Genomic DNA, 115,343 nt, shown 5'->3' on the forward strand with positions numbered 1-115,343 from the left:
GCGACAAATGCCCACAGGCATTCATGGACGGTGCCACGCACCGCATCCACCGAGCAGCGCAGGCGCAGAGCCCGGATGTCGCTGTACTCGCCCTCGCAGAAGGTGTCCCCGCAGATGTTGTCGAAGCCATGCTGCAGGCGCCCCTCCAAGGCAAAGAAGCGGTCCCAGTTATCTTCCTGCTGCGGGTAGTCGATCAGATCGACATAGGGGAAGGCCTGGGCCGAAGGCGCTGCCAGCAGCGCGCAGGACAGGCCGAACAGCAGGACGGAAACGTTCATCTGCGGACTCCTCGGGAAGGTGCATCCAGCCTGCGCTTCGGCGCCTGTCCACCCCATCGGCCAAACCCCGGGCGCACTGTAGGACCGCCCCGCGCCATGCCGTGGGCCCCCTCCCCTGCACAGCGCCCGGCAAAGGCATAAAATGGTCAGCTATCCGTCTACACCCCCACCTGGAGCACACCATGGGTCTGGAACTCGTCTCGCCCGGCAAGAACCCGCCGGAAGAAATCAACGTCATCATCGAGATCCCGAAGGACTCGGAGCCGGTGAAGTACGAAGTGGACAAGGAAACCGGCGCGATCTTCGTCGACCGCATCCTGTCCACCCCGATGCGCTACCCGTGCAACTACGGCTACGTGCCGAGCACCCTGTGTGGCGATGGCGACCCGGCCGACGTGCTGGTGGTACTGCCGCTGCCGCTGGTGCCGGGCTCGGTGGTGCGCTGCCGTCCGGTCGGCGTGCTGAAGATGAGCGACGAGGCAGGCAGCGACGAGAAGATCCTGGCCGTGCCGGTCTCGAAGATCTTCAGCGGCTACGCCCACGTTGAAGACATCGCCCAGGTGTCCAGCCACTGGCTGGAGCGCATCGGCCACTTCTTCGAGCACTACAAGGACCTGGAAAAGGGTAAGTGGGTCAAGCTCGACGGCTGGGGCGGCGCCGCCGAGGCCAAGCAGATCCTGATCGAGGCGCACCAGCGCCACCTCGACAGCAAGGCCTGAGCCTGAACCGGATCGCTCCGGCATGCACTGCCGGAGCGATGCGGGTCACGTTTCACGACGACGGCACATCACTCTTGCTGTCGTATTAGGTAAATTGCGTCACTTCACACGTCGTCGACATCCATCGTCGAGACAGCCAGGGGAATGTGTCGTGCGTATTCTGCTTGTTGGGGATGCAGCCAGCCTGCCGGCCGAGCTGACCGAATTCATTGCCGATCTTGGGGAAGACTGGCAACCGTTGACCGCCTCCGATGGCCAGGCTGCGATGACCGCGGTCGCCACGCAGGGCGTGGATGCGGTGATCGTCTGCCCGCAGCTGCCGGACCTCAATGCCACCACGCTGCTGGGCCAGATCCGGACCCTGCGCCCGGAAACCATCCGCATCGCGCTGGTGGATGCCCTGCATGGCAACCGGCCGCCACCGGCGCGCCTGATCGGCGTTGCCCATCGCTTCCTGCCGTTGCCGCTGGCACCGGAAGTGCTGCTGGAGGCGCTGACCAGCCTGGAAGAGCTGCGCGAGGTGCTGGACAGCCCACGCCTGCGCGATGCCATCGGCCGCATCGAGAAGCTGCCGTCGCCGCCGCACCTGTACCTGAGCCTGACCCAGGCGCTGGAGCACGACGACGATGCCGACAGCGCTGACGTCGCCAAGCTGGTCGCCGCCGATCCGGCCATCGCCGCCAAGGTACTGCAGTTGTCGAACTCGGCGTTCTTCAGCCAGGGCCGCACCATCTCCGACCTGCGCACCGCGGTGACCCGGCTGGGCCTGGCTACGCTGCGCGACCTGGTGCTGGCCAGCGAAGTGTTCTCGGCACCGACGCTGTCGACCGCCGAACGCAATTCGCTGCAGCAGCGCGCCCTGCTTGCCTCGCGGCTGGCCGCACGCCTGCTGCCCGAATCCAGCGCCGAACTGGGCGCGACCGCCGCCCTGCTGGCCGACATCGGCCTGCTGCTGCCCGGTGTGCGCAACGAACGTTCCGAACCGTCGCTGGCGGGAGATACGCGTCCCGGCCACGCCGAGGCGGGCGCCTATCTGCTGGGCCTGTGGGGCCTGCCGATGCCGATCATCGAAGCGGTGGCCTTCCACCTGCAGCCGCAGCGCGCCAATACGCGCAGCTTCTGGGTGACAGGTGCCGTGCACGTGGCATTGGCACTGGTCAACGGCGATCCGGTGGACGAGGACTACCTGCAGCGCGCGGGCGTGCTCAACAAGCTGCCGCAATGGCGCGAGCATGCCAATGCGTTGATGGGGCTGGTACCCAGCGACGCCTGAACCCGCCACTGCACCCCAGTGGAACTCAAGGGGCGCGCCTGACGGCGCGCCCTTTCCTGCATCAGCGCGCGCCGCAGGCATCCTGCACGCAGTGACGATACTGCAGATCGCACAGCACCTTCGACTTGCCCGCAGCCAGGCATTCCTGGCGAAGCTCCTCGCAGTACAGCCCGCCCCCACAGACGCCACCGGTCTGGGCGAACACCGCACCCACCAATGTTGCATAGATCAGTGCAGCAGCAGACAGTTTGTGCAACAGCGTGCTCTTCATCGCTCTCTCCATGTGCAAGTGTCCGCAAGTGGACCCGTCAACTGTGTTGATTACGACACGGCAGGAACGTGATTTCGCTCACCTTCCAACATGTTTCGGAATTCCCCTACAAATAAAGAGGGCGGGCCTTGCGGCCCGCCCTCCCATTACTGCTGTCGCACTTCGATCAATCAGAAGCGCTGGGTGTACTTCATGTAGTAGAAGCGACCGATATCGAAGCCACCGTAGTAGGAGAAGCTCGAGTTCGGCTGGCTGTACATGACCGGGCCTTCGTGGTTGAACACGTTGTTGGCACCGAGCGAGACAGTGGCCTGCCACGGCAGGTTGTAACGCACCTGCACGTCGTGGAAGGTGTTCGAACCGACCTTGCGGCTCGGCTGGCCCAGGGTATAGGCCGAGGTGAAGTCAGGCAGGTTGCACTCGGTATCGTAGGAGCACGGCTCCTTCATGCCCGAGTAGTAACGCACGCCCCAGTTCACGCCCAGGTTGCCCAGGGTCCAGTCGACATTGAGGTTCGAACGGACGCGGAAGTTGGCACCCCAATCGCCGGTCGCCCAGCTGGTGTGCTGCTCGACCGGGGTTTCGGCCTCGTTGTCACGCTTGTACTCGAGGTAATCGACGTAGGTGGTCTTCCAGTCGATGACGAACTTGCCGAAGGAGAACTCCGGCAGGCGGTACTTGACGCCCAGGTCGTAACCTGCGGTTTCCTGGTAGCCACCGTTGATCAGGGTACGGGTGACGTCGACCACCTGGTTGACGGTGCGGCCGTCGGTGCCGCGTTCGAAACGCTCACATGCCGACGCCACGCCCAGCACGTAGCACTGGTTGAGGATCGAGGTCACCGACTCGGCGGCGATCACGTTGTTGATGCGGATCTTCCACCAGTCCAGGCTGACGTCCAGGCCCTGCACGAAGTTCGGGCTGTACACCAGGCCTGCGGTCCAGGTCTTGGAGGTTTCCGGCTTCAGTTCCGGGTTGGAGCCCGACTCGAAGGCGCTGTAGGACTGGGTGCCCGGGCCGGTCGACTGCGCACCGCCGGAGGTGATCTGGCGGAAGTTGGCCGGAACGCCGCCCGCCTGGCAGGCTGCGGCCACCGACGGGTTGCGCGCGGCCGAGCCGAAGCTGCTGTCGCACGGATCGGTGTAGGCGTCGAAGGTCTGCGACGTGCCACCGTACATGTTGGAGATGCTCGGGGCGCGGAAGCCGGTCGAGTAGGTCGCACGCACCAGCAGGTCGTCGATCGGCTTCCACTTCAGGCCGAACTTGCTGTTGATGGTGTCACCGAAGGTGTTGTAGTCCGAGTAGCGGCCGGCCATGTCGAGCGACAGCTCCTTGGCGAACGGCATGTCGGCCAGCACCGGCACGTTCAGTTCGACGTAGAACTCGTCGAGCTTGTAGCTGCCCTTGGTCGGCTTGCCGGCCAGGTCGGTGCTCAGGCCCGACTGCAGCAGCGCATCCGGGTTGTACTCGCCGCTTTCTTCGCGGTGCTCGTAACCGGCCGCGATGGCCAGCTCACCGGCCGGCAGCGAGAACAGCGAGCCACCGATGTTGGCGCTGTAGGCCTTGGTGGTGTTGGTGTAGGTGTCGTGGCTCGGCAGGTACAGGTAGGCCTGCAGGGCCGGATCGGCCAGCGAGCCGTTGCCGGTCGAGCCGTACGGTGCCAGCGGATTCCACGGGGTGCAGCCGGCGATGACGTGGCCCGGGGTGCCGCAACGGGCAACGTCGCCGTCCATGAAGGACGGGCCGACCGCATTCTGCACGTTCGGGATGAACAGGTTGCCGGTGCCGGTCTTCACGCCCTTGTTCTGGTTGTAGACGTAACCCACGTCCCAGTCCCAGAACTTGTCGCCGAACTCGAACGAACCTTCCAGGCCGGCCGAGAAGCGGAAGGTCTCCTGCTCGGATTCGGTCTGGCGCGGCACTTCGGAGGTACGACGGATGAATTCCGCGTCCTTGCCCAGCGGGTTGTAGATGCTGTCGGCCGACAGCGGGGTGCCGTAGACCTCGGACTGGTACGGGTAGCCGGCAATCTGCTGGGTGGCCGTACGCTTGGTGTACAGCACGTTCGCGGTGGCGCGGATGTTGTCGGTCAGGTCGTAGTTGCCATTGGCGAACACCGAACGACGGGTCAGCTTGTTCTGCAGCCACATTTCCTGGCTGGCATTGGTGTAGTCAGCCGTGCCGAACTCGCGGAAATCGGCCATGGTGTTGCCCGAGCCGTTGTTGCCGCGGGTGTACCAGACGTCGTCGTTCGCGTCCTTCGGGGTGCCCATGTCATCAATCAGCACGCCGTGGTTGGACGCCGGCGACCAGCCGTTGGCATCCGAATCGGTCGGGTTCGGGTGGAAGCGACCGTTCGGGTAGCGGCTGAAGGAACGATCCTTCGCCCAGACCGGATCTTCCTTGCTGTACTCGGCACCGAAGGTGATCGAGCCGCGCTCACCGGTCTGGCCGTAGACGAAGTTGTAGACCTGCTTCTCGCCGTCGCCCTGGCCGTACTGGCCGCCGTAGACGCTGGCTTCCAGGCCGTCGAAGTTCTTGCGGGTGATGATGTTGATCACGCCGGCGATGGCGTCGGAGCCGTAGATCGCCGAGGCGCCGTCGGTCAGCACTTCAATGCGCTCGACCACCGAGGTCGGGATGGAAGCCAGGTCGGTGTAGCCGCCGGTGCTGACGCCCATGCGCTTGCCGTCCAGCAGCACCAGGGTGCGCTCCGGGCCCAGGCCGCGCAGGTCGACGTACTGGCCGCCCACTTCTTCGCCCGAGGTCAGGGCGTCGGCACGGCTGATGGCCGGCGAACCGGTCGCCGACAGGTTCTGCACGATATCGCCGACGCTGGTGAAGCCCTGCTTCTCGATGTCGGCGCGCTGCAGCGCGATCACGGGCTGCGCGGTTTCCATGCTCGCCTGGCGGATGCGCGAGCCGGTGACCGAAATGCGGTCCAGGTCGGTCGTGGCCTTCGCTTCCTGGGCGGAAGCAAAGGCCGGCGCCAGCGCCAGCGCGATGCCGGCGGGCAGCAGGCCGAGCCGCACTGCGGGATTACAAACGTTCATCTATCTCTCCAAGGTACGTGTTAGCAGCGTGTTAAAACACCCCAGCACGTTACGATTGCGTTGCGACGCTGTATTTGCGCGACCCAACCAGAGACTTTGCAGAATGTGGCGGCAGAACCCCGCCGTTTTCGCGGAAGCGCGAAGCGGATTGGCCATAGCGGGCGCGGAAGGCGCGGGCGAAGCTGCAGCAGTTGTCGAATCCGCTGGCTGCGGCAACCTCACCCACCATCATGTCGGTGTCACGCAGCAGATCGGCGGCCCGTTCCAGGCGCAACCGTGCCGAAAGCGACTGAGGACTCTCTTCGTAGAGGCTCTGGAAGGTCTTGGAGAGATACCAGCTGGAGAAGTTGGTCAGCTCGGCCAACTCACCGATGCGCACCACGCGATGGCTGTTGCCCTCCAGGTACAGCCTTGCGCGCTGCATGCGCCCGAACACCTGCCGCTTGCGGCTGCGCGAGCGCCCCGGGCAGCGCTGCACGTTCTCGGCCAGGCCCCGCTGCAGGCTTGCCAGATGCAGCAGCAGCGGCCTCAGTGCATGGGCCGGCTGGCCACTGGCCAGCGCATCGCGCCACAGCCGCAGGCCCACCCGGGCGTCGCTGCGGTTCAGGCGGCCACGACCGGCATACAGGCCACAGTCGGCCATCTCGGTCAGCACCCGCAGCGCTTCGATGTTCAGGTTCAGGCCCACGCACAACCCGTTGCGGCCCGCCTGCACCAGCGGCCGGGACTCCTTCTCGAATGCGATCCACTCGCCCTGGCGCAGCCGGAAGCGACCTTCCTTGGCTTCGACCCAGGAACTGCCACGCACCTGCATCCAGACCGTGAAGCTGCTTCCCGCCGTCTGCAGGCTGCCCAGCCGGGCGACGCCCAGGCAGGTCGGCGTGCCTTCATCGAGGGACTTGTCGAGAGAGACGGTTTGGCCGCGATCGGCCAGCGAGAGTTGACGCATGGGGGCACCACGGATTTGCCTAGTACAGGCCTCCGTTTTGCCCAATCGGGCGGCAGCGCGTCAGGAAAGTCTGCCGAGATCGCCACGAATTCGCGGCGAGAACGGCACGAAAAAATTACGAAGAAAAATTCTTCTTGAAAATCAAAAGCCTGGAGAACGCCGGAAACAGCGTCGGCGCCGGCGGAGGCAGCTGCATGACGCCGATGTCGGCACCATCGCTCACGGCCAGGGCCACGTACAGATCACGACCATCGGCGCTGGCACTGATCCCGTTGCCCGCGCTGAGCCGTTGTGCATCCAGGCAACGCTCCGGGGCCTCGACACCGGCCTCGATGCGGACCAGGGTCGTGCCACACCGGGTGGAGGTTCCCAGGTAGCCGACAGCGCCACTGCCGGCGACCGTCCAGGTGCGATAACGCCAGCGGCTCGGCCGGTCCTCGCTGATCTGGCGCACGCTGGCCGACGAAAGCGCCGGATCGACCGACCACAGTCCGCCAGCCGCCAGGCGCGTGAACAGCACCCGCCCGCTGCCACGATCGAAACGGGCCTGCGATACCCCGTCGATGCTGGCCAGCCGGCGCCAAGGCTGGATACTGCGATCGAACAGGCTCAACCGGGTGCGCTGGTCCGCATCGCGTTCAACCACCAGCAGCTGGTCCTCGGTTGCACCGTACAGGGCCTGCAGCGGCTGCTCCGCCGGCACCGGCAACGCCTGCAGGCGCTCATCTCGCGGTGAGATCTCGTAGATCACCGTGCGCCCGTGTTCATCGCGCCCCACCACCAGCAGGTGGCGGCTGTCGGCGGCCCAGTCCGGCGCCTGCCGCCCCTCCGGCCGCATGCCCTCGATCGGCCGCAACGAGTCCGGCCGCTGCATGTCGGCCCACCACAGATCGAAACTGCCGGAACGATCGGAGGTGAAGACCAGCTGCCGGCCATCGGGCGCTGCCATCGGCTGGCCATCGCGGCCACTGGAAGCGAACAGGCGCTGCGCGCTGCCGCCATCGGTCGGCACCTTGAACACACCGAACTGCGCACGCCGGTGGACGAACGCCAGCACCCCGCCATGCCGCGACACCGCAGGCCACTGCGCATCGTCCAGGCCGGCGTCACGCAGCGTGCGGCGTTCAACATCGAGGTAGTACAGGCGCGCCTCGCTGTCGACACGCCGCCCGAACACGATGGTGCGGCCATCATCGACCCACGCCCAGCCCCGCTGCTCGGCCGCTTCGTTGGTCAGCTGCTCCGGGACGCCGCCACCGGCCGGCATCCGCCACAGGTCGCCCATCTGCGGATTACGCACGAACACCAGCCACTTGCCGTCCGGCGAGTAGCGCGGCGCATAGTCGAAGTCGTCCGCATCGACGCTGTAGTCCAGGGCATTCCATTGACCACTGGCCAGGTCCAGCACCCGGATGCCGCGATGCGCATACCGCCCGACCATGCTGCCGAATACCAGCCCACGGCCGTCGGGGGTCCAGTCGAAACTGAGCAGTTCGGTGCCGTCACAGCGTGTCGCCTGGCGCAGCGCGCCGCCCGTAGCGCTGGCAATCAGCACCTGGCAGCCGCCTTCGGCACTGAATCGTGCAAAGGCGATCTCGCGGCCATCCGGCGACCAGCTGGGAAAACGATCGCTGGCGCCCACCGGGGGGGCCAGCAACTGGCGCGCGGGCGCATTGCCCGAGGTCTGCACCTTGATCGCTCCGCCGCCCTTGCCGTCCTCGTTGGCACCTTCGTAGGCGACCTGGGAACCATCGGGAGAGAGTGTTGGATAGGTCTCAAAACCACTGGTCGCGGTAATCAGCCGGTAGGGCCGCTGCGGGCTGCCGATCACGCGGACACCGTTCTCGACAGCCGCATCCACCGGCGAACTCGCCACCGGGGCCCGGCGCAGCAGCAGCATCGTCAGCACGATCACCGCCGCCAGCATCAACAGGCCTGCCACCAGCAGCACCTTGCGCCGGACCTGGCGCCAGGTCCGGCGCAGGCCCGGTGCCGGCACCGCGATGCCGACGGGAACCACACCTGCGGCGCCTGCCAGCGCCAGCGGCGGATCGGCGATCTCACCGATCTCCATCGCAGGCTCGGGCGCTTCCAGCACCTGGACCGGAACCAGCAGCCGGTAGCCGCTCTTGGCGATGGTCTCGATATAGGCCTGGCCGTTGTCGTCGTCGTTGGCAAATGCCTTGCGCAGCTGCGTGACCGCCTGGGTCAACACGTCGTTGGTCGGCAGCGTGTCAGGCCACACTTCGGCAAACAGCTCCTCGCGGGTGACCACCCGGCCGGGCTGCCGCAGCAGCACGCGCAGCACGCCCAGCGCCTTCGGTGTCAGCCGGCGTGGACGACGCGCACCCGCAACTTCGACCTCTCGCGAGGACAAAGTGACGACGCATTCGCCAACCTGGATGCGGTCGGCCTCGGGCGGCTGTGTTTCGCTGCTGTTCATTTTCCGATATACAGTAGGGACGGGCCTGGGCAGGTTTCACCAGCGATACCGTCCCCATGCAGGGACAACAAAAAGCCAGATTCCGCACAAAGCATCGGCGCATACCGCAAAAACAATTACGCGTACCGATATTAGCCTAAGCCGGTTACCCCGCCTATGACGGGGTCGACACTCAGGCTCTCTCTCGCCGACGCATTCACATAATCTGCATCACCATTCGCGCCCCTGTGGGCGCGAAATTTTTATCTGGCGTTCATTTTCACATGCGCCGGAGCATCGTCAGTCCGACCAGTCGTGAAACCACCAGCGCGACATACATGACGCCCGCGAACTGTTCCAGCATGACCAGTGCCCGCGCCTGCGGATGCAGCGGCACCACATCGCTCAATCCCACCCCGGACAACAAGCTGAAGCTCAGATAAAGCAATTCCATCCAGCTGCGCTGCGGCCCCTCGCCCGTGCCCTGGAAACTGCCCGGGTACCACTGCTGGCAGACCGCGAACGTAAACGCGAACGCCCAGGCCAGCAGGGTGAAAGTCGCGCCGGCCGCAAACAGCTCATCGCGGGTGACTTTATGGTCCTGCAGCATGTAGGCGATCAGCGCACCGGCCGTGTAGAAGTACAGCAGGCTCTCCAGCAGCTGCGCCGTGGTCAGCAGCGCGCTGCGGTCCAGCAGGGCGCCGGCCAGCGAGAACACTACCGAGGGGATCGCCAGCAGCAGCGCCAGCCAGGTGCCCAACGGACTGCGCTGCACCACCCACAGGGCAAGGCCAAGCACCGCCATCCCGAACATGCCCAGCGCCGCGCGGCCGGCGGCGGTGTCATCCAGGGCGGGATACAGCAGCACCGCCAGCAGTTGTGCACCCAGCAGCCAGACCGAGGGATGGCGGCGGGCAATGGCCAGCCAGCGGGTGGTCATGGCAACAGGCATGGCGTCCTTTCCCCGGGGTGATGGGCGGAGGATAGCCGGACGCGGCGTGATGAGCGGTCGTGCCGGCTGCTGGCCGGCACGCCCCTTCGCGCATCACCCCTGGTGGTACACCTCGGCACCGGCGGCGCGGAATTGCTCCGACTTCTCCTTCATGCCGGCCTCGGCGTAGTCACGCACGTCCTGGGTGATCTTCATCGAGCAGAAGTGCGGGCCGCACATCGAACAGAAGTGGGCCAGCTTGTGCGCGTCCTTCGGCAGGGTCTCATCATGGAACTCCTTGGCCTTCTCCGGATCCAGGCCAAGATGGAACTGGTCCTCCCAGCGGAATTCGAAGCGCGCCTTGCTCAGCGCGTTGTCGCGCACCTGCGCACCCGGGTGGCCCTTGGCGAGGTCGGCCGCATGCGCGGCGATGCGGTAAGCCATGATGCCGTCGCGCACATCCTGGCGGTTGGGCAGGCCCAGGTGCTCCTTCGGCGTCACGTAGCAGAGCATGGCGGTACCGAACCAGCCGATCATCGCCGCGCCGATCGCACTGGTGATGTGGTCGTAGCCGGGTGCGATGTCGGTGGTCAGCGGCCCCAGCGTGTAGAACGGCGCTTCGCCGCACTCGCGCAGCTGCTTGTCCATGTTCTCCTTGATCAGCTGCATCGGCACGTGGCCGGGGCCTTCGATCATGGTCTGCACGTCGTGCCTCCAGGCAATCTTCGTCAGCTCGCCCAGCGTTTCCAGTTCGCCGAACTGCGCTGCATCGTTGGCATCGGCGATGCAGCCCGGGCGCAGGCCGTCGCCCAGCGAGAAGGTCACGTCGTAGGCCTTCATGATCTCGCAGATTTCTTCGAAATGCGTGTAGAGGAAGTTCTCCCTGTGATGTGCCAGGCACCACTTGGCCATGATCGAACCACCACGGCTGACGATGCCGGTCACCCGCTTGGCGGTGAGCGGCACATAGCGCAGCAGCACCCCGGCATGGATGGTGAAGTAATCCACGCCCTGCTCGGCCTGCTCGATCAGCGTGTCGCGGAAGATCTCCCAGGTGAGTGCCTCGGCGCGGCCGTCAACCTTCTCAAGCGCCTGGTAGATCGGCACGGTACCGATCGCCACCGGCGAGTTGCGGATGATCCATTCGCGGGTTTCGTGGATGTGCTTGCCGGTGGACAGGTCCATCACCGTGTCGCCGCCCCAGCGGATCGCCCACACCAGCTTCTCCACCTCCTCGGCGATGCCGGAGGACACCGCGCTGTTGCCGATGTTGGCGTTGATCTTGGTGAGGAAGTTGCGGCCGATGATCATCGGCTCGCTTTCCGGATGGTTGATGTTGTTGGGCAGCACCGCACGGCCGCGGGCGATCTCGTCGCGCACGAATTCCGGAGTGATGATCTTCTGGATCGACGCCCCGAACGCCTCGCCCGGATGCTGCTGCAGCAGGCCGGCGTCGCGGATCGCTTCCAGCCGCTGGTTCTCACGGATGGCGACGAATTCCATTTCCGGCGTGATGATGCCGCGCCGCGCGTAATGCATCTGCGTGACGTTGGCGCCGGCGCGTGCACGGCGCGGCAGGCTGCGTGCAGGGAAGCGCACCGCATCGAGCTTCGGGTCATGCTCGCGATCGCGACCGAATGAAGAACTCAGGCCTTCGAGCTGCTCGGTGTCGCCGCGCTCTTCCACCCAGCCGCGACGCAGCGCCGGCAAGCCAGCGGACAGATCGATGCGCACTTCCGGATCGGTATACGGGCCCGACGTGTCGTAGACCGTGACCGGTGCATTCTCTTCGCCGCCGAACAGCGTCGGCGTGCGGGTCAGCGCGATCTCGCGCATCGGCACCTGCAGGTCCGGGCGCGAGCCGGGCACGTGGATCTTGCGCGAGCCGGGAATGGGCCGGGTCACGGATTCGGAGAGTTGCTGGGCCTGTTGCTGCAGGGCAGAGAGCTGTGCGTTCATCGGGCATCGTCCAGGAAGGTCAGGGACGAAGCGGCGGCGCACTGCCGCCACGCGCGGACGGTCCCTGGGCGGAGTCCGGGCATGGCAGCATTGCAAAGCTTCCCTACGCCGGTATGAGCCGGATCAGGTTCCAAGGGACTGTCTCAACCGTGGCCGTTTGGCCGCGGTACCCCCGCTTCTTGCTGCGCATTAGAGCATAGAAAGCACTGCAGCTCATGACCGTTGCAGCCGCGCATCGCGTGGATTCGTTGTTTCTGTACTAACAGAGCCGTGACATCGCGTTCAGTAACGTGCACGTCCGTCGCATTCCAGCGACCGATGCTTCCTTCGCCGCCGACGCGGCCCCTGCCCGGCTCGCGCTGCACGCCGCCGGCCCCTCGCTGCAAGCTCTGCTCGCTCCCCTCAATCCCTTGATCGGAGAAGCTCCTTCATGGTGTTTCGCATTTCCATCGCACTGGTGCTCGTCCTGGTGCTGCTGGCTGGCTTCGCGCCCGGCCCGTTCAATACCGTCGTCCAGTCGGTACTCGCCGATGTCATCCGCAGTGTCGGTTGGCTCTATCTTCTGGTCGTGTTCCTGGCGCTGACCTTCCTGATGTACCTGGCCTTCGGTCGTTTCGGCAACCTGCGCATCGGCGGTGAAGATGCCGAACCGGAGTTCTCGCGCGCCAGCTGGATGTCGATGCTGTTCGCCGCAGGCATGGGCATCGGCCTGGTGTTCTGGGGCGCCGCCGAGCCGATTTCCCACTTCACCAAGCCACCGGAAGGCCTGGCCCCGCAGAGCATGGACGCGGCGCGGGCTTCGATGCGCTATGCATTCTTCCATTGGGGCCTGCACCCCTGGGCAATCTACGCGCTGATCGGCCTGGCGATGGCCTGGTTCCAGTTCAACCGCAACGGCCGCGGCCTGGTCAGCGACATGCTGCAGCCGATCATCGGCCGCCACCATCGCGGCTGGATCGGGCGCGTGGTCAACATTGCAGCGGTCGTTGCCACTGCGATTGGCGTGGCCACCACGCTGGGCTTCGGCACCATCCAGATCGCTGCCGGCATGGAGCGCGTGTTCGGCCTGCACGCGGGCGTGCCCCTGCAGCTGACCATCATCGCCATCGCGTTCGTGCTGTACATGGCGTCCACCGCCAGTGGCGTGGAGCGCGGAGTGAAGTGGCTGTCCAACTTCAACCTTGCGCTGGCCGCGCTGCTGGCCGCCACCGTACTGGTGCTGGGCCCGACCGGATTCATCTTCGATACGTTCACCACCACCCTGGGCTCGTACCTCAACCAGCTGGTGACGATGAGTCTGCGCATGTCGCCGTTCTCGGGCAGCACCTGGGTGGCGGACTGGACCATCTTCTACTGGGCGTGGTGGATTTCCTGGGCTCCGTTCGTCGGCTCGTTCATCGCGCGTATCTCGCGCGGACGCAGTGTCCGCGAGTTCGTCATCGGCGTGGTGCTGGCACCGACCGTGCTGGGCTTCTTCTGGTTCGCGGTGTTTGGCGGCACCGCGCTGTGGGCGCAGATCTTCGGCCATGCCGATCTGGTACAGGCACTGGGCAACGGCTATGAAACGGTGCTGTTCACCCTGTTTGACAGCATGCCGCTGCCCTTGCTGCTTTCCTGCATCGCGCTGGTGCTGCTGATGATCTTCTTCGTGACATCGGCCGATTCGGCGGTGCTGGTGCTGGCCAGCATGTCCACCGATGAAGCGGGCGATCCGCCGTTGAAGCGCAAGCTGGCCTGGGGCATCGCGGTGGCATTGATCGCAGCGGCGCTGCTGCTGGCGGGCGGCCTGGATGCGCTGCAGGGCATGATCACGATCGCGGCATTGCCATTTGCGCTGCTGATGGTGCTGGTGATGGTGTCGCTGTACCGGGTGCTGGACCAGGAGTACACGCGCGAGCGGCGGCAGGCACAGCGCCAGCGGCACATGATCGATGCGTGGATAGCGCGCGAGATGGCAGCGCAGGAAGAGACGCAGGCGGAGGCGGCACGCGCGCAGGATTCGGATTGAGGGTGTTTTGCAGCCTGCGGCTGCACCGCTTTTTTCAAGCAAAGGCCAAGGTCAAAATCAAAAGCGGCTCTGGGTTGCTGCTGGTTGGGCGGGGCGGTGTGGGTGGGCAGGACACGCCGTAAACCCCCAGACCGGCCCAGCCGCTGGCGGCTGTGCGTTCGGGCGCTTGCGAAGCAGTGCTTCGCAAGCAAAGCGCCCTCACCCCTGGGGGCTCGATGGCGCCATCCATGGCGCCAACGGTCCTGCCCACCCACACCGCCCCACCCCCGACAGATTTCCGGTGACGGTGGTAGATCCACGCCATGCGTGGATGTTTTGTATCGGAAAACGGATCCGACCCCAACCCACAGCGCGCGGCTGTTGCTGTTGCTTTTGATCTTCTTCTTTCTCTTCCTGCGGTGGCGGCCCTAGGAAACTGTCAGAGGCCGGGCGGGTGGGCTGGGCGGGGGTGTCAGCCGCATGGATGCGGCTGCCAAGCCTCCAGGGACGGATTCATGGCGTCCCCCGACCAGCCCACCCGCCCGGCCAAGCCCCGTATCACTGCCATCACCGCAGAGGGGGCTGCGCCCGGTGGCCGGGAAACCTCAATACCCCGCCGCCTGCCCATCCTTGCGGCTCTCCGACGCACCGTAGTAAACGCCGGTTTCGGGATCACGCATGATCGCCTGGTACCCGCCATACGGGCCGTCGGCGAATACGATGCGATGCCCCTTGCGCATCAGCGCACGCACCGTCTCGTACGGGAATCCGGTTTCCAGATTCACTTCGCCGCCATCGGTCATCGCCGTGGCCTGCCCGGTGGGTTCGGTCGAGCCCTCGTGCTGGATGCGCGGCGCATCACCAGCTTCCTGCAGGTTCATGCCGAAGTCCACCAGGTTCATCACGATCTGCGCGTGCCCCTGCGGCTGCATCGCACCGCCCATGACGCCGAAGCTGGCGTAGGGCTTGCCGTCCTTGGTGATGAAGGCCGGGATGATGGTCTGGAACGGACGCTTGCCCGGTGCATAGCCGTTGGGATGATTCTTCTGCAGCACGAACATCTCGCCGCGATCCTGCAGGATGAACCCCAGCCCTGGCGGCGCCATGCCGCTGCCCATGCCACGGTAATTGGACTGGATCAGCGACACCATCATGCCGTCGGCGTCGGCCACGGTCATGTAGATGGTGTCGCCCTCTTCCAGCTGTTTCGGTGTGCCCGGCTGCACTTCCTTCAACGCCTTGTCCATCGAGATCAGCGCGCGGCGCTGCGCGGCGTACTCCTTGGAAATCAGCTTCTGCACCGGCGCCGGCTGGAACGCCATGTCGGCGTAGAAGCGCGCACGGTCGGCGAAGGCCAGCTTCTTCGCTTCCACGAACAGGTGCACGTGTTCCGGTGAGCCGAATGGAATCTTCGAGAAATCGTAGCCTTCCAGCACGTTGAGGATCTGCAGGGCGGCGATGCCCTGGCTGTTCGGCGGCAGTTCCCACACGTCGTAGCCGCGGTAGCTGCTGCTGACCGGCTCGACCCACTCACCGTGGTGGTCGGCCATGTCCTGGTAGCTCAGGTAACCACCATTGGCCTTGAAGTAATCGCCGATGGTGCGGGCGATATCACCCTTGTAGAAGGCGTCGCGCCCGCCATCGGCGATCTTCTGCAGGGTGCTGGCCAGGTTCGGGTTCTTCCACATCTCGCCCTTGCGCGGGGCGTGGCCGTTGATCGTGAACTGCTCCTTGAAGCCCGGGTACTGCGACAGCTTGGGCACCGAGCGATCCCAGTAGTAGGCGATCACTTCGGCCACCGGATGGCCCTCGCGGGCGTAGCGGATGGCCGGGGCCAGGTTTTCGGCCATCGGCGTGCGGCCGAAGCGCTCGTGCAGCGCGAACCAGCCGTCCACCGCGCCCGGTACCGACACCGGCAGCGGGCCGGTGGCCGGGATGTCCTTCAGGCCACGGCGCTGGAACTCGGCCAGGGTCAGCGACTTCGGCGAGCGGCCCGAACCGTTGTAGCCATACAGCTTCTGCGTCTTCGGGTCCCAGACGATGGCGAACAGGTCGCCGCCGATGCCGTTGCCCGTGGGCTCCATCAGGCCGAGTGCAGCGTTGGCGGCGATTGCCGCGTCCACCGCCGAACCGCCCTTCTTCATCACGTCCAGCGCGATCTGGGTGGCCAGCGGCTGCGAGGTCGCCGCCATGGCGTGGGGCGCGATCACCTCCGAACGGGTGGCGAAGGTGTGGCCGGTGATGCGGTCGGCGGCGTAAGACAGTGCGGGCACGGTGGCCAGCACGGCGGCGGCCAGCAGGGTACGGGCGAGACGTCGGGACACGGTCAGGTTCCGATGGAAGGGTGGTCCCCGATCTTCGCCGCTGCGGCCTTCACGCGGTATCGGGCAGAGGTCATGGGCGAAGGCCTTTGGTGGGTTCGGACCAAGGTCCGCACCCAGCAAGGCGAATACAACCCGGAATCCGCGCAAAAACTGCCCTGAAAAGAGTGAATTCGGGTTCACCGAAACACTTTCAGCGGCAACCATCCTTGCGCCACAAGCGATTGCGCTCGATGCAGCGGAAACCGAAAAAAATTCTGTCGCGAGGGTTGACATCGCCAAAACGGCTGTGTTTCTCTCGATCACATGTTGCATCACAACACGCCACCGCGAACCCCCATCGAAGCCGCCGACACCGGCGCCGCATCGCTGCGTTCGATTCTTGTGCTCGTACTTATTACCCAACCCACAGGTGCGGGACGAGCCAGCGTGTAAGCAACAAACACACCGGAACTCATCAAAAACCCGCACCCGCCCCGGTGCGGGTTTTTTCATTTCAGGACCTGGTTTCAGACGCAACCACCATGAACAACGCCACCTTCAAAACCAGGACCCACACCACCACGACGCCTCGTGGTGGCTGTGCCTGTGCGATGCGCGGCACCTCCTCCACCGCTTTCCCCTGACCGGCCGGCACGTCACCTCGACGACCGGCCGTTCTTTTTTCTTCCCACCGCAAGGAACCTCCCCCATGAGCACCAACGACCTGCCCCAGACCAAGATCGCCGTCATCGGCTACGGCAGCCAGGGCCGCGCCCACGCACTGAACCTGCGCGAATCCGGCTTCGACGTGGTGGTAGGCCTGCGTCCGGGCGGCCCGACCGAGGTCAAGGCGCAGGCCGACGGCTTCACCGTGAAAGCACCGGCCGAAGCGGTGAAGGACGCCGACCTGGTCGCCGTGCTGACCCCGGACATGGTGCAGAAGAAGCTCTACGACGACGTGCTGGCGCCGAACATGAAGCAGGGCGCGGTGCTGTTGTTCGCGCACGGCCTGAACGTGCACTTCGACATGATCAAGCCGCGCGAGGACCTGGACGTGGTGCTGGTCGCGCCGAAGGGCCCGGGCGCGCTGGTGCGCCGCGAGTATGAAATCGGCCGCGGCGTGCCGTGCATCTGGGCGGTCTACCAGGACAAGAGCGGCAAGGCCGCCGACTACGCCCTGGCCTATGCCGGTGGCCTGGGCGGCGCCCGCGCCAACCTGATCCAGACCACCTTCAAGGAAGAAACCGAGACCGATCTGTTCGGTGAACAGGCGGTGCTGTGCGGCGGCGCCTCGGCACTGGTGCAGGCCGGTTTCGAGACCCTGGTCGAAGCCGGCTACCAGCCGGAGATCGCCTACTACGAAGTGCTGCACGAACTGAAGCTGATCGTCGACCTGTTCTACGAAGGCGGCATCTCGCGCATGCTGGAATTCATTTCCGAGACCGCGCAGTACGGCGACTACGTCAGCGGCCCGCGCGTGATCGACGCCGGTACCAAGGCGCGCATGAAGGAAGTGCTGAAGGACATCCAGGACGGCACCTTCACCAAGAACTGGGTGGCCGAGTACGAAGCGGGCCTGCCGAACTACAACAAGTTCAAGCAGGCCGACCTGGAGCACCCGATCGAAAAGGTGGGCAAGGAACTGCGCGCCAAGATGGTCTGGTTGCAAGGACAGGCCGCGTAACCACGCGGCCCTCCCCCACCCGCTTTGCAAGGTTCCCCCATGAACTCTTCGACACACCGCAGCGCGCCGCCCAATGGCGCGCGCTGGCTGACCCAGGCGCTGGAAGCCGAAGGCGTCCGCACGCTGTTCGGCTATCCCGGCGGCACCATCATGCCGTTCTACGACGCGCTGGTGGATTCGTCGCTGAAGCACATCCTGGTGCGCCATGAGCAGGGCGCTGCGCTGGCCGCCAATGGCTTCGCCCGCGCCAGCGGCCAGGTCGGCGTCTGCGTGGCTACTTCCGGCCCGGGCGCCTCGAACCTGGTCACCGGCATCGCCGATGCGATGCTGGATTCGGTGCCGATGGTCTGCATCACCGGCCAGGTCGCCACGCCGCTGCTGGGCACCGACGCCTTCCAGGAGCTGGATGTGTTCGGCCTGACCCTGCCGATCGTCAAGCACAGCTGGCTGGTGCGCAGTGTCGATGACCTGCCGCGCGTGGTCGCCGATGCGTTCCGTATCGCCCGCGAGGGCCGGCCCGGCCCGGTGCTGATCGACCTGCCCAAGGACGTGCAGCTGGCCGATGCCAGCCATCTGCCGGCGCACGTGCCGAGCAGCGTCGAGCCGCCGCCGGCCCCGGCCGAGGTCGCCATCGCCGAAGCCATTGCCGCGCTGGCAGCGGCCGAGAAGCCGGTGGTCTACGCCGGCGGCGGCATCGCGCTCGGCGATGCGGTGCAGGACCTGCGTGACTTCGTCGAGGCGAGCGCCATCCCCACCGTGATGACGCTGCGTGGTCTGGGCGCTCTGCCGGCCAGCCATCCGCAGTCGCTGGGCATGCTGGGCATGCACGGCACCCGCGCGGCCAACATGGCGGTGCAGGAAAGCGACCTGCTGCTGGTGCTGGGGGCACGTTTCGATGACCGTGCCACCGGCAAGCTGGCCGAGTTCGCGCCGTTCGCCCGTGTCGTCCACATCGATGCCGACGCCTACGAGATCTCCAAGCTGCGCAGTGCCGACGTCGCCGTGCCCGGCAATGTCGGCCATGCCATCCGCGCCCTGCGTGCGGCCTTCCCCTCCCCCAAGGCCCACCAGGACGCATGGCGCAAGCGCTGTGCGCAGCATCGTGATCGATTCGCCGCGCGCTACGACGCACCGGGCCAGCACATCTACGCCCCGGCCCTGCTGAAGCGCCTGAGCGAGCTGGCACCGGCCGATGCGGTGATCGCCTGCGACGTCGGCCAGCACCAGATGTGGGTGGCGCAGCACTGCCGCTTCAACCACCCGCGCAACCACCTGACCAGTGGCGCGCTGGGCACCATGGGCTTCGGCCTGCCGGCGGCGATGGGCGCGCAGTTCGCCTGCCCCGATCGCACGGTGGTACTGGTGTCCGGCGACGGCAGCTTCATGATGAACGTGCAGGAGCTGGCCACCATCGCGCGTTGCCGGCTGCCGGTGAAGATCGTGCTGCTGGACAACAGTTCGCTGGGCATGGTGCGGCAGTGGCAGGAGCTGTTCTTCGCCGAGCGCTACAGCGAGATCGACCTGTCCGACAACCCGGACTTCGTGGCGCTGGCGCAGGTGTTCGGCATCGCCGCGACCCGCATCGACGCACGCGATGACGTGGAAGGTGGCCTGGCTGCCTTGCTGGCCGAGCCGGGCCCGGCCCTGCTGCACGTGGCCATCGATGCACGCGCCAACGTGTGGCCGCTGGTGCCGCCGAACACCGCCAACAGCACGATGCTGGAAAGCAATCCCGCCCACGCCCGTCAGGAGACCCCCAATGCACTACCGGCTTGACCTGGTGCTGCACCCGGCCGAAGGCGCGCTGCTGCGCGTGATCGGCATGGCCGAACGCCGTGGCTTCGCGCCGCGTGCGATCAGCGGCGCGCCGGTGGCCGCCGACGATGGCCGCTGGCACCTGCAGCTGGTGGTGGATGGCCAGCGCCCGGCGGAAACGCTGTGCCGGCAGATCGAGAAGATCTACGACTGCGTGTCCGTGCAGGTCACCGCCGTGGAAGGAGCCTCCGTATGAACACCCGTACCGTAGCGACCACGGTGCCGGTACGGAGGCGTCTTCTTCGCCGCCCGTGCCCGCATGCGGCGGTCGCCCGCACCCCGCTGGTGGCCCATGCCGGCCGCTGATGCCAGCCAGGAAAGCGATGTCGGCGACGTAAGCGTCGCCGACGTACTGGCCGCGCAGGCCCGACTGCGCCGCTTCCTGCCGCCCACGCCGCTGCACCATGCCGAGCGCTTCGGTACCTGGCTGAAGCTGGAAAACCTGCAGCGCACCGGTTCCTACAAGGTACGCGGCGCATTGAACGCGCTGCTGGCCGGCCGCGAGCGCGGCGACACCCGGCCGGTGATCTGCGCCTCGGCCGGCAACCACGCCCAGGGCGTGGCGTGGGCCGCCTACCGCCTGGACGTGCCCGCCATCACCGTGATGCCGCACGGCGCTCCGGCAACCAAGATCGCCGGCGTCGCCCACTGGGGCGCCACCGTGCGCCAGCATGGCAACAGCTACGACGAGGCCTATGCCTTCGCGGTGGAACTGGCGCAGCGCCACGGCTACCGCTTCCTGTCCGCGTTCGACGATGCCGACGTGATCGCCGGCCAGGGCACGGTCGGCATCGAACTGGCCGCACACGCACCGGATGTGGTGATCGTGCCGATCGGCGGTGGCGGCCTGGCCTCCGGCGTCGCGCTGGCACTGAAATCGCAGGGCGTTCGCGTGGTGGGTGCGCAGGTGGAAGGCGTCGATTCGATGGCGCGCGCGATCCGTGGCGACGTCCGCGAGATCGCCCCGGCCGCTTCGCTGGCAGATGGCGTACGGGTGAAGATCCCCGGCTTCCTGACCCGCCGGCTGTGCACCTCGCTGCTGGACGACGTGGTGATCGTGCGCGAGGCCGAGCTGCGCGAAACCCTGGTCCGGCTGGCACTGGAGGAACACATCATCGCCGAGGGCGCCGGTGCGCTGGCGCTGGCCGCCGGCCGCCGCGTCGCCGGCCGCCGCAAGTGCGCGGTGGTGTCGGGCGGGAACATCGATGCCGGCGTCCTGGCCGGCCTGCTCACCGACATCCGTCCGCGCCCGCCGCGCAAGCCACGGCGACGGCGCAGCGAAACGCCGCGCTCGCCCGGCAAGCCCAGCGCCCCCGCATCCCCTGCCTCTTCCCCTTCCCACCTGCAAGCCGTCGCACCCGCTGTCGAGGAGATTTCCCTGTGAACACCATTGAACGAATTACCACCCCGCGCATCCGCATCTTCGACACCACCCTGCGTGACGGCGAGCAGTCCCCCGGCTGCAGCATGAGCCCGCCGCAGAAGCTGGTGATGGCGCGTGCGCTGGACGAACTGGGCGTGGACATCATCGAGACCGGCTTCCCGGCCAGCTCGCAGTCCGACCGTGAGGCGATGGCATTGATCGGCCGCGAACTGCGCCGCCCGAGCCTGAGCCTGGCGGTGCTGTCGCGCTGCCTGCAGGCCGACATCGAAACCTCGGCACGCGCACTGGAAGCGGCTGCCAACCCGCGCCTGCACGTGTTCCTGTCGACCAGCCCGCTGCACCGCGAGCACAAGCTGCGGATGACCCGCGAGCAGGTACTGGAGTCGGTACGCAAGCACGTATCACTGGCACGCTCGTACATCGACGATGTCGAATTCTCGGCCGAGGATGCCACCCGCACCGAGCTGGATTACCTGATCGAAGTTTCGCGCGTGGCCATCGCTGCCGGCGCGACCACCATCAACCTGCCCGACACCGTCGGCTTCACCACGCCGGAAGAGATCCGCGCGATGTTCCAGCAGGTCATCGCCGGCGTTGCCGACGTTCCCAATGCCGCCAACGTGATCTTCAGCGCGCACTGCCACAACGACCTGGGCCTGGCCGTGGCCAACTCGCTGGCCGCCATCGAGGGTGGCGCGCGCCAGGTCGAATGCACCGTCAATGGCATCGGCGAGCGCGCCGGCAACTGCTCGCTGGAAGAGATCGCGATGGTGCTGAAGGTGCGCCAGGCCTTCTACGAGCAGGACAGCGCGATCAACACCCCGCGCATCGTCGGCACTTCTCAGCTGCTGCAGCGCCTGGTCGGCATGCCGGTGCAGCGCAACAAGGCCATCGTCGGTGCCAACGCCTTCGCCCACGAATCGGGCATCCATCAGCACGGCATGCTGCGCCATCGCGGCACCTACGAGATCATGCGCCCGGAAGATGTGGGCTGGGAAGACTCGCAGATGGTGCTGGGCCGCCACAGTGGCCGCGCCGCCGTCGAAGCGCGCCTGCGTGCGCTGGGCTTCTGGCTGGACGAAGACGAACTGAAGCTGGTGTTCGAGCAGTTCAAGGGCCTGTGCGAACAGCAGCGCGTGGTTACCGATGCCGACCTGCAGACGCTGATGCAGGGCGGCTCCAACGCGCAGGGCTATCGCCTGGCGTCGATGACCATCAGTGACGTCGGCAGCCGCGCCAACGCGCTGGTCGAACTGTCCGACCCGGACGGCAACCGCGTGGCCGAGACCGCGCAGGGTGACGGCCCGGTCGATGCGCTGTTCGGCGCGCTGTCGGCGGCCACCGGCGTGCAGCTGATGCTGGACAGCTACCACGTGCACAGCGTCGGCATCGGCGCCGATGCACGCGGCGAAGCCAACCTGAGCGTGCGCCACGAGGGCGTGGAGTACGACGGCACCGGCACCAGCAAGGACATCATCGAAGCCTCCGCGCTGGCCTGGCTGGATGTTGCCAACCGCCTGCTGCGCCAGCGCCAGGCCGCCGCCCACAGCAGCACCGACATTCCCACCCCCGCCACCGCCTGAGGAACCCGCCATGAGCGCCTTCGACACCACTGCGCTGCCTGCAGGGCAGCACTGGAACGCCCAGGACTATGCGATCGACGCCGGCTTCGTGCCGCTGCTCGGCGGCGCGGTGGCGCGCCTGCTCGACCCGCGCGCCGGTGAACGCATCCTCGACCTGGGCTGTGGCGATGGCGTGCTCAGCACCGAACTGGCCCTCAGCGGCGCACGCATCCACGGCGTGGACGCGTCGCCGGAACTGGTGATTGCGGCCCGTGCGCGCGGTGTCGATGCGCAGGTGATGGACGGCCATGCGCTGTCGTTCGACAGCGAGTTCGACGCAGTGTTCAGCAATGCCGCCCTGCATTGGATGGGCACGCCTGACCGCGTGCTGGAAGGCGTGCGCCGTGCCCTGCGCCCGGGTGGCCGCTTTGTTGCCGAGTTCGGTGGCCATGGCAATGTGGCCACGATCATCGCCGCGGTACAGGCCGCGCGCGTGGCGCATGGCCACGGTGCCAGCGCCTTCCAGTGGTATTTCCCCAGTGCCGACGCCTACGCCGACCGCCTGCGCCAGCATGGCTTCCAGGTGCAGCTGATCGAGTGCACGCCGCGCCCAACCCCGCTACCGACCGGCGTGGCCGGATGGCTGCGGGTATTCGCTGCGCCGTTGCTGGACGATCTGCCCGCCGAGGTCCGCGCCACCGTGCGCGAGGCCGCCACCGCGTTGCTGGCCGATCTGCCGCGCAACGCCGCCGGCCAGCCGTTGGCCGACTACGTGCGGCTGCGGGTACTCGCCCGTCGCCGCTGACATGATCCGTTCGTTATCTTTCCCGATGTCCGCACCTTCGTACTTCTGCCAGGCACACGCATGACTTCCGCACCCCGCACCCTGTACGACAAACTGTGGGACGCCCACGTGGTGGTTCCCGAATCCGACAGCGCGCCCGCCGTGCTGTACATCGACCTGCACCTGATCCATGAGGTCACGTCACCGCAGGCGTTCACCGAGCTGCGCGAGCGCGGCCTGTCGCCGCGCCGGCCGGACCGCACCAAGGCGACGATGGACCACTCCACGCCGACCCTGCCGGCTGCCGCCGACGGCACGCTGCCCTACGCCAGTGCCGCCTCCGAGGCGCAGGTCGCCACGCTGGCGCGCAACTGCGCCGAGCACGGCATCGAGCTGTTCGACATGGCCTCGGACAACCGCGGCATCGTCCACGTGATCGCACCGGAACAGGGCTTCACCCAGCCCGGCATGACCATCGTCTGCGGTGACAGCCACACCTCCACCCATGGTGCGTTCGGTTCGCTGGCGTTCGGCATCGGCACCAGCGAAGTCGGCCACGTGCTGGCCACGCAATGCCTGCTGCAGCGCAAGGCCAAGACCCTTGGGATCACCGTGGACGGCCCGCTGGCACCTGGCGTCGGCGCCAAGGACGTGGTCCTGCACATCATCGGCGTGATTGGCGTCAACGGCGGTACCGGCCACGTGATCGAGTTCCGTGGCAGCACCATCACGGCGATGGACATGGAACAGCGCATGACCCTGTGCAACATGTCGATCGAGGCCGGCGCGCGTGCCGGCATGGTCGCGCCGGACCAGGTCACCTTCGACTTCGTCGCCAACACCCCGCGCGGCCCCAAGGGCGCCGACTTCGAGGCCGCCGTGGCGCGCTGGCAGCAGCTGCGCAGCGATGACGGCGCACGCTTCGACAGCGAAGTGCACATCGACGCCGCCGATATCCGCCCGACCCTGACCTGGGGCACCCATCCGGGTACTGCCATCGCGGTGGATGCGCCGATTCCGGCCGCCAACGATGCCGCCGCGCAGAAGGGCCTGGACTACATGCACTTCCAGGCCGGCAAGGCGCTGGCCGGCACGCCGGTGGATGTGGTGTTCGTTGGTTCGTGCACCAATGGTCGCCTGAGTGACATGCGCGAAGTGGCGCAGGTGCTGCGCGGACGCCGCGTCGCCGACGGCGTGCGCATGCTGGTGGTGCCGGGCTCGGAGATCGTCAAGCGCGAGGCCGAGGCCGAAGGCATCCATGAGATCGTGCGCGCGGCCGGTGCCGAATGGCGCGAGCCGGGCTGCTCGATGTGCATCGCCATGAACGGTGACCTGGTCGCCCCGGGCCAGCTGGCGGTGAGCACCAGCAACCGCAACTTCGAGGGCCGCCAGGGCCCCGGTTCACGCACTCTGCTGGCGTCGCCGATGAGCGCGGCATGGGCGGCGGTGAAGGGCCAGGTGGCCGATACCCGCGAACTGTTCGCACAGGAGGTGGCGTGATGGCCGGTTTCCGTACCCTGAGCTCGGCCAGCGTGGTGCTGCGCCAGACCAACATCGACACCGACCAGATCATTCCGGCGCGGTTCCTGTCCACCACCGAACGTGCCGGCCTGGGCCGCAATGCGTTCAATGACTGGCGCTGGCAGGCCGATGGTTCGCCGGTGGCCGACTTCGCGTTCAACCAGCCGCACAACGCCGGCCGCAGCATCCTGCTGGCGGGCCGCAACTTCGGCTGCGGTTCCTCGCGCGAGCACGCACCGTGGGCGCTGACCGACCTCGGCCTGCGCGCCATCGTCAGCAGCGAGATCGCCGACATCTTCCGCGGCAACTCGCTGAAGAACGGCCTGCTGCCGATCGTGCTGGACGAGGCCGACGTGCAGGCGCTGATGCAGCACCCGGACGATGAGCTGACCATCGACGTGGCCGCGCGCGAACTGCGCACCCCGGATGGCCGCGTCTATTCCTTCCCGCTGGATGGCTTCTCGCAGACCTGCCTGCTGGAAGGTGTCGACCAGTTGGGGTATCTGTTGGGCCGTGTCCCTGAAATCGAACGTTACGAGAGTGAGCATGCACGCTGAAATTGTTGTCCTGCCCGGTGATGGCATCGGCCCGGAAGTGGCCGCCGCGGCAGTTGCCGTCCTGAAGGCCGTCGCCGAACGCTTCAACCACACCTTTGCTTTCAGCGAACACGACATCGGTGGCATCGCCATCGATCGCCATGGCGAACCCTTGCCGGCCGCCACCCTGGCCGCCTGCCAGGCCGCCAACGCGGTGCTGCTGGGTGCGGTCGGTGGCCCGAAGTGGTCCGACCCGAACGCCAAGGTGCGCCCGGAACAGGGCCTGCTGGCAATCCGCAAGGCGCTGGGCCTGTATGCCAACCTGCGCCCGGTGCGCACCCACGAGGCGGCGCTGCACGCCTCGCCGATCAAGGCCGAGCTGCTGCAGGGCGTGGACTTCGTGGTGGTACGCGAACTGACCGGCGGCATCTACTTCGGCGACAAGACCCGCGACGCCGACAGCGCCAGCGACCTGTGCCGCTACACCGTGGCCGAGATCGAGCGCGTGCTACGCAGTGCCTTCCGCCTGGCGCAACAGCGCCGTGGCAAGGTCACCTCGGTGGACAAGGCCAACGTGCTGGAAACCTCGCGCCTGTGGCGTGACGTGGCCGCACGCATCGGCCGCGAGGAATTCCCGGACGTGGCACTGGAACACCAGCTGGTTGATTCGATGGCCATGCACCTGTTGGCCAAGCCGCGCGAGTACGACGTGATCGTCACCGAGAACATGTTCGGCGACATCCTCACCGATGAGGCCTCGATGCTGGCCGGCTCGCTGGGCCTGCTGCCGTCGGCGTCGCTGGGCGAACCGGGCGCAGTCGGCATCTACGAGCCGATCCATGGCTCGGCCCCGGACATCGCCGGCAAGGGTATCGCCAACCCGTACGCGACGATCTTCAGCGCTGCGATGCTGCTGCGCCATTCGCTGGGGCTGGACGCCGAAGCCGCGGCGGTGGAAGCCGCGGTGCATGCCGTGCTGGACGACGGCGTGTTCACCGCCGACCTGGCCGCCAAGGGCCAGGCGGTGAGCACCGCCGCCGCGACGGATGCGGTGCTGGCGAAGCTGGGCTGACCTGTCCTGCAACTCCTGTAGAGTCGAGCCATGCTCGACTCACGCAACAGCAGTCGAGCATGGCTCGACTCTACAGGTACCTCGCGGCCACGCCCTGCGTGGCTGCTTTACTTGGTGGTGTACCCACCGTTGACCAGGATGGTCTGCCCGGTCATCCACCAGCCATCAGTGACAAGGAAGCGGATCCACGGCACGATGTCGGCGATGTCGGTCAGGCCAGTGCGGGTGAATGCCGACAGCGCCGCCGCGGTCTTGTGGTACGCCTGCGCATCGGCACTCTCGGCCGGGTAGAAGAACGGCGTATCCATCGGACCGGGACCGATCGCGGTCACCGAGATGCCGCGCTCGCCGAATTCCTTCGACGCTGCGCGGGTGAAGTGTTCCACCGGCGCCTTGGTCCCGGCATAGCTGGAATAGAACGGTGTGAACGCACCCAGCAGCGACGTGACCAAAGTGCAGATGCGACCGCCATCATTGACGTGGCGACCAGCCTCCTTGAGGAAGAAGAACGCAGCCTTGGCATTGACCGCGCTCATCTCGTCGTACTCCGCTTCGCTGATCTCCAGCAACGGCTTTTTCAGCACCTTGCCGACCGTGTTGATGGCGATGTCGGGACGACCGACAGCCGCCACCGCATCGGCGAACAAGCGCTCCATCGCCGCGGCCGAGGTCAGGTCTCCCTGCAGGGCGACGGCCGTGCTGCCAGCGGCCTGCACGGCGGCAACGGTGGCTTCGGCATCGGCCTGGGTGGCGGCGCTGTTGTAATGGATGACGATGGCCCTGGCCCCTTGCGCAGCAAAGTCGCGGGCCAGCAGGCCGCCCAGGTTCTTGGCGCCACCGGCAATCAGCACGGTCTTGCCCTTGAGGGAATGGTCGGTCATGGCGTTGGTCTCGGGAGGGGGCTGCCCGGGGTGGCAACCCTGCCCTGACGACGATATCGTGCAGAAAACACGGATAAAGCCCGCTACATTGACTTAACTTTCCAGAGCCAGCGAACAATGGACCGGATCGATCGCTTCCGCATCTTCACCCGCGTAGTGGAGTGCGCCAGCTTCACGCGCGCCGCCGACCAGCTCGGCCTGCCCCGTTCGACGGTGTCAGCGGCCATCGCTGAACTTGAACAGCGGCTGGGCACCCGCCTGCTGCAGCGTTCGACCCGCAGGGTCTCCACCACCCACGATGGCGACGTGTTCCATGCCCGTTGCCTGCGCCTGATTGCCGAGGTCGAGGACGCCGAGTCATTGTTCCGCCAGGACGACGCGCAGCCGGTGGGACTGCTGAAGATCGACGTGCCCAGCCGCATCGGCCGCCGCATCCTCGCCCCGGCCCTGCCCGACTTCTTTGCACGCTACCCGCAGGTGGAGCTGGACCTGGGCATGACCGACCGTGCGGTGAACCTGATCGAAGATGGCTGCGATGCCGTACTGCGCGTCGGCCAGCTGAGCGACTCCAGTCTGGTGGCCCGCACCCTGGGCCAGCTCGATTTCGTCAACGTTGCCGCACCGGCCTATCTGCGCGAGCACGGCGTACCGCAGCATCCTGCCGATCTGCAGCAGCACCGCGCGGTGAACTACGCTTCGCCGACCACGGCGCGGGTGGAAGCGTGGGAGTGGCAGGACGGCAGCCAGCTGCACACGCTACCGATGCCAGGCTGGGTGCGGGTGAACAGCGCCGAGGCGTCGATTGCCTGCTGCGTGGCTGGGCTCGGGCTGCTGCAGATTCCGCGCTACGACGTGCAGGCCGAACTGCAATCAGGTGCATTGGTGGAAGTGCTGCCGCAGCACGTCGCGCATCCGCTGCCGGTAACCCTGCTGCAGCCGCACCGGCAGCACCGCGCACACCGCGTGCAGGTCTTCATCGAGTGGTTGCTGCCATTGCTGCGCACCGGACTGCAGCTGCAGTAGATCCACGCCATGCGTGGATGCTTCTGTAGAGTCGAGCCATGCTCGACTCATCCCATCATCGTGCGAAGAGCAGCCGAGCATGGCTCGGCTCTACAGAAAGCAGATCCCGCGAGCAGATCCATCCACGCCATGCGTGGATGCATGCGTCAGTGCCAACCAAGGTTGGCACCTGCCAGAGGCCGAGGCAGGGCAACCCGGGGCATCATGCCCCGGATTCGTCCGGCTTGACCCGGAACCACGCCGCATACAACGCCGGCAGGAATACCAGGGTCAGCACCGTTCCCACGATCAGGCCGCCCATGATCGAGATCGCCATCGAGCCATAGAACGCACTGCGCGACAGCGGAATCATCGCCAGCACGGCAGCCAGCGCCGTCAGCACGATCGGACGGAAGCGGCGCACCGTGGCATCGATGATCGAATGCCAGCGGTCATGGCCGGCGTCGATGTCCTGCTGGATCTGGTCGATCAGGATCACCGAGTTGCGCATGATCATGCCGGCCAGTGCGATCGTGCCCAGCAGTGCCACGAAGCCGAACGGCGCGCGGAACAGCAGCAGGAACAGGGTCGCACCGATGATGCCCAGCGGCGCGGTCACCAGCACCATCGCTGCGCGCGAGAAGCTGCGCAGCTGCAGCATCAGCAGCGTCGCCACCACCACCAGGAACAGCGGCATGCCGGCCTTGATCGAGTTCTGGCCGCGGGCCGAATCCTCGACCGTACCGCCGGTTTCCAGCAGGTAGCCGCTGGGCAGTTCGGCGCGGATGCCGTCCAGCGTCGGCAGGATCTGGTGCACCACGTCCAGCGGCTGCATGCCATCGCTGATGTCGGCGCGCACGGTCACCGTCGGCAGGCGGTTGCGATGCCAGATGATGCCGTCCTCGAAGCCGTACTCCATCGTCGCCACCTGCGACAGCGTGATGCTGCCGCCGTTGGCGGTGGGCATCGACAGGCTCGACAGCAGTTCCAGCTGGTTGCGCTCATCGGCCGGGCCGCGCAGCAGCATCTCGATCTGGCGGTTGCCTTCGCGGTACACGCTCACCGATTGCCCGGCCAGTGAACTGGACAGGAACTGGCTGACCTGGGCACTGCTCACGCCCAGCGCGCGGGCACGCTCCTGGTCGATCACCAGCCGCACCACCTTGCTCGGTTCGCTCCAGTCCAGGTTGACGTTCATCACGTGCGGGTTCTCACGCACCTTGGCCTCGACCTGGCGCGCGATCGCCTGCACCCTCTCGATGTGCTCACCGGAAATGCGCATCTGCACCGGGTAGCCGACCGGCGGGCCGTTCTCCAGGCGGGTCACGCGCATCTGCACATCCGGGAACTTCGGGATCACCTCGTGCAGCAGCCAGTCGCGGGTGCTTTCGCGCGACTTGATGTCCTTGGCCAGCACCACGAACTGGGCGAAGTTGGTCGCCGGCAGCTGCTGGTCCAGCGGCAGGTAGAAGCGCGGCGAGCCGGTGCCGACATAGGACACGTAGTTGGCGATGCCGTCGCGGCTGGACAGCAGCTTTTCCAGCTTCTCGGCCTGGGCCTGGGTCGAGCGAAGCGACGCGCCCTCGGCCAGCTCGATGTCCACCATCAGCTCCGGCCGGGTCGAATCCGGGAAGAACTGCTGCGGTACGAAGCGGAACATCATCAGCGAGAACACGAACAGCGCGATGGTCGCGGCGATCACCCACCAGCGACGGCGCAGGCAGGCGTCGAGGAAGCGACGGAAGCTGCGGTAGAACGGGCGCTGGTACGGGTCATGGTCGTGCCCGTGCTGCGGCGGTGCGATCAGGTTGGCCAGCGCCGGGTAGCGGTCGGCCCACTGCTGCCGCCTGGCATGCCAGCGCGCGGACAGGCTGCCCGGCCTGGGCGGCTGCGGATTGAACAGGTCCGGCAGCATCTTGTCGCCCAGGTAAGGGATGAACAGCACCGCTGCGATCCACGACACCACCAGCGCGATGGTCACCACCTGGAACAGCGAGCGGGTGTACTCACCGGTGCTCGATGCCGCCGTGGCGATCGGCAGGAAGCCGGCCGCGGTGATCAGGGTACCGGTCAGCATCGGGAACGCGGTCGACTCCCAGGCGAAACTGGCCGCACGCAGGCGGTCGTAGCCCTGTTCCATCTTGGTGGCCATCATCTCCACCGCGATGATCGCATCGTCCACCAGCAGGCCCAGTGCCAGCACCAGCGCGCCCAGCGAGATCTTGTGCAGGCCGATGTCGAAGTAGTGCATGACGAAGAAGGTCATCGCCAGCACCAGCGGAATGGTCACCCCCACCACCAGGCCGGTACGCAGGCCCAGCGAGAAGAAGCTGACCAGCAGCACGATCACCACCGCCTCGGTCAGCACCTGCACGAACTCGCCCACCGACTCTTCCACCGACTGCGGCTGGTCGGACACCTTGCGCAGCTGCATGCCCGCCGGCAGGGTCTTCTGCAGGCGCTCGAACTCGGCATCGAGGTTGGCGCCGAGCTTGAGGATGTCACCGCCGTCCTTCATTGCCACGGCCAGGCCGATCGCTTCTTCGCCCATGAAGCGCATCTTCGGCGAGGCCGGGTCGGCAAAGCCTCGCTTCACCTCGGCGATGTCACCCAGGTGCACGGTGCGGTCGCCGGCACGGATCGGGAACTGGCGGATCGCCTCGATATCGTTGAACTGGCCGGTCACGCGCAGCTGCACGCGATCGGTGGCGGTCTCGAAGAAGCTGGTACCGGTGATCGCGTTCTGGTCGGCCAGCGCCTGCTGTACCTGCTGCATCGACACGCCCAGCGTCGCCAGGCGGGTATTGGACAGCTCGATCCACACCTTCTCGTCCTGCAGGCCGACCAGGTCGATCTTGCCGACGTCCGGCACGCGCTGCAGTTCCAGCTGGATGCGGTCGGCGTAATCGCGCATCACGGCGTAGTCGAAGCCCTTGCCGGTCAGCGCGTAGATGTTGCCGTAGGTGTCGCCGAACTCATCGTTGAAGAACGGGCCGACGATCTCGCGCGGCAGCGTCGCCCGGATGTCGCCCACGCGCTTGCGCACCTGGTACCACAGGTCCGGAATCTGCCGGGAACGCAGGCTGTCGCGGGCCATGAAGATCACCTGCGATTCGCCCGGGCGCGAGTACGAGCGGATGAACTCGTACTCGCCGGTGTTCATCAGCGCCTTCTCGATCGGCTCGGTCACCTGCCGCGAGACCTGCTCGGCGGTGGCGCCCGGCCACAGCGTGCGCACCACCATCGCCTTGAAGGTGAACGGCGGATCCTCGGACTGGCCCAGGTGCTTGTACGACCACGCGCCGATCAGCGCGAAGGCGAGCATCGCAAACAGCACCAGTGGACGGTTGGCCAACGCCCACTCGGAAAGATTGAAGCGGCGCACCGGCTTACTCCTTGGCCTTGGCGGCGGCGGCCGGCGCGGCCGGCTTCAGCACCGGGCGGTTCTGCCGGTCCACGGCGATCACCGGCTGGCCGGCACGCAGCAGATGGCCACCGGCGGCGACCACCCAGTCGCCTGCGCCGACGCCCGTGAGCACCGGCACCGTCTCGCTGCCGTAGGCACCGGTGGTGACCGCCGCAGCCTTCAGCGTGCTGTTGGCCGGATCGACCACCCACACGCTGGCGGCACCGTTGCCACCGCGCTGCAGCGCGCCCAGCGGCAGCTGCAGGCTGCCGTGGCGGCCGGCGCTGCTGTAGACACGTGCGCTCTGGCCCAGCTCCACATCAGCCATTGCATCGGCCGCCAGGCTGACCCGGGTCGCATAGGTCCGTGCCTGCGGATCGGCAGCGGCGGCAATCTCGCGGATCGTGCCTGGCAGGCGCTGGCCCGGACGGTTCCACAGTTCCACCTCGACCGGCTGGCCGACCGCGTAATCGCGGATGGTGGCTTCGGGCAGGTCGATCAGCACTTCGCGGCCACCGTCGGCGGCCAGGTTGAAAATGGTCTGGCCGGCGGACACCACCTGCCCGGCTTCGGCCTCGCGGCTGGCGATCACGCCGTCGGCCGGTGCACGCAGCTGCGCGTAATCGGCCTGGTTGCGCAGCACATCGAGGTTGGCACGCGCCGCATTGGCCTGGCCCTGCGCGGCCTTGAACGCGGCAGACTGCTGGTCCAGCTGCGAGCGGCTGACCAGCTGCTGGTCGGCCAGCACCTGATAGCGCTTGAGGTCGTCGCGGGCGCGCACCAGGTCGGCCTCGGCCGCGGCCAGCTGGGCCTGCGAAGCGCGGGCCTGCAGCGCGAAGTCGGCCACGTCCAGCTCGGCCAGCACGTCGCCCTTCTTCACCCGCTGGCCGGCATCGACGTGGCGCTTGACCAGGTTGCCGCCGACGCGGAACGACAGCGGGCTTTCCTGGCGTGCACGCACCGTGCCCGGGAACGCCGCAGGCGCCTGCCCGGCCTGCTCGCCAGGGTGAACCACCAGCACCGGCACGGCCGCCTGCGGCGCCTGTTCCTGTCCCGAACAGGCTGCCAGCGCAGCCACCCACACCATACCGCCCATCCAGCGCACGATCTTCATCGGTCAACGTCCTGAAAACGCAGGGTCCAACAAGGGGGGAGCCGCGACTGCCGGCCCAATTTAATAAACCGGTCGGTATAGTATAAATATCGAACCGCTTGGTCTAGTATTGTTGCGATGAGTTCTCCTACTTCCCGCAAGCCGTCGGCCAAGCCTGCTGCCAAGGCCGCCGGACCCGGGCGCCCCAAGGATCTCGGCAAGCGCGCGGCGATCCTTGAAGCAGCCAAGGCACTGTTCATCGAACAGGGCTATACCGGCGTGAGCATGGACGCCATCGCCGCTCAGGCCGGCGTCTCGAAGCTGACCGTGTACAGCCATTTCGGCGACAAGGAGACCCTGTTCTCCGAGGCCGTGCAGTCCAAATGCATTGAAATGCTGCCCGACGCCCTGTTCGTGTCCGACGCGGACGGCCCGCTGCGCGACCAGCTGATCGGCATCGGCCTGGCCTTCTTCGAGCTGATCACCTCCGATGCGGCGATCTCGATCCAGCGCATGATGATGGCCCCGGAAACCGATGAACGCCTGCGCGAGCTGTTCTGGCAGGCCGGCCCGGAACGTACCTGCGCGGCCCTGGCCGACTTCCTGCGCGCGCGCGGCGAACGCGGCGAGCTGGAGATTGCCGATTACTACCTCGCCGCCCAGCAGTTCCTGACCCTGGTGAAGGGCGAAGTGCACATGCATATGATGTGCGGCATGCCACTGTCACCGGTGGAGTGCGACCCTATCACCCACGTGACCGCCAGCATCGACTTCTTCCTGCGCGCCTATGCGCCGAGAGGGACCGGGACGGCCGGATAACCAAAACTGAACGAACCGGAGGTCGCGATGACTTCCGGCACTGCGACCCCGGCCACCCGGCAGCTGATGCTCTGGGCGCGCCGCCGGCCTCCGGTACCGGTAAAATGGCCGGCCCACTGCGCTGGATTTGAACCTCATGACGATTGATTACGCCCACGCCCGCGAACTGATGGTGGAACAGCAGATCCGTCCCTGGGACGTGCTGGACATCAAGGTGCTCGACGTCCTCGCCCGCCTGCCGCGCGAGGCCTTTGTCGCCGACGCGCACCGGGCGCTGGCCTACGCCGACGTCGAACTGCCGATCGGCCATGGCCAGAAGATGATGAAGCCGGTCATCGAGGGCCGTACCCTGCAGGCACTGGACCTGCAGCCGGGTGACGAAGTGCTGGAGATCGGCACCGGCAGCGGCTTCCTGGCTGCCTGCATCGGCGCGCTGGCGCGCGACGTGCTGAGCCTGGAGATCGACCCGGAACTGGCCGCCGCCGCACGCGCCCGTCTGGACGCCTCCGGCCTGGGCACCAATGTCCGTGTGGAAGTGGCCGACGCCATGTCCTGGCAGACCGAACGCCGTTTTGACGTGATCTGTGTCACTGGTGCGGTCGACGTGGTGCCGTCACAGTTCGCCTCGTGGCTGCGTCCGGGTGGCCGCCTGTTCGTGATCCAGGGCCGCTCGCCGGCGATGGAGGCCCTGCTGGTCAAGGCCGACGGCAGCACCGAATCGCTGTTCGAAACCGATATCGATTACCTGCGCGGTGCCGCCCCGGCACCCCAGTTCCACCTCTGAGTCCAAGGAAGCCGCAATGATCCGCCGATCCCTCGCTGTTGCGCTGGCCACTGCCCTGCTGCCGTTGTCCGCCCATGCCGCCGACCTGCTGCAGGTCTATGAGATGGCGCGCAACGGCGATCCGCAGCTGTCCGCCGCCGAATCGACCCGGCTGGTCGACAAGGAAGGCGCCGTGCAGGCGCGCGCTGCCCTGCTGCCGCAGATCAATGGCCAGGCCACGCTGAACCGCACACGCAGTGAGCCGAACGCCGATGTCAATTCGGGCTCGTTCACCAGCAAGCGCCGCAACTACACGATCGACGGCAGCCAGACGCTGTTCAACTGGACCCAGATCAACAACCTGCGTTCGCAGCGCGAACTGAGCAAGGCGGCGGACTTCACCCTCGACTCGGCCAACGACAGCCTGATCGTGCGCACCTCGGCGGCCTACTTCAACGTGCTGGTGGCGATCGAATCGCTGAACGCCGCACAGACCAATGAAGCGGCCGCGAAGAAGCAGTTCGACTTCGCCGACAAGCGCCTGGAAGTGGGCCTGGCGCCGATCACCGACGTGCACGAAGCACGCGCCCAGTACGACCAGGCGCGCGCCAACACCATCGTTGCGCAGAACACCCTGGCCGATAACTACCAGGCCCTGACCGAACTGACCGGCCAGCCGGTGGTCAACCTGCGTGGCCTGCCGGCGGACTTCCGCCCGGAAGTGCCGGCCAACCGCGGCAACATCGACGAACTGGTGCACCAGGCGACCAACCAGAATCCGGCGCTGAAGGCGCAGGAACTGAAGGTCAGTGCCGCCGAAGCCAGCGTGCAGGCCGCCCGCGGTGGCCATTACCCGACCCTGTCGCTGGGCGGCAGCTGGGGCAAGAGCGCGACCTGGGGTGACAGCACCGGTGCCGGCTCGCTGTCGCCGGACGCACGCACCAACAGCATCGGCCTGACCCTGAGCGTGCCGATCTTCTCCGGCGGTGCCACCCAGTCCGGCGTGCGCCAGGCGCTGGCCCAGCGTGACATCGCCCAGGACGGCTACGAACAGCAGAAGCGTGCCCTGGACCGCAACACCCGCAACGCCTACCAGACCCTGGTGCAGGGCATCAGCGAAGTGGAAGCCCGCCGCCTGGCGGTGGTCTCGGCGCAGAGCGCGTACGACGCCTCGCAGGTTGGCCTGGAAGTCGGTACCCGTACCGTGCTGGACGTGATCCAGAACCAGCGCATCCTGTTCTCGGCGCAGCTGGATTACGCCAACGCCCGCTACACCTTCCTGCAGAACCGCCTGCTGCTGAGCCAGTCGCTGGGCGCACTGGATGTGGCCGAGCTGCAGGACGTCAACCGCCTGCTGACCCAGGACGCAGGCAACCCGGCAACGACCACGCACTGAGTCGCCGCCCTGCCGGCAACGAAGAAGCCACCCGCGAGGGTGGCTTTTTTTTGTGCGCGACGCAGGCCGAAGCCTCCACGCATGGGAGGCTTGCCTGGTCGTCAGCCGGGCCACGCACGCATCCGTTCCGCGGCGGCCAACAGGCACAGCGCGGCGGCCAGGGGGGCCAGCACCGGCAGGGCGCGTGGTAGCGGAACCTGCGCGCGCAGGGCAGCCAGGCACAGCGCCGCCATCACCAGCAGGGTTGCCGGCCCAGGCAGCACCGGCAATGTGCCCATCGGCATCGCCAGCGCCAGCAGCGCCGCGGCCAGCACCACCGCGACCGGCATCGGCGGCGCAACACGCCCATGCGATGCATCGCGGGCCGCCGTCCACAACTGCGTTGCCAACCGCGCAGCCACCCGCAGCAGCACCAGCAGGAGTGCCGCCAACCCGCTCGCCCCCGCCAGTGGCAGCAGCGGCATCATCCACTGCAGTTGCGGGTGCTGCTGCAATGCCACCGACAACGGCCGCGTACTGGCCAAGGCCGGAAACTCGACCAGGCCGGACTGCAACGCGGCCAGCACGATCAGCAGCAGCATGGCCAGCAGCAGCGTGCTCGCCAGCAACGCTGCCTGTCGCGTCCGCACCTGGCCACACACGCCGGGAAATCCCAGCACCAGGCCGGCACAGGCAAACACGCCGAGCAGCGGCACGCTGGCTGCCAGCACTCCTCCTGGCCCAAAGCGATAGGGCGCCGTGGCCTCCGGCAGCCACGGTATCCAGAGCGCGTAGTGCACATGGCGGGCCGCCAGCACCAGCAGCAACAGGCCGGTGCCCAGCTTCACCGTCAGCAACGCACAGGCCACCAGCGCCCCACGCCTCGGTGGCAGCAATCCGATCAGCCCAAGCAGAAGCAGGCCAAGGGTGGCCATCAGCGCAACCGGCATCGCGTTACCGGCCTCGATGCCACAGCTGGCCAGCAGCGCATGCACGTGGCTGGCCATGGACTGCGCCACGCCGGCGCTGGTCGCCATCAGTTCCACCAGCAGCGCGGCGCCGAGCAGGCCGGCCGGGACCCTGCCCCAACGCGCCCGCAGCAGGCCGTGCAGGCCCTCGGCCACCGGCAGCTGCCGGCCCAGGATGTGCAGGCAATACAGCAGCGGCGCGGTGCCCAGCGCAGCCAGCAACAGGCTCAACACGATCGCAGGGCCTGCCTGTGCGGCGGTGTGCTGCCCCACCAGCGCGATCACGCTGCCACCCAGCATCAGGGTCAGGATCACCCCTGCAAGGTGGTCCCTGCCCGGCCCTGCATCGCCCATGTCGCCCGGGCCGCTGTCGCTATCCATCGCAAGGTTCCTTGATATCCGCCCAAGCAGGTTCGACAGCAGGCTGGCAGCCTGCGGCGAAGGGCGATATCAGAATCCGTGGCGTGCACGCCGCATTGTGATCGCAGGCACGTCGGCACACCGTTCCACGGTCCTGCAACGACAGGAATCTCGCCGTTAAGCAGAATTGATGCAGGCGATCACGTCATTCGATCCGCAGTACGTGGATCGAATCCCCTGCGGCCTCAGCTGCGCGGAGGAGGCAGGTGGGGGGCCACCAGCGCCAGCGTACGCTGCAATGCGCCGCGACCGTTGCTGACCAGGGTGCAGCCGGCACGCGCCATGTCCTCGCGTGCACGTTCGTCATCAAGCAGGTGCTGCAGCAGATCGCCAACCGCCTGCACGTCCTCGCCGATCAGCAGGGCACCGGCCTCGCGCATGCGTCGTGAGATCTCGGAGAAGTTGTGCAGGTGCGGGCCGGTCACCGCGGCGGTGCCCATCGCCGCCGGTTCCAGCAGGTTGTGGCCACCGATCGATTGCAGGCTGCCGCCGACGAACGCCACCTGCGCACAGGCATAGAACGGCATCAGTTCACCCAGGGTGTCGATGACGAACACATCGGTGCCGGCGTCCGGCCACTGCATCGCACGCCGGGTCGCCACATTCCAGCCCTGCTCGCGCGCCAGGGCCTCCACCTTCGGGAAGCGCTCGGGATGGCGCGGCGCCCACAGCAGCAGCAGGTCGGGATGCTGCTGGCGCAGGCGACGGTGCAGGTCGATCACCGCCTGCTCCTCACCGTCATGGGTGCTGGCGGCGATCCACACCGGGCGTTCAGCGGGTACCTGCGCATGGAACTGCGCGACGAAATCCTGAACGTCCGGCGTGGCGATGTCGAACTTCAGGTTGCCCAGCGCCTGCACCTGCTCGGGGGCCGCGCCCAGCTGCACGAAGCGCTCGGCATCATCCTGCGACTGGGCGGCGACGCAGGTGACCGTGCGCAGGGCGCGACGGATCAGCGCTGCCAGCAACCGATAGCCACGCAGCGAGCGGGCCGACAGGCGGGCATTGAGGATGTAGACCGGAATGCGGCGGTCGCGGCAACCGAACAGCATGTTCGGCCACAGCTCGGTCTCCAGGATCAGCGCCAGGCTGGGCCGGAAGTGGCCGAGGAAGCGGTTGACGCTGCCGGGCACGTCGTACGGCAGGTAGACATGGTCGAGCGCGTCGCCCCACAGCGCGCGCACGCGTTCGGACCCGGTCGGGGTGATGGTGGTGATCACCCAGCGGATATCCGGGCGTTGCTGGCGCAGGGCATTGACCAGCGGGGCGGCGGCATTGACCTCGCCCACCGACACCGCATGCAGCCAGACCCGCGGCTGGCCGGTCGGCTGTGGGTAGGAGGCGTAGCGCTCGTCCCAGCGCCGGAAGTATTCACGGACCCGGAAACCGCGCCAGACCAGGTGGTACACGGTGATCGGCAGCAGCAGGTAAAGCACGGCCGAATACAGGCCGCGCAGGATCCATTCGACAGGGTCTTTACGCATGCGGCAAGGATACGGGAGGCCCCCGGGAAAGACACGCGGCCGGGTTGGTAGAATGGAGCAATGTCCGATGCCTCCACTGCCATCCGCCCGTCGCTGCGCGATCCCCGCAACTGGCCGATGTTCGCCGTCATGTTCGGCGCCTTCGCCATCGCCCGCCTGCCGTGGATGCTGCAGCGCGCGCTGGGCCGTGGCGTCGGCTGGATCAGCTGGCGCCTGCTCGGCAGCCGCCGCCGCGCCGCCGAGGTCAACCTGCAGCTGTGCTTCCCGGAAAAGGACGAGGCCTGGCGCCAGCGCCTGGTACGCGACAGCTTCGATGCACTGGGCGTGGGCGTGTTCGAATGCATCCGCGCCTGGTGGGGCAGCATCGACCGCATCCGCCCGCAGGTACAGATCGAGGGCCTGGAACACCTGCGCCGGATGCAGGCCGAAGGACGCGGCGTGCTGCTGGTCTCCGGCCACTTCATGACCCTGGAGATGTGCGGCCGCCTGCTGTGTGACTACGTCGATCTGTCGGGCATGTACCGCAAGCACAAGAACCCGGTGTACGAGTGGGCGGTGAAGTTCGGTCGCCTGCGCTACGCCAAGGCGATGTATGCCAACGAAGACATCCGCGCCACTGTGCGGCACCTGAAGAAGGGCGGCTTCCTCTGGTACGCGCCGGACCAGGACATGCGCGGCAAGGACACCGTGTTCGTGCCGTTCTTCGGCCACACCGCGTCCACCATCACCGCCACCCACCAGCTGGCGCGGATGACCGGCTGCGCCGTGATCCCGTACTTCCACCGCCGCGAAGGCGGGAAGTACTTCCTGAAGATCGGCGCACCGCTGGAAAACTTCCCCAGCGAAGACGTTGAAGCCGATACCACCCGGGTCAACCAGGCCATCGAAGCGATGGTGCGCGAGGCCCCCGACCAGTACCTGTGGATCCATCGCCGTTTCAAGCGCCAACCGGGCGGGCGGAGCGATTTCTACAATTAGCTGGATGTGGCAGCCGGTGCCAGCCAGGGCTGACATCGACCGGACTGCTGGGCGTCTGCATGCGCGAGGTAGTCGCCAACCTTGGTTGGCGCCGATGATCTGACCCTCGACCTGGGGATGGCCAACCAAGGTTGGCAACTACCGTATCGGCGGCGAATCCTCTGCCTCGCGCGCCAGCAGGCTGCCGGCGAACAGCGCGGCCAGCATCACCGTCAGGCCGCCCCAGAACGCCGAGTAGAACGCCAGGTGGGTGTTGAGCGGAAACACCGTGACCGCCAGCGCCAGCATCGCCGGGCGCGCGCGCTCACGCGCGCTGGCCGGCGCATAGCGCCATGCGCGCCAGGCCTGGGCCACCGCCGCCAACCACAGCAGCAGACCGAGCACGCCGGTTTCAGCGAGGATTTCCAGCACGATCTGATGGGCATGCAGCGCAGGCGCATTACCCCAGACCGCCGGCCCCTCATCGGCGACGCAGGCCGGATAGGCATCGCGGAAGCCGCGTGCGCCGACACCGTTGATCGGATGTTCTTCAATCATGCACACGGCGGCCTGCCAGATCCGTGCACGCCCGGACAGCGCCTGGTCGACACCGCGTTCGCCGCCCTCCCAGGCCATCGCCGTACGCGCGAAGCGTTCGCGCAGTTGCGGCACGCTGGCGGTCAACGCGCCGGCTGCCAGCACCGCAAGCAGCGCCAGCAACGCCAGCCGCTTCCAGCCGAACTGGCGCACGCCACTGTAGGCCAGCACCAGTGCGAACGTGATCCACGAGGCACGCGACCCTGCCAGCAGCAGCACGCCGCCAAGCGCGGCGGCCGCCAGCAACCAGCCCGCATTGCCGAAGCGCCGCGCGATCGGCAACAACAGGAACGGTGACAGGCTGGCCAGCACCTGGCCGAACTTGAGGTTGCAGGGCCCCAGGGCACCGCTGAGCCGGTCAGCCAGGGCGGCTTCGTCCGCCGGGCACAACGCGTGGCCGCTTACGGCCAGCTTCAGGTGTTCCAGCGACCAGAACCATGGGCTGGTACCGGCCACGGCCTGTACCAGTGCATCCAGCGTCCATGCACCCGTGATCAGTGCCAGGCCACCGAAGGTCAGCCTTCGCCGTTCGGGCGTGGCGACAGCGATTGCCACCAGCCACATGAAAGGCAGATAGCGCAGGCCGGCGGCCGCCTTGGTCCACGATGCTGCAGGATCGATGGCATCGATGGCCGAGAACGCCTGCGGCAGCCAGTAGCCAAGGAACAGGATCGAGGTCAGCGCCCAGGCCGCCGTGCTCAGCAGGTGCGGACGGCGCTGCAGGCGGCGCATGACCATGCGCGCGGCGGCGTACAGCGCGCCCAGTCCGAGCACGGTTTCGGCGATGCCCGGCAGCGGCCACATCGCCACGTACGCCAGCACCCACCAGGGTGCCCAGCGCCCGGCGCGGTCGTCGCGCAGGGGAACCGTGGCGTCAGCCGGCAAGGTCGGCATAGAGGCGAAGGGTGTCACGCTGCATGGCCTGCAGGGTAAACGGGATGCGCGCCGGCAGGGACGGCGGCTGCGCCAGCAGGGCCAGCGCGCGTTCACCCAGTGCCCGCGCATCACCCAACGGTACGGCGCCCGCGGGTTGCAGTTGCTGCAGCAGTTCACCCACGCCGCCATGGTCCCAGCCCAGCACCGGGCGGCCGACCGACAGCGCCTCGACCACGGTGCGGCCAAAGGCTTCCGGTTTGTCCGACAGCTGCAGCACCAGGTCACTGGCGGCATAGGCCTGGGCAATGCGTGCGGTGGGCGCGCTGATCTGCACGGCCTCGGCCACGCCCAGCGCCGTCGCCTGCCGGCGCAGATCCGCCACATAGGCTTCGCGGCCCGGTTCATCGGTGCCCAGCATCCACAGCTGGGCCGGCACACCGGCGGCGCGCACGTCGGACAGCAGCTGCAGCGCATGGGCGTGGCCCTTCAGGCGGGTGCCCCGCCCCGGCAGCAGCAGCAGCGGGCCTTCCACCTGCGCCAGCCACGGATGATCGGCCGCCAGCGCCAGGCGCGGCCGGCGGTCGGCGCGCGCCACGCGCGGGAACTGGGCGACGTCGACGCCGCGCGGGATCACCTGCAGCGTCGCTTCGGGGACCGTCGGGTAATGCCGGCGCACGTAGTCACGTACGCTGTTGGATACGCAGATCACGCGCTCACCGCTGGTCATCACTGCGCTGTAGCGGCTGGGTGAGTTCAGCCCGTGCACGGTGGTGACCCAGTGCGGGCGCTGTGCGGCGGGCATGGCGCGGATCGCGTACAGGCCCAGCCAGGCCGGCAGCCGCGAACGGGCATGCACGATGTCGGCGCCGACCTCGGCAAACAGGCGCCGCAGGGTCGGCAGATGCCGCAGGGTCAGCAGCGACTTGCGGCCGATGTCGAGGGTGAGGTGCTCGGCACCACTATCGAGCAACGGCTGCACCAGGCGGCCACCGGCGGAAACCACCAGCGCGCGATGGCCGGCGGCGACCAGCGCCGCAGCGATTTCCAGGGTCGAGCGCTCGACACCGCCGGAGTGCAGCGCCGGCAGCAACTGCACCACGGTCAATCGGCGCATCGAAGGGGCGGCCGCTTAGTCGGCCAGCACGAACACGGAACCGCAGTACGGGCACTGCGCTTCGCCGTTGGGCTCGTCTTCGATCGGCAGGTACACGCGCGGATGCGAGTTCCACAGCGCCATTTCCGGGGTCGGGCAGCTCAGCGGCAGGTCGCTGCGGTGCACGGTGTAGCGCTTCTCGGCGTTGGCGGGCGCGGTGGCGGTATGGCTCATGGCGGATGTCGATGAACGGGTTGCGAGGGCTGTGATTCTAGCATCCGGGCCGCCCCGACATTGTGCCGCCCCTGCGCAGGCCGGATCGGCAGGGCGATTTCTTCAATCGATCCGGCGGGTTCGCGCCGGAAACCCGCCGACCGCACTATTTCCCGCATTTGGATCGAACTAAATGGCACTTGTCAGGTCGCGACGGCTGTTGCAGGATCGGGCCAGGTCGCGACCCGACCTGCCCTCTTCGACCCGATCGCATGGCCCGCCCCCACCGGACCGGCATCGCCTCTCCCACTGCCATCCCGGCGGGCGGAGCGATGCTGTCCGTGGTGCCCGCCGATGCGGGTTCTGCCCGCCGCCAGCCCTTCCGGGAGATCCCTGCATGACCCTGTCCGATCCACGCCGCGCCCTGCTTCCGCTCGCCCTGGCCCTGGCCTGTGCGACTACCGCGATGCCGGTGTTGGCACAGGGGCTGCAGACTTCGTTCGAACCGGGTGAACCGGCCCCGACCCCGGCGGCGGGTGGGTTGCAGGTGTCGATCGGCGACGGTCCCGCCGCGCCCTACGCCGCCAAGCGCAATGCCGGCTACAGCGGCCTGCATGCACTGCGCTACAGCAGCAACGGCGGCAGCGCGCGGCGCGAGCTGTTCAGGACCGATCTGCCCATCGAAGCCGAAACCACCCTGTCATGGCTGGTGCTGCCGGAAATCGTCGGCAAGGACACCGTGGCCTCGACCTATGTCTCGCTGGACCTGCTGCTGGACGATGGCAGCCGCGTGTCGTCCAGCGCTGCACGCGACCAGCATGGCGTGGCCATCGGCGCGCGCGCGCAGGGCGCGTCGAAGACGCTGTATCCGCAGCAGTGGGCGCGCAAGGCGATACGCCTGGGCGAGGTATCCGCACTGCAGGGGCGTCGCGTGGTGGCGATCGAACTGGAGGTGGCCAGTGCCGAAGGTGCACCGGTGTCCGGCTGGATCGATGACGTGCGCCTGGACGCACAGCCACATTCCCGGCCACAGCGGGTCTCCGACTGGGTGCTGACCACCCGCGGCACCCAGGCCAACGGCACCTTCTCGCGCGGCAACAATTTCCCGGCCACGGCAGTGCCGCACGGATTCAACTTCTGGACCCCGGTGACCGATGCCGGTGCGCTGAACTGGCTGTACCGCTGGAACGAGCAGAACGATGCGCAGAACCGCCCGCAGCTGCAGGCGCTTGCGCTGAGCCACCAGCCCAGCCCGTGGATGGGCGATCGCCAGACGTTCCAGGTGATGCCCTCGGCCAACCGCGGCGTGCCGTCCGCCGACCGCCGCAAGCGTGCGCTGTCGTTCGAGCGCAGCCATGAGAGTGCGCGCCCCTACCGTTACGACGTGCGCTTCGACAACGGCATCGCCGCCGCGATCGCGCCGACCGACCATGCGGCGCTGTTCCGCTTCGATTTCCCCGAAGACGGCGACGCCAACCTGCTGTTCGACAATGTCGATGCGCGTGGTGGGCTGACCCTGGATGCCGCCACGCAGACGCTGTACGGCTACACCGATACGCGCAGCGGCCTGTCCAACGGCGCCAGCCGCATGTACGTCGCGGCCAGTTTCGACAGGCCCTGGCGCAGCAGCGGCCGCATCGACACCGGCCGCCCCACCGGCTACATCAAGTTCGATGCCGGCAGCGAGCGGCGGGTGAACATGCGCATCGCCACCTCGCTGATCTCGGTGGAACAGGCCCGGCACAATCTGGCGCTGGAGATTGCTGCGGCCGATACGCTGGAGAGCGTGGCCGGCCGCGCGCAGGATGCCTGGGATGCACGCCTGGCCCGCTTCGACATCGGCGATGCCAGCGACGACCAGAAGACCACGCTGTATTCCAGCCTGTACCGGCTCTTCCTGTATCCCAATTCCGGCCACGAGAATGTGGGCAGCGCGGCCGCACCGGACTGGCGCTACGCCAACCAGGCCAGTGCCAGCGAGGACAACACCGGCGGCAGCGCGACCCGGACCTTCGCCGCCGTGCGCGATGGCAAGGTGTTCGTCAACAACGGTTTCTGGGACACCTTCCGCACCACGTGGCCAGCCTATGCGCTGTTCACGCCCGATGATGCCGGGCAGCTGGTGCAGGGCTTCATCGAGCAGTACCGCGCCGGTGGCTGGATCGCACGCTGGTCGTCGCCGGGCTATGCCGACCTGATGGTCGGTACCAGCTCCGACGTGGCCTTCGCCGACGCGTGGCTGAAGGGCATCGGCGGCTTCGATCCGGCCGAGGCCTATGCCGCCGCGTTGAAGAACGCGACCGTGGTACCGCCGGACCGTCACGTCGGCCGCAAGGGCATGCAGCGTTCGACCTTCCGCGGCTATGCCAGTGCCGACGTGCACGAGGGCATGTCGTGGACGATGGAAGGTGCGCTCAACGACTTCGGCGTCGCCAACATGGCCGATGCCCTGGCCAAGCGCGCAACCACGCCTGCCGCACGCGAGCGCTACAGCACCGAGGCCGACTACTTCCGCTACCGCGCGGCCAGCTACGCAACGATGTTCGATCCGGCCGCCGGCTTCTTCCAGGGCCGCACTGCCGACGGCCGCTGGCGAGTGGATTCCGAGCGCTACGACCCGCGCGTGTGGGGCCACGACTACACCGAGTCCAACGGCTGGACCTTCGCCTTCACCGCCGCCCACGATGGCGAAGGCCTGGCCGCGCTGTACGGTGGCCGCGACAGGCTGGCGGCGAAGCTGGATACCTTCTTCGCCACCCCGGAGACCGCAGACCCGGCCCTGGCCGGCTCCTACGGCGGCACCATCCATGAAATGACCGAAGCACGCGATGTGCGCATGGGCATGTACGCGCACAGCAACCAGCCGGCGCACCACATCCCGTGGATGTACCTGTATGCCGGGCAGCCGTGGAAGACCCAGCAGCACGTGCGCGAAATCCTGTCGCGGCTGTACGTCGGCAGCGAGATCGGCCAGGGCTATCCGGGGGACGAGGACAATGGCGAGACCTCGGCGTGGTACGTGCTGGCCTCGCTGGGCCTGTACCCGTTGCGCATGGGCGCCCCCGAGTACGTGATCGGTTCGCCGGCATTCCGCCACGCACGCGTGGAACTGCAGGGCGGCGCCGTGCTGACCGTGAACGCGGCCAACAACACGCGCGAGAACGTCTACGTGCAGTCGCTGAAGATCAACGGCAAACCCTGGACCAAGACCTGGGTACCGCACGAACTGATCGCCAAGGGCGCAACGCTGGACTTCGTGATGGGCCCAAGGCCGTCGCGTTGGGGCAGTGGCGTGGACGACGCGCCGCCCTCGCTGACCGCGCGTGGCCAGCGTCCGCAGCTGCTGCACGACCTGCTTGGCAGCGGCGCGAAAGCCACATCAGGCGATGGCCGCGCGCTGCCTGCACTGGTGGATGACGATGCCGGTACCACGGTCGGCCTGGGCGGTGGCGCGATCATCGCGCTGACCGGGCTGGCCGAGGGCGCCCCGACGATGTACACGCTGACCAGCGGCGACGGCAGCATCCGCGGTGGCGAATGGGCGCTGGAGGCCCGCAGCGGCGACGGCAGCTGGACGCTGCTGGACCAGCGCAGCGGCGAAGACTTCGAATCCGCTCGCCAGACCCGGCCGTTCCGCATCGCCAGGCCCGGTCGCTACAGCGAGTACCGCCTGCGTCTGGTAGCACCGGGCCGGATGCCGCTGGCGGAGATTGAACTGCTGGCACCCGGCGCGGCGCAGTAAGCCGCATGCACGGTGGGCACGGATGCCCGCCGCGCCGCGGCAGCTGGCGGCCTCAGCGCGACTGCACGAATCCTGCGTACAGCGCGAACAACTGCTGGAAGTACCGCCGGGTCACTCGATTGCGCATGACACTTTCGCCGATGGGGAGGTGGTCGGGCCCAGGGTGGGAAGGCCGGTCCGGTCCCTTCCCACGGCCGGGCCGCGTGGGCGTATTGGGCCCCAGCGGGGTTGCAGGCAAATGACCGGGTTGCGAAGCGCGTGTGGCACGGACCAGCGGTAGAGCCGGCCGCTGGCCGGCTGCGGTGGTGGTGGTGGTGGTGGTGGACATGATTGCGGTTGCCGGCCAGCGGCCGGCAGGACCCGTTTCCGCCTTGCGGAAACAGAAACGCGCCCCGTGGGGCGCGCTTCTGCAGCTGGAATCGGGAAGAAGGCTTATGCCTTCTTTTCCGCTTCCAGCTGCTTGCGGATCTGCGCATCCACCGCGGCGATCGCGGTCATGTTCAGGATCCGGCGCGAGGTCGCGCTGGTGGTCAGGATGTGCACCGGCTTGTTCACGCCCATCAGGATCGGGCCGATCGCCACACCGTCGGTGAACACACGCACCAGGTTGTAGGCGATGTTGGCCGCTTCCAGGTTCGGCAGCACGAACAGGTTGGCGCGGCCCTGCAGGGTCGAGCCCGGCAGCAGCTTCTGGCGCAGCGCTTCATCCCACGCGGTGTCGCCCTGCATTTCGCCGTCCACGTTCAGACGCGGGTTGCGCTTGAGCAGCAGCTCGCGCACCTGGCGCATCTTCAGCGCGTCCTTCGAATCATGGCTGCCGAAGTTGGAGTGCGACAGCAGCGCCACCTTCGGCTCGATGCCGAACAGCTTCATGCGGTAGGCCGCCTGCAGCGTGGCTTCGCACAGCTGCTCGGCGGTCGGGTCTTCCTGCACGTGGGTATCGACGAAGAAGAACACGCCCTGCTGGTTGATCACGCCGGTCATCGCCGAGGTCGACGTGACCTTCGGCTCCAGCGGCAGCACGCTGCGCACGTAGCCCAGCTTCTTGTGGAAGCGGCCGACGATGCCGGTCAGCATCGCATCGGCTTCGCCACGGGCCACCATCACCGCGGCGATCAGGGTCGGGCGCGAACGCATCAGGTTCTTCGCCGCGGCCACGGTCACGCCACGACGGCCGGTCAGGCCGTGGTAGTACTGCCAGTACTCGTTGAAGCGCGGGTCGTCGTTGATGTTGGTGACTTCAACGTTCTCACCGATCTTCAGGCGCAGGCCGAGGCGCTCGATGCGCGACTCGATCACTTCCGGGCGGCCGATCAGGATCGGGTGCGCCAGGCCGTCATCGACCACGTTCTGCACCGCCTGCAGCACCACTTCCTCTTCGCCTTCGGCATACACCACGCGCTGCTTGTCGCTGCGCGCGCGGTCGTAGACCGGCTTCATCATCAGGCTGGTGCGGTAGACGAACTGGGCCAGCTTGTCGCGGTAGGCGCCCATGTCGTCGATCGGGCGCGAGGCCACGCCCGAGTCCATCGCGGCCTGGGCCACGGCAGCCGACAGCTCCACCAGCAGGCGGCGGTCGAACGGACGCGGAATCAGGTATTCACGGCCGAAGCTCGGGGTGTCGCCGCCATAGGCCGAGCCCATGTCGGTGGCGGCGCGGCGTGCCAGTGCAGCGATGGCACGCACGCAGGCGATCTTCATTTCCTCGTTGATCGCGGTGGCGCCCACGTCCAGCGCACCACGGAACAGGTACGGGAAGCACAGCACGTTGTTGACCTGGTTCGGGTAGTCCGAACGGCCGGTGCCGATGATCGCGTCCGGACGGGCGGCACGCGCCAGTTCCGGCATGATTTCCGGGGTCGGGTTGGCCAGGGCGAAGATCACCGGGTCCGGCGCCATCGTCTTCACCATCTCGGCGGTCAGGATGCCCGGCGCGGACAGGCCCAGGAAGATATCCGCGCCATCGACGATCTCGGCCAGGGTGCGCTTGTCGGTGTCGCGCGCATAGCGCTGCTTTTCCGGGTCCAGGTCGGTGCGGCCGGTATGGATCACGCCCTCGCGGTCGAAGGCCAGGATGTTCTCCGGCTTCAGGCCCAGCTGCACCAGCATGTTCACGCAGGAAATGCCGGCCGCGCCCATGCCCGTGGTCGCCAGCTTCACGTCCTCGATCTTCTTGCCGGTGATCGCCATCGCGTTGAGCACGGCCGCGCCGACGATGATCGCCGTGCCGTGCTGGTCGTCATGGAACACCGGGATCTTCATGCGCTCGCGCAGCTTGCGCTCGACCACGAAGCATTCCGGCGCCTTGATGTCTTCCAGGTTGATGCCGCCGAAGGTCGGCTCCAGCGAGGCGATGATGTCGACCAGCTTGTCCGGGTCGGTTTCATCCACTTCGATGTCGAACACATCGATGCCGGCGAACTTCTGGAACAGCACGCCCTTGCCTTCCATCACCGGCTTGCCGGCCAGCGCGCCGATGTTGCCCAGGCCCAGCACCGCGGTGCCGTTGGAGATCACCGCCACCAGGTTGCCGCGCGCGGTCAGCTCGCTGGCCTGCTGCGGGTCGGCCTTGATCGCTTCACAGGCGTACGCCACGCCCGGCGAATACGCCAGCGACAGGTCGCGCTGGGTCAGCATGGGCTTGGTAGCGGAAACCTTGATCTTGCCGGGCGGAGACATCCGGTGGTAATCGAGGGCGGCCTGTTTGAAATCTTCGTTGGACATCGATGTGGGTTACATGAATGGGCAGAAGGGACAGGGGATGATACCCCCGTTGGAGCGTCTGGACCTGTCGCTATCCTGTCGCAGGCATGCTGCGACCGCACAATTCCGTGCCGTATGCGACCAGACCGTGATACCAGCTTCGGCGCCTCGCGTGACAGCCGTGGGACGCCTTGAAACGCCGCGGGGCCGTACCACTGTCGTGATCGGCCCCGCGGTACCACACACCTGGATCAGCCCTTGGCCGGCAGCGCCTCGGGCAGCGCATCCACCGGCGGCGGCAGCTCGCTTTCGCGGCCATCCAGCGCCAGCTGCAGGCGGTTGCGGTCCAGTGCGCCTTCCCAGCGCGAGACCACCACGGTGGCCACGGCATTGCCTATGAAGTTGGTCAGCGAGCGGCATTCGCTCATGAAGCGGTCCACGCCCAGGATCAGCGCCATGCCTGCCACCGGCACTTCCGGCACCACCGCCAGGGTGGCGGCCAGGGTGATGAAGCCGGCACCGGTGACGCCGGCCGCGCCCTTGGAGCTGAGCATGGCGACCAGCAGCAGGGCGATCTGGTGGCCCAGGGTCAGTTCGGTGTTGGTGGCCTGGGCGATGAACAGCGCGGCCAGGGTCATGTAGATGTTGGTGCCGTCCAGGTTGAACGAGTAGCCCGTCGGGACCACCAGGCCCACCACCGACTTGCTGCAGCCGGCCCGTTCCATCTTCTCCATCAGCGACGGCAGCGCCGACTCCGACGAGGAGGTGCCCAGCACCAGCAGCAGTTCGGCCTTCAGGTAGCGCGCCAGCTTGAACACCGAGAAGCCGCACAGGCGGCAGACCAGGCCCAGGATGACCGCCACGAACAGGAACGCGGTGAGGTAGAACGAGCCCACCAGCCAGGCCAGGTTGATCAGCGAACCGACGCCGTACTTGCCGATGGTGAAGGCGATCGCACCGAAGGCACCGATCGGGGCGGCCTTCATCAGGATGTGCACCAGCTTGAACACCGGGGCGACCAGCGCCTCCAGGAAGTTCAGCACCGGCTTGCCCTTCTCGCCCACCATCGCCAGCGCGATGCCGAACAGCACGGCCACGAACAGCACCTGCAGGATGTTGCCGTCGACGAAGGCGCTGAGCAGCGTCTTCGGGATGATGTCCATCAGGAAGCCGACCAGGGTCAGGTCATGCGACTTCTCGACGTAGCTGTGCACCGCGGTCTGGTCCAGCTCGGCCGGGTTGATGTTCATGCCGGCGCCGGGCTGCACCACGTGCGCCACGATCATGCCGACGATCAGCGCCAGCGTGGAGAAGAACAGGAAGTACGCCATCGCCTTGGCGAACACCCGGCCCACGGTGCGCAGGTGGGTCATGCTGGCGATGCCGGTGACGATGGTCAGGAAGATCACCGGCGCGATGATCATCTTCACCAGGTTGATGAAGGCGTCGCCGAGCGGCTTCATCTTCTCACCGATCAGCGGTTCGTAGTGGCCGAGGATGGCGCCCAGGACGATCGCCACGATCACCTGGAAGTACAGCTGGCGATAGATCGGCAACGGCTTTGCAGGCGCCGGGGCTGCGGTCGGGATGTGCATGGCGTACTCCGGAAGGGGCGTTTTCAGGCACGTACGGCCCCGGGACAGCACGGGAACCGTTACCGTGGAAACTGATCGCGGGCCCCGTGCTGCATGCACGAGGGGTGCGACCAATGGACGCCTTTGTACGCGCCAGGCACGCCGGCGCAGATAACCTATTGGTACTAGCCCCCCGGTTCAGGCGGCCACGGTGCCTACACTGGCGCCGCACCGCCCGATCCCGGGGAGGCCGGTGGCCCAGGCTGAACGGCCGGGCGCGTCCTTGCGAAAGTTCCGGCCCTTGCGGCCGTTGATGTCCTGTCCACACGCAATCCGAGAGAGCCGCACCCAACATGCGCCCGATTCCCACCTTGCTGGCCCTGTCGCTGGCCGCCCTTCCCGCCTTCGCTTCGGCAGCGGATTTCGACAACTGGCCGACCAAGTACACCTTCGGCGATGGCACCGAGCTGGCCGCCACCGCCAACATCGCCTACGACTACAACGACTTCTCCTCGGCCAGCGGCCTTGAGGACGATGATGCCGTGCGCCGCAAGGAGTTCGGCGCAACGTTGAAGAAGAAGGGCGTCTACGACGCGATGGTCTACTACGACTTCCAGGCCGACACCTGGCTGGACGTGTTCGTGCGTTTCGAGAGCAAGGCGTTCTTCGGCCGCGACGTCGGCCGTTTCCGCTTCGGCTACATGAAGACCCCGGTCGGCCTGGATGCGAACACCTCCTCGCGTGCCGGCAGCTTCCTGGAAACCGCGCTGCCGGTGCAGGCGTTCTACGCCGGCCGCCGTACCGGCGTGGAATGGGTGCTGGAGCGCCCGCAGTACCTGCTGCAGGCCGGCGCCTATGGCGGCAAGGACCTGCAGGGCGACAACCCCGGCACCACCCAGGCGGTACGCGCGGTGTGGACGCCGGTGAAGGCGCCGGGTGACGTGATCCACCTGGGCGTGGCCTATTCGCAGGAAAATCCGCGTGGCTACAGCGATGGCCGCGATGTGCACCACGAAGCCAGCGCACGCCTGCGCGCACGTCCGGAAGCCGGCCTGACCGACATCCGTTACGTCGATTCCGGCGCGCTGGTCACCGCCGACCAGATCCGCCGCACCGGCCTGGAAGGCATCTGGATCCGCGGCCCGTTCTCGCTGCAGGCCGAAGCCCTGCAGGCCACCGTCACCCGCAAGGGCCTGCCCGACTACACCGGCAGTGGCCAGTACGCGATGGCCAGCTGGGTGCTGACCGGCGAATCGCGCCCGTACAACGCCGGCGCCGTGGCCAACATCAAGCCCGCGCACAACTACGGCGCGGTGGAACTGGTGGCACGCTACAGCCGCCTGGACCTCGACGACGGCAGCATCCTCGGTGGCCGCCAGCACGACCTGACCCTGGGTGCGAACTGGTACCTCACCAGCCACTTCAAGTTCCAGGCCAACTACGTGAAGGTCGATGCCAGCCGTCGTGGCGTGCACAGCACGCCGGAAATCTTCGAGCTGCGCGCGCAGATGCACTTCTGACCCCTTCCACGTCAGACCCCGGCGGGCGTGCACGCCACGCCCGCCGGCCCTGCGTAGACTGCCGCCATGTACTGGCTCAGCCGCCACCGGATGCTGTTGCTGACGATCCTGGTGATGGTCGGCGGTACCGTGCTGTGCGCGGTCGCCGCCGGCCACTACGCCTGGCGGCGCGCACTGGGCGAAGAAAGCAGCCAGGTGCAACGCCAGCTGCAGCTGTATGGCCAGGGCCTGCAGCAGCGCATCGACCGCTTCGGCACGCTGCCGCAGGTGCTGGCGCTTGATCCGGATCTGCTGCATGCCCTGCGTGTTGCGCCCTCGCCTGCCGAACGGCAGCGGCTGAACCTCAAGCTGCAGCGTGCCAACGAGGTCACCCGCGCCTCCACGCTGACCCTGGTCGGCCACGACGGCGTGGCCGTGGCCGCCAGCAACTGGGACCAGCCGACCACCAACGTCGGCGAGAACTACAGTTACCGCCCGTACTACCGCCTGGCGCTGGCCCAGGGCCGCGGCCGTTTCTACGGCATCGGCATGACCACCGGCGTACCCGGCTACTACCTGTCACAGGCCATCGAGGAAGACGGCAAGCGGCTGGGCGTGGTGGTGATCAAGGTCGAGCTGTCGGCGCTGGAGCAGGAATGGCTGAGCAGCCCGGACGTGGTGCTGGCCAGCGATGACCACGACGTGGTGTTCCTGGCCAACCGGGACAACTGGCGCTACCGCCTGCTGCGCCCCTTGGGCGCTGATGAACGCCGCGAAATGCTCGACGCCCGGCAGTACGCCGACCGTGCCCTGCAGCCGCTGCGCGCACGCACCGAGGACGTGCTGGCCGACGGTGGGCGCATGGTGCGCCTGCTCGACCCTGCGTTGGTACAACCGATGCTGTGGCAGAGCCTTGCACTGCCCGCCGAAGGCTGGAACCTGCACCTGCTGCACGACGCCAGCGCTGCCACCGCCGCCGGCCGTGCGGCGGCGCTGACTGGTGGTGCCGCGTGGCTCGCACTGGGCTTCCTGGTGCTGTTCGTGCAGCAGCGCCGGCGCCTGGCGAAGCACCGCCTGCGCAGCCGCCGTGAACTGGAAACCCTGCTCAAGCAGCACGCGCAGGAGCTGCGCACCGCGCAGGATGGCCTGCTGCAGGCTGCCACCGACGCCGACAGTGGCCTCAGCCGCAGCCTGGAACATCTGCCACAAGGCGTGGTGGTGATCGACCGCGAGCTGCGCCTGGTCGCGTGGAATTCGCGCTACCTCGAGCTGTTCCGGTTTCCGCTGGACCTGGTGCGCGTGGGCCGGCCCATCGAGGAGCTGTTCCGCTTCAACGCGCGTCGCGGCCTGCTTGGCCCGGGCCCGGTCGATGAGGCGATCGAGCGCCGCCTCAATCACCTGCGCAGTGGCCGCCCGCACATGCGCGAAAGCGAGAAGGACGACGGCACGGTGCTGGAGATCCGCGGCAATCCGCTGCCCGACGGCGGCTTCGTCACCAGCTATGCCGACATCACCAGCTACAAGAACGCCGCGCGCGAACTGCGCTCGCTGGCCGACGCACTCGAGCACCGCATCGCCGAGCGTACCCACGACCTGGACGAAGCACGCCGCGAAGCCGAGCAGGCCAACCGCTACAAGACGCGCTTCGTCGCCTCGGCGGTGCACGACCTGCTGCAGCCGCTCAATGCCGCGCGCATGTTCGTCTCGGTACTGCGCGGCAAGCTGAGCGATCCGGCACAGCAGCAGACCAGCGACCACATCGACGCCGCACTCGCGGCGCAGGACGCAATCCTCAACAGCCTGCTGGATATCGCGCGGCTGGAATCGGGCAGCCTGCCAACCCGCGTGCAGGCATTCCGGCTGGGCCCGCTGCTGCAGACACTGGCGCGTGAGTTCGGCATCGCCGCACAGTCGCGCGGGCTGGTGGTGGACTGGGTCGATACCGATGCGGTGGTGGTCAGCGATGAAGCGCTGCTGCGGCGCATCCTGCAGAACTTCCTGTCCAATGCGCTGCGCTACAGCGAACGCGGCCGCGTGCTGCTCGGTTGCCGGCGCCGCGACGGGCTGCTGTGGATCGAAGTACACGACCAGGGACCCGGCATTCCCGATGCGCTGCAGGGCGAGATCTTCGAGGAATTCCGCCGCCTGCACGACGGCCAGCAGCGCGGTGCCGGCCTTGGCCTGGCCATCGTCGACCGCATCGGCCGCCTGCTTGGCCATCCGATCCGGCTACGCTCGCACGTGGGCCAGGGCAGCGTGTTCGCGGTGGGTGTGCCGTTCGGCGACGCCAGCGCGATTCCCACCACGGCACCGGCGCCGGTGCTGGTGCAGGAACCGGCCGCGGACAATCCGCTGCGCGGGCGTCGGGTCTGGGTGATCGATGACGATCCTCACGTCTGCGCAGCCAGCCGCGCGTTGCTGGAACGCTGGGGCTGCGAGGTGGTGCTGGCCGACGGCCCGCAGGCGGCGCTGCAGTTGGCCAGTGCCACAACCGTGCCGGAACTGGTGTTGCTGGATGTGCGCATGGGCGATCACCACGGTCCGGTGCTGTACGAGACGTTGGCGGAGCAGTGGCAGGCACGCCCGCCGGTGGTGCTGGTGACCGCCGAGCGCGATGCGGGGTTGCGCGAGATGGCCGCCGAGCGCGGCTGGGGAATGATGGCCAAGCCGGTGAAACCGCCGGCGCTGCGGGCGCTGATGAGCCAGCTGCTGATCCGCCATCGCGGGTAGTTTCCAGCCAACGGCGTAGCCCCTCGTGGGTGGAGGCGTAATGCGGTTCATGGGTGAGGCCGGGTAGATGGGCTGCGCAGGGGACGCTGCAAGTACGTCCCTGTAAGCTCGGTCGCCGCATCCATGCGGCTCACGCCCCTGCGCAGCCCATCTACCCGGCCACGGACACGTTCCGTGCGCGTCCGCCCACGGAAAAGAAAATGAAGATCAAAAGCGGGTCGCGGCGCTGCGCTTGCTCGTGTAGAGCCGAGCCCATGCTCGGCTTGCGGACTGATCGGAAAGCAGCCGAGCGTGGGCTCGGCTCTACAAAAGGCGGCCTGCCAGGCTGCCTTTGCTTTTGATCTTCTTTTTCTTTTCCGTGGGTGCAGGCCACCGAAATCTGTCAGAGGCCGGTCGGGTTGGGTGCGCGGGGGTGTCAGCCGCATGGATGCGGCTGCCAAGCCTCCAGGGACGGATTCACGGCGTCCCCCGCGCACCCGACCCGACCGGCCCACTCGCGGCTTCTGCTTTCAGCGACCAACCCAAACACCACCCACGAGGGGCTGCGCCGTTGGCTGGAAACTACAGCCCGGCGCCGGCGTCGCCTTCCGGCTCCAGCGCCTTCACCAGCACCGCCGCCTGCGTGCGGCTATGGCATTCGAGTTTTTTCAGAATTGCGGTGACATGCACCTTCACCGTGTTCTCGGCCAGCCCCAGCGTGTAGGCGATCTGCTTGTTGAGCAGGCCATCGGCCAGGCACAGCAGCACGCGGAACTGCTGCGGGGTCAGCTGGGCCAGGCGGCTGGCCAGCAGCGCGTCGGCCTCGGAGCGCTCGGCGGCCATCGCCGGGAACCACAGGCCGCCGTCGAGCACGGCCTGCACCGCCTCGCCGATGGTCTCGGCCGGGGCCGACTTCGGGATGAAACCGGCCGCGCCGAACTGCTGCGCGCGGCGGATCACCCGCGGATGGTCATTGGACGAGAGGATCACCACCGGAATGTCCGGATGCGAGCCGCGTACGTGCAGCAGCGCGGAGAAACCGTGTGCGCCGGGCATGGTCAGGTCGAGCAGCACCAGGTCCACATCCGGGTGCGCGTCGAGGGCTTCGGCCAGGGCCTCGGCGCTGGCCACCTCGCGTACCTGTGCCAGCGGCAGGCTCTGCCGCAATGACTGCACCACCGCCGAACGCAGCAGCGGGTGGTCGTCGGCGATCAGGATGGTGTATTCGCTCATGCCGCCATTGTACGGGCAGGCCGCCGCGTCAGCGCCCTGCCGGCTCTACGCTGCTGCGCCACGCGTCGAGGAACTGGCGGCGCTTGAGCGCATCCAGGTACACCAGCAGGCCCGGGCCGAGCTGGATCGGACGGCGGCTGCGGCCCGGCGCGTCATCGCTGCGCGCATTGCCGGTCACGATCGGCATCAGCCGCGCCTCGCGCGACAGTACCTGCTGGCCGCGCGGCGACAGCAGGTAGTCGAGGAAGCGCCGCGCTTCTTCAGGGTGCGGGCCGGTGCGCGGAATCACCGCGGTACGCAGCACCACCAGCGTGTAGTCCTCGGGTTCGACGATGGCCAGCGGCGCGCCTGCATCGATGCGCGCCTGTGCGTAGGAACCGAGCACGTTGTAGACCAGCGACAGCTGGCCGCTGGCCACCTTGTCCAGCAGCACGCCGGTGCGCTCCTCACGCACCACGTCGTTGTCGCCCAGTGCCCCCAGCAGCGCACCGGCAATGCTGCCACGCTGCGCATCCTGGGTGGCCAACAGGTATCCCACGCTGCTGCGCTCGATGTCATAGGTGCCGACCTTGCCGCGCAGCGGCGCACCTTCGGCACGCAGCCGGTCCAGCAGCTGGCGGCGCGTATGCGGCACCTTCGCGGCCGGCAGCGTGCGCGTGTTGTAGACCATCACCACCGGTTCGTAGCTGATCCCGAACGCCTCGTTGCGCCACTGCGCCCACGTCGGAAGCGCAGCGGTCTGCGCCGAGCGGTGCGGCAGCGCATGGCCATCGTTGACCAGCTTGGTCTGCAGGTCCATGCCGCTGGAAATCAGCAGGTCCGGCGACGCTGGCCCGGCACGGTCGTGCAGGTAACGCGCGTACAGGTCCTGGGTGATGATGTCCTCGTACACCACCTCGGTGCCGGGATGCAGGCGCTGGTAATCGGCGATGACCACCGCGAACACTTCGATGTCGGTGGTGCCGTGGATGCGCAGCTGAGCGGTGGCATTTCCCTGCGCAGGGAAACGACGCACGTCGCCCGGCGCGGCCAGCACCGGCAGGGCCAGCAGCAGGGCGATGGCCGTGGCGAACAGACGGATCATGAGCTGCTCCGGGGCAGGCGGATGGTGGCGACCAGCCCACCCTGCGGGCGGTTGCTGAGGTCGATGCGGCCACCGTGGCTGTCGACCACCCGCTTGACGATGGCCAGGCCAAGCCCGGCACCGCCGGACGGCGCACCTTCGCCGCGCGCGAAGCGCTCGAACACGCGTTCGGCATCGGCGGGCGCGATGCCTGCGCCGTGATCGGCAATGGTCAGCACGGCCTGCCCACCCTCCACGGTCAACGCAATCTGCAATGAACCGTCGCCGCCGTACTTCAGCGCGTTGTCGACCAGGTTCTTGATCGCCTCGCGCAGCAGCAGTGCGTCGCCGTGCACCTGCACCGGCTCGGCGGTCATCGCCAGCTGCACCCGCGGTGCCGGGCCCGCCTGCGGCAGGGCTTCATGCAGGGCCTGGTGCACGGTTTCGGCCAGGTCCACCGACGCAAAACGCTGCAGGTGCGAACGATGGATCACGCTGGCATCGCTGAGCAGCTGGTTGAGCAGGCGGCTCATATGGGTGGCATTGCGCTCGATCGCCTGCAGACTGCGCCGCATGTCTTCCGGGTCGTCGTCGTCCAGCGCAAGCTGTGCCTGCGCACGCAGGGCGGCCAGCGGCGTGCGCATCTGGTGCGCGGCCTCGGCCATGAACGCTCGCAGGGTCTCGTTGCTGCTGGACAAGCGTTCCATGAAGCGGTTCAACGCGGCCACCATCTGGTCCATCTCGCGCGGCACGCGTGCGTCCAATGGCTTCAGGTCGGAGGGCTCGCGACGCGACAGCTCGCGCTCCACCCGCACCAGTGGGCGGAACGCCCGATGCACGCCGAAGGCCACCAGCGCCAGCAGCAGCCCGGACAGCACGCCGATTGCCAGCAGCGCGCGATTGACCATGTCCTGTGCGACCGCTTCGCGCGCACGCCGGGTCTGGCCCACCTGCACCTGCACCTCGCCCTGCGCCGAGGCGGCGGCGAAGCTGCGCCCAACCACCACGAAACGCACGGTCTCGCCGCTGTAGGGAGCATCGAACAGCTGCGGCTGCGTGCCGGGCCGGCGCGGCGGCGCCGGCAGGTCGCCGTAGCCGGTGATCAGGTTGCCGCGGCTGTCGGCCACACGATAGAAGACGCGGTCTTCCGGTGCCATCGCCAGCAGGTCCAGCGCGGCATACGGCAGATCGACCTGCCATTGGCCATCAACAAGTGCAACCGAATCGGCGATGGACAGCGCCGAGGACACCAGCAGGTGGTCGTAGGACCGATTGGCGGCGCGCTGGCCGTAATCGCGCGCAGCGAACAGCAGCGCCACCGCGAACACCGCCAGCAATGCACCGAGGTACAGCAGCAGCGTGCGCCGCAGCGACCCCGGTGCGGCATTCGCTGTGCGCGCGTCAACCATCGCCGTCGGCGCTGCCGTCACTGGCTTCCAGCAGATAGCCGACGCCGCGCACCGTGGTGATGCGCAGCGGGGCGCCAGCCAGCTTCTTTCTCAGGCGCCCGACGTACAGCTCGATGGCATTGGGACCGGCCTCATCGTCGAAACCGAACAGCCCATTGCCGATCTCGTCCTTGCCGACCACCTGGCCAAGGCGACCGACCAGGATCTCCAGCAAGCGGTATTCGCGGTTCGGCAGCTCGATCGGCTCGCCGTCGAGGCTGACCCGGTGCGCGGCGTTATCGAACTGGAAACCGCCAATCTGCACCACTTCACTGGCCTGGCCCCGCGCGCGTCGCAGCAGCACGCGGCAACGCGCTTCGAACTCGCGGAAATCGAACGGCTTTCCCAGGTAGTCGTCGGCACCCACATCCAGCGCCTGCACGCGGTCTTCGATGCCATCGCGCGCGGTCAGCATCAGCACTGGCGTGCTGTCGCCGCGCTCGCGCATGCCGGCCAGCACGCGCAGGCCATCCAGCTTGGGCAGGCCGATATCCAGCACCACCAGGTCGAAACTCTGGTAGCGCAGCACGCTGGCCGCGGCCAGCCCGTCGGCCTGCCAGTCCACGGCGTGGCCGCTACGGCGCATGCGACGGATGATCGCATCGGCCAGATCCGGGTTGTCTTCGACCAGCAGCAGGCGCATGGGCACATGGGTGGGAGGGGAAACGAATGCTACCGCATGGCGCAGGATGCACCCGCCACGCCCCGACTGGTGACCATTTACGCTGCACCGCACAAACCGTTGACAGGACGATGACAGCTACGGCGACCCAGACTGCGGCCGCGCACCGTCCGGTGCCCACGATTGCCGCGCGCCCGGCGCGCACCTGGGAGGGTTTGTGGAATTCACGTTTGCCTGGCGGCGTCCTGCCGCCATGATGGCTCTGGCTGCCCTGTCGGCGCCAGCCTTTGCCGAAGACGACCGTCCGGTCACCGCCACCCTCGGTGGCCGCCTGCACCTGGACTTCGCCACCTTCGACAACGACAACCGCGGTACGCCGAACAAGGACGACACCGAGATCCGCCGCGCCTGGGTCGATGTGTCCGGCAAGTTCTTCGTGGTCGACTACAAGCTGGAAGCCGACTTCTCCGGCGACCGTGTCGAGGCCAAGGACGTGTACCTGGCACGCAGCTTTGGCAAGGCCGGCAAGCTGACCGTCGGCCAGTTCAAGCAGTACTTCTCGCTGGATGACCGCACCAGTTCCAACTACGGCAGCTTCCTGGAGCGCGGCAACGCCGGCACCACGCTGGCACCGCTGTACCGCCTGGGCGCGTCGTGGCAGGCCAATCCGGGTGATTTCACCTGGGCCGCCAGTGTCTACAGCCTGGAAAGCATCGATGCCTGGCAGGTGAAGGGCCGCGCCGCCGGTGGCCGGGTCACCTGGGCGCCCTCGCCCCGCGACGGTGACGTGCTGCACCTGGGTCTGTCGCTGGCCCGCGAAGCCTATGACAACCCGGGTGCCAACGGCGTTCCGGGCCTGAAGATCCGCCCGCGCCCGGCTGGCCATCTGTCCGACGAGAGCCGCCTGACCCTGGTCGACTTCTCCGCCGGCCGCGATACCGACGTCAACAAGTGGTCGCTGGAATACGCGCAGGTGCGCGGCCCGCTGTCGTGGCAGGGCGAGTTCAGCGGCGCCACCTTCGATGACGGTGCGCAGCGCGGCGATGTGATGGCCGCCTACGGCATGCTCAGCTGGTTCGTCACCGGCGAAAGCCGCGCCTACGACCGCAAGACCGGCCGCTTCGCGCGGGTCAAGGATATCCGCCACAAGGCCGGTGCCTTCGAGGTGGCGCTGCGCTACGACCAGATGTGGGGCGCGCAGCACCTCGATGGTGCGCCCGACCTGCGCCGTGGCAGCACCGAAGCGTGGACGCTGGGCGGCAACTGGTACCTGCGCGACAACCTGCGCTTCATGCTCAACGTGATCGAAAGCCGCAACCGCGACCGCCTGGCCGGGGTCACGGTGGACCGCACGCGCGCGGTCACCGGCCGCCTGCAGTACGACTTCTAAGCCCGGATTCCCGGGCATGCCGCCCGGGCCGCTTCCACTCCCCCACATCCTGTTTTCGCAAGGAGTCCGCAGATGATGCTGAGCATCCTCGGCTTTGGCATGGTCATTACGTTCATGTACTTGATCATGAGCAAACGACTGTCGCCGCTGGTCGCCCTGATCACCATCCCGATCATCTTCGCCCTGCTGGGCGGCTTCGGCGCCGACATCGACGAAATGATGCTGGAAGGCATCAAGAAGATCGCGCCGACCGGCGTGATGCTGATGTTCGCCATCCTCTATTTCGGGGTGATGATCGATGCCGGCCTGTTCGATCCGCTGGTGCGGGTGATCCTGCGCTTCGTCAAGGGCGATCCGATGAAGATCGTGCTCGGCACCGCGGTGCTGGCGATGCTGATCTCGCTCGATGGTGATGGCTCGACCACCTACATGATCACCGTCTCGGCGATGCTGCCGCTGTACCAGCGGCTGGGCATGAACGCGCTGAACATGACCTGCGTGACCATCCTCGCCGGCGGCGTGATGAACCTGACCCCGTGGGGCGGCCCCACCGCACGCGCGGCCACTGCGCTGCACGTGGACCCGGCCGATGTGTTCGTGCCGCTGATCCCGTCGATGGTGATCGCCTGCGCCGGCGTGCTGCTGCTGGCCTGGTACCTGGGACTGAAGGAACGCCGTCGCCTCGGCGTGGTGACCCTGCCCAAGGGCGGCAGCTGGATGGACAACAGCGTGTCCGACGACAGCAACCCGCTGCCGACCGTGGAAGACGCCGAAGACATCAAGCGCCCGAAGCTGCTGTGGGTGAACCTGGCGTTGACCGTGGCGCTGATGACCGCACTGATCATCGGCGTACTGCCGATGCCCGTACTGTTCATGGTCGGCTTCGCCATCGCGCTGGTGATCAACTACCCGAACCTGGCCGAACAGCGCCGTCGCGTGGTCAACCACGCCGGCAACGTGCTGTCGGTGGTGTCGCTGATCTTCGCCGCTGGCATCTTCACCGGCATCCTCAACAACACCGGCATGGTCGAAGCGATGTCGCACAGCTTCCTGGCGGTGATTCCGGAGTCGTGGGGGCCGTACCTGGCGGTGATCACCGCGGTGGCGTCGATGCCGTTCACCTTCTTCATGTCCAACGACGCGTTCTACTTCGGCGTGCTGCCGATCCTGTCCGAGGCCGCCGGCAACTACGGCATCACCCCGGTGGAAATGGCGCGCGCGTCTCTGGCTGGCCAGCCGGTGCATCTGCTCAGCCCGCTGGTACCGTCCACCTACCTGCTGGTGGGCCTGGCCAAGGTCGAGTTCGCCGACCACCAGAAGTTCACCCTGAAGTGGGCCATCGCCATCTCGATGCTGCTGATGGTCGGCAGCCTGCTGTTCGGCCTGTATCCGCTCGCGGCCTGACCTCTTACCAAGGAGCCTTCTGCAATGACGCTTCGAATCGCTTACGTCACCAGCGGCATGGGCAGTGTCGGTACTGCCATCTGCCAGAGCCTGGCCCGCAGCGGCCACACCGTGGTCGCCGGTTGCGCGCCGAATTCGCCGCGCAAGGCCAACTGGCTGCGCGAACAGCGCGAACAGGGTTTCGATTTCATCGCCTCTGAAGGCAACGCTACCGACTGGGCCTCGACCAGCGCGGCGTTCGCCAAGGTGCGCGCCGAAGTCGGTGAAGTGGACGTGCTGGTCAACAACTCCGGCGGCAGCCGCGACCTGCTGTTCCGGCAGATGACGGTGGAAGACTGGAACGCGGTGATCGCCTCCAACCTCAATTCACTGTTCAACCTGACCAAGCAGGTGGTCGACGGCATGGCCACGCGTGGCTGGGGCCGCATCATCAACATCGGCTCGGTGAGTGCGCACAAGGGCCAGATCGGGCAGGTGAACTACGCAACGGCGAAGGCGGCGATGCATGGCTTCAGCCGTGCACTGGCCGCCGAAGTGGCCTCGCGCGGGGTCACCGTCAATACGCTGTCGCCGGGCTACATCGCCAGCCAGGCGATCAGCAGCTTCCCACCGGATGTACTGGACCGGCTGGCCGCCTCGGTGCCGGTGCGCCGCCTTGGCCGCCCCGAGGAAGTGGCGGGCCTGGTGGCCTGGCTGGCCTCGGACGAGGCTTCGTACGTGACCGGCGCGGATTACCCGGTCAATGGCGGCCTGTACATGGGTTGAGCCCGCTTCCACGCACCGCGTGGACTGCCTCCCCCACGGAGTGCGCGGGGCCGGTGAACCTTCGCGTGCGAGGGGGATCCGGCCCCATTTTGCCTCTGCAATTCTGAGACGCACTGCCCGATACATCGGCAGAACCGATGCTATACCTGCCAACGCTCACTGAGCCTGATGGACCAACGGCTGGAATCGCGGATCAAGGAGGTTGGCATGCGTGCATTGCTGATTGCGCTTCTTGTGGTCGCCACTACGCTGCTGACGACACAGGCCCGGGCGGAGCCCCCGCCGATGCGGGTGATCACGGGTCTGGGCTGCCCCGACTGGCTGATACCAGGTGCCCCCACTCTCGATGCACAGATCACCGGGCATCCGGAGTGGACCTTTTCCTGGGCGCCCGCGTCCTATACCAATCGCGATCCCATCCGGATCTACATCCAGTCCTTCGACTGCGATTCCTCCGACATTGCCGGCTATTATTTCCGGATCGCAGCCATTGCCCATGAAGTCGGGCACGCACTGTACTTCGACGGCATCGCCTTGAGTACCCGAAGTGCGTTCATCCAGCACTTCTGCACCATGGAGGGGAAAGCGGTACTCAACAACCTCACCGCGCGCAGCGAGCTTCTGGTAACCAGCCTGGGGTACTACGACATCGGTGTGGCGGCGTCCAACGGCCCCAGCCTCATCGCACGGGCCGATGCTGGCGGTGAAGAACTGGACCGGCAGGTGGGAAAGCTGTTCTGCGACAACAACGTAACTTCAACCACCGGCGAGAACTACAACGACTTCTACGGCAGGATCTACGATGAAGCGATCGCAGCCCGTCCCTGAACTTCTTCTGCTCCTGAGCCTGTTGATTGCCGGTTCTGCGACAGCAGCCACGCCCGCCGCCAGTGCAGAGGAGGCGGACGCAACATGGCGGCTCGTGGAGCGCTGGTCCTCGCAGCTGGCGCGCTCTGACCTTGTCGTGCAGCTATCACCACTGGCTCCGGCCAACTCGCGTTCGGAAGCAAGAATCGGCCGGGGCGACAGCGCAACCATCGATCTGGCGCCATTCGTGGTCGCCGGGAGGATCAAGGGGCCTTCTGGCCAGATCCATACCGATGCCTCCGGGCGAATCATCAAAGGCGTGACGCTCTCGCTGGGCGGCGCCTGCATCTCGCGAAAGCAGATGGGTCGCCGCTTCCCCAACTTCAGTGTTCTATCCGTTCCATCAGGACATAGCCTGGACGAGTCGACGGTGTTCGGCACCGTGATGAGCGGAATCCAGATCGGATTCTCATTCTCCGAACATGACCGTGACTGCATGACCCAGCTCAGGTTCAGCTGGCCCGGCGAGCGCTTCTGATCCCGCCTTGTCGAAGGTAGTGCTGGACACGCATCACGCGCGTGCACCGTTCGTTGGCTTTTCGTAAAGAAGGTTTCATGTTCCGTTCGCATAGTGGCCATGCACCGCGCATGCATGCCGGTGACCACCCCCAATGCAACGGACCACCATGCAGACCCGACACCTGACGATCGCCGTGGCGATCGCGCTTTCCGCCGCCAGCGCCCATGCCGCCACCGTGGCCGATGCCGGCGCCAATGCCAGCACCGATGCCGCACTGAGCGCGCAGACGCTGGATACCGTCTCCGTGATCGGCCAGGGCGAGACCCGCCAGGTGCAGCGCATCACCGCGGTCGACAAGCAGGTGCTGCCGCCGGGTACCAGCGGCCAGAAGATCCTCGACCGCCTGCCCGGCGTGTCGGTGCAGTCCAACGATGCCTTCGGTGCCAACGAAGAATCGCAGACGATCAGCCTGCGTGGCTTCGACAAGAGCCGCCTCGGCTACACGCTGGACGGCATCCCGCTGGGCGACAACAGCTACGGCAACTACAACGGCCTGAGCATCGCCCGCGCGATCATCGCCGAGAACCTGGCCGGCGCCGAACTGTCGCAGGGCATCGGTTCGCTGGGCGTAGCCTCGACCAGCAACCTGGGTGGCACCATCCAGTACTTCTCGATGGATCCGTCCACCGAGTTCGGCGGCCGCGCCAGCGTCACCGTGGGTGACAACAACCAGCGCCGTGGTTACCTGCGCGTGGATACCGGCGACATCAACGGCTTCTCGGCCTACGTGTCCGGCGTGCACCAGGACCAGGACATGTGGGCCGCGCCGCACCAGAACCAGACCACGCGCCAGTTCAACGCCAAGGCGGTCTGGAATGTCGGCGACCACCGCTTCGGTGCGTTCGTGGCGACCTCGCGTGCCAGCCAGGCCAACTACGCCTACCTGTCCAAGGACATGCTGGCCCGCGGCCTGGGCTATGACTGGAACATCTACGCGCCGGACTGGGATCGCGCCGTGGCCGCCGCGTATTGCGCGCCCGGTACCTTCAATGCTTCGAAGTGCAAATTCAGCGGCAATGTCCGCAGCATCGACGACGCCTACTATCAGAGCCGTGCGCTGCGTGACGACAACCTGTACTCGGTGGATGCCGACCTGCGCCTGGGCGAGCAGGGCCGCCTGAAGCTGCTGGCCTACCATCATGACAACCGTGGCCAGGGCCACTGGTGGGCGCCGGGCCAGCCGTCCTACCCGGGTACCGACAGGATGCTGCCGATCTCGATCCGCAGCACCAACTACACCATCAACCGCGATGGCCTCACCGCCGCGCTGTCGTGGACGGTGGGCATCCACGAGCTGGAAGCCGGCCTGTGGTTCGAGCAGAACGACCATAACGTCTCGCGCAACTTCTACTACATCAGCGGCCCGTTCCTGGACGACCTGTACCTGAAGAACCCGGACCGCCTGCTGTTCAACCAGGACTTCGACATCCGCACGCGCCAGTTCTACGTGCAGGACCGCATGCGCTTCCTGGACCAGCGCCTGACCGTGGACGTCGGCATCAAGAGCCCGAACACCCGCATGCGCGCCACCGCCAACCCGGGCGTGGAGACCAGCATCGCCTCGGGCACGCTGACCGCGAAGGAATCGGTGCTGCCGCAGGTCGGCCTGGGCTTCAAGCTCAACGCCAACAACGAGCTGTTCGCTTCGTACGCCGAGAACATCGCCGCCTTCGTCGGCGGTGGCAGCGGCGGCCCGCTGCAGGTCTCGCCGGAATCGTTCGCGGCCAGCGCCGGGCTGGAGCCGGAAAAGTCCAGGAGCCTGGAAGCCGGCTTCCGTACCTTCGGCGAGAAGTACCAGGCGTCCATCGCCGCCTACAACGTGAAGTTCGACAACCGCCTGCTGTCGCTGAACCCGTGCTCGAGCATCGAGGTGGGTACGCGTCCGGAGTGCGTGACGCGCTTCATCAACGTCGGCTCGGTGAAGAGCCACGGCGCGGAGCTGACCTTCATCCTCAAGCCGATCGACGGCCTGCAGTGGTACAACGCGCTGTCCTGGAACAAGACCACCTACGAGGATGACTACACCTCGGGCGGTGCGATCGTGCCAGTGGCCGGCAAGATCACCGTGGACACCCCGCAGCGCATGGCCTCCAGTGAAATCAGCTGGAACCGTGATGGCTTCTTCGCCAGCCTGCGCGCCAAGTACACCGGCAAGCGCTACTACACCTACACCAATGACCAGTCGGTGCCGGGCGTGACCACCTTCGACGCCGGTGCAGGCTACGACTTCGGCCCGGGCTTCGGCCTGCGCAACGTGCGGGTGTCGTTGAACGCGACCAACCTGACCAACAAGCGCTATGCCGGCCAGCTGAGCTCGTTCGCACCGACCGATCCGAACGGTACGCGTTATGCGATCCATGCAAGCGCGCCGCGTCAGGTGTTCATGACGGTGGCGGCGGAGTTCTAAGTCAGAAGCGGGCGCTGCGGCGCATCGAGTGTTCCTGCATGGCGCGGGCAGGCAGGCCCATGCAGGACACGCCGTAAACCCATCCCTGGGGGCTCGATGGCGCCATCCATGGCGCCAACGGTCCTGCATGGGCCTGCCTACCCGCGCTGGACGATTCCCTGCGCCGGCGCGAAGGCAATGAAAAGCAAGAGCAAAAAGCAAAGAGCAATCCCTTCGGCGCGGTGATGTGCTGCCGCCCGCGCGGGAAACTGTCTGGCGGCGGTGGGGCACCCTGGCCAGGACCGTGAGGCGCATGGATGCGCCGATCGAGCCCCCATGGATGGGTTTACGGCGTGTCCTGGCCAGGGTGTCCCAGCGCCGCCCAGCGATATCAATCGAGGCGCCAGCGCATCAACCCGCCAACGCATTTCATTCCGGCGCCAGCTGGTCCATCCGTATCCGGTTGGCGAACAACGAGAACGCCAGCATGCCGGCCAGCCCATTCGCCCGGCTCACCCAGTGCGGCAGCCAGCGCGGTGGCTTCAGCACCCCACTCTCGAACAGCGGCGCAAACGCAATCGCATCGGTCAGGCTCATCTTGCCAGCGAACAACCAGCGGCAGACCTGCAGCCGGTCTTCGGCCAGCATATGGCGGAAGAAGGTGTGCACCGACACCAGGCCACGCAGGTACACCGTGTCCTTGGTGAAGGCCAGGCCACCGCTGGGCGGTACGCCGCGGAACACGCGTTGCGCCGAGGCGAAACTTTCTTCGGTGTTCTGCCCGGCATCGCAGAAATAGCGGAACACCTCGATGAAATCGGCGCCTTCGCGCGCCATCGCAATCGCTTCGGTACGCAGGCTGATGCGTTTCAGGCGCTCGATGTCGATGCTGCCGGTGATCTGTTCGGCGAACGTCGCCAACCCTTCCTGGGTCGCGGTCACCCGCGGCGACGACAGCGCCAGGCTCGGCAGCACCGGCTGTTCGCGGCCATTCAACGCGGTCAGCGAATGCACCAGTGCTTCATGGTGGAACAGCTGCGCGCGGTCGTAGGCGCTGAAACGCGCACTGGTGCGCAGGCGGATGCGGGTCGGGCCGGCAGCCGCCTTGGAGACCAGCTCCGGATCCAGCTGCACCTGGATGATGCGCGATTCGAAGAAGGCATCGAGGTCGTTCTGCAGCTGCAGTTGCAGGGCAATGGCCGACACCGGCACCTGCTCTTCCGGCGCCAGCAGTTCGTGGTCCAGTTCGGCGGCAATCTGGATGAAGTGCCGCGCCGCTTCGCGCGTGCTCGGGCCATTGCCCGGCAGCGGCTGCTCGGGCGCGCCGAACAGCTGCACCGAACAGGTATCGACGGCGGCGGTGCCCAGCCCCTCCAGCAGCTGCGCGGCCAGGTCCCAGCTCTGCGCCGACTGCCGCACGTAATGACCGAGTGGATGGCTGTCGTCGCAGTCGGCGGCGATCGCGGCCAGCGCGCGGCGCTCTTCGCTGAAATCCAACCGCGGATAGTCCACCTTCGGCAGCACCGGCTGGCCGCGCGCCACGCTGTCCAGGAACGGTGCCTGCACCGTTGCCGGCCAGCTGGTCAGCCCCAGCAGGCGGATGCCCCCCACGGCCTCGACCAGGCGCGCATCGAGCGCTGCATGGTGGGCCACGTCACGGTCCAGCGTCGCGGTCGGTTCCATGCGCGGACTATAGCGCTCTGCCCTTGCTTTGGGACGGGCGGAGGATCGGGTCGCTGCCAACCTTGATTGGCATCCGCCGCAGGCGGCTTCGGACACATCCGTGCCAACCAAGGTTGGCACCTACCAAGGGCTGGCAACGGCGGGCTTCGGACACATTCGTGCCAACCAAGGTTGGCACCTACCATGAGCAGGCAAAGGCGGGCTTCGGATCCATTCGTGCCAACCAAGGTTGGCACCTACCAGAAACGGCTCAACGCCGGCGTGGCTTGCCCGCCGGGCGGAACTGCTGGCCCTTGCCCTTCCTGCCGCCGCGCTCCTGCGCGGTCTCGGCCTGGCGCACCGCCAGCTTGGCGGCCGCGGCGGCCACTTCTTCCTTCAGCTTGAAGTAGTTCAGCAGCCGGCTCTCTTCGATCTCACCGGCGTCGATCGCTGCGCGCACGGCGCAGCCCGGCTCCTGCTGATGCTTGCAGTCGTTGAAGCGGCACTGTGCGGCAAGTGCTTCGATATCGGCGAAGCCGCCCTCGGACAGCGTTTCTTCGCCGGTCGGTTTCAACTCGCGCATGCCGGGGGTGTCGATCAGGCAGGCACCGGTCGGCAGCGGCATCAGCGCGCGATGGGTGGTGGTGTGGCGGCCACGCGAGTCGTTGGCGCGCACCGCATTGGTCTTCATCCGCTGCTCGCCAAGCAGGGTGTTGGTCAACGTGGATTTGCCGGCACCGGAAGAACCGACCAGCACCACCGTGCGGCCCGGGCCCAGCCAGGGCTGCAACACGGCGACGCTGTCGGCATCCAGGCCGTTGATCGCATGCAGCGCGATGCCCTGCATCTCCAGTTCTTCCAGCACCGCCAGTGCGTCTTCGCTGTATTCGGTCTGGTCGGCCTTGGTCAGCACCACCACCGGTTCGGCACCACCGCCGCCAACCAGCAGCAGGTAGCGTTCGATACGGCGCGGATTGAAGTCGGCGTCCAGGCCGCAGACGATGAACACCGTATCGATGTTGGCCGCGATCACCTGCTGGTGGTAATGCTCGCCGGCCGCACCGCGCTTGATCGCGGTCCGGCGCGGCAGCAGGGCGACGATCCGGATGCCATCAAGCAGCACCCAGTCGCCCACCGCCGGCCGCTCATGGCTGGGGAAGCGCGGGCGCTGCCATTCCGGCAGCGACTCGGCCTTGATCGATGCATCCGGGCCGTCGGCCACCACGTAATGGGTGCGGTGCTGTTCGATCACCCGCGCCGGGCGGGCCTGCGGATGGGCAGCCATCGCGGCCTGCCAGTCGGCCTGCTGCGCCGGGCCTGGCCAGGGCCAGCCGATGGTCTGCAGGGCGGTGAAATCGGGGGTATGGGTCATCGCCGCCATTCTAACCGGCCCGATGCCCTGCCAGCCCAGCAACGGCAGGCCCGCGCCCTTGCCATGCACTGCAGCAATTCCGGTAGGATGGAAACCCCATGCCATTTGACGGCCCAGCCCCCATGTCCACCCCCTCGCCCAAGCCCCTGGCCATCCGCGAGCGCCTTTCCGAAGTGCGCTACGAAATCCGCGGAGAACTGGCGCGGCGAGCCCGGGAGCTGGAGGCGCAGGGCCGCAAGCTGATCAAGCTCAACATCGGCAACCCCGGTGCCTTCGGCTTCCGTGCGCCCGAGCACCTGCAGCGCGCGATCGCCGACGACATGGGCCGCACCGACCCGTACACCCACCAGCAGGGCCTGCCGGTCGCACGCGAAGCTATCGCTGGCTATTACGCCCGCCGTGGCGCGCCCGATGCGCACCCGGACCGCGTCTTCCTCGGCAATGGCGTCAGCGAACTGATCGACCTCTCGCTGCGCGCCCTGCTCAACCCGGGCGACGAAGTGCTGGTGCCCTCGCCCGACTACCCGCTGTGGTCGGCCTCGACCATCCTCAACGATGGCCGCCCGGTGTACTACCGCTGCGCGCCGGAGAACGGCTTCCAGCCGGACCCGAGCGAGATCGAGACGCTGGTCTCTTCGCGCACCCGCGCCATCGTGCTGATCAACCCGAACAATCCCAGCGGCGCCAGCTATCCGCGTGAACTGCTGGAACGCGTGGTGGAGATCGCACGCCGCCACAACCTGCTGCTGCTGGTCGATGAGATCTACGACCAGATCCTGTACGACGACGCGGTGTTCCAGCCGGTCGCGCCGCTGGCCGGCGATCATCCGTGCCTGACCTTCAGCGGCCTGAGCAAGGTGCACCGCGCCTGCGGCTGGCGCGTGGGCTGGGCCCACCTCAGCGGCGACGATGCCCGGCTCGGCGACTTCCGGGCAGCACTGGACCTGCTGGGTGCGCTGCGCCTGTGCGCCAACGTGCCCGGCCAGTACGCCATCGAGGCCGCCGTGAACGGCCCGGACACCATTTCCGAACTGTGTACGCCCGGTGGCCGCCTGTATGAGACCCGGCGCGCGGTGATCGAGGCCTGCGAAGCCAGCGAGCACCTGTCGCTGGTCGCGCCGGCCGGTGCGCTGTATGCGTTCCCGGCCGTGGTCGGCGCCGCCGCCAAGGGCTTCGACGACCACAACTTCGCGCTGGACCTGATGAACAACGAAGGCGTGCTGGTGGTGCCGGGTTCCAGCTTCAACGTGCCCTACCGCCACCACTTCCGCGTGACCCTGATGCCGGAAGCCTCGGTGATGCGCGATGTGTTCGCCCGCATCGACCGCGTGCTGGCCCGACGTGCCGAGGACGCGACCAAGGTCGTGCCGCTGAAGCCGCGCCGTTCGGTGGCCTGAGCGGTGGCGCTGTCCTATCTGGCGCTGGGCGATTCGTACACCATCGGCGAAGCGGTTGCGGTTGAAGGCCGTTGGCCGCACCAGCTGGCCGCCGCGCTGCGTGCGCAGGGCGTGGACCTGGCCGATCCGCAGACCATCGCCACCACCGGCTGGACCACCGATGAACTGGACGCCGGTATCGACCTGGCCGCGCCACAGGGCCCGTTCGACTTCGTCAGCCTGCTGATCGGTGTCAACAACCAGTACCGCGGGCGCCCGCTGGACGAGTACCGTGCCCAGTTCGCGGCCCTGCTGCAGCGCGCGATCGGCTTTGCCGCCGGTCGCCCCGAGCGGGTGCTGGTGCTGTCCTTCCCGGATTGGGGCGCGACCCCGTTCGGCGCTGGCAGCGGCCGTGACCTGGCCGCGATCGAGATCGAGACCGACGAGTTCAACGCGGCCGCCGAGGTGATCAGCGCCCAGCACAACGTGGCCTTCGTCGATATCACCGACATCAGCCGCGCCCAGGGCGAGGACCCGGCGATGATCGCCGAGGATGGCCTGCATCCCTCGGCGCGGATGTACGCGCTGTGGAGCGAACTGGCGCTGCCGGTGGCCGCGCACCTGCTCGGCCGCGCCGACTGACATCCCCCAGCGGGGCGGCCCGGGCCAGGATCAGGGCCAGCTGCGACAGCCTGGACCTGGCGGCCCCGGCCGCGCGTGGGGCGATGCGACGCAATGTTCCTGCCCTGCTCATCCCCCGCGATGCCGCCGGGGGTAGAATTGATCATTCGAATTCCCGGAACCCCGACGTCCATGTCCCTCGATCCCGCCCTGCGTTCGCGCATCGAATCCATCCTCAACGACAACCGCGTCGTGCTGTTCATGAAGGGCCAGCCGTCGATGCCGCAGTGCGGTTTCTCGGCCAAGGCCGTGGGCGCCCTGCAGGACCTCGGCGTCGAGTTCGCCCACGTCAACGTGCTGGCCGACCAGGAAATCCGTGAAGGCATCAAGGCCTATGGCGACTGGCCGACCATCCCGCAGCTGTACATCGACGGCGAACTGGTCGGCGGCAGCGACATCGTGCTGCAGATGGCCGCCAGCGGCGAGCTGAGCAGCGTGCTGGGCCTGGCCGCGCCGGACCGCACCCCGCCGAGCATCACCGTGACCCCGGCTGCGGTGGAAATGCTGAAGGGCGCGCTGGCCGACGCCCCCGGCGCCGCGCTGCAGCTGACCATCGACGCCGGCTTCCAGCCGAACTTCCAACTGGCCCCGCACGACGAAGGCGCGATCGCCGCCGAGTCCAACGGCCTGCGCGTGCAGTTCGACCTGGCCAGCGCCCGTCGCGCCAACGGCATCACCATCGACTGGGTGGACGACATCCGCGGCAAGGGCCTGGCCATCGACAACCCGAACGCGCCCAAGCCGGTGCAGGAAATCAGCGTTCGCGATGCCGACGACCTGGTGCGCGCCGGCAACATCACCCTGGTGGACGTGCGCCCGGCTGACGAACGCGCCATCGCCGCCGTCGGCGTGCCGTTCAAGAGCTTCGACGGCAACGGCCGCGCCGCGCTGGAAGCCCTGCCGAAGGACACGGCGCTGGCGTTCATGTGCCACCACGGTGGCCGCAGCGCGCAGGCCGCCGAGCAGTTCCGTGCGCTGGGCTTCACCAAGGTGTTCAACGTCACCGGCGGCATCAACGCCTGGTCGGAAGACGTGGACAACGGCGTGCCGAAGTACTGATCGGCAGCGGTTGAAACCTACGAAAAACGCCGGCGAACGCCGGCGTTTTTTGCATCCACGCATGGCGTGGATCTACCCCGCAAACCCGCCTTCGGCCAGGTAGTCCAGCTCTTCCGGCGCCGGAATGCGGCCCAGTACCGCGTTGCGATGCGGGAAGCGGCCGAAACGGCGGATGATGTCGCGGTGCAGTTCGGCGTACTGCAGGTATTCCTTGTCACCCAGCACGTCGAACATCGCCACCGAACGGTCCTGGTCCAGTGGATCCTCGGAGTGCTCGAACGGCAGGTAGATGAAGGCGCGCAGCTTCGGCACCAGCTGCAGGTCCAGGCCTTCCTCGATGGCGCGCATCGCGTAGTGCCGGGCCAGGCCATCGGTAGCGTAGGAATGGGCGGTACCGCGGAAGCAGTTGCGCGGGAACTGGTCCAGCAGCAGCATCAGCGCCAGCGCGCCCTCGGCGCTGCCCAGCCAATGCTCGCGCGCGCGCGACGCCGCGGCGAAATGCTCATCCAGGAACAACCGGCGGAACTGCGCGTCGAACGCATCGTCGCGGGCGAACCACTTTTCCGGGCCCGCCTCTTTCCAGAATTCCACCACTTGCGCGGCAACGTCCATCACCTACTCCCCAGGGCCGGCGCGCCGCGCCAGGCCATCATCATCATTCGTCGAAGCGCAGGTGGCGGACCGACTTGCCGTTGCGCCGGATAAGCTTAAGCGCCTCGATGCCGATCTGGATATGGTTTTCCACGAACTGGGAGCTGACCTTGGCATCGGAGGCCTCGGTCTTGACCCCGTCGGGGATCATCGGCTGGTCCGACACCAGCAGCAGCGCGCCGCTGGGGATGTGGTTGGCGAAGCCGGCGGCGAACACCGTGGCCGTTTCCATGTCGATGGCCATGCAGCGCATCGCCCGCAGCCGCTCCTTGAAGGCCTCGTCGTGTTCCCAGACCCGGCGGTTGGTGGTGTAGACGGTGCCGGTCCAGTAGTCGTGGCCGAGGTCGCGGATCATGGTCGAGACCGCACGCTGCAGCGCGAACGCCGGCAGCGCCGGCACTTCCGGCGGCAGGTAGTCGCCCGAGGTGCCCTCGCCGCGGATCGCGGCGATCGGCAGCACCAGGTCGCCCAGCTGGTTCTTGCGCTTGAGCCCGCCGCACTTGCCCAGGAACAGCACCGCCTTGGGCATCACCGCCGACAGCAGGTCCATGATGATCGCGGCATTGGGGCTGCCCATGCCGAAGTTGATCATGGTGATGCCGTCGATGGTGGCACTGGCCATCGGCCGGTCCAGGCCGATGACGGGCGCGCCGGTCAGCTCGGAAAAGGTATGCAGGTAGCCGCCGAAGTTGGTCAGCAGGATGTGCTGGCCGAACTGGTCCAGGGGCACGCCGGTATAGCGCGGCAGCCAGTTGTCGACGATTTCCTGCTTGCTCTTCATGGGCCGGGGTCCGGGACGGCGGGGGACCGGCTATTTTCGGCCAGACCGGCGGTGCCGTCGAGCCGCCAGCGGCCGGCCTGTGAAGAAGGTCACTTGGCAAGCCCACCACGCCCCGGCTAGCGTCGGCGGTGGGACCAAGCCGCAAGCAAGGGGAACTGCATGGCATCGACGTTGTTGCGCGCCGGGGTGGCACTGGCGCTGCTTTCATTGAGTACGGCACCGGCGGTGGGCGCCTCGCGCTTCCTCGCCGATCCCTACCCCAGCACCTACCAGGCGCATCCCGATGCGCCGGTGCTGATCCAGAACGCCACCGTGCTGACCGGCACCGGCCAGCGCCTGGACAACGCCGACGTGCTGCTGCGCGAGGGCCGCATCGTAGCGGTCGGCCAGCGGCTGCAGGCCGACGCCGGCGTCACCCGCATCGATGCCCAGGGCAAGTGGGTCACGCCGGGACTGATCGACGTGCACTCGCACCTGGGCGTGTATCCCAGCCCGGGCGTCGGTGCGCACAGCGACGGCAACGAGATGACCGCGCCGGTCACCGCCAACGTCTGGGCCGAACACTCGGTGTGGCCGCAGGACCCGGGCTTCGCCACGGCGCTGGCCGGCGGCGTGACCAGCATGCAGGTGCTGCCCGGTTCGGCCAACCTGGTCGGTGGCCGCGGCGTGACCCTGAAGAACGTACCGGCGGTGACCTACCAGGCGATGAAGTTCCCCGGCGCGCCGTGGGGCCTGAAAATGGCCTGCGGCGAGAACCCCAAGCGGGTCTACGGCGAAGGCAAGGGCGTGGCCCCGGCCACGCGCATGGGCAACGTGGCCGGCTATCGTGCGGCCTTCATCGATGCCGCCGACTACATCGCCAAGAACAAGCCCAAGCCGGCCAAGCGCAAGGGCTGGTTCGGCAGCGACAAGGGCGACAGCGCCGGGGATGCCGGCGGCAAGCGCGACCTCAAGCTGGACACGCTGGCCGGCGCCATCCAGGGCGACATCCGCGTGCACATCCACTGCTACCGCGCCGACGAGATGGCCACCATGCTCGACCTGGCCAAGGAATTCGGCTTCAATGTGGCCGCGTTCCACCACGGCGTCGAGGCCTACAAGCTGGCTGACCGGCTGGCCGCCGATGGCGTCTGCGGCGCGCTGTGGGCCGACTGGTGGGGCTTCAAGATGGAGGCCTTCGACGGTATTCCGGAGAACATCGCGCTGGTCGACCGGCCGAAGAACAGCTGTGCCATCGTCCATTCCGATTCACCCGAAGGCATCCAGCGCCTCAACCAGGAAGCCGCCAAGGTGATGGCCTCGGCGCGACGTGCACGCATGCCGGAGATCACACCCGAGCACGCCATCACCTGGATGACCGCCAACGCCGCCAAGGCGCTGGGCATCGAGGGCCAGACCGGCACCCTGGAGGCCGGCAAGATGGCCGATGTGGTGGTGTGGAACGGCAATCCCTTCAGTTCCTACGCGCTGGCCGAGCAGGTCTTCATCGACGGCCGCCGCCTGTACGACCGCAGTGCGCCGGCGGCGACGCCGCGTTCCGATTTCCAGCTTGGCCAGGAGGTGCGCTGATGAGGGTGCTCAAGCAGTGGCTGCACTCTGCCGCGAAGGGCAGCCGGGCCTGGCTCGGCGCTACCGCCATGGTGCTGGCGTGCATCTCCGCATCCGCACAGGCGCAGGACCTGCTGGTGCGCAACGCCACGGTGCACACCGCCAGCGCACGCGGCAGCCTGCAGAACGCCGACGTGCTGGTGCAGGGCGGCATCATCCGTGCGGTGGACAACGGCCTGTCCGCGCCCGCTGGCGCAACCGTGGTCGAGGCCAGTGGCCGCCCGTTGACCCCTGCACTGTTCGGCGGCATCACCGAGACCGGCATCGAAGAAGTACTGGTCGAGAGGAGCACCGTCGACAGCGCACTGAAGATCGGCGAGCAACCGTTGCGGCCCGAGTTCGACGTGACCCTGGCCTACAACCCGGCCTCGGTGCTGATTCCGGTGACCCGGCTGGAAGGGATCGGCTTCACCGCGCTGGGGGCAACCCCCGGCGGCGGCTTCGTGGCCGGCCAGGGCGGCGTGATGCGGCTCGATGGCAGCATCGATCCGATCGGCCCGCGCGCCCTGTTCCTGCGCATCGGCGCAGCCGCCTCGGAATTGACCGGCCAGTCGCGCGCCGCGCAGTGGATGCTGCTGCAGCAGATGATCGACGAGGCGCGTGGCCAGGTGGCCGCAGACTCGCCGCATGCGTTGCTGACCCCGGCCGGCCGCCGCACGTTGAGCCGCTACCTGGCCGGCCAAGGCCGCATCGTGGTGGAAGTGGACCGTGCCGCCGACATCCGCCAGCTGCTGCGCTGGGCCGCCCGCGAGAAGGTGAAGATCGCCATCGCCGGGGCCAGCGAAGCGTGGCAGGTGGCGCCGGAACTGGCCGCTGCCCACGTGCCGGTGTTCGTTGATGTGCTGGCCAACCTGCCGGCCAGCTTCGACCAGATCGGGGCCACGCTGGAGAATGCGGCACGCCTGCAGCGCGCGGGCGTGGCGGTCTCCTTCGTGCAGCGCGGCGACGCCACCCACAACGCCCGCAAGATGCGCCAGCTGGCCGGCAATGCGGTCGCCCATGGCCTGCCCTGGGCCGACGGCCTGGCCGGCCTGACCCGAGTACCGGCACAGGCGTTCGGCGTGGCCGACCAGATCGGCAGCATCGAGCCCGGCAAGCGCGCCGACCTGGTGCTGTGGGAAGGCGACCCGCTGGACGTGGCGCACTATGCCGAACAGGTCTGGCTGGGCGGCCGCGCGATGCCGATGCGCTCGCGCCAGACCGAACTGCGCGACCGCTACCTGCAGCGCAACGCGCAGCCCTGACCGTACACGAGGAAATTCCAATGGCCACGCTGCGCTGGTACTTCGACTTCGTCTCGCCGTATTCCTACCTGCACTGGCAGAAGCTGAAGCAGCTGCCGCAGTTCGCGCAGATCCAGCCGGTGCCGATTGCCTTCGGTGCGGTGCTGCATCACCTGGGCAACCTCGGTCCGGCCGAGATTCCCGCCAAGCGTCGTTTCATCTACCGCCAGCTGCTGTGGACCGCGCAGGCCGAGGGTACGCCCCTGCGATTCCCGCCGGGCCATCCGTTCAACCCGTTGTCGGCGCTGCGCCTGTGCCTGGCCGCCGGCGCCAGCGCACAGGCGGTGGATGTGTTGTTCGACTGGATCTGGCGCGACGGCAACGCCGCCGACAGTGCCGATGCGCTGCGCGAGCCGGCCGCGCGGCTGGGCATCGAGGATGCCGACCGTGCCATCGCCGAGCCGGCGGTCAAGGAGCAGCTGCGGCGCAATACCGAGGCCGCGATTGCCGCGGGCGTGTTCGGGGTCCCCACCCTGGCCATCGACGACGAGCTGTTCTGGGGCAACGACGCGCACCCGTTGATGGCCGCCGTGCTGGCCGACCCAGGCCTGCTGCTGCAGCCCGAATGGCAGCGCCTGGCCAGCCTGCCGGTAGCGGTGCAGCGCAACCGCTGAACAGGGCGTGGCGCGTTTCCCTCGCGCGCCACGCCCGGTTTTGAGATAGATTTCACGTTTCCGAACCTACAACCGCCCTGGAGGGGGAGCCGCGGATGCGCATCGGAATCGTCGTCGACTCGGCCTGCGACCTGCCGCAGGACTTCATTGCCGCGCACAACATCGTGCTGCTGCCGATCACCGTACGGATCGGCGAAGCCGTGCTGGCCGATCATCGCGATGAGCAGGCCACGCTGAGCTTCCTGCACGCGCACGTGGCCGAGCATGGTGCGGAGGCGGAAACCATCCCGTTCAGCGTCAACCAGATCCGTGACCTGTTCCTGCAGCAGCTGGTGATCGATTACGACCACGTGTTCTGCATGACCATCACCAAGACCCGCAGCCCGATCCACGACAACGCGCTGCAGGCCAGCTTCGCCATCCTCAACGACTACAAGCCGGTGCGGCAGGCCGCGGGCTACAACTCGCCGTTCGCACTGCGCGTGCTCGACACCCAGAACCTGTTCGCCGCGCAGGCGGTGACCGCGGTGGAGGCGGTGCGCCTGCGCGACAGCAACGCCAGCGTGCAGCAGATCCGCGAGCGGCTGGAGGAACTGGCCGGCAACGTGCACGGCTACATGGTCACCCGCGACCTGTACTACATGCGCGCGCGTGCGCGGCACAAGGGCGACCGCAGCGTCGGCCTGCTCAGTGCCGCGCTGGGCAGCGCGCTGGACATCAAGCCGGTGCTGCACGGCTACCGCGGCGAGACCGGGCCGGTGGCCAAGATCAAGGGCTTCGACAACGCGGTGCAGAAGCTGTTCGCGGTGGTTGGCCAGCGCGTGCGTGCCGGCCTGATGACGCCGACCGTGTGTGTCAGCTACGGCGGTGAGCTGGACGAGCTGCGCAGCCTGCCCGGCTATGCACCGCTGAAAGAGGTCTGCGCCACCCATGGCGTGACCGTGTACGAATCGGTGATGAGCCTGACCGGCATGGTCAACGTCGGCAAGGGCGCGGTCACCGTGGGCTTTGCCGATGGGCCGCATCGGTTCGAATGAGCGCTGGCCACGGCCGGAATCTGCACATCGATTCCACCGCGACTGTGCCAGCCTTGCCGCACTTCAAGGAGAACTCCATGCCTGCGCAGTACCACATCAGCCTGCCCGACCCGTCCAAGGCCCGCGGCAACGACCCTGACCTGTCCTTCCATTCGCAGGGCGCCGCCGGTTTCGCCGAAGAGCTGCAGGACGCCCTGCGCAGCGGCACGCTGTTCGAGCGCTGGAAGGCCAAGCAGCCCGACCCGGATGCGGTGGAACCGCAGTGGGGCGCCACCGACCCGGACGCCACCGTGACCGGTGAGCAGAAAGACCTGCGCATCAACCTGGTGGCCACCACCCGCATCGACAGTGACGTGTTCAAGCAGCGCCTGCGCCTGCTGGCCGGTCATCACTGGGAACTGCGCGACGTGCGTTGAGGCCTGCCCCGGGTAGATGCCAACCTTGGTTGGCAACTACCGCGTCACACGGTAGTGCCGGCCGCTGGCCGGCAACTGCAGAATCCATGAAGATGCCGGCCAGCGGCCGGCATTACCAGCCACCGCCCAGCGCGCGGTACAGCTCCACCCGTGCAATCGCCGCGGTGGCCTGGCTGTTGGCCAGCGCAGCCTGGTTGTCCAGCGCGATGCGCTGGGTGGTCAGCACGTCCAGCATGTCGACCACGCCGGCCTGGTACTGCCGGCGCGCCGCACCCAGTGCGGTCTCGCTTTCGTCCACCGCCACATGCAGCTGCACGGTACGCTGCTGCTCGGCTGCGTAGCCATCAATGGCATCATCCACTTCATGCCAGGCCTGCAGCACGGTGCGACGGAACTGCAGCGCCGATTGCTGCTGCTGCAGCCGGCTCAATGCGAGGTTGGCCTTCAACCGCCCGCCCTGGAAGATCGGCAGACTGATCGCCGGCCCGATGCTGAACCGGTGCGCGTTCCAGCCGTCCAGGTCATCCAGCTGCCTGGCCTGGAAACCGGCATCGCCATTCAAGGTGATGCGCGGCAGGAAGCTGGCCTGAGCCACGCCGATGCCCGCCGTCGCCGCATGCAGTGCCGCTTCGGCACGGCGGATGTCCGGGCGACGTTCGGCCAGTTCGCTGGGCACGCCCACCGCCACCGTCGGCAACGCCGGCCAGTCACGGCGCGCGTCCTGCAGCTGTGCGTCCAGCGCCTGTGGCGGTTGTGCCAGCAGGAATGCCAGCGCATTGCGCAGCTGCGATTCGCGATGCTGTAGCGGCGCGATGCGCGCCTGCAGCGAGGCGACCTGCGCCGCTGCGCTGGACACCTGCAGCGTGCTGGCCACGCCCTGGCGCTGGCGCGCTTCGGTCAGGCGCTTGATGTCGTGGGCGATGCTCAGATTGTCCTCGGTGATCGCCCGCAACTGCCGCGTTGCACGCAGCTGCAGGTAATCACGCGCGGTTTCCGCCAGCAGCGCGATGCGCACCGCGTGTGCATCCTCCTCGGCCATCTGCACGCGTGCATCGGCGGCTTCCACCTGGCGGCGCACGCGGCCCCACAGGTCCAGCTCCCAGCTCAGGCCGATACCGGCCTGGAACAGCCCGTAGTCCTCGCGCCCGCCGTTGCCGGACGGATCGTTCAGGCCCACTTCGCTGTTGCGTGCACGCAGGCCGCTGGCGGTTGCGCTGACGCTGGGCAGACGGTCGGCCGCAGTGACACCGGGCGCGGCGCGACTCTGCTGCACGCGGTTGGCCGCCAACTGCAGGTCCAGGTTGGCCGCCAGCACCTGGCTGGCCAGCTGGCCCAGCAGCGGATCGTCGAAGCCGGCCCACCAGGCCGCGTCCTGGTCGATGGCGTTGCCGGCGACCGCCTCACCCTGCCAGTGGCTGGGCAGTTCGGCCTGCGGGCGTACGAAGTCCGGGCCCATCGTGCAGGCGGCCAGGGCCGTGCACAGGGTGGCCGCAACGAAGGTTCGGAACACGCTGCCAGCGCTCATGCGTCCTCCCCGTCCGTGCGGTCCTGCACGCGCTGCGCGCTCTGCACGCGCACGCGGCTGTCCAGGTCAACGCGGGCTTCCACCGACATGCCGGCGCGCAGCTGCTCCAGCAGTGGCTGGCCCGGCTCCAGCACGATCTTCACCGGAATGCGCTGCACCACCTTGGTGAAGTTGCCGGTGGCGTTTTCCGGCGCGATGGCGGCAAAGGTGACGCCAGTCGCCGGTGCGATGCTGTCGATGTGGCCACGCAGCGACTTGCCCGGGAACACGTCCACCTTCAGCTCCACCTGCTGGCCGGCCTGCATGCGGGTCATCTGCGTTTCCTGGAAGTTGGCGACCACGAATGCGCGCTTCAACGGCACCACGGCGGCCACCGGCGTTCCCGGGGTCAGGTAGGCGCCGGCGCGTACCGCACGGCGACCGACCATGCCGTCGATCGGCGCGCGCAGCACGGTGTGCGACAGATCCAGTTCGGCGCGCGCCTGCGCGGCTTCGGCGCGTTGTACCGCGGCCTGCGCGGCCTGCACACCGGCGGTCAGGATGTCGATGCGCTGGCGTGCGGTCGACAACGCGGCCTGGCCCTGCTGCAGGTGCGCACTGGCCACGGCCTGCTTCGATTGCGCCTGCTGCGCGTTCTGCACGGTGCCGGCGCCGTCGCGGGCCAGTTCGCGGTAGCGCTGCTGGTCGGCGCTGGCCAGGGTCAGTTCGGAGCGGCTGACATCGACACTGGCCCTGGCCTGTTCGATCAGCGAGCCCTGCTGGGCCAGTGCGGCCTGTGCATTGGCCAGCTGTGCACGCGCGTTGGCCAGGTCGGCACGCGCTGCCTGCAGGGCCACCTGGTAGTCGCGGTCGTCGATGCGCGCCAGCACGTCGCCGGCCTTCACGGGTTGGTTGTCGTCCACCTCGACGCTGCTGACGAAGCCGGCCACCTTCGGTGCGACTACGGTGAAATCCGCATTGACGTAGGCGTTGTCGGTGCGCTGGTAGCGCCCGTCGCGCAGCAGCAGCCAGCTGCCGGTCGCCAGGGCCAGCACGCCCAGCACAAGGCCGGTGTTGAGGGTTGTCTTGTTGAGGCTCATGGGGGAGTCCTTGCGGGTGAGGGTCAGGCCACGGCACGTGGCGGGTGGACACGGGTGGCCCACGGCAGCAGCGGCAGGCAGCCCAGGGCCACCAGCGCGACCAGCCAGTACAGGTCCGCCGAGGTGAGCGCCTGCACCTGGGCGTGCAGGCGTGCGGGCAGATCGGCGCTGGCGGGCAGCCACGGCTGGTTGCCCAGGTGGTCGACCAGCGCGGTGGAATGGAGGTGGCGCCGTGACTGTCCGACCGCATCAAGCACGCCACCGGCAAACACCGCCGAAAAGCCTTTGACGGTGTTGAACCAGGCCGAGGCATAGGGACCGTCCTGCGGCGCCAGCCCGGTGGTCGCCAGCAGCAGCAACGGCAGCACCGCCATCGGCTGTGCCACCACCTGCAGCAGTTGCACCCACAGGAAGGTGTCGCGGTTCCACTGCACATCCAGGTGTGCGCCCAGGAAGCACGCCGCCGCCAGCAGCAGCAGCCCGGCCGCCTGCACCCAGCGGCAGTCCACCGCACGCTGGTTCATCAGCGCAGCCACCAGCGGCAACGCAATGGCCTGCGGCAGCGCCACCCACAACAACATCGGCGCGGTCTGCAGCGGGCGGTAGCCCTGCACACTGGCGAGAAAGCCGGAGGGGATGGAGATGACCGCCAGCAGCACGAACAGCACGCCCACGCAGGTGACCAGCGAATAGCTGAGATTGCGATGGGCCAGCAGTTGCAGCTTGAAGAACGGCAGCGGGTGGAACCACTCGTTGATGAAGAACAACACCAGCAGGCCGGTGCCGCCGCCAAGCAGCACCGTGATCAGCGGCGAATCGAACCAGTTCAGGCGCGCGCCCTGGGTCAGGCCCAGCACCAGCATCACCAGTGCCGGCAACCCCAGGGCCAGGCCCACGCCGTTGAACTGGGCAAAGCGCTCCAGGCGCATCGGGTCCTGCGGCAGGCCCCAGCCGACCATCACCATGCCGGCCACGCAGAACGGCACGATCTGCCAGAACGCGAACTGCCAACCGGCGTGCTCGACCCACAGTGCGGCCAGCGGCGTGCCCATGCTCGGCCCGAACGTTGCGGTGAGCGCGTAGCCCGCCAGGCCATACAGCTTGATGCCCGGCGGCAGGAAGCGCAGCGCCACGCTCATCAGCAGCGGCGGCAGCGCACCGCCGGCCAGGCCCTGCAATGCGCGCAGCAGCAGGAACGTCGGCAGGTTCGGCGCCAGCGGGCACAGCACCCCCAGCACCATGAAGGCGGCGATCATCACCAGGCCGAAGCGGCGCAGCGAGAAGGTGGCTGCGCACCAGGGCGCGAAGGCCATCGCGCTGACCGACATGGCGCTGTAGATGCCGGTGATCCAGTTGCCGTCATCGGCACTGAACCCCATCCCACCGCGGATGTCGGCCAGCGCGACCTTGGTGACGTTCTCGTTGAAGCCCGACAGCAGCACCACCAGCAGCACGCCGCACAATCCGACCACGATGCGGCGATCGAACGCGGGGGCAAGCGGGGCGGCCGGGGCCTGTGGCACGGTGATCGCGCTCACGGGCGCGGGCCGATCCGTGCGGCGCACGGCAGGTGAAGCGACATGGCGTGCGCTCCGTGAATGTGGGGAGCGCAGTCTAGGCAGGCCCACTGCTGCGAAAAATGGCGTGGATGCGATGCCAGGCGTGCGCGGGACGCACGGGTTTGGGTGGGTGCCGACCGTTGGTCGGCACACGATTACACAGCGTCGGCGTCGCACATGCTCTTGATCGCACGGCGCAGCCAGCGGTGCGCCGGGTCGTTGTCCATGCGCGGGTGCCAGGCCTGCACCAGCGCCACCGTGCGTACCGGCACCGGCAACGGGAACATGCGCAGTGGCAGCCCCATGTAGGCGATGCGATCGAGCATCACGCTGGGCATCTGCGGCAGCACCAGGTCCGAGGCGGCTGCAGCAAAGATCGCGCCATGGAAGGTGGGGATGACCATCGCCACCCGCCGCTGCAGGCCCAGCTGTGCCAGTTCGTCGTCGATCGGCCCATGCGCGATGCCGCGCCGCGAGACGGCGATGTGGTCGCAGGCGGCAAACCGTTCGGCGGTGATATCGCCGTCGAACAGCGGATGATCCTTGCGCGCTGCGCCCAGCAGGGCCGTGGTGAACAGGTTCTGCACCTTGGTTTCCTGCGTATGCTTGCCGGCAGTGCTGATATACAGGTCGATCCGGCCCTGCACCATCGCGTCATCGTCGGTATCGCCTTCGGGCATGAACCGCAGCGTGCAGCCTGGCGCGTGCTCGCGGAACACGTCCCGCAGGCGGCCGCCGTAGCTGCCGATGAACACGTCGTTGGCGCGGATGCTGAAGGTACGTTCCAGGGTCTGGATGTCCACCTCGCGCCCTTCGTTGAACACCCGATGGGCCTGCTCGATCACGTCGCGCACCTGCTCGCGCAGTTCCAGCGCGCGTGGGGTCGGCGCCAGGCCGCGGCCGGCGCGTACCAGCACCGGGTCGCCCAGCGCGTCGCGGATCCGCCCCAGGGTGCGGCTCATGGCCGGCGCGCTCAGATTCATGCGCCGAGCCGCTCCGGCGACGCTGCCTTCGTCCAGCAGGATATCCAGGGCCAGCAGCAGGTTGAGATCGGGCAAGGGCATGGCAGTCTCCAATAAATGGAGTGACTCTACGACACTCCAAGTAAAAGTCGATTGCATTCCATGCACGTATTGCCTGCGCCGCACGGCATGGGTGCGCGCGGTGACATCGGCCACCATCCCCAACCTGCCAAGGAGACATCCATGTTCAATACCCTGCTGGTCGCCCTGGACGGCGGCCCCCAGCACGCGCGCGTGCTGGACCTCGCCGCGGCCATCGCCGGCCCGCGTAGTCGCCTGCACCTGCTGTGCGTGCTCGATCCCGAATTCGCGCTGGCCGCCGATGCCAGCGAAGCCGACCGCATCGAGTATCCGGAAGCCGCCCGCCAGCGCTCGCGCGCCGAAGCGGTGCTGGCCGAAGCCCTGGCCGAACTGCGCGAACGCGGCGTCGATGCCATCGCGCAGATTCCCTCCGGCGACCCCGGCGAAGTCATCAGCGAACAGGCCAAGCGCCTGAAGTGCGATCTGATCGTGATCGGCCACCGCCACCTGTCCCGCCTGCAACGCCTGTTCGAACCGTCGATCGGGCAATGGACCATCGACCACGCGCCCTGTCCCGTGCTGGTGGAAACCCGCGACCCCCAACCCTAGCTGCCATGGCCTCCCGTTCCCCCTTGTTTCCTACCCGCGTCAACTACCGGGCATTCGGCCGCCAGTTGGGTCGTGGTGAACAGGCGCTGCTGGCGGCAATACGCCAACTGCGCGAGCCCGACCTGCGGGCCGATGGGCTGGCCGGGTTGAGCGACCTCGGCCTTGATCCCGAGGGCTGCGACACGTTCATCAATCTGCTGCCGCTGCTGGCCACGCCTGCCGCGCCGATAGATCTGCTGCGGTCCGGCTCGCCGTTCATCGCCGCCAGCGAACTGGACCTGCTGGTCTGCCTGCTGCGTATTGCACAGTGGCGGCACGCACGCCCCCGCGACGATGACACGCTGGCGCCGTTGCGCCGGCAACTGGCATGCTGTGCATTCGTGGTGCACGCGGCGAAGCTGCCGCTGCGGCAGCGCTCGTTGTCACCGGTCGGGCTCCGCCTGCTCGATCCGGCCGGCTGGCTGCGGCAGCGATGATCCGCACGCGCAGGCACCACGGGAACCATGGCCTTCAGCAATCCATCGTGCCGTGCGTGCTGCCTTCGTCATCCAGCACATGCGCGTGCAGCACCACCTGGTTGCGGCCGGCCCGCTTGGCGGCATACAGGCCGGCATCGGCGTCCGCCAGCAACTGATCGGCACTGGCCAGGGCCGGTGGATGCAGGTAGCCCACGCCGATGCTGATACTGACCGACCCTTCCGGCAGCGGCAGGGCCTCCACCGCCTCGCGCAGCCGTTCGGCCAGCGCCAGCACGCCCGACAGCGCGCTTCCAGGCACGATCACCGCGAACTCCTCGCCGCCATAGCGCGCCACGCTGTCGCCGGCGCGGCCGGCGATGGCCTTCAACACCGCGGCCACGGCCTGCAGGCAGCGATCGCCAGCCGGATGGCCGTGCTGGTCGTTGAAGGCCTTGAAATGGTCGATGTCCACCAGCAGCAGGCCCAGCGGGCTGCCACTGCGCCGTGCGCGGTTCCACTCCGCCAGCAGCAGCGCGTCGAACTCGCGGCGGTTGGCAACCCCGGTCAGGCCATCCTGGCGCGCCAGCTGGTCCAGGCCGGCCTGGCGTTCCATCAGGTCGGTCTGCAGCAGGATGCTGCGCAGGCCGAAGCCCAGCGTGGCCACCACGAAGCCACTGACCGCCAGCGGTCGCGCGTGGTCGACCACCAGCGTGCCCACCACCAGCAGCAGCAACGGCAGGATCATCGGCCCTGCAGCCTGCACGGTGCGCGCCAGCCGTGGATGCGGCGCCGAGCCCGGTACCGGCGCCCGGCTCAGCGCCAGCAACGCCAGCAGCAGGAACGGCAGGTCGATCAGCAGATCGTTGTAGGCACCGAAGGAATCGCCGGAGGTGTAGTGGTTGATGTAGTAGGCCACCAGCAGGTACGCCAGCGCGTACAGCGCCAGCACCCGGAAGAAGCCGCGCCGCTCGGGCACATCACCGGCCAGCCAGCGCACCACCGCGAACCCGGCGATGCACAGGTTCTGGATATCGAACATGCGCTGCATGCTGGCCATCGCCGAATCGTCGATATCGATACGGGCGGCGAACGATTGCGTATGCACGAAGAACAGCACGCCCAGCAGCGCCGCCATCGCGGCGTCGATCAGGCTGATGCTCAGGCGCTCACGGCGCGCGCGGGCCAGGATGAACACCAGCGGGACGCCATACAGCACGTACAGGAACAGGCTGGCCTGCGGCGTGATATCGGCGCGGCCGGCGCCGAGTGCATCGATCATGTTGAAGGCCATGCCGCCGGCCCACAGCAGCAGCGCCAGCGCCGTGGCACGCCAGCCAAGCGCGGCACGGTCGCGGCGCGCCCGCCACAGGCAGGCCATCGCCGCCAGCAGCGGCGCACCGGTCAGGAAAACGAAGGAGCCCACGCCGGTCGCCCCCGGCCACAGGGCCACGACCAAGCCATGGCACAGCACGTACAGCAGCGCCAGCACTACCGGCATGCCTCCCCCGATCCGCAAGGCCGTATGCGCGCACGATAGCGCGGCGTCGCGCCACGATGGCGTGATCCAGCGCAGAAAAAAGGGGACGGAGGGGATTAAGTCGCTTTCAGCACAATGGCAAAAGCGACTTAATCCCCTCCGTCCCCTTTTCCGGGGGTGTCAGCCTTGGAGGGCGCGGGCGTGGTGTGCCACGTGCCCGCCGATGAAGCTGGCGATGAAGTAGTAGCTGTGGTCGTAGCCGGGCTGCAGGCGCAGGGTCAGCGGGTGGCCGGCCGCATCGCAGGCCTGCTGCAGGCGCTCGGGCTGCAGCTGGGTCTGCAGGAACTCGTCGGCCCCGCCCTGGTCGACCAGAAGGGGCAGGCGCTCACTGGCCGTCGCCACCAGCGCGCACGTATCCCACTGCGCCCAGTCGGCCGGGTTATCGCCCAGGTAGGCGTGGAACGCCTTCTGCCCCCACGGCACGTGGCTGGGCGCAACGATTGGCGAGAACGCCGACACGCTGCGGTAGCGCCCCGGATTACGCAGCGCGATCATCAGCGCACCGTGGCCGCCCATCGAATGGCCACTGATCGCCCGCGCGCCGGTCGCGGGGAAGTTCGCCTCGATCAGCGCCGGCAGTTCCTGGGCCACATAGTCGTGCATGCGGTAATGCTTCGCCCACGGTGCACGGGTGGCGTTGAGGTAGAACCCTGCCCCCTTGCCCAGGTCGTAGCCTTCGGCATCAGCCACGTCATCGCCACGCGGGCTGGTGTCGGGCGCAACGATGATCACGCCGTGCTCGGCCGCATAGCGCTGCGCGCCGGCCTTGGTGATGAAGTTCTGCTCGGTGCAGGTCAGCCCGCTCAACCAGTACAGCACTGGCAGCGCCTGCGTCTCCGCCTGTGGCGGCAGGTACACGGCGAACTGCATGTCGCAGCCCAGCGTGGTCGAATGATGACGGTAGACGTCCTGCCAGCCACCGAAGCAGGCGCGGTGTTCGATGCGTTCCATGGGTTCCTCCCGAGGGGTGGCAGGCCCTCAAGCCTGCCACCCGGCGCGGCTCAGTAGTGGACCACCGAACGGATCGACTTGCCTTCATGCATCAGGTCGAAGGCGTCGTTGATCTTGTCCAGGTCCATGGTGTGGGTGACGAACGGCGCCAGTTCGATATCGCCCTTCATCGCGTCCTCGACCATGCCGGGCAGCTGGCTGCGACCCTTCACGCCGCCGAAGGCGGTGCCCATCCACTTGCGGCCGGTCACCAGCTGGAACGGACGGGTGGAGATCTCCTGGCCCGAACCGGCCACGCCGATCACCACGCTCTGGCCCCAGCCACGGTGCGCGCATTCCAGCGCCGCGCGCATCACGTTGACGTTGCCGATGCATTCAAAGCTGTGGTCCACGCCCCAGGTGGTCATTTCAACGATGACCTGCTGGATGGGCTTGTCGTGGTCCTTCGGGTTGATGCAGTCGGTAGCGCCGAACTCGCGGGCCAGCTCGAACTTGGACGGATTGGTATCCACCGCGATGATGCGGCCGGCCTTGGCCTGGCGCGCACCCTGGATCACCGCCAGGCCGATGCCGCCGAGGCCGAACACCGCCACGCTGTCGCCTTCCTGCACCTTGGCGGTGTTGTGCACCGCGCCGATGCCGGTGGTGACGCCGCAGCCGAGCAGGCAGACGTGTTCCGGGTTCGCGTCCGGATTGATCTTCGCCAGCGACACTTCGGCCACTACGGTGTACTCGCTGAAGGTCGAGCAGCCCATGTAGTGGTACAGCGGCTCGCCGTTGTAGCTGAAGCGGCTGGTGCCGTCGGGCATCACGCCCTTGCCCTGGGTGGCGCGCACGGCCACGCACAGGTTGGTCTTGCCGCTCTTGCAGAACAGGCACTCGCCACACTCGGCGGTGTACAGCGGAATCACGTGGTCGCCCGGCTTGACGCTGGTCACGCCCTCGCCCACCTCCACCACGATGCCCGCGCCTTCATGGCCCAGCACCACCGGGAACAGGCCTTCCGGATCGTCGCCGGACAGGGTGAACGCATCGGTGTGGCACACACCGGTGTGGGTGATCTTCACCAGCACTTCGCCCTTCTTCGGCGGGGCGACGTCGATCTCGACGATCTGCAGCGGCTGGCCGGGACCAAAGGCGACGGCGGCACGGGACTTCATGGGTGGCTTCTCCAAAGACAGGCAGTAACAGGATGCGCGGCGCAACGTTGCGCCGTCGTTTACTTCAGGTACGAGCGGATCAACGCGCTCATGTCGCGCACGCGTTCGGCGCGTTGTTCATCGGAAGCCGCAGGCTGGCCGAACTCCTCGCGCAGATGCGCCTCCATCACCTCGGACATCAGGCCGTTGACCGCGCCCCGGATGGCGGCGATCTGCTGCAGCACCGGCGCGCAGTCGGCACCGGCTTCCAGCGCGCGATCGAGCGCATCGCACTGGCCGCGGATGCGGCGCACGCGGGCCAGCACCTTCTTTTTCTCTTCGGGGGAGTGCGGCATGGCGGGGCCTCCTCAGAACTATACTGGGGGATAGTATACACGCAGCCCCGGGCGGCTCAATCCCGCGCGCTCAATCGAACAACCCCTCGCCCGCCAGCCGCGTCAGTTCATCCACCACGTAGCGCACTTTCGGCCGCAGGTGACGGGTTGGCGGCCACAGCGCGTGGATGTCGATGTGGCGCTGCATGTGCGCGTCCAGCACCGATTGCAGCGCGCCGGATTGCAGGTGACGGCGTACCAGCGACGCCGGCATCTGGCAGATGCCCAGCCCGGCGATGGCGGCGTCGATCACCGCATCGCCGTCGTTGAGCTGGTAGGCCGCGTTGGGGATGAAGGTTCCTTCGGCATCATCACTGCCGATGCGCCACGCTACCGGCTGCCCGTGGCGGAAGCCAACGATGCTGCGGTGCTGTGCCAGTTCCTCCACACTGCCCGGCACGCCGTGCGCCTGCAGGTAGGCCGGCGCGGCGCAGGTGACCAGGCGCTGGCGGCCCAGCCGGCGCGCGACCAGGTGCTCGGCCTGGTGCAGGCCGCCGAAACGGATCAGCAGGTCGATGCCTTCCTCGACGGGATCGACGAAGTGATCGGTGAAGGTCATCGTCAGCTGCAGGTCCGGGTATTGCCGGCACAGGCGCAACAGCACCGGCAGCACCACCAGCCGCCCGAACGAGGACGGCATGTCGATGCGCAGCCGCCCGCTGGGCAGGCCGGCCGAGCCCAGGCAGGCCTCGGCGGCGGAAATCTCTTCCAGCGCGGCCGCACACGAAGCGTAATAGGCCTCGCCATCGGTGGTCAGCGCGATGCGCCGCGTGGTGCGATGGAACAGGCGCACGCCCAGCCGCGCTTCCAGCCGGGCGATGGCCTTGCCCACGGCCGAGCGCGAGATGCCCAGCGTATCGGCGGCCTCGGTGAAACTGCCCGAGCGGGCCGTGGTGACGAACGTGACCAGGCCATTCAAGGATTCCAGCGGCAGCATCTTCAATCCCTCATTAGGGACAAATAGTCCCGCACCAAGGGAAATCGAAGCGCTTTATGCGCCCGCATGTCAACTCCATCCTGTGTGCATGGCGCCGCTGGCGCCCCTCCCCCCGCACCGAGATAACCGAGATGACCGCCACCCTGTTCCACCCGTTCGACCTGGCCGGCACTGCCCTGCGCAACCGCATCGCGATGGCGCCGATGACCCGTGCCCGCAACCCCGGATCGGTCGCCAACGACCTCACCGCGCAGTACTACCGGCAGCGTGCCAGTGCCGGCCTGATCATCAGCGAAGGCACGCCGGTCTCGCCGCAGGGCCAGGGCTACATCGACGTGCCGGGCATCTGGTCGGCCGAACAGGTGGCGGGTTGGAAGCAGGTCACCCAGGCGGTGCATGCCGCGCAGGGCACGATCTTCGCCCAGCTCTGGCACGTGGGCCGCATGTCGCATGCCTCGCTGCAGCCCGGGGGTGGCCAGCCGGTCAGCGCCGGCACCCGCCCGGTCGCCAGCGCACCAAAGAACACCTCGTTCGTGTACCTGGACGACGGCAGCCGCGGCCACGCCGATCCCACTCCGGCACGTGCGCTGGATACGGCCGAGATTCCAGGCATCGTCGACGACTTCGTGCGCGGTGCCGACAACGCGATCGCCGCCGGCTTCGACGGCATCGAACTGCATGCCGCCAACGGCTACCTGTTCGAACAGTTCCTCAACCCGCTCATCAACCAGCGCGAGGACCGCTACGGCGGCTCGCTGCCGAACCGTGCGCGGTTGATCCTGGAGACGGTGGATGCGATGGCCGAACGCATCGGCGCGCACCGCATCGGCGTGCGGCTGGCCCCGAACAACCTCACCTTCGACATGCCGTTCTACCCCGACAACGAAGCCACCTATCTGTACCTGGCCGAGGAGCTGGGCAAGCGTGGGCTGGCCTACGTGCACCTCAACGACAATCTGCAACAGGGTGCATCGGTGCTGGGTGAGGCGTTCCTGCAGCAGTTCAAGCAGTCTTACGGCGGCACGCTGATCCTGGCTGGCGGCATGACCCGCGAGCGCGCCCTGCAGCTGGTCGAGGCCGGTACCATCGATCTGGCTGCGTTTGGCCAACCGTTCATCGCCAACCCGGATCTGGTCGAGCGCCTGCAGCACGACATCGCACTGGCCACTCCGGACCGCAGCAGCTACTACGGTGGCGGCGAAGCCGGCTATCTCGATTACCCGCGCGCGCAGTAGATCCACGCCATGCGTGGATGCGGGCGTACACTGCCTGCCCGCATCCACTGAGCCGGCTTATGGATACGCCCACCGCAGCGTTCATCGTCAATCTCGACGTCCCCGATCTGGCCGCGGCTGAAGCCTTCTACACCGAAGCCTTCGGCCTGCGCATCGCCCGCCGCCTCGGCCCGGGCGCCGTGGAACTGCTCGGCGGGCCGACCCCGCTGTACCTGCTGCACAACGAGGCAGGCAGCGCCGCCACCGAGGACGGCGACGTGCGCGACTACGAGCGCCATTGGACGCCGCTGCATCTGGACTGGGTGGTGGATGACATCGCGGCCGCGCTGGCGCGTGCGGTTGCTGCTGGAGCAACGCTGGAGCAGCCGGTGCGCGAGCGTCACTGGGGCCACATCGCGGTACTGGCCGATCCGTTCGGCCACGGCTTCTGCCTGATCCAGTTCAGTGGCGAAGGCTACGACGCGCTGCTCGAATGACCGGCGCGGTTTTCACCACGGCAACGGCACCGCCTCACCGTTGGCGCGCTCGCCGTAGTACAGCGACGGCAGCAGGCGCGAGAGGAAACTGAACTCCGTGTAGCAGTGCCTGAGCAGGCCCAGTCCGACCGCATCGCTGGCATCGCGCTGCGGTTCGGCGCTGTCCAGGCCCAGCACGAATCGGCTGCGCAGCACGCAGCCGAACGGCGTATCGCGCGCGACGTGCAACATCTGCCCATCGCAAGGGTCGCCATGCGCATCCAGGCGCACGTGATCGCCAAAACCGATGCGTGCGGCGATCACCGCCGACACATCACCCGCATCCTGCGCCGCCTGCAGGCGCTCGGGTGCAAGCAGCGTGCGCGGGTCATGAAACTTCAGCCGCGCTGCCACCGGCGGAATGTCGGCCAGCGATTCCACCGCATGGATGCTGGCACCATGGTAGCTGCGGCCGCGCTGCCAGGCTGCGTCCCAGCCGCGATGCTCGACGTGATCGAGCGGATGCCACCAGCGGATGTGCTGGGTGGTCTCGAAGAAGGTGAACCACCAGTCGAGCATGCGGCCCTTGCAGCCGTGCAGATCGGTACGAACGGCCACCCGCAGGGTGCCGTCTTCGCGGCGCTGGATGCCGGTCTCCAGACGCATCGGCGCCGGGTCGAGCAGATCGTGGTGGTCCAGCCAGGCGCGAGCGTTCACAGCGGTATCCATCGACGTTTCCTGTGGGTTGGAGATTCAACAATACGGAAACGATATGCGTTTCGCAATTAATCGGATGCGGTAAGATGGGGCGCAATGAACAGCACCACCCTGCCCGAGCCCACAACGCCGACCCGTCGCCGCGGTCGCCCCGCGCGACCGGAAGCCGAAGTCCGCCATGCGGTACTGCAGGCCACCCTGGAACTGCTGCTGGCACAGGGTTACGAAGCGACCACCATCGAAGCGGTGGCAGCGCATGCCGGGGTAGCGAAGAAGACCGTGTACCGCCATGCCAGCAACCGCGAGGAACTGGTGGGGTTGGCGGTGCGTGAGTGGACCGACGGCTTCGCGCCGCAGCTGCAGCGTGATGCCCGCAACGCCGACGAAGTGCTGCCGCTGCTGCACGCGATCCTGCAGGCGGTCTGCGCACAAGCGCTGTCGGCGCAGGCAGTGCAGGTGTTCCGCCTGCTCGCCACCGACTTCCCCGGCAAGGACGCGCTGCTGCAGGCCTATCTGCACAACGGCATCGAACGCGGCCGCGTGCTGCTGGCCGACTGGCTGGCGCGGCAGCAGCAGCGCGGGTTGCTGCGCGATGCAGACCACGCGTGCACGGCAAGGCTGATCCTGGCGATGGCCGTGGCCGAGCCACTGCGCGAGCGCGTGATCGGCGTGGTGGCCGAGGATGCGCCGGTGGACGTGCATCTACATGAGTGCGTGGCGTTGTTGGGGCCGGTGTTGCAGGTGCCGTAGCCTGGCGCCATCCAGGAATGCCCTGTCCCGGTGGGTGCCGACCGTTGGTCGGCACTCCTGCAGCGACTCACTCGCGCAGCATGTCCACGAACGCACGCAGCGCCGCCGGCATCTGCCGCTGCTTCGGGTAGTACAACGCGAAACCGGCGAACGGTTCGCTCCAGTCTTCCAGCACCGCCACCATCTGCCCCGAGTCGATGTATGGCCGCGCGGTGTCTTCCAGCACGTAAGCCAGGCCGATGCCATCAAGCACCGCGCCGACCACGGTGCCCTGCTCGCCCAGCGTCAGCCTTCCGGGCACGTCGATCTCCAACGCCTGCCCACCTCGCTCGAACTGCCACTTGTACAGATGCCCGCTGGCGAAGCGGAAGCGGATGCATTCGTGTGCAGCAAGATCGCGCGGATGCTGCGGGGCTGGACGTCGCCGCAGGTAGTCCGGCGCGCCGACGATCAGCCCGCGCAGCGGCGGCCCCATCGGCACTGCCACCATGTCCTCGGGGATGAACTCATGCAGGCGCACGCCGGCGTCGTAGCCTTCGGCAACGATATCGACCAGGCCATCGTTCTCGGTCAGCTCCACCCGCACGTCCGGATGCGCGTGCAGGAAGCGCGCAAGCCGCGGCCCCAGCTGGGTCGCCACCGCCGCGCGGGTGGCGTTGATGCGCAGCAGGCCGGCCGGGGCGGCGCGGAACTGGTTCATCTCTTCCAGCGCGTCATGCACCTGGCCCAGGGCCGGCTGTAGTCGCTCCAGCAGGCGTTGCCCGGCCTCGGTCAGGGCCACGCTGCGGGTGGTGCGATGGAACAGGCCCACCCCCAGCCGTTCCTCCAGCGCGCGGATCGCGTAGCTCACCGCCGAGGTCGAAAGCCCCAGCTCGGCGCCGGCACGGCGGAAGCTGCGGTGACGGGCGACCGCCGCGAACGCGGCAAGGTGGGATAGATTGTCAGTGGCCATGATTGTGCAGTTTCACTTGATGAATCATGCCGATATCCGGGCTTCTTGCCGCTGGGTACGGGGCGTATTGTAAAACGCCTTTCGACAAACCCTGCCAAGGATTCCCCATGTCCCTCGCCCGTGGTTACGCCGCCCATTCACATACCGACCCGCTGATTCCCTACGAATTCGAACGCCGCGCGGTCGGGCCGGACGATGTCCGTATCGAGATCCTCTACAGCGGCATCTGCCACTCCGACCTGCACCAGGCCCGCGACGACTGGGGTGGCTCGATCTACCCGATGGTGCCGGGCCACGAGATCATCGGCCGCGTGACCGAAGTCGGCAGCAACGTCACCCGTTTCAAGGTCGGCGACCACGCCGGCGTCGGCTGCATGGTCGACTCGTGCCGCCACTGCGACGCCTGCGAGCACGACCTGGAGCAGTACTGCGCCGAAGGCGCGACCTGGACCTACAACGGCCGCGAACGCCAGAGCGGTGCACCGACCTACGGCGGCTATTCCGACCACGTGGTGGTCGAGCAGCGCTTCGTGGTGAAGGTGTCCGACACCCTCGATCTGAAGGCCGCCGCGCCGCTGCTGTGTGCCGGCATCACCACCTGGTCGCCGCTGCGCCACTGGAAGGTCGGCCCGGGCCAGAAGGTCGGCGTGATCGGCCTCGGTGGCCTCGGCCACATGGGTGTGAAGTTTGCCAAGGCACTCGGCGCGCACGTGGTGATGATCACCACCACGCCGGAAAAGGGTGCCGACGCCAAGCGCCTGGGCGCCGACGAAGTGCTGGTCTCGCGCGACGCTGCACAGATGAAGGCACACGCCGGCAGCTTCGACTTCCTGCTCAACACCATCCCGGTCGGCCATGACACCAACCCGTACATGGGCCTGCTCAAGCGCGAGGCCACCATGTGCCTGGTCGGCGTGCTGACCGAGCTGGACCCGCCGCTGACCGGTGGCAGCGTGATCTTCGGCCGCAAGCACCTGACCGGCTCGGCGATCGGCGGCATGGCCGAAACCCAGGAAATGATGGACTTCTGTGCCGAGCACGGCATCGTCAGCGATGTCGAGATGATCGACATCAAGAACGTCAACGAGGCCTGGGAGCGCATGGCGAAGAACGATGTGCGCTATCGCTTCGTGATCGACATGGCGACGCTGCCGAACGCCGCCTGATCCAGGGCAGATGCAAGAATGAAAAACCCCGGCAATGCCGGGGTTCTTCGTTTGGGTAGTGCCGGCCGCTGGCCGGCAACCCCGTACATCTGCCGGCCAGCGGCCGGCACTACCGCGAGGCGATCAATAAGCGAATTCGCGGAAGACCGGATCGACGTCGCCGTGCCAGCGGCCATGGAACAGCGCCAGCTTGCGCTCGGCCGGGGTCAGCCCGGATTCAACGATTTCCTGCAGCACGTCCAGGAACTTGCTCTCGTCCTGGCCGTCGGCATTGCGAGCGCCGCGGCGCTTGAGTCCTTCCACCGAAATCTTCACCGCTTCGCGGGCCAGGTCACGCACGCTGCCAGCACGGAACGGCAGGTTCATCGCATGCTTCGGCACACCGTCGCGCAGCGCATGACGCTCGGCCAGGGTGAAGTCACGCACCAGGTCCCAGGCGGCATCCAGCGCGGTGTCGTCATACAGCAGGCCGACCCAGAACGCCGGCAGCGCACACAGGCGGCTCCACGGGCCACCATCGGCGCCGCGCATTTCCAGATACTTCTTCAGGCGCACTTCCGGGAACGCGGTGGTCATGTGGTCCGACCAGTCGCGCAGGGTCGGCAACGCGCCCGGCAATACCGGCAGCTTGCCCTGCATGAAGTCGCGGAAGCTCTGCCCGCTGGCGTCGTGGTAGATGCCATCGCGGTAGGAGAAATACATCGGCACGTCGAGCAGATAGTCGACATAGCGCTCGTAGCCGAAGCCGTCCTCGAACACGAAGTCGAGCATGCCGGTACGGTCGGCGTCGGTATCGGTCCAGATGTGCGAGCGGTAGCTCAGGTAGCCGTTCGGCTGGCCTTCGGTGAACGGCGAATCGGCGAACAGCGCGGTGGCGATCGGCTGCAGCGCCAACGACACGCGGAACTTCTTCACCATGTCCGCTTCGGTGGCGTAGTCCAGGTTCACCTGCACGGTGCAGGTGCGGGTCATCATGTCCAGGCCCAGCGAGCCGACCTTGGGCATGTACGAACGCATGATCTTGTAGCGGCCCTTCGGCATCCACGGCATTTCATCGCGCTTCCACTTCGGCTGGAAGCCCATGCCGAGGAAGCCCAGCTGCAGTTCGCCGGCCACCTGCGCCACTTCGTTCAGATGGGTGCCGGTTTCCACGCAGGTCTGGTGGATGGTCTCCAGCGCCGCACCGGACAGTTCCAGCTGGCCGGCCGGTTCCAGCGTCACCGAGGCACCATCGCGCAGCAGGGCAATGGTGTTGCCGTTTTCCTGCACCGGCTCCCAGCCGAAGCGGACCAGGCCGTTGAGCAGCGCTTCGATGCCGCGCTCGCCGTCGAAGGTCGGCGGGCGCAGGTCATCCAGGCGGAACCCGAACTTCTCGTGTTCGGTGCCGATGCGCCACTGCGTGCGGGGCTTCTCGCCGGAGGCGATCACCTCCACCAGCTGCGAGCGGTCGGTAATGGGTGTATCGGCGACGTGGCTGGGGCTCGACAAGGGGAAGGCTCGCTGGACTGTGGCGGGGGATGTGGGGCTGGAGGCCTTCCATCGCAAGGGCGCACTATAGCGTGGCACTCCGCCGCGTCATGCGACGGTGACGGGTTTCAGCATCCTACCGACGCCCTCTTGACCCTCGTACACTCACGGCCATGAGTCGCCATTCACGACACCCCGAACTGCACCGCTCCGAGCGTGTCGGCTGGCTGCGTGCCGCCGTGCTGGGGGCCAACGACGGCATCGTCTCGGTGGCCGGCCTGGTGGTCGGCGTGGCCGCCAGCGGCGCCCCGGCAAGTACGATCCTGGCCACCGGGGTCGCTGGCACTGTAGCCGGCGCAATGTCGATGGCCGCCGGCGAGTACGTCTCGGTGCAGACCCAGGCCGACACCGAAGAAGCCGACCTCGCCGCGGAAAAACGCGAACTGCACGAAGACCCACACAGTGAACTGGAAGAGCTGAGCGCAATCTACCGCCACCGCGGCCTGGACCCGGTGCTGGCGCGGCAGGTCGCCGAGCAGCTCACCGCCCACGACGCGCTGGGCGCCCACGCCCGCGACGAACTGGGCATTACCGACACCCTGCGTGCCCGCCCACTGCAGGCCGCGCTGGCCTCGGCCGGGGCGTTCACCTGCGGCGCCGCGCTGCCGGTGCTGACCGCCCTGCTCGCGCCGGTCGACAAGGTTGCGATGATCACCACCGCCAGCACCCTGCTCGGTCTGTGCCTGACCGGCGCGATGGCGGCGCAGGCCGGTGGTGCGCCGCCCGTGCGCGGCGCTGCCCGGGTGATGTTCTGGGGCGCGTTGGCGATGGCCGCCGCCGCCGCTGTCGGCCGCCTGCTGGGCACGCACGTGTCATGACCGCCATGCTACCCGCCGCCACCGCCCTGCTGGCCGAGATGACCGGCCTGGCCGGCTGCGAACGCGCCGAAGGCTATGCCTGCATCACCGCACGCCGCGAGCATGGCGCCAGTTCGGTGGAAATTCCGCAACCGCAGTTCGCGATCCTGCTGGAAGGCCGCAAGCAGGTGCGCACCGCACACCAGTCGCTGGAATTCTTCCCCGGCGACATCCTGCTGCTGACCCAGCGCTGCCGCATCGACGTGGTCAACAGCCCCGATCCGGACAGCGGACGCTACCTCAGTGCGATCGTGCCGCTGTGTGCCGAAGTGCTGGCGGCAGCGCGCACGCTGTGGAACGAGGAACTGCCCAGTGCGGGCCCGGCGATGGCGCGGTTGCCGTTGATCGAACATGGCGCCGTGCTGCGCCAGTGGCGGCAATCACTGCAGGATGGCCGTTACAGCGACGCACGCCTGGCCCTGGCCTCGCTGGTGCTGACCCTGTGCCGGCAGGGCCATGGCAACCTGCTGCTGCCGCAGGCACCGAGCCTGGGCGAACAGATCCGCGACCGCATTGCCGCCGAACCGGCACGCGACTGGCAATCACGGGATGTGGAAGAACAGTTCGCGCTGAGCGGCGCAACCCTGCGTCGCCGCCTTGCCGCCGAGCGCACCAGCCTGCGCCAGCTGCTGACGGAGGCGCGCCTGGCGCATGGCATGCAGCTGCTCTACACCACCGACCTGCCGCTGAAGACCGTCGCCGCACGCGCGGGTTACCGGTCTGCGGCCAGTTTCAGCAAGCGCTTCGCCGAACAGTACGGACTGGCTCCCACAGACATTTAGGGGGGGGCGGCAGGGCTGCGCCCTGCACCCGCCGAAGCGTTGAAGCAACAGCCGAAGCAACAGCAACAGCGTGCATTCCGTGGGATGGCGGGGCGGTGTGGGTGGTCAGGACACGCCGTAAACCCATCCATGGGGGCTCGATGGCGCCATCCATGGCGCCAACGGTCCTGCCCACCCACACCGCCCCGCCTCTGACAGATTCCGTGTGCTGTTGGTAGGTGTCGACCTTGGTCGACACATCTGTCAGATATCGATAATCAAATTTGGGTCAGATCTAACGTGTCGACCAAGGTCGACACCCACCAGAACGGAACGCCGTCCCGACAGCTCGCAGAAAACTGTCGAAGGCGGGATGGGTCCGGTTGCGGGGGCGTGAGCGCCATGGATGGCGCGACCGAGCCTACATGGACGTATTTACGGCGTCCCCCGCAACCGGACCCATCCCGCCATCCCACGGATAGCCCGCTGTTGCTGTTGCTTCGGCTGTTGCTGTTGCTGTTGCTGTTGCCTGCAGCAGGTGCAGGGCGCAGCCCTGCAGACACCCCCTTCCCTGAGCATTCCGCGCACTGCTTTGAGCGCCGCGCACACGCTGGCCACGGCACGCTGTCCGGCAACGGAACCGCCCGTCAACCACCGAGAACCGCCATGACCCTGCATCACCTGCCCCTGCGCAGCGCCCTGCTGCTGGCCCTGTCCGCCCTGCCGCTGGCGGCGCTGGCCGAAGCCAGCTCGCCCGCTCCCACCCGGCAGGTGCCCGGCGTCTACCATCAGCGCGTCGGTGCGCTGCAGGTTACCGCCCTGTTCGATGGCGTGGTCGCACTCGGCCGGCAGGAAGTGGTGGACGTGCCGCCAACGCTGGTCAGCCGCCTGCTTGAAGGGCGCTACGTGCCGGAAGACACGAAAGGGCTGCAGACCGCGATCAACGCCTTCCTGGTGCGCCAGGGCAACCACCTGACCCTGGTCGACACCGGCACCGCGAAGTGCTTCGGCCCCGGCCTGGGCCAGGTGCTGGGCAACCTGCGCGCCTCCGGCGTGGACCCGGCCGAGGTGGACGAGGTGCTGCTGACCCATGCCCATCCGGACCACCTGTGCGGCGTACTCGACGCGCAGGGCAAGCCGGCCTATCCGAATGCCACCGTGTGGCTGTCCAGGGCCGATGCCGATTACTGGCTCAATCCGGCCAGCGAGGCCACTGCGCCGAAGGGCGTGCGCTTCGCCTTCCCGCTGGCGCGCACCGCGGTAGCGCCGTACCAGGCCAGCGGCCACCTGCGCACCTTCAGCCCCGGCGATGCCCTGCCCGGTGGCGCGGTGGCGATGGATACCCACGGCCACACGCCGGGCCACGTCTCCTACCGGTTCGACAGCCAGGGCCAGTCACTGCTGGTGTGGGGCGATGTGCTGCACTTCCACGCCGTGCAGTTCGCGCACCCGGAGGCCGCGTTCGAGGCCGATTCGGACCGCAAGGCGGCCACGGCCAGCCGTCGCGGCCTGCTGCTGCAGGCCACCGCCAACGGTTGGTGGGTGGCCGGTGCGCACCTGCCGTTCCCGGGCCTGGGCCATGTGCGCAGCGAAGGCCAAGCCTATGCGTGGGTGCCGGCGGAGTATTCGCCGTTGTGAGGGTGTGCCACAGGACAGGGCGATGTTGCCGGCCAGCGGCCGGCACTACCAGGAAACAGGTCGGTAGCGCCCGGCTGCCAGCCGGGCGACGGGGTCTCGCTTATTCCAGCCCCAGCCAGCCGCCGATCACGGCGCGGGCCTCGTCCACGCCGGTACGGTCCTCGCCGGAGAACACCTGCACGCTGACGCTGTCGCCGTAGGCCGAGTGCAGCTCCTTGCGCACCTTCTGCAGGGTCTGCATCTGCTGGCTGCGGCTGAGCTTGTCGGCCTTGGTCAACAGTGCGTGCGCCGGCATGCCGCGCTGCACCGCGTAGGACAGCATCTGCCGGTCGTAATCCTTCAGCGGGTGGCGGATGTCCATCACCACCACCAGGCCCTTCAGGGCTTCGCGGGTGCGGAAGTACCGGTCGATGAAGGCCTGCCAGTGCGCCTGCAGGTCCAGCGGCACCTTGGCGTAGCCGTAACCGGGCAGGTCGACCAGGTGGGCGTCCGGGGTGATCTGGAAGAACACCAGCTGCTGGGTGCGGCCGGGGGTCTTGGACACGCGGGCCAGGGCGTTCTGGCGGGTCAGCGCGTTGAGGGCGCTGGACTTGCCGGCGTTGGAGCGTCCGGCGAAGGCCACTTCGGCGCCTTCATCGGGCGGCAGCTGCCGCACGTTGTGGGCCGAGAGGTGGTAACGGGCGCGTTCGATGAGCAATGACATGTGCCTAGGATCGCATGTTGCGGCGCCGCGCGCCCGTGCCGGCGGCCGTTGCGGGCATTTTGCTGCACTGCTGCGTTGACCGTGCGCGGAAACGCCGTTGATAATCCGGGCGATGCCGGCGGCCACCGCCCGGCCCGGTCCATACGGAGCTTTAGCATGCGCCACGCTCGCGTTCTTGCCGTATCCGCCCTTGCCACTGCCGTAGTCGTTGCCGCCGCTGCGTTCGCGCAGACCACGTTGACCCCGCTGCCCGACAACGGGCCGATCAACACCGCCTCGCTGGAGGTGGATTTCAGCAAGACCCACTGGGGCGATGCCAAGGCTGGCCAGGCCAAGGCCTCGGCCTGCGCGGCCTGCCACGGCGCCGACGGCAACGCCACGGTGGAGATGTACCCGTCCATCGCCGGCCAGAGCGAACGCTACGTGGCCCAGCAGATGGCCCTGATCGCCAACGGCCAGCGCAGTTCCGGCGCGGCGGTGGCGATGGTGCCGTTCGTGCAGAACCTCACCCCGCAGGACATGCGTGACATCGGCGCCTACTTCGCCACCCAGAAGGCCACGGCCGGCATCGCCGACGATACGGCGGTCACCGACGGCCCCTACAAGGGCATGAAGTTCTACGAGATCGGCCAGCAGCTGTACCGCGGTGGCGACGCCAAGCGCGGCCTGCCGGCCTGCATGGCCTGCCATGGCCCCAGCGGCGCCGGCAATCCGGGACCCGCCTATCCGCATCTCGGTGGCCAGCACGCCAGTTATGTCGCGCGCCGCCTGCAGGAGTACCAGGCCGGGCAGACCCATGAGACCGACAAGACCCATTTCCAGATCATGGCCACGGTCGCGCAGAAACTGAGCGAACAGGAGGTACAGGCGCTGTCGAGCTATCTGCAGGGCCTGCACAACAAGGCCGACGACCTGGCCGCTGCGGCCACGCCAACGCAACCGGCTGCCGCCCCCTGACCACCACTGGTCGGCCCGGGCCGCCACCGCGGCCCCTGCCTGCGGTATGTTTCCTTCACGCCGGCGACCGCGCCGGCGTTGCTTTTTTCAACGGAGATGCGTGTCGATGAGGTTGATTCCCCGCCTGCTGTTGTCCCTGCTGGTCCTGCTGCCGCTGGCCGCCAGTGCCGCCACCCCTGCCAACGCACCGCTGGTGGAAGGCAAAGACTACGAGCGCATCGCCCAGCCGGGCCCGTTCCAGCCGCTGGCCGGGAAGATCGAAGTGGTCGAGGTCTTCGGCTACACCTGCCCGCACTGCGCCCATTTCGAGCCGCAGCTGGAGGCCTGGGCCGCCAAGTTGCCGGCCGACGTGCGCTTCACCCCGGTGCCGGCCGCCTTCGGCGGCGCCTGGGATGCCTGGGCCCTGGCCTACTACGCCGCTGACGAAGTGGGCGTGGCCAAGCGCAGCCATGCCGCCGTGTTCAAGGCACTGCACCAGGACGGCGCGCTGCCGATGCAGAACATCTCGGCCGATGAGCTCGCCAACTTCTACAAAGCCTACGGCGTGGCCCCGGACCGTTACCTGCAGGCGCTGCGGGGCGATGCCGTGCAGAAGAAGGTCGATGCCGCCCGCGCGTTCGCCCAGCGCACCAAGGTGCCGGGCACCCCGGCCATCATCATCAACGGCCAGTACCTGGTGCGTGGCAACAGCTTCGACGACCAGCTGCGCATCGCCTCGGCACTGATCGCCCAGGCCCGCGCGGCCCGCGGCCGCTGAACCAACACCCACCATCGACACGGCGCTGTCGCCGCCGCGTGTCATCATTTCCCTCTGGCCGGTGCCTGACGCCGGCCCCACCATTCCAGATGCTGGAGACGTTTCCATGAAGACCCGTTTCGCCGCCCTCGCCCTCGCAGCGCTGCTGCCGATCCTGGCCGCCTGCAAGGCCGACGACGGCAGCACCAACACCACCGCGGCTCCGGCCGAACCGGCAGCGGCCCCGGCCAGCAACGAGCCGGCCGCTCCGGCGGCGGGCGCCGAAGGCGCTGCCCCGGCCGCTGCCGAAGGCGACAAGGCTGCAGCCGAAGCCGCTCCGGCGGCCGCTCCGGCCCCGACCACCGCCGCGCTGACCGGCCCGGCCCCGGTGGAAGGCGCCGATTACCAGGTCATCCCGAACGGCCAGCCGTTCCAGCCGGCCGCCGGCAAGATCGAAGTGACCGAGATCTTCGGCTACGTCTGCCCGGCCTGTGCCGCGTTCCAGCCGCTGGTCGGCCCGTGGAAGGCCGGCCTGCCGAGCGACGTGAACTTCGTCTACGTGCCGGCCATGTTCGGCGGCACCTGGGATGACTACGCCCGTGCCTTCTACGCCGCGCAGACGCTGGGCGTGCAGGAGAAGACCCACGAAGCGCTGTACGCCGCCATCCACTCGCAGAAGACCCTGAAGGGCGAGCGCGGCCGTGACTCGGTGGACGACATCGCCAAGTTCTACGGCGCCTATGGCGTGGATCCGAAGCAGTTCGCCGCCACCATGGGCAGCTTCGCGGTGAACGCCAAGACCAACTCGGCCAAGCAGTTCGCCCAGCGCAGCCAGATCAGCGGCACGCCGTCGATCATCGTCAATGGCAAGTACCTGGTGAAGGGCAAGAGCTTCCCGGACATGCTGCGCATTGCCGACCACCTGATCGCCCGCGAACGCGGTGCGGCCCAGGCTCACTGATCCAAGAGACGTTTTCCCCGGCCGTGAATTCCCCCCGTACACGGACCCTGCGCTTGCTGACGGCCAACATCCAGGCCGGCTCAAGTACCCGCCGCTACAGCGACTATGTGACCCGCAGCTGGTCACATGCGCTGCCGGCGGGTCGCAAGCGCAGCAGCCTTGACGCGATTGCCACCTTGGCGCGCGAACATGACATCGTCGGCCTGCAGGAGGCCGACCCGGGCAGCCTGCGCTCGGGCTTCACCAACCAGACCCATTACCTGGCCCAGCGCGCCGGCTTCAATTACTGGAGCCACCAGCCGAACCGGCGCATGGGTGGGGTCGCCTCCAGCGCCAACGGGTTGCTGAGCAAGCTGGAACCGGTGGAAGTGCAGGACCACGCCCTGCCCGGCCGCATCGGCGGGCGCGGCGTGCTGCTGGCCAAGTTCGGCGACGGTACCGACGGTCTCGCCGTGGCGGTGGCGCATCTGTCACTCGGCGCGGGCTCGCGGATGTCGCAGCTGGGCTTCATCGCCGAGCTGCTGTCCGACCATCCCAACGCGGTGCTGATGGGCGATTTCAACTGCCTGGCCGAACGCCCGGAAATGCAGGTGCTGTACCAGAAGACCCGGCTGCAGCCGCCCGGCTGCATCGTGCCGACCTTCCCCAGCTGGCGCCCCGACCGCGCCATCGACCACATCCTGGTCAGCAGCGGGCTGCAGACCCGCACCGTGGAGGCCGTACCGGCCGCGTTCTCCGATCACCTCGCCCTGGCGATGGCGATCGACGTCCCGGCCGACGCCCTGCGCTGACCACTTCTGGTGGGTGCCAACCTTGGTTGGCACGCTCTTCGCGGCGCACGGCCCGGCACTACCCGGCCTGCGCCACCGGCACCTTCAGCCTTCGCGCGGTCATCGTGCTGCCCACCGAGGCCAGCACGGTGCAGCCGATCGCCAGCCACTGCAGCCCGTGCAGGTGCTCATGCAGCAGCAGCATCGCCCACAGCGCGGCCACCGCCGGTTCCATGCTGATCAGGATGCCGAAGGTCTCCTTGGGCAGGCGCTTGAGCGCCATCATTTCCAGCGACATCGGGATCGCACTGGATACCAGCGCCACCAGCAGCCCCGCCGCCAGGATCTTCGGATCGAGCAGCGCCGCACCGGCATGCACCACCCCCACCGGCACCACCACCAGCGACGCCGCCAGCAGCCCCAGCGACACCGAATGCCCGGCGTGCAGGTGGCCGGCGCGCTTGCCGAACACGATGTACAGGCCCCAGCATGCCGCCGCACCCATGGCATACAGCACACCGGCCGGGTCCAGCGCCGGGCCTCCCCCCAACGGCAGCAACAGCAACAACCCCACCACCGCGCAACCTACCCAGACGAAGTCGATCGGTCGTCGTGATGACAGCATCGCCACCGTCAACGGCCCGGTGAACTCAATGGCCACCGCGATGCCGAAGGGAATCGTGCGCAGGGCCATGTAGAACAGCAGGTTCATCAGGCCCAGGGTGAGCCCGTAGCGCAGGATGGTGATCGCATCCACGCGGCTGGTTTTCCAGCGCCACGGCCGCCAGAACAGCAGCAGCAACAGCGCCGAGAAGCCCACGCGCAGCGCGCTGGTGCCCTGCGCGCCGATCAGCGGAAACAGGTGTTTTGCGTAGGAGGTGCCGATGGCCAGCGAGGTGACCGAGCCCAGCACCGCCAGCGCCGGCAACATCGGCGCGAATCGTGAGGTCTGCATGGGCAAAGTCTATTGCGCCCACGCCGAGCACTTGGCTCAATTGACAGCCCGTTCGTGCAATTTCTGCTCGCCATGGCCATCGCCCCCGTGCTCGACAGTTTCGACCGCGCCATCCTCGACCTGCTGCAGCGGGACAACACCCTGCCGCAGCGCGAAATCGCCGAGGCCGTGCACCTGTCCACCCCGGCCGTGCAACGCCGGATCAAGCGCCTGCAGGACAGCGGCGTGATCGCGGCCAATGTGGCGGTGGTCGCTGCAGCCAAGGTCGGGCGACCGCTGACCATCATCGTCGAGGTGCGCGTGGTCAGCGAGCAGCGCGAGCGCGTGGCGCCGTTCAAGCGCCGCGTGCAGGACGACCCTGCCGTGCAGCAGTGCTACTCGATCACCGGCGACGGCGACTTCCTGCTGCTGCTTTCAGCGGCGTCGATGGAAGAATACGAGGCGATCACCGAGCGCCTGTTCGGCGGTGATGACAACATCGAGCGCTTCCGGACCTCGGTGGCACTGGGGACGTTGAAACGCAGTTTCGAAGTGCCGCTGCTACCGCCCCTGTAGAGTCGAGCTTGCTCGACTGCCCTTTGACGACTCCCCTTTGACCGCAAAGCAACAGCCGTCGAGCGTGGCTCGACGCTACAGTCCGAAGCCATGAGCACAACCACCTCCCCTGCCCATCGCCTGCGCCGCTGGCTGCTGCGCGGCCTGTTCCTGGCCATTGCCATCGTTGCAGCCCTGGCGCTGTGGAACAGCCCGTGGGCGGCCGCACCGAAGATGCTGTGGACACTCTCGCGGATGCCCGCCGCCACCGCGCTGCCGGTGCCGGTGCAGGGCGTGCGCCCAAGGCAGATCGCCGACACCTTCGGTGCGCCGCGCGGTGGTGATCGCACGCACGCGGGTATCGACATCTTCGCCAGGCGCGGTACGCCGGTGCGCAGCGCCACGCCTGGCGTCGTCGCCGATGTCAGCGAACGCGGGCTTGGCGGCCGCCAGGTCTGGGTGATCGGGCCCGCGCGCGAACGCTACTACTACGCGCATCTGGAAAGCTGGGCCGATGGCCTGGCGCGCGGCCAGGTGGTCCGGCCCGGCGACCTGCTCGGCCACGTGGGCGACAGCGGCAACGCCAAGGGCACGCCGCCGCACCTGCACTGGGGCATCTACGGCGCCGAAGGCGCGCGCGACCCGCTGCCGCTGTTGCGCTGACCGCTTGGCCGGCCAGGCTCGACGCCACGCCCGGCCAGACCCATCATCAAGCGCAGTGACAGGGAAAGCACACCGATGACCCGCCTTCGCACCACCGCGCCGTTGGTCGCCCTTGTGCTGCTGGCCACCGGCTGCAGCACCCTGCAGGCACGCCACGACCCGTTGTGTGCGCATCTTCTTGCCTTCGCCAACAGCGCCTCGCTCGGCACCCAGCCGGCGATTGAACTGGTCAGCGACTGGAGCAGCTTCAGCAAGCACTGCACGCATGGCGGCACCCCTGCGGGCAGGCAGTTCTGCGATTGGCTGCTGCCCAATACGTCCACCGAATTCGCCACGATCAACATCCAGCGCACCCTGGCCTGCCTGGCCCCCGGGACGAACTACGCCGGCTCGGAACGGCTGTTCCCGGAATACGTGACCGGGAAGGTGCAGTCCCTGGATGTGCGCGGACTCGAGGCGGACGTAGTGATCACCGTCGAATACGCCGTCGGCATTGAGGGGGAACGGCCGCGCATGAAGGTCCAGGCCGAACGCCTGCCGCCGCAGGACTAGATCGGCCGCGACAGCATGCGCACCGCCCTCGCCCATTTGTAAACGAAAACAATTCCCATTACGCTATTTGCGTTTTGCGGACGGCCAGGACGGTTCGTCCGTGCTCGCATTGCCCAGCCACCGCCCTGAACGCAGGGTTCCGCCAGCGGCGTGAGATCCCCACCAGCCGCGGCGCCAGACCATCCGGGAAGCCGGTCGGACGCACGCACGTGCCCGTCCAGGAACCCCAATGATCCGTTCGACCTCCCCCGTTCTGCCCCATCGCCTGTCCGCGGCGGTGCTGTCCGCCCTCAGCCTGGCCATCGCCCCGGCCGCCTTTGCCGACGCCGCCGCCGACCCGACCACCCTCGACAAGGTCGTGGTCAAGGGTGAGCGTGCCGAAGGCTATTCGGTGCGCCGTACCTCCGCCGGTACCCGTTTCGACCTGGCACCGCGCGAGATCCCGCAGTCGATCAGCATCATCAGCCACCAGCGCATCGAAGACCAGAAGCTGGACGACATCATCGACGTGCTGGCCAACACCACCGGCGTGACCAGCACCCAGTCCGACAGCGAGCGCACCGAGTTCTACGCGCGTGGGTTCTACATCGATGCCTACCAGTTCGATGGCCTGCCGACGCAGATGGTGCAGAACTGGAGCTACGGTGATTCCGGCCTCGATCTGGCCCTGTACGACCGCGTGGAAGTGGTGCGCGGTGCCACCGGCCTGCTCAGTGGTGCCGGCAATCCGTCGGCATCGGTGAACCTGATCCGCAAGCATGCCGACAGCGCCGAACTGACCGGCAGCGTCTCGGTGAACGTGGGCAGCTGGGGCCGCACCCGCACCACCGTGGACGTGGGCAGCGCGCTCAATGCCAGCGGTACCGTGCGTGGCCGCGTCATCGGCAGCTACCTGGATACCGACGGCCAGATGGACCGCTACAACCAGCGCAAGACGCTGGGCTACGCGGTCATCGATGCCGACCTGACCCCGGACACCCAGCTGAGCGTGGGCTACGACTACCAGCAGAAGCGCGCCAATGGCGCCACCTGGGGCGGCTTCCCGATGCTGTACTCGGACGGCAGCCGCACGCCGTATGACGAGTCCTTCAATGCCAGCCCGGACTGGACCTACTGGGACACCACCAGCAAGCGTGCCTTCGCCACGCTGCAGCATGCCTTCAGCAACGGCTGGAAGTTCAAGATCGGCGCCACCCACGACGAGACCAAGGCCGACGACAAGCTGTTCTATCCGGCCTACAACAACTGGGTCACCGGGGCCTCCAACTTCAACAAGACCACCGGTGCTGGCATCTCGCCGTCGGCCGGCTTCTACAACACCGAGCGCAAGGTCAACGCCATCGATGGCTACGTGGATGGTCCGTTCCGCCTGTTCGGCCGCGAACACCAGTTCATGGCCGGCCTGAGCTACAACAAGCGTGAGTACGCCAACTACGGCGACTACCAGGTGGGCGGCGCCAACCTGCCGTGGGATCCGTTTGCCAGCTACTTCAACTGGACCGGCAACATCAGCCAGCCCAACTGGAACCCGCTGGCGCTGGCCAGCCGCGGCACCATCACCCAGAAGGCCGGCTACCTCGCCACCCGCCTGACGCTGGCCGACCCGCTGAAGCTGATTCTCGGTGCGCGCTACACCGACTGGAAGAGCGAAGGCGAGAACGATGACCGCGAACACAAGGTGACCACGCCCTACGCCGGCCTGGTGTACGACATCAACGACACCTGGTCTGCCTACACCAGCTATACCGAAATCTTCCAGCCACAGACCGCGCGCGACCGCAACGATCGCTACCTCGATCCGGTGGATGGCAAGAGCTACGAAGTGGGCGTCAAGGCCGCCTGGTTCGACAATCGCCTGAATGCCTCGCTGGCGGTCTTCCGCATCGAGCAGGACAACGTCGCCCAGGCCACCAATGAACCGATCATCGGCCGGCCCGGCGAACTCGCTTCGATTGCCGCGCGGGGCACCGTCAGCCGCGGCTTCGAGTTCGAAGTGAACGGCGAGCTGGCACCGGGCTGGAATGCCACCTTCGGCGCATCGCGCTACGTGGCCAAGGACATCAACGGCAGCGACATCAACACCAACCTGCCGCAGACCGCGTTGAAGCTGTTCACCAGCTACACCCCGCAGTCGCTGCAGGAACTGACCGTCGGCGGCGGCGCCAACTGGCAGAACCGCATCTACTACACGGTGCCGGCCTATGGCCGCATCGAGCAGAGCGGCTATGCGCTGGTCAGCGCCTTCGTGCGCTACCGCATCTCGCCGGAGTTCAGCGTGCAGGCCAACCTCAACAACCTGCTGGACAAGAAATACCTGTCGCAGATCAATGGTTACGGCGCCTTCGGTGATGGCCGCAACGGCTCGCTGACCTTTACCTGGTCGTTCTGATGCAAACGGCGCCGGGGCAACCCGGCGCCGTGCATTCCGTAGCGTCGAGCGCCGCACCGGGAGGGTCCCGGCGCGGCATCCCGAGGTCAGAACCGCAGGTCCGCGCGCAGGTACCAGTAGCGCCCACGCGGGATGTCGTAGGTCGAGGCGTCGTAGCCATTCAACGAACACGACAGGCAGATCGGCGGATCCTTGTCGAACACGTTGTTCAGGCCAGCGGTCAGCTGCAGCCCCTTCATCCAGTCGATCTTGTAGCCCACCTGCATGTCGTGGAAGGTGGTGGCCGACAGCGTGTTGGTGCCGGCCGCCTGGTTGCTGCACACCGGGAACACCGCAGCATCGCCGCAGTTCTCGGTCAGCTCGGAGATGTGGCGCACCGTCCAGTTGGCGCTCCAGCGGTCCATCGTCCAGCCGATGCTGGCGTTGCTGGTCCACTCCGGAATCGAACTGTCGGCCACTTCCACGCCGGGCTTCTGCGGCTGCTTCTGCCCGGCCGCACCGGTGGCCTCGTAACGGCCGACGAAGGTGTTCTTCCAGGCCAGCTTGAACTGGCCGATGGAGGTCTGCGGCAACGTCCAGAACAGGTCCACGTCCCAGCCATCGGTCTTGATCGAACCCAGGTTGGTCAGGCGGTTGTTGAAGCTGCTGACCGCACCGGTGCTGGCACGGGTGATGCCATTGCAGTAGATCGGGTCCAGCGTATCCACGCACAGGTCCAGCTGGGTCTGCGCATTGATCGCCTGGATCGCGCCGTCGATGGCATGGCGGTAGAAGGTCACCTCCACATCGAAGCGCTCCGACCACGACGCGTTGTTGCCGAACCACGGGCTCCACACGAAGCCGGCGCTGAAGCTGCGCGAGCGTTCCGGATCCAGCTCACGATTGCCGCCGGTGGTCACCGAGATCTGCGAGTTGGCCTGCTGGAAGCCCGCCGGTACGCCCAGCGCGGCACAGTTGGCCGCACTGCCACGCGGCGGCGTGCCACCCAGGCCTACCGAGCAGGGATCGAACAGCTGCAGGTCGGCACGCGCCGCCGAGCCGTACAGTTCGCCGATCGACGGTGCGCGGAAGCCCTCGGCATAGGTCGTGCGCAGCACGAAGTCGTCGGTCACCTGCCAGCGCAGGCCGTACTTGGGCGTGAACTCGCCACCGAAGGTGGAGTAATCCGAGTAGCGCCCGGCCAGGCTCAGGTCCAGCTTCTTGCCGAACGGCGAGTCGGCGAAGATCGGCACGCTCAACTCCAGGTAGGCCTCGTTGACGTCATAGGAGCCGGAGGTCGGCTGCGACGGTACGCCGTTGTAGTGGCCGATCACCGTCAGCGGATCAGGCTGGTAGGAACCCTTGTACCTGCGATGCTCGACGCCGGTGGCGAAGGACACCGGGCCGGCCGGCAGCGAGAACAGCTCGCTGGACAGGTTGGCGGTGAACAGGCTCAGTTCGTTCTGGCTGCGGTCGCGCACCACCGGCTGGATCCACTTCAGCATGTCCGGGGTGATCGAGCCGACGCCACCGAAGATGTTCAGCGGCACGCAGCCCGGGGTGGCCGCACACACCGCCGGATCGCCCAGCGCCATGTTCACCTTGTAGATGTCATAGCTGCCGTAGTTGGTCTGTTCGGCCTTGTTCTTGCTGTACATGCCGTTGACGTCCCAGTACCAGCTGCGGTCGGCGGCATGGAAGTCGCCGACCAGGCCGGTGGCGAAATAGGTGGTGTCCACCTTCTGCTTGAACACGCGCGCACCGCCTTCCACCGGGCGGCGGCCGATCAGGCTCATGTTGTCGCCGGACACCAGGTCGAAGCCGAACGGGTTGTACGGGTTCAGGCGCGAGACCACGATGTTGTCGGCCAGCGGATTGCCGGTGGCACCGTCGGGTCCGAAGAACAGCGGCTCCGGGCCGGCCTGGTTGGTCGACTCGCGGCGGTTGCCCAGTGCCTTGACGTACCACTGCACGTTGTCGGTGATGTCGAAGCGGAACTGGCCGAACAGGCCTTTGCGCTCCGACGGCGTCAGCACCATGTTGTATTCGGCGAAGTTGAAGCGGTCGGCGCTGGTGAAGCAATGGTAGTCATCGGTGCGGTTGCAGCCGGCGCTGCCGTCGTAACGCGGATTGCTCACACCGGTATTGGGCACGATGTTCTGCGAGGCGCCGGTGTTCGGATCGACGAAGGCGAAGCGGCCCTGCGGAATGCCGCCACTGCCGAACGCCAGGCCGGTGCCCGGAATCGGGAAGCGCGACTGCTCGCGATCCTTGGCGAACACCGGGTCCTGCTTGGTCCAGCTGGCGCCCAGGAACAGGCTGAAGCGATCGCCGCTCTTGCCCCAGGCCAGGTCAACGCCCTTCTGCGTGCCGTCGCCCTTGCTGTATTCGCCGTAGTTCAGCGTGACCTGGCCGCCATCGAAATCGCGGCGGGTGATGATGTTGACCACACCGGCAATGGCGTCGGAGCCGTACAGCGATGACGCACCGTCCTCCAGCACTTCGATGCGTTCGACGATGGCCAGCGGAATGGTGTTGAGGTCGGTGGCCGAGCCCACGCCCGACGCAGACGATTCATTGACCCAGCGGATGCCATCGACCAGCACCAGCACGCGCTTGGCGCCCAGGTGGCGGAGATCGACCTGCGCCGAACCGGCGCCCACGCCACTGCCATCGGGCGGGAAGCCGAAATTGCCGGACGAATTGAACTTGGCGTTGAGCGCCGAACCGGACCCGGTGAGCTGCTGCAGCACCTCGCCGATCGAGGTCAGGCCGGTGCGCTCGATGTCACCGCGGGTCAGGGTCTGGATCGGCACCTGGCCTTCGACTTCAGCGCGCTTGATGCGGGTACCGGTGACTTCCACCGCATCGAGGTTGGTGGTGGATTGTGCAGCGGCACCCAGCGGTGCCAGGGCCGTCACGCACAGCGCGACGGCAACCGCCAACGGGCGGTGATGCAGGTGAATCATTCGCTCTCTCTCCAAAGGAATGTCGGGACATGGGCTGTCGCGCTCCCCCCCTGCATGGCGGCAGCGTCTCCTTTGTAAACAAGCGGTAAAAATCACGGCGTGATGATCGACACTCTTTCACGCGGAATTGACGCAATTGACGGCGGATTACGTCAAATGACGACAGATTAAGACCGGACGGTACTGTTCGCCGTGCGCAGCACAGATGCCAGCTGCGACAGCGTGCGCCGAGATCAACCGCCTTCCATCAAGCCGTCTTGCCAGTGCCGCCACGGGCGGGCAAGTGCGTCCACGCGCAGGCCGTGCTGGCTGACAGCCAGCAGCACACGCGCCATGTCCTGGTAATCGGTGTCGTCGGCCGTCGACAGGCGCACCGCCGGGCGACGCGGCAGTGGCAGCTGCTGCGCCTGCGCCAGTATCTGCTGCAGCGCAGGCATATCCAGCGGTTGTCCCTTCAGGAACATGCCTCCTGCGGCATCCAGGAAGGGTGGCCTGCCGATGGCAGGCCGCCCGTTGACCCACTCACCGCACGAAGGCGATGCGCTCCATGCCGGTAGCCTCGGCGGCGGCCAGGATCCTGGCCATGCCTTCGTATTCGGCCGCCGGATCGGTGGCGATACGCAGCTCCGGCAGGTTGCCGGCGTGCTCACCGGCCTGCGCCTGCAGGCGCGCCTGCAGATCGCTGATCGCCATCGGTTGCCCGTCCCAGCTCAGCTGGTTGGACGCATCCAGGCGCAGCTCGATCGGCGGTGGCGGTTCGGGGCGATCGATCGTGCGATCGGTGGCCTGTGGCAACTGCACGGCAATCGGCCGGGCCACGATCGGCGCGGTCACGATGAAGATGATCAACAGCACCAGCATCACATCCACCAGTGGCGTGACATTGATCTCCGCCAGTGGCCCGCTTCGTCCTGCGCTACTGAACGCCATGTGCCGCTCCCTGCAGCCGGGCCGTTCGCCCAAGGCCGACACTACGGCGCGTGCCGCCCCGAATGGCAGTGCCGGTATCCGCAACATTCAGCTGCCGTTGCCGAGCTGCGGCATGCACGCAATGCGAAACTGAATTCAGCCAGCGCCCGCTATGCTGGGCGCCATGACCCGACGCTCTTCGACCGCCCTGTCCCTGCTGCCCTTGGCCACCACGCTGCTGATCGGCTGCGCCAATGCCCAGTCCCTCGATGCCCAGAATGCGCAGCTGAAAGCCGCCATCGCTGCCGCCGAGCGCGGCCAGTTCGATCCCGGCCAGGCCGGTGCGCTCAGCCGCCACCCGGCCTATGGCTGGCTGGAGTACGCCAACCTGCGCCGCAACATCGATACCGTCGATACCGCACAGGCACAGGCCTTCCTCAAGCGCTACGACGGCCAGGCCGTGGCCACCACCTTCCGCAGCGTGTGGCTGCCTTCGGTCGCGCGCCGCCAGGACTGGTCGACCCTGCTGGCCAACTGGGCGCCCACCGACAACGCCGGCCTGCGCTGCGCACAGCTGACCGCGCGCCAGGTGACCGGCAAGGTCGATCCGCAATGGATCAGCGAGGCACAGGACCTGTGGCGCAAGAACGGCAAGTCCTTGCCCGATGGCTGCGATGCGGTTTTCGCCGTGCTGCAGGCGCAGGGCGGGTTGAGTGACGCGCTGCGCTGGGAGCGCATCGACGCGGCCGCCGACGCGCAGCAGCCGGCGGTGATGCGCAGTGCGGCGCGCGGCCTGCCCGCCACCGACCTGGCACTGGCCAACACGTACGCCGCCTTCGTCGACAAGCCCAATGCCAGCGCACTGAACTGGCCGCGCAACGAGCGCAGCCGGCGCATCGCCACCGATGGCCTGGCCAAACTGGCCAAGGCCGACCCGGGCGCCACCGAGCAGCAGTTGCCGCAGTACGCGCAGGCCCTCGGCCTGAGTGCCGACCAGCAGGGCCAGGTGCTGTACCAGATCGCGCTGTGGACGGTGGCCTCCTATCTGCCGGAGTCGGCGCGCCGCCTCAATGCGGTGCCGGAGTCGGCGTATGACGAGCGCCTGCACGAATGGCGCGTGCGCGAAGCGATGTCGCGTGGCGACTGGCCCGCGGCACTGACCGCGCTGCGCAAGATGGGCAGCAAGCAACGCAGCGACCCGCGCTGGCGCTACTTCGAAGGCCGCATGCTGGAGAAGACCGGCCAGGCACAGCAGGCCCAGGCGCTGTTCCGCGATGCCGCACGCGCCCCCACCTTCCACGGCTTCCTCGCCGCCGACAAGCTGCAGCAGGGCTATACGCTGTGCCCATGGAAGCCGAACGACAGCGCGCAGGCGCAGGCCGTGATCGCGCGCGACCCGGCCATCCAGCGTGCGATGGCGCTGTACCAGATCGACCGCACCGGCTGGGCCGTGGCCGAATGGAACAGCGCGCTGTCGCGCTTCGATGACACCCAGCGCCGCCTTGCCGTGCGCGTGGCGCAGGACAACGGCTGGTTCGACCGCGCCGTGTTCGCACTCGGCAAGCAGCCGCAGGAACAGCGCCTGTACGACCTGCGCTTCCCGCTGCACCACGACGCCACCATCCGCCGCGAATCGGCACGCAACGCCATCGACCCGGCCTGGGTGGCGGCGGAGATCCGCGCGGAGAGCACCTTCACCCCGCGCGCGCGTTCGCCTGCCAACGCGATGGGCCTGATGCAGGTGTTGCCGGCCACCGGTGCCGGCGTGGCCAAGTCGATCGGCCTGACCGGCTACGGTGGTGCCGACAGTCTGTACGACCCGGACACCAACATCGCCATCGGTACCGCGTACCTGCGCCAGCTGATGAACAAGTACGACGGCCTGCCGTACGTGACCATCGCCGCCTACAACGCCGGCCCGACCCCGACCGCCCGCTGGCAGGGCCAGCGACCGGGCTTCGATCCGGACCTGTGGATCGAAACGATCAGCTACAAGGAAACCCGCGAGTACGTGGCCCGCGTGCTGGCCTTCAGCGTGATCTACGACTGGCGCCTCAACGG

General features: G+C 67.5%; 95 protein-coding genes and 1 riboswitch (2 of these 96 only partly in view). Of the genes, 52 read left to right on the top strand and 43 right to left on the bottom strand.

The window, feature by feature from the left end; genetic code table 11:
- Positions 1–278, bottom strand: the 5' portion of a protein-coding gene (locus N5C18_RS17745) for a hypothetical protein (RefSeq protein ID WP_164241787.1). It extends 193 nt beyond the left edge of the window; only the first 278 of its 471 coding nucleotides appear in the window; the start codon lies at positions 276–278; the stop codon falls past the left edge of the window.
- Between the two features lie 182 nt (positions 279–460).
- Between N5C18_RS17745 and ppa the strand changes: the two genes are divergently transcribed.
- The gene (gene ppa / locus N5C18_RS17750; RefSeq protein ID WP_005410935.1) at positions 461–997 is read left to right on the top strand and encodes an inorganic diphosphatase; all 537 of its coding nucleotides are present in this window, start codon (positions 461–463) and stop codon (positions 995–997) included.
- Between the two features lie 151 nt (positions 998–1,148).
- On the top strand, positions 1,149–2,270 hold the full coding sequence (locus N5C18_RS17755; protein WP_053511390.1) for an HDOD domain-containing protein: 1,122 nt from the start codon (positions 1,149–1,151) through the stop codon (positions 2,268–2,270).
- A gap of 61 nt (positions 2,271–2,331) precedes the next feature.
- Here the strand turns inward: N5C18_RS17755 and N5C18_RS17760 are convergent, their stop codons facing one another.
- The 6 genes from N5C18_RS17760 to thiC form a co-directional block, all read right to left on the bottom strand.
- On the bottom strand, positions 2,332–2,541 hold the full coding sequence (locus N5C18_RS17760) for a hypothetical protein (protein ID WP_010483987.1): 210 nt from the start codon (positions 2,539–2,541) through the stop codon (positions 2,332–2,334).
- Between the two features lie 170 nt (positions 2,542–2,711).
- The gene (locus N5C18_RS17765; protein WP_239544332.1) at positions 2,712–5,594 is read right to left on the bottom strand and encodes a TonB-dependent receptor; all 2,883 of its coding nucleotides are present in this window, start codon (positions 5,592–5,594) and stop codon (positions 2,712–2,714) included.
- Between the two features lie 49 nt (positions 5,595–5,643).
- Positions 5,644–6,543, bottom strand: coding sequence for a helix-turn-helix transcriptional regulator (locus N5C18_RS17770; RefSeq protein ID WP_180880961.1), 900 nt, complete (start codon positions 6,541–6,543; stop codon positions 5,644–5,646).
- Between the two features lie 115 nt (positions 6,544–6,658).
- On the bottom strand, positions 6,659–8,986 hold the full coding sequence (locus tag N5C18_RS17775; RefSeq protein ID WP_279945270.1) for a winged helix-turn-helix domain-containing protein: 2,328 nt from the start codon (positions 8,984–8,986) through the stop codon (positions 6,659–6,661).
- A 259-nt stretch (positions 8,987–9,245) separates the two neighbouring features.
- On the bottom strand, positions 9,246–9,917 hold the full coding sequence (locus tag N5C18_RS17780) for an ion channel (RefSeq protein ID WP_279945271.1): 672 nt from the start codon (positions 9,915–9,917) through the stop codon (positions 9,246–9,248).
- A 93-nt stretch (positions 9,918–10,010) separates the two neighbouring features.
- A complete protein-coding gene (gene thiC, locus N5C18_RS17785) occupies positions 10,011–11,855 on the bottom strand; it encodes a phosphomethylpyrimidine synthase ThiC (RefSeq protein ID WP_053511394.1) in 1,845 nt (614 codons plus the stop codon).
- 82 nt (positions 11,856–11,937) lie between these two features.
- Positions 11,938–12,039, bottom strand: a riboswitch (TPP riboswitch).
- Between the two features lie 246 nt (positions 12,040–12,285).
- Here thiC and N5C18_RS17790 point away from each other — a divergent pair.
- The gene (locus N5C18_RS17790) at positions 12,286–13,863 is read left to right on the top strand and encodes a BCCT family transporter (protein WP_008267394.1); all 1,578 of its coding nucleotides are present in this window, start codon (positions 12,286–12,288) and stop codon (positions 13,861–13,863) included.
- A gap of 584 nt (positions 13,864–14,447) precedes the next feature.
- On the opposite strand, the gene ggt is transcribed toward N5C18_RS17790, so the two are convergent.
- Positions 14,448–16,166 carry a gamma-glutamyltransferase gene (gene ggt / locus N5C18_RS17795; protein WP_279945273.1) on the bottom strand — a complete coding sequence of 573 codons (1,719 nt, stop codon included), beginning with the start codon at positions 16,164–16,166 and terminating at the stop codon, positions 14,448–14,450.
- A gap of 688 nt (positions 16,167–16,854) precedes the next feature.
- On the opposite strand from ggt, the gene ilvC reads away from it, so the two are divergent.
- The 9 genes from ilvC to leuB all read left to right on the top strand — a co-directional run bounded on the left by ilvC (position 16,855) and on the right by leuB (position 26,503).
- Positions 16,855–17,829 carry a ketol-acid reductoisomerase gene (ilvC, locus tag N5C18_RS17800; protein ID WP_008265163.1) on the top strand — a complete coding sequence of 325 codons (975 nt, stop codon included), beginning with the start codon at positions 16,855–16,857 and terminating at the stop codon, positions 17,827–17,829.
- A gap of 39 nt (positions 17,830–17,868) precedes the next feature.
- Entirely contained in the window at positions 17,869–19,605 is a 1,737-nt protein-coding gene (gene ilvG, locus N5C18_RS17805) for an acetolactate synthase 2 catalytic subunit (protein WP_053512087.1), read from the top strand.
- Positions 19,589–19,840 (top strand): ACT domain-containing protein, encoded by a 252-nt coding sequence (locus tag N5C18_RS17810; RefSeq protein ID WP_005419108.1) that lies wholly within the window; start codon positions 19,589–19,591, stop codon positions 19,838–19,840. The genes ilvG and N5C18_RS17810 overlap by 17 nt, the downstream gene beginning before the upstream one ends.
- A gap of 96 nt (positions 19,841–19,936) precedes the next feature.
- A complete protein-coding gene (locus N5C18_RS17815; RefSeq protein WP_164242304.1) occupies positions 19,937–21,028 on the top strand; it encodes a threonine dehydratase in 1,092 nt (363 codons plus the stop codon).
- Entirely contained in the window at positions 21,025–22,611 is a 1,587-nt protein-coding gene (locus tag N5C18_RS17820; RefSeq protein ID WP_279945289.1) for a 2-isopropylmalate synthase, read from the top strand. The genes N5C18_RS17815 and N5C18_RS17820 overlap by 4 nt, the downstream gene beginning before the upstream one ends.
- A gap of 10 nt (positions 22,612–22,621) precedes the next feature.
- Positions 22,622–23,395: a class I SAM-dependent methyltransferase gene (locus tag N5C18_RS17825; RefSeq protein WP_053450731.1), complete on the top strand. Its 774-nt coding sequence runs from the start codon at positions 22,622–22,624 to the stop codon at positions 23,393–23,395.
- 60 nt (positions 23,396–23,455) lie between these two features.
- Positions 23,456–24,874 (top strand): 3-isopropylmalate dehydratase large subunit, encoded by a 1,419-nt coding sequence (gene leuC, locus N5C18_RS17830; RefSeq protein ID WP_279945290.1) that lies wholly within the window; start codon positions 23,456–23,458, stop codon positions 24,872–24,874.
- A complete protein-coding gene (leuD, locus tag N5C18_RS17835; RefSeq protein WP_053510801.1) occupies positions 24,874–25,452 on the top strand; it encodes a 3-isopropylmalate dehydratase small subunit in 579 nt (192 codons plus the stop codon). Before leuC ends, leuD begins: the two co-directional genes overlap by 1 nt.
- Positions 25,442–26,503: a 3-isopropylmalate dehydrogenase gene (gene leuB, locus N5C18_RS17840; RefSeq protein WP_164242298.1), complete on the top strand. Its 1,062-nt coding sequence runs from the start codon at positions 25,442–25,444 to the stop codon at positions 26,501–26,503. The genes leuD and leuB overlap by 11 nt, the downstream gene beginning before the upstream one ends.
- Positions 26,504–26,610: 107 nt before the next feature.
- On the opposite strand, the gene N5C18_RS17845 is transcribed toward leuB, so the two are convergent.
- Complete coding sequence (locus N5C18_RS17845) at positions 26,611–27,384, bottom strand: SDR family oxidoreductase (RefSeq protein WP_053450736.1); 774 nt, start codon at positions 27,382–27,384, stop codon at positions 26,611–26,613.
- 117 nt (positions 27,385–27,501) lie between these two features.
- Here N5C18_RS17845 and N5C18_RS17850 point away from each other — a divergent pair, with 117 nt between their 5' ends.
- A complete protein-coding gene (locus tag N5C18_RS17850; RefSeq protein ID WP_271261989.1) occupies positions 27,502–28,407 on the top strand; it encodes a LysR family transcriptional regulator in 906 nt (301 codons plus the stop codon).
- Positions 28,408–28,609: 202 nt separating this feature from the next.
- On the opposite strand, the gene N5C18_RS17855 is transcribed toward N5C18_RS17850, so the two are convergent.
- Together N5C18_RS17855 and N5C18_RS17860 are read right to left on the bottom strand one after the other, a co-directional pair.
- Entirely contained in the window at positions 28,610–31,771 is a 3,162-nt protein-coding gene (locus N5C18_RS17855) for an efflux RND transporter permease subunit (protein WP_279945291.1), read from the bottom strand.
- A 4-nt stretch (positions 31,772–31,775) separates the two neighbouring features.
- Positions 31,776–32,906: an efflux RND transporter periplasmic adaptor subunit gene (locus N5C18_RS17860; RefSeq protein WP_164242292.1), complete on the bottom strand. Its 1,131-nt coding sequence runs from the start codon at positions 32,904–32,906 to the stop codon at positions 31,776–31,778.
- Between the two features lie 117 nt (positions 32,907–33,023).
- On the opposite strand from N5C18_RS17860, the gene N5C18_RS17865 reads away from it, so the two are divergent.
- The 3 genes from N5C18_RS17865 (at position 33,024) to N5C18_RS17875 (ending at position 35,863) form a co-directional block, all read left to right on the top strand.
- Complete coding sequence (locus N5C18_RS17865) at positions 33,024–33,704, top strand: TetR/AcrR family transcriptional regulator (RefSeq protein WP_279945292.1); 681 nt, start codon at positions 33,024–33,026, stop codon at positions 33,702–33,704.
- A 136-nt stretch (positions 33,705–33,840) separates the two neighbouring features.
- Positions 33,841–34,488, top strand: coding sequence for a protein-L-isoaspartate O-methyltransferase (locus N5C18_RS17870; protein ID WP_164242288.1), 648 nt, complete (start codon positions 33,841–33,843; stop codon positions 34,486–34,488).
- A gap of 16 nt (positions 34,489–34,504) precedes the next feature.
- Entirely contained in the window at positions 34,505–35,863 is a 1,359-nt protein-coding gene (locus N5C18_RS17875) for a TolC family outer membrane protein (RefSeq protein ID WP_053510808.1), read from the top strand.
- Between the two features lie 101 nt (positions 35,864–35,964).
- On the opposite strand, the gene N5C18_RS17880 is transcribed toward N5C18_RS17875, so the two are convergent.
- Complete coding sequence (locus tag N5C18_RS17880) at positions 35,965–37,191, bottom strand: amino acid transporter (protein ID WP_164242286.1); 1,227 nt, start codon at positions 37,189–37,191, stop codon at positions 35,965–35,967.
- Positions 37,192–37,415: 224 nt separating this feature from the next.
- Positions 37,416–38,714, bottom strand: a complete 1,299-nt coding sequence (waaA, locus tag N5C18_RS17885; RefSeq protein WP_279945293.1) for a lipid IV(A) 3-deoxy-D-manno-octulosonic acid transferase — start codon at positions 38,712–38,714, stop codon at positions 37,416–37,418.
- Between the two features lie 60 nt (positions 38,715–38,774).
- Between waaA and N5C18_RS17890 the strand changes: the two genes are divergently transcribed.
- Positions 38,775–39,692 carry an LpxL/LpxP family Kdo(2)-lipid IV(A) lauroyl/palmitoleoyl acyltransferase gene (locus N5C18_RS17890; protein ID WP_053510811.1) on the top strand — a complete coding sequence of 306 codons (918 nt, stop codon included), beginning with the start codon at positions 38,775–38,777 and terminating at the stop codon, positions 39,690–39,692.
- 138 nt (positions 39,693–39,830) lie between these two features.
- Here the strand turns inward: N5C18_RS17890 and N5C18_RS17895 are convergent, their stop codons facing one another.
- From N5C18_RS17895 to N5C18_RS17905, 3 genes are read right to left on the bottom strand one after another with little or no spacing between them, the layout of a single operon-like run.
- Entirely contained in the window at positions 39,831–41,162 is a 1,332-nt protein-coding gene (locus tag N5C18_RS17895; RefSeq protein ID WP_053450744.1) for an O-antigen ligase family protein, read from the bottom strand.
- Positions 41,143–42,258 carry a glycosyltransferase gene (locus N5C18_RS17900; protein ID WP_180879081.1) on the bottom strand — a complete coding sequence of 372 codons (1,116 nt, stop codon included), beginning with the start codon at positions 42,256–42,258 and terminating at the stop codon, positions 41,143–41,145. Before N5C18_RS17900 ends, N5C18_RS17895 begins: the two co-directional genes overlap by 20 nt.
- A gap of 15 nt (positions 42,259–42,273) precedes the next feature.
- On the bottom strand, positions 42,274–42,471 hold the full coding sequence (locus N5C18_RS17905) for a zinc-finger domain-containing protein (RefSeq protein ID WP_005410967.1): 198 nt from the start codon (positions 42,469–42,471) through the stop codon (positions 42,274–42,276).
- A 376-nt stretch (positions 42,472–42,847) separates the two neighbouring features.
- On the opposite strand from N5C18_RS17905, the gene N5C18_RS17910 reads away from it, so the two are divergent.
- Positions 42,848–46,192, top strand: coding sequence for a GH92 family glycosyl hydrolase (locus N5C18_RS17910; protein ID WP_279945294.1), 3,345 nt, complete (start codon positions 42,848–42,850; stop codon positions 46,190–46,192).
- A 432-nt stretch (positions 46,193–46,624) separates the two neighbouring features.
- On the opposite strand, the gene N5C18_RS17915 is transcribed toward N5C18_RS17910, so the two are convergent.
- A complete protein-coding gene (locus N5C18_RS17915) occupies positions 46,625–48,916 on the bottom strand; it encodes an NADP-dependent malic enzyme (RefSeq protein ID WP_053450747.1) in 2,292 nt (763 codons plus the stop codon).
- Positions 48,917–49,146: 230 nt separating this feature from the next.
- The gene (locus N5C18_RS17920; RefSeq protein WP_006468434.1) at positions 49,147–50,490 is read right to left on the bottom strand and encodes a dicarboxylate/amino acid:cation symporter; all 1,344 of its coding nucleotides are present in this window, start codon (positions 50,488–50,490) and stop codon (positions 49,147–49,149) included.
- Between the two features lie 332 nt (positions 50,491–50,822).
- Between N5C18_RS17920 and N5C18_RS17925 the strand changes: the two genes are divergently transcribed.
- On the top strand, positions 50,823–51,989 hold the full coding sequence (locus tag N5C18_RS17925; protein WP_008268245.1) for a porin: 1,167 nt from the start codon (positions 50,823–50,825) through the stop codon (positions 51,987–51,989).
- Positions 51,990–52,055: 66 nt separating this feature from the next.
- Positions 52,056–54,698 carry a PAS-domain containing protein gene (locus N5C18_RS17930; RefSeq protein WP_279945295.1) on the top strand — a complete coding sequence of 881 codons (2,643 nt, stop codon included), beginning with the start codon at positions 52,056–52,058 and terminating at the stop codon, positions 54,696–54,698.
- A gap of 561 nt (positions 54,699–55,259) precedes the next feature.
- Here the strand turns inward: N5C18_RS17930 and N5C18_RS17935 are convergent.
- The 4 genes from N5C18_RS17935 to N5C18_RS17950 are packed head-to-tail and all read right to left on the bottom strand — an operon-like array spanning position 55,260 to position 59,064.
- A complete protein-coding gene (locus tag N5C18_RS17935) occupies positions 55,260–55,910 on the bottom strand; it encodes a response regulator transcription factor (RefSeq protein WP_008268765.1) in 651 nt (216 codons plus the stop codon).
- Between the two features lie 28 nt (positions 55,911–55,938).
- Entirely contained in the window at positions 55,939–56,994 is a 1,056-nt protein-coding gene (locus tag N5C18_RS17940; protein ID WP_164087568.1) for an ABC transporter substrate-binding protein, read from the bottom strand.
- Positions 56,991–58,382 carry a sensor histidine kinase gene (locus N5C18_RS17945; RefSeq protein WP_279945296.1) on the bottom strand — a complete coding sequence of 464 codons (1,392 nt, stop codon included), beginning with the start codon at positions 58,380–58,382 and terminating at the stop codon, positions 56,991–56,993. The genes N5C18_RS17940 and N5C18_RS17945 overlap by 4 nt, the downstream gene beginning before the upstream one ends.
- A complete protein-coding gene (locus N5C18_RS17950) occupies positions 58,375–59,064 on the bottom strand; it encodes a response regulator transcription factor (RefSeq protein ID WP_053509575.1) in 690 nt (229 codons plus the stop codon). The genes N5C18_RS17945 and N5C18_RS17950 overlap by 8 nt, the downstream gene beginning before the upstream one ends.
- 232 nt (positions 59,065–59,296) lie before the next feature.
- Between N5C18_RS17950 and N5C18_RS17955 the strand changes: the two genes are divergently transcribed.
- From N5C18_RS17955 to N5C18_RS17980, 6 genes are all read left to right on the top strand, one after another.
- Positions 59,297–60,433 (top strand): porin, encoded by a 1,137-nt coding sequence (locus N5C18_RS17955; RefSeq protein ID WP_008268165.1) that lies wholly within the window; start codon positions 59,297–59,299, stop codon positions 60,431–60,433.
- A 75-nt stretch (positions 60,434–60,508) separates the two neighbouring features.
- Positions 60,509–61,837, top strand: coding sequence for a CitMHS family transporter (locus N5C18_RS17960; protein ID WP_053509619.1), 1,329 nt, complete (start codon positions 60,509–60,511; stop codon positions 61,835–61,837).
- Between the two features lie 24 nt (positions 61,838–61,861).
- Complete coding sequence (gene phbB, locus N5C18_RS17965) at positions 61,862–62,602, top strand: acetoacetyl-CoA reductase (RefSeq protein WP_053509577.1); 741 nt, start codon at positions 61,862–61,864, stop codon at positions 62,600–62,602.
- Between the two features lie 207 nt (positions 62,603–62,809).
- Positions 62,810–63,430 carry a hypothetical protein gene (locus tag N5C18_RS17970; protein ID WP_230078921.1) on the top strand — a complete coding sequence of 207 codons (621 nt, stop codon included), beginning with the start codon at positions 62,810–62,812 and terminating at the stop codon, positions 63,428–63,430.
- Positions 63,405–63,947 (top strand): hypothetical protein, encoded by a 543-nt coding sequence (locus N5C18_RS17975; protein ID WP_053509579.1) that lies wholly within the window; start codon positions 63,405–63,407, stop codon positions 63,945–63,947. The genes N5C18_RS17970 and N5C18_RS17975 overlap by 26 nt, the downstream gene beginning before the upstream one ends.
- A gap of 148 nt (positions 63,948–64,095) precedes the next feature.
- Complete coding sequence (locus tag N5C18_RS17980; RefSeq protein ID WP_279945297.1) at positions 64,096–66,396, top strand: TonB-dependent receptor; 2,301 nt, start codon at positions 64,096–64,098, stop codon at positions 66,394–66,396.
- Positions 66,397–66,804: 408 nt separating this feature from the next.
- On the opposite strand, the gene N5C18_RS17985 is transcribed toward N5C18_RS17980, so the two are convergent.
- Positions 66,805–68,058 carry a flavohemoglobin expression-modulating QEGLA motif protein gene (locus N5C18_RS17985; protein WP_197607043.1) on the bottom strand — a complete coding sequence of 418 codons (1,254 nt, stop codon included), beginning with the start codon at positions 68,056–68,058 and terminating at the stop codon, positions 66,805–66,807.
- A 250-nt stretch (positions 68,059–68,308) separates the two neighbouring features.
- A complete protein-coding gene (gene rsgA, locus N5C18_RS17990; RefSeq protein WP_279945298.1) occupies positions 68,309–69,409 on the bottom strand; it encodes a ribosome small subunit-dependent GTPase A in 1,101 nt (366 codons plus the stop codon).
- Positions 69,410–69,531: 122 nt separating this feature from the next.
- Between rsgA and N5C18_RS17995 the strand changes: the two genes are divergently transcribed.
- The 3 genes from N5C18_RS17995 (at position 69,532) to grxD (ending at position 72,525) form a co-directional block, all read left to right on the top strand.
- Positions 69,532–70,806 (top strand): pyridoxal phosphate-dependent aminotransferase, encoded by a 1,275-nt coding sequence (locus tag N5C18_RS17995; protein WP_053450757.1) that lies wholly within the window; start codon positions 69,532–69,534, stop codon positions 70,804–70,806.
- A gap of 3 nt (positions 70,807–70,809) precedes the next feature.
- Positions 70,810–71,427, top strand: a complete 618-nt coding sequence (locus N5C18_RS18000; protein ID WP_279945299.1) for an SGNH/GDSL hydrolase family protein — start codon at positions 70,810–70,812, stop codon at positions 71,425–71,427.
- A gap of 171 nt (positions 71,428–71,598) precedes the next feature.
- The gene (gene grxD, locus N5C18_RS18005; RefSeq protein ID WP_049455915.1) at positions 71,599–72,525 is read left to right on the top strand and encodes a Grx4 family monothiol glutaredoxin; all 927 of its coding nucleotides are present in this window, start codon (positions 71,599–71,601) and stop codon (positions 72,523–72,525) included.
- 72 nt (positions 72,526–72,597) lie between these two features.
- Here grxD and N5C18_RS18010 read toward each other — a convergent pair whose 3' ends face one another.
- Both N5C18_RS18010 and N5C18_RS18015 read right to left on the bottom strand, forming a co-directional pair.
- A complete protein-coding gene (locus tag N5C18_RS18010) occupies positions 72,598–73,137 on the bottom strand; it encodes a DUF924 family protein (RefSeq protein ID WP_053509590.1) in 540 nt (179 codons plus the stop codon).
- 43 nt (positions 73,138–73,180) lie between these two features.
- Complete coding sequence (locus N5C18_RS18015; protein WP_005414446.1) at positions 73,181–73,957, bottom strand: AMP nucleosidase; 777 nt, start codon at positions 73,955–73,957, stop codon at positions 73,181–73,183.
- Between the two features lie 159 nt (positions 73,958–74,116).
- Between N5C18_RS18015 and N5C18_RS18020 the strand changes: the two genes are divergently transcribed.
- The 5 genes from N5C18_RS18020 (at position 74,117) to N5C18_RS18040 (ending at position 78,915) form a co-directional block, all read left to right on the top strand.
- Entirely contained in the window at positions 74,117–75,526 is a 1,410-nt protein-coding gene (locus tag N5C18_RS18020) for an amidohydrolase family protein (RefSeq protein ID WP_279945301.1), read from the top strand.
- Positions 75,526–76,809, top strand: coding sequence for an amidohydrolase family protein (locus N5C18_RS18025; protein WP_279945303.1), 1,284 nt, complete (start codon positions 75,526–75,528; stop codon positions 76,807–76,809). The genes N5C18_RS18020 and N5C18_RS18025 overlap by 1 nt, the downstream gene beginning before the upstream one ends.
- A 20-nt stretch (positions 76,810–76,829) precedes the next feature.
- Positions 76,830–77,462, top strand: a complete 633-nt coding sequence (locus N5C18_RS18030) for a 2-hydroxychromene-2-carboxylate isomerase (protein WP_053450760.1) — start codon at positions 76,830–76,832, stop codon at positions 77,460–77,462.
- Positions 77,463–77,557: 95 nt separating this feature from the next.
- A complete protein-coding gene (locus N5C18_RS18035; RefSeq protein WP_133935536.1) occupies positions 77,558–78,499 on the top strand; it encodes a DegV family protein in 942 nt (313 codons plus the stop codon).
- 77 nt (positions 78,500–78,576) lie between these two features.
- Entirely contained in the window at positions 78,577–78,915 is a 339-nt protein-coding gene (locus N5C18_RS18040) for a hypothetical protein (protein ID WP_279945304.1), read from the top strand.
- A gap of 112 nt (positions 78,916–79,027) precedes the next feature.
- On the opposite strand, the gene N5C18_RS18045 is transcribed toward N5C18_RS18040, so the two are convergent.
- The 4 genes from N5C18_RS18045 to N5C18_RS18060 form a co-directional block, all read right to left on the bottom strand.
- Positions 79,028–80,440 carry an efflux transporter outer membrane subunit gene (locus tag N5C18_RS18045; RefSeq protein ID WP_279945305.1) on the bottom strand — a complete coding sequence of 471 codons (1,413 nt, stop codon included), beginning with the start codon at positions 80,438–80,440 and terminating at the stop codon, positions 79,028–79,030.
- The gene (locus tag N5C18_RS18050) at positions 80,437–81,519 is read right to left on the bottom strand and encodes an HlyD family secretion protein (RefSeq protein ID WP_279945306.1); all 1,083 of its coding nucleotides are present in this window, start codon (positions 81,517–81,519) and stop codon (positions 80,437–80,439) included. The genes N5C18_RS18045 and N5C18_RS18050 overlap by 4 nt, the downstream gene beginning before the upstream one ends.
- Before the next feature lie 23 nt (positions 81,520–81,542).
- Positions 81,543–83,057 (bottom strand): MFS transporter, encoded by a 1,515-nt coding sequence (locus tag N5C18_RS18055; RefSeq protein WP_279945308.1) that lies wholly within the window; start codon positions 83,055–83,057, stop codon positions 81,543–81,545.
- A gap of 176 nt (positions 83,058–83,233) precedes the next feature.
- Positions 83,234–84,142 carry a LysR family transcriptional regulator gene (locus tag N5C18_RS18060; RefSeq protein WP_049455908.1) on the bottom strand — a complete coding sequence of 303 codons (909 nt, stop codon included), beginning with the start codon at positions 84,140–84,142 and terminating at the stop codon, positions 83,234–83,236.
- A gap of 141 nt (positions 84,143–84,283) precedes the next feature.
- On the opposite strand from N5C18_RS18060, the gene N5C18_RS18065 reads away from it, so the two are divergent.
- A complete protein-coding gene (locus N5C18_RS18065; protein WP_053450766.1) occupies positions 84,284–84,730 on the top strand; it encodes a universal stress protein in 447 nt (148 codons plus the stop codon).
- A 5-nt stretch (positions 84,731–84,735) separates the two neighbouring features.
- Positions 84,736–85,206, top strand: coding sequence for a hypothetical protein (locus N5C18_RS18070; protein ID WP_279945310.1), 471 nt, complete (start codon positions 84,736–84,738; stop codon positions 85,204–85,206).
- 34 nt (positions 85,207–85,240) lie between these two features.
- Here the strand turns inward: N5C18_RS18070 and N5C18_RS18075 are convergent, their stop codons facing one another.
- The 5 genes from N5C18_RS18075 to N5C18_RS18095 form a co-directional block, all read right to left on the bottom strand.
- Positions 85,241–86,686 carry a GGDEF domain-containing protein gene (locus tag N5C18_RS18075; RefSeq protein ID WP_053450768.1) on the bottom strand — a complete coding sequence of 482 codons (1,446 nt, stop codon included), beginning with the start codon at positions 86,684–86,686 and terminating at the stop codon, positions 85,241–85,243.
- Positions 86,687–86,845: 159 nt separating this feature from the next.
- Positions 86,846–87,676 carry an S-formylglutathione hydrolase gene (gene fghA, locus N5C18_RS18080; RefSeq protein WP_279945311.1) on the bottom strand — a complete coding sequence of 277 codons (831 nt, stop codon included), beginning with the start codon at positions 87,674–87,676 and terminating at the stop codon, positions 86,846–86,848.
- 50 nt (positions 87,677–87,726) lie between these two features.
- Positions 87,727–88,836 carry an S-(hydroxymethyl)glutathione dehydrogenase/class III alcohol dehydrogenase gene (locus tag N5C18_RS18085; RefSeq protein ID WP_279945312.1) on the bottom strand — a complete coding sequence of 370 codons (1,110 nt, stop codon included), beginning with the start codon at positions 88,834–88,836 and terminating at the stop codon, positions 87,727–87,729.
- Positions 88,837–88,895: 59 nt separating this feature from the next.
- Positions 88,896–89,171: a formaldehyde-responsive transcriptional repressor FrmR gene (gene frmR / locus N5C18_RS18090; protein ID WP_008266233.1), complete on the bottom strand. Its 276-nt coding sequence runs from the start codon at positions 89,169–89,171 to the stop codon at positions 88,896–88,898.
- Positions 89,172–89,241: 70 nt separating this feature from the next.
- A complete protein-coding gene (locus N5C18_RS18095; RefSeq protein WP_053450772.1) occupies positions 89,242–90,147 on the bottom strand; it encodes a LysR family transcriptional regulator in 906 nt (301 codons plus the stop codon).
- Positions 90,148–90,278: 131 nt separating this feature from the next.
- On the opposite strand from N5C18_RS18095, the gene N5C18_RS18100 reads away from it, so the two are divergent.
- Positions 90,279–91,382, top strand: a complete 1,104-nt coding sequence (locus N5C18_RS18100) for an alkene reductase (protein ID WP_279945313.1) — start codon at positions 90,279–90,281, stop codon at positions 91,380–91,382.
- Between the two features lie 59 nt (positions 91,383–91,441).
- A complete protein-coding gene (locus N5C18_RS18105) occupies positions 91,442–91,858 on the top strand; it encodes a VOC family protein (RefSeq protein WP_279945316.1) in 417 nt (138 codons plus the stop codon).
- Between the two features lie 12 nt (positions 91,859–91,870).
- Here the strand turns inward: N5C18_RS18105 and N5C18_RS18110 are convergent, their stop codons facing one another.
- The gene (locus tag N5C18_RS18110; RefSeq protein ID WP_164241442.1) at positions 91,871–92,566 is read right to left on the bottom strand and encodes a hydrolase; all 696 of its coding nucleotides are present in this window, start codon (positions 92,564–92,566) and stop codon (positions 91,871–91,873) included.
- A gap of 84 nt (positions 92,567–92,650) precedes the next feature.
- Here N5C18_RS18110 and N5C18_RS18115 point away from each other — a divergent pair, with 84 nt between their 5' ends.
- The gene (locus tag N5C18_RS18115) at positions 92,651–93,304 is read left to right on the top strand and encodes a TetR/AcrR family transcriptional regulator (RefSeq protein WP_279945318.1); all 654 of its coding nucleotides are present in this window, start codon (positions 92,651–92,653) and stop codon (positions 93,302–93,304) included.
- Between the two features lie 67 nt (positions 93,305–93,371).
- Here N5C18_RS18115 and N5C18_RS18120 read toward each other — a convergent pair whose 3' ends face one another.
- Positions 93,372–94,256, bottom strand: a complete 885-nt coding sequence (locus N5C18_RS18120) for a LysR family transcriptional regulator (protein ID WP_164087585.1) — start codon at positions 94,254–94,256, stop codon at positions 93,372–93,374.
- 107 nt (positions 94,257–94,363) lie between these two features.
- Between N5C18_RS18120 and N5C18_RS18125 the strand changes: the two genes are divergently transcribed.
- The gene (locus N5C18_RS18125; protein ID WP_006469517.1) at positions 94,364–95,422 is read left to right on the top strand and encodes an NAD(P)-dependent alcohol dehydrogenase; all 1,059 of its coding nucleotides are present in this window, start codon (positions 94,364–94,366) and stop codon (positions 95,420–95,422) included.
- Positions 95,423–95,545: 123 nt separating this feature from the next.
- Here N5C18_RS18125 and N5C18_RS18130 read toward each other — a convergent pair whose 3' ends face one another.
- Entirely contained in the window at positions 95,546–96,910 is a 1,365-nt protein-coding gene (locus N5C18_RS18130) for a glutamate--cysteine ligase (protein WP_053450780.1), read from the bottom strand.
- A gap of 152 nt (positions 96,911–97,062) precedes the next feature.
- On the opposite strand from N5C18_RS18130, the gene N5C18_RS18135 reads away from it, so the two are divergent.
- From N5C18_RS18135 to N5C18_RS18145, 3 genes are all read left to right on the top strand, one after another.
- Complete coding sequence (locus N5C18_RS18135; RefSeq protein WP_279945319.1) at positions 97,063–97,767, top strand: VIT family protein; 705 nt, start codon at positions 97,063–97,065, stop codon at positions 97,765–97,767.
- Positions 97,764–98,588 (top strand): helix-turn-helix transcriptional regulator, encoded by an 825-nt coding sequence (locus N5C18_RS18140; protein ID WP_053509617.1) that lies wholly within the window; start codon positions 97,764–97,766, stop codon positions 98,586–98,588. The genes N5C18_RS18135 and N5C18_RS18140 overlap by 4 nt, the downstream gene beginning before the upstream one ends.
- Positions 98,589–99,233: 645 nt before the next feature.
- Positions 99,234–100,205: an MBL fold metallo-hydrolase gene (locus N5C18_RS18145; RefSeq protein ID WP_279945320.1), complete on the top strand. Its 972-nt coding sequence runs from the start codon at positions 99,234–99,236 to the stop codon at positions 100,203–100,205.
- A gap of 100 nt (positions 100,206–100,305) precedes the next feature.
- Here the strand turns inward: N5C18_RS18145 and yihA are convergent, their stop codons facing one another.
- A complete protein-coding gene (gene yihA, locus N5C18_RS18150; protein WP_053450784.1) occupies positions 100,306–100,908 on the bottom strand; it encodes a ribosome biogenesis GTP-binding protein YihA/YsxC in 603 nt (200 codons plus the stop codon).
- A gap of 156 nt (positions 100,909–101,064) precedes the next feature.
- Between yihA and N5C18_RS18155 the strand changes: the two genes are divergently transcribed.
- From N5C18_RS18155 to N5C18_RS18170, 4 genes are all read left to right on the top strand, one after another.
- A complete protein-coding gene (locus N5C18_RS18155; RefSeq protein ID WP_053511674.1) occupies positions 101,065–101,865 on the top strand; it encodes a c-type cytochrome in 801 nt (266 codons plus the stop codon).
- A gap of 106 nt (positions 101,866–101,971) precedes the next feature.
- Entirely contained in the window at positions 101,972–102,622 is a 651-nt protein-coding gene (locus N5C18_RS18160; RefSeq protein ID WP_049457690.1) for a thiol:disulfide interchange protein DsbA/DsbL, read from the top strand.
- Positions 102,623–102,728: 106 nt separating this feature from the next.
- Positions 102,729–103,562 (top strand): thiol:disulfide interchange protein DsbA/DsbL, encoded by an 834-nt coding sequence (locus N5C18_RS18165; protein WP_053511676.1) that lies wholly within the window; start codon positions 102,729–102,731, stop codon positions 103,560–103,562.
- Between the two features lie 53 nt (positions 103,563–103,615).
- Entirely contained in the window at positions 103,616–104,353 is a 738-nt protein-coding gene (locus tag N5C18_RS18170; protein ID WP_180879119.1) for an endonuclease/exonuclease/phosphatase family protein, read from the top strand.
- Positions 104,354–104,411: 58 nt separating this feature from the next.
- Here the strand turns inward: N5C18_RS18170 and N5C18_RS18175 are convergent, their stop codons facing one another.
- On the bottom strand, positions 104,412–105,287 hold the full coding sequence (locus tag N5C18_RS18175; protein WP_053511677.1) for an EamA family transporter: 876 nt from the start codon (positions 105,285–105,287) through the stop codon (positions 104,412–104,414).
- A gap of 72 nt (positions 105,288–105,359) precedes the next feature.
- Here N5C18_RS18175 and N5C18_RS18180 point away from each other — a divergent pair, with 72 nt between their 5' ends.
- The 4 genes from N5C18_RS18180 to fhuE all read left to right on the top strand — a co-directional run bounded on the left by N5C18_RS18180 (position 105,360) and on the right by fhuE (position 109,425).
- Entirely contained in the window at positions 105,360–105,842 is a 483-nt protein-coding gene (locus tag N5C18_RS18180; RefSeq protein ID WP_040007093.1) for an Lrp/AsnC family transcriptional regulator, read from the top strand.
- Between the two features lie 90 nt (positions 105,843–105,932).
- Positions 105,933–106,484, top strand: coding sequence for a M23 family metallopeptidase (locus N5C18_RS18185; protein ID WP_279945321.1), 552 nt, complete (start codon positions 105,933–105,935; stop codon positions 106,482–106,484).
- Between the two features lie 75 nt (positions 106,485–106,559).
- Positions 106,560–107,036 (top strand): hypothetical protein, encoded by a 477-nt coding sequence (locus tag N5C18_RS18190; protein WP_279945322.1) that lies wholly within the window; start codon positions 106,560–106,562, stop codon positions 107,034–107,036.
- Positions 107,037–107,265: 229 nt separating this feature from the next.
- Positions 107,266–109,425: a ferric-rhodotorulic acid/ferric-coprogen receptor FhuE gene (gene fhuE, locus N5C18_RS18195; protein WP_279945323.1), complete on the top strand. Its 2,160-nt coding sequence runs from the start codon at positions 107,266–107,268 to the stop codon at positions 109,423–109,425.
- A gap of 86 nt (positions 109,426–109,511) precedes the next feature.
- Here fhuE and N5C18_RS18200 read toward each other — a convergent pair whose 3' ends face one another.
- The 3 genes from N5C18_RS18200 to N5C18_RS18210 all read right to left on the bottom strand — a co-directional run bounded on the left by N5C18_RS18200 (position 109,512) and on the right by N5C18_RS18210 (position 113,303).
- On the bottom strand, positions 109,512–112,373 hold the full coding sequence (locus N5C18_RS18200) for a TonB-dependent receptor (RefSeq protein WP_274511151.1): 2,862 nt from the start codon (positions 112,371–112,373) through the stop codon (positions 109,512–109,514).
- A gap of 233 nt (positions 112,374–112,606) precedes the next feature.
- Complete coding sequence (locus N5C18_RS18205; RefSeq protein WP_279945325.1) at positions 112,607–112,837, bottom strand: hypothetical protein; 231 nt, start codon at positions 112,835–112,837, stop codon at positions 112,607–112,609.
- 58 nt (positions 112,838–112,895) lie between these two features.
- Positions 112,896–113,303, bottom strand: a complete 408-nt coding sequence (locus N5C18_RS18210; protein WP_279945326.1) for a biopolymer transporter ExbD — start codon at positions 113,301–113,303, stop codon at positions 112,896–112,898.
- A gap of 151 nt (positions 113,304–113,454) precedes the next feature.
- Here N5C18_RS18210 and N5C18_RS18215 point away from each other — a divergent pair, with 151 nt between their 5' ends.
- Positions 113,455–115,343, top strand: partial view of a transglycosylase SLT domain-containing protein gene (locus N5C18_RS18215; RefSeq protein WP_279945327.1) — the 5' portion only. 97 nt of this gene lie beyond the right edge of the window; 1,889 of the gene's 1,986 nt are visible here — the first part of the coding sequence; it begins with the start codon at positions 113,455–113,457; its stop codon lies beyond the right edge, outside the window.

It is taken from the genome of Stenotrophomonas sp. GD03930 (assembly GCF_029839665.1).
GTDB classification, from domain to species: Bacteria; Pseudomonadota; Gammaproteobacteria; order Xanthomonadales; family Xanthomonadaceae; genus Stenotrophomonas; species Stenotrophomonas forensis.

Excerpts from the sequence above, each read along its gene's own strand:
- N5C18_RS17915 (WP_053450747.1), bottom strand. The coding sequence starts at position 48,916 with ATGTCCAACGAAGATTTCAAACAGGCCGCCCTCGATTACCACCGGATG.
- fghA (WP_279945311.1), bottom strand. The coding sequence starts at position 87,676 with ATGGAACGCATCGAACACCGCGCCTGCTTCGGTGGCTGGCAGGACGTC.
- N5C18_RS18175 (WP_053511677.1), bottom strand. The coding sequence starts at position 105,287 with ATGCAGACCTCACGATTCGCGCCGATGTTGCCGGCGCTGGCGGTGCTG.
- phbB (WP_053509577.1), top strand. The coding sequence starts at position 61,862 with ATGACGCTTCGAATCGCTTACGTCACCAGCGGCATGGGCAGTGTCGGT.
- fhuE (WP_279945323.1), top strand. The coding sequence starts at position 107,266 with ATGATCCGTTCGACCTCCCCCGTTCTGCCCCATCGCCTGTCCGCGGCG.
- ilvG (WP_053512087.1), top strand. The coding sequence starts at position 17,869 with ATGAACTCTTCGACACACCGCAGCGCGCCGCCCAATGGCGCGCGCTGG.
- N5C18_RS18200 (WP_274511151.1), bottom strand. The coding sequence starts at position 112,373 with ATGATTCACCTGCATCACCGCCCGTTGGCGGTTGCCGTCGCGCTGTGC.
- waaA (WP_279945293.1), bottom strand. The coding sequence starts at position 38,714 with ATGCGTAAAGACCCTGTCGAATGGATCCTGCGCGGCCTGTATTCGGCC.
- N5C18_RS18190 (WP_279945322.1), top strand. The coding sequence starts at position 106,560 with ATGACCCGCCTTCGCACCACCGCGCCGTTGGTCGCCCTTGTGCTGCTG.
- N5C18_RS17950 (WP_053509575.1), bottom strand. The coding sequence starts at position 59,064 with ATGCGCCTGCTGCTGGTCGAAGACAACCCGGATCTGGCCGATGCGATC.
- N5C18_RS17930 (WP_279945295.1), top strand. The coding sequence starts at position 52,056 with ATGTACTGGCTCAGCCGCCACCGGATGCTGTTGCTGACGATCCTGGTG.
- N5C18_RS17985 (WP_197607043.1), bottom strand. The coding sequence starts at position 68,058 with ATGGAACCGACCGCGACGCTGGACCGTGACGTGGCCCACCATGCAGCG.
- N5C18_RS17905 (WP_005410967.1), bottom strand. The coding sequence starts at position 42,471 with ATGAGCCATACCGCCACCGCGCCCGCCAACGCCGAGAAGCGCTACACC.
- N5C18_RS18155 (WP_053511674.1), top strand. The coding sequence starts at position 101,065 with ATGCGCCACGCTCGCGTTCTTGCCGTATCCGCCCTTGCCACTGCCGTA.
- N5C18_RS17975 (WP_053509579.1), top strand. The coding sequence starts at position 63,405 with ATGAAGCGATCGCAGCCCGTCCCTGAACTTCTTCTGCTCCTGAGCCTG.
- N5C18_RS18035 (WP_133935536.1), top strand. The coding sequence starts at position 77,558 with ATGCGCATCGGAATCGTCGTCGACTCGGCCTGCGACCTGCCGCAGGAC.
- N5C18_RS17970 (WP_230078921.1), top strand. The coding sequence starts at position 62,810 with ATGCGTGCATTGCTGATTGCGCTTCTTGTGGTCGCCACTACGCTGCTG.
- N5C18_RS17910 (WP_279945294.1), top strand. The coding sequence starts at position 42,848 with ATGACCCTGTCCGATCCACGCCGCGCCCTGCTTCCGCTCGCCCTGGCC.
- N5C18_RS18205 (WP_279945325.1), bottom strand. The coding sequence starts at position 112,837 with ATGTTCCTGAAGGGACAACCGCTGGATATGCCTGCGCTGCAGCAGATA.
- yihA (WP_053450784.1), bottom strand. The coding sequence starts at position 100,908 with ATGTCATTGCTCATCGAACGCGCCCGTTACCACCTCTCGGCCCACAAC.
- N5C18_RS17920 (WP_006468434.1), bottom strand. The coding sequence starts at position 50,490 with ATGCACATCCCGACCGCAGCCCCGGCGCCTGCAAAGCCGTTGCCGATC.
- N5C18_RS18185 (WP_279945321.1), top strand. The coding sequence starts at position 105,933 with ATGAGCACAACCACCTCCCCTGCCCATCGCCTGCGCCGCTGGCTGCTG.
- N5C18_RS18110 (WP_164241442.1), bottom strand. The coding sequence starts at position 92,566 with ATGGATACCGCTGTGAACGCTCGCGCCTGGCTGGACCACCACGATCTG.
- N5C18_RS18020 (WP_279945301.1), top strand. The coding sequence starts at position 74,117 with ATGGCATCGACGTTGTTGCGCGCCGGGGTGGCACTGGCGCTGCTTTCA.
- N5C18_RS17865 (WP_279945292.1), top strand. The coding sequence starts at position 33,024 with ATGAGTTCTCCTACTTCCCGCAAGCCGTCGGCCAAGCCTGCTGCCAAG.
- N5C18_RS18210 (WP_279945326.1), bottom strand. The coding sequence starts at position 113,303 with ATGGCGTTCAGTAGCGCAGGACGAAGCGGGCCACTGGCGGAGATCAAT.
- N5C18_RS17935 (WP_008268765.1), bottom strand. The coding sequence starts at position 55,910 with ATGAGCGAATACACCATCCTGATCGCCGACGACCACCCGCTGCTGCGT.
- N5C18_RS18040 (WP_279945304.1), top strand. The coding sequence starts at position 78,577 with ATGCCTGCGCAGTACCACATCAGCCTGCCCGACCCGTCCAAGGCCCGC.
- N5C18_RS18025 (WP_279945303.1), top strand. The coding sequence starts at position 75,526 with ATGAGGGTGCTCAAGCAGTGGCTGCACTCTGCCGCGAAGGGCAGCCGG.
- N5C18_RS18030 (WP_053450760.1), top strand. The coding sequence starts at position 76,830 with ATGGCCACGCTGCGCTGGTACTTCGACTTCGTCTCGCCGTATTCCTAC.
- N5C18_RS18165 (WP_053511676.1), top strand. The coding sequence starts at position 102,729 with ATGAAGACCCGTTTCGCCGCCCTCGCCCTCGCAGCGCTGCTGCCGATC.
- N5C18_RS18045 (WP_279945305.1), bottom strand. The coding sequence starts at position 80,440 with ATGAGCGCTGGCAGCGTGTTCCGAACCTTCGTTGCGGCCACCCTGTGC.
- N5C18_RS18010 (WP_053509590.1), bottom strand. The coding sequence starts at position 73,137 with ATGGACGTTGCCGCGCAAGTGGTGGAATTCTGGAAAGAGGCGGGCCCG.
- grxD (WP_049455915.1), top strand. The coding sequence starts at position 71,599 with ATGTCCCTCGATCCCGCCCTGCGTTCGCGCATCGAATCCATCCTCAAC.
- N5C18_RS17875 (WP_053510808.1), top strand. The coding sequence starts at position 34,505 with ATGATCCGCCGATCCCTCGCTGTTGCGCTGGCCACTGCCCTGCTGCCG.
- N5C18_RS18095 (WP_053450772.1), bottom strand. The coding sequence starts at position 90,147 with ATGCTGCCGCTGGAATCCTTGAATGGCCTGGTCACGTTCGTCACCACG.
- ppa (WP_005410935.1), top strand. The coding sequence starts at position 461 with ATGGGTCTGGAACTCGTCTCGCCCGGCAAGAACCCGCCGGAAGAAATC.
- N5C18_RS17995 (WP_053450757.1), top strand. The coding sequence starts at position 69,532 with ATGTCCACCCCCTCGCCCAAGCCCCTGGCCATCCGCGAGCGCCTTTCC.
- N5C18_RS17980 (WP_279945297.1), top strand. The coding sequence starts at position 64,096 with ATGCAGACCCGACACCTGACGATCGCCGTGGCGATCGCGCTTTCCGCC.
- frmR (WP_008266233.1), bottom strand. The coding sequence starts at position 89,171 with ATGCCGCACTCCCCCGAAGAGAAAAAGAAGGTGCTGGCCCGCGTGCGC.
- N5C18_RS17790 (WP_008267394.1), top strand. The coding sequence starts at position 12,286 with ATGGTGTTTCGCATTTCCATCGCACTGGTGCTCGTCCTGGTGCTGCTG.
- N5C18_RS17775 (WP_279945270.1), bottom strand. The coding sequence starts at position 8,986 with ATGAACAGCAGCGAAACACAGCCGCCCGAGGCCGACCGCATCCAGGTT.
- N5C18_RS17925 (WP_008268245.1), top strand. The coding sequence starts at position 50,823 with ATGCGCCCGATTCCCACCTTGCTGGCCCTGTCGCTGGCCGCCCTTCCC.
- N5C18_RS18160 (WP_049457690.1), top strand. The coding sequence starts at position 101,972 with ATGAGGTTGATTCCCCGCCTGCTGTTGTCCCTGCTGGTCCTGCTGCCG.
- N5C18_RS17780 (WP_279945271.1), bottom strand. The coding sequence starts at position 9,917 with ATGCCTGTTGCCATGACCACCCGCTGGCTGGCCATTGCCCGCCGCCAT.
- N5C18_RS18050 (WP_279945306.1), bottom strand. The coding sequence starts at position 81,519 with ATGAGCCTCAACAAGACAACCCTCAACACCGGCCTTGTGCTGGGCGTG.
- N5C18_RS17940 (WP_164087568.1), bottom strand. The coding sequence starts at position 56,994 with ATGATCCGTCTGTTCGCCACGGCCATCGCCCTGCTGCTGGCCCTGCCG.
- N5C18_RS17890 (WP_053510811.1), top strand. The coding sequence starts at position 38,775 with ATGTCCGATGCCTCCACTGCCATCCGCCCGTCGCTGCGCGATCCCCGC.
- leuB (WP_164242298.1), top strand. The coding sequence starts at position 25,442 with ATGCACGCTGAAATTGTTGTCCTGCCCGGTGATGGCATCGGCCCGGAA.
- leuD (WP_053510801.1), top strand. The coding sequence starts at position 24,874 with ATGGCCGGTTTCCGTACCCTGAGCTCGGCCAGCGTGGTGCTGCGCCAG.
- N5C18_RS18125 (WP_006469517.1), top strand. The coding sequence starts at position 94,364 with ATGTCCCTCGCCCGTGGTTACGCCGCCCATTCACATACCGACCCGCTG.
- thiC (WP_053511394.1), bottom strand. The coding sequence starts at position 11,855 with ATGAACGCACAGCTCTCTGCCCTGCAGCAACAGGCCCAGCAACTCTCC.
- leuC (WP_279945290.1), top strand. The coding sequence starts at position 23,456 with ATGACTTCCGCACCCCGCACCCTGTACGACAAACTGTGGGACGCCCAC.
- N5C18_RS18060 (WP_049455908.1), bottom strand. The coding sequence starts at position 84,142 with ATGCCCTTGCCCGATCTCAACCTGCTGCTGGCCCTGGATATCCTGCTG.
- N5C18_RS18140 (WP_053509617.1), top strand. The coding sequence starts at position 97,764 with ATGACCGCCATGCTACCCGCCGCCACCGCCCTGCTGGCCGAGATGACC.
- N5C18_RS18180 (WP_040007093.1), top strand. The coding sequence starts at position 105,360 with ATGGCCATCGCCCCCGTGCTCGACAGTTTCGACCGCGCCATCCTCGAC.
- N5C18_RS17760 (WP_010483987.1), bottom strand. The coding sequence starts at position 2,541 with ATGAAGAGCACGCTGTTGCACAAACTGTCTGCTGCTGCACTGATCTAT.
- rsgA (WP_279945298.1), bottom strand. The coding sequence starts at position 69,409 with ATGACCCATACCCCCGATTTCACCGCCCTGCAGACCATCGGCTGGCCC.
- N5C18_RS18135 (WP_279945319.1), top strand. The coding sequence starts at position 97,063 with ATGAGTCGCCATTCACGACACCCCGAACTGCACCGCTCCGAGCGTGTC.
- N5C18_RS17765 (WP_239544332.1), bottom strand. The coding sequence starts at position 5,594 with ATGAACGTTTGTAATCCCGCAGTGCGGCTCGGCCTGCTGCCCGCCGGC.
- N5C18_RS18075 (WP_053450768.1), bottom strand. The coding sequence starts at position 86,686 with ATGCCGGTAGTGCTGGCGCTGCTGTACGTGCTGTGCCATGGCTTGGTC.
- N5C18_RS18100 (WP_279945313.1), top strand. The coding sequence starts at position 90,279 with ATGACCGCCACCCTGTTCCACCCGTTCGACCTGGCCGGCACTGCCCTG.
- N5C18_RS18105 (WP_279945316.1), top strand. The coding sequence starts at position 91,442 with ATGGATACGCCCACCGCAGCGTTCATCGTCAATCTCGACGTCCCCGAT.
- N5C18_RS17945 (WP_279945296.1), bottom strand. The coding sequence starts at position 58,382 with ATGGTTGACGCGCGCACAGCGAATGCCGCACCGGGGTCGCTGCGGCGC.
- N5C18_RS18070 (WP_279945310.1), top strand. The coding sequence starts at position 84,736 with ATGGCCTCCCGTTCCCCCTTGTTTCCTACCCGCGTCAACTACCGGGCA.
- N5C18_RS17850 (WP_271261989.1), top strand. The coding sequence starts at position 27,502 with ATGGACCGGATCGATCGCTTCCGCATCTTCACCCGCGTAGTGGAGTGC.
- N5C18_RS18065 (WP_053450766.1), top strand. The coding sequence starts at position 84,284 with ATGTTCAATACCCTGCTGGTCGCCCTGGACGGCGGCCCCCAGCACGCG.
- N5C18_RS17960 (WP_053509619.1), top strand. The coding sequence starts at position 60,509 with ATGCTGAGCATCCTCGGCTTTGGCATGGTCATTACGTTCATGTACTTG.
- N5C18_RS18085 (WP_279945312.1), bottom strand. The coding sequence starts at position 88,836 with ATGAAGTCCCGTGCCGCCGTCGCCTTTGGTCCCGGCCAGCCGCTGCAG.
- N5C18_RS17895 (WP_053450744.1), bottom strand. The coding sequence starts at position 41,162 with ATGCCGACCTTGCCGGCTGACGCCACGGTTCCCCTGCGCGACGACCGC.
- N5C18_RS17870 (WP_164242288.1), top strand. The coding sequence starts at position 33,841 with ATGACGATTGATTACGCCCACGCCCGCGAACTGATGGTGGAACAGCAG.
- N5C18_RS17825 (WP_053450731.1), top strand. The coding sequence starts at position 22,622 with ATGAGCGCCTTCGACACCACTGCGCTGCCTGCAGGGCAGCACTGGAAC.
- N5C18_RS17815 (WP_164242304.1), top strand. The coding sequence starts at position 19,937 with ATGCCGGCCGCTGATGCCAGCCAGGAAAGCGATGTCGGCGACGTAAGC.
- ilvC (WP_008265163.1), top strand. The coding sequence starts at position 16,855 with ATGAGCACCAACGACCTGCCCCAGACCAAGATCGCCGTCATCGGCTAC.
- N5C18_RS18120 (WP_164087585.1), bottom strand. The coding sequence starts at position 94,256 with ATGGCCACTGACAATCTATCCCACCTTGCCGCGTTCGCGGCGGTCGCC.
- N5C18_RS17880 (WP_164242286.1), bottom strand. The coding sequence starts at position 37,191 with ATGGATAGCGACAGCGGCCCGGGCGACATGGGCGATGCAGGGCCGGGC.
- N5C18_RS18115 (WP_279945318.1), top strand. The coding sequence starts at position 92,651 with ATGAACAGCACCACCCTGCCCGAGCCCACAACGCCGACCCGTCGCCGC.
- N5C18_RS18015 (WP_005414446.1), bottom strand. The coding sequence starts at position 73,957 with ATGAAGAGCAAGCAGGAAATCGTCGACAACTGGCTGCCGCGCTATACC.
- N5C18_RS17900 (WP_180879081.1), bottom strand. The coding sequence starts at position 42,258 with ATGCGCCGATTGACCGTGGTGCAGTTGCTGCCGGCGCTGCACTCCGGC.
- N5C18_RS17955 (WP_008268165.1), top strand. The coding sequence starts at position 59,297 with ATGATGGCTCTGGCTGCCCTGTCGGCGCCAGCCTTTGCCGAAGACGAC.
- N5C18_RS17860 (WP_164242292.1), bottom strand. The coding sequence starts at position 32,906 with ATGAAGATCGTGCGCTGGATGGGCGGTATGGTGTGGGTGGCTGCGCTG.
- N5C18_RS17770 (WP_180880961.1), bottom strand. The coding sequence starts at position 6,543 with ATGCGTCAACTCTCGCTGGCCGATCGCGGCCAAACCGTCTCTCTCGAC.
- N5C18_RS18145 (WP_279945320.1), top strand. The coding sequence starts at position 99,234 with ATGACCCTGCATCACCTGCCCCTGCGCAGCGCCCTGCTGCTGGCCCTG.
- N5C18_RS17845 (WP_053450736.1), bottom strand. The coding sequence starts at position 27,384 with ATGACCGACCATTCCCTCAAGGGCAAGACCGTGCTGATTGCCGGTGGC.
- N5C18_RS17810 (WP_005419108.1), top strand. The coding sequence starts at position 19,589 with ATGCACTACCGGCTTGACCTGGTGCTGCACCCGGCCGAAGGCGCGCTG.